114 protein-coding genes, 1 tRNA gene and 2 pseudogenes (2 of these 117 running past the window's edge) are annotated in these 111579 nt (G+C 58.7%); 58 read left to right on the top strand and 59 right to left on the bottom strand.

Features of this window, described 5'->3' with window-relative positions; all coding sequences use genetic code 11:
- The 3 genes from AC6EI9_RS11825 to AC6EI9_RS11815 form a co-directional block, all read left to right on the top strand.
- Positions 1-1582, top strand: the 3' portion of a protein-coding gene (locus tag AC6EI9_RS11825) for a glycoside hydrolase family 3 N-terminal domain-containing protein (RefSeq protein WP_498467933.1). It extends 35 nt beyond the left edge of the window; 1582 of the gene's 1617 nt are visible here — the last part of the coding sequence; its start codon lies beyond the left edge, outside the window; its stop codon occupies positions 1580-1582.
- Positions 1583-1651: 69 nt separating this feature from the next.
- Entirely contained in the window at positions 1652-2863 is a 1212-nt protein-coding gene (locus AC6EI9_RS11820; protein ID WP_498470057.1) for a glycosyltransferase family 2 protein, read from the top strand.
- On the top strand, positions 2860-3669 hold the full coding sequence (locus AC6EI9_RS11815; RefSeq protein ID WP_498467932.1) for a uroporphyrinogen-III synthase: 810 nt from the start codon (positions 2860-2862) through the stop codon (positions 3667-3669). Before AC6EI9_RS11820 ends, AC6EI9_RS11815 begins: the two co-directional genes overlap by 4 nt.
- Here the strand turns inward: AC6EI9_RS11815 and AC6EI9_RS11810 are convergent.
- Genes AC6EI9_RS11810 through zds form a run of 3 tightly spaced genes read right to left on the bottom strand, consistent with a single transcriptional unit; the run spans position 3648 to position 6091 of the window.
- Positions 3648-4220 (bottom strand): hypothetical protein, encoded by a 573-nt coding sequence (locus AC6EI9_RS11810; RefSeq protein WP_498467931.1) that lies wholly within the window; start codon positions 4218-4220, stop codon positions 3648-3650. The two genes, AC6EI9_RS11815 and AC6EI9_RS11810, sit on opposite strands and share 22 nt — an antisense overlap.
- Positions 4171-4620 carry an SRPBCC family protein gene (locus tag AC6EI9_RS11805; protein ID WP_498467930.1) on the bottom strand — a complete coding sequence of 150 codons (450 nt, stop codon included), beginning with the start codon at positions 4618-4620 and terminating at the stop codon, positions 4171-4173. The genes AC6EI9_RS11810 and AC6EI9_RS11805 overlap by 50 nt, the downstream gene beginning before the upstream one ends.
- 4 nt (positions 4621-4624) lie before the next feature.
- Positions 4625-6091 carry a 9,9'-di-cis-zeta-carotene desaturase gene (gene zds / locus AC6EI9_RS11800; RefSeq protein ID WP_498470055.1) on the bottom strand — a complete coding sequence of 489 codons (1467 nt, stop codon included), beginning with the start codon at positions 6089-6091 and terminating at the stop codon, positions 4625-4627.
- A gap of 111 nt (positions 6092-6202) precedes the next feature.
- Between zds and AC6EI9_RS11795 the strand changes: the two genes are divergently transcribed.
- From AC6EI9_RS11795 to AC6EI9_RS11780, 4 genes are all read left to right on the top strand, one after another.
- Complete coding sequence (locus AC6EI9_RS11795) at positions 6203-6613, top strand: HesB/IscA family protein (RefSeq protein ID WP_498467929.1); 411 nt, start codon at positions 6203-6205, stop codon at positions 6611-6613.
- Between the two features lie 63 nt (positions 6614-6676).
- Positions 6677-7096: a hypothetical protein gene (locus tag AC6EI9_RS11790; protein ID WP_498467928.1), complete on the top strand. Its 420-nt coding sequence runs from the start codon at positions 6677-6679 to the stop codon at positions 7094-7096.
- A gap of 1 nt (position 7097) precedes the next feature.
- Positions 7098-8303 carry a lipid-A-disaccharide synthase-related protein gene (locus AC6EI9_RS11785; protein ID WP_498467927.1) on the top strand — a complete coding sequence of 402 codons (1206 nt, stop codon included), beginning with the start codon at positions 7098-7100 and terminating at the stop codon, positions 8301-8303.
- Entirely contained in the window at positions 8300-8575 is a 276-nt protein-coding gene (locus tag AC6EI9_RS11780; protein WP_498467926.1) for a DUF8620 family protein, read from the top strand. Before AC6EI9_RS11785 ends, AC6EI9_RS11780 begins: the two co-directional genes overlap by 4 nt.
- Here AC6EI9_RS11780 and AC6EI9_RS11775 read toward each other — a convergent pair.
- Entirely contained in the window at positions 8511-9455 is a 945-nt protein-coding gene (locus AC6EI9_RS11775; RefSeq protein ID WP_498467925.1) for a TIGR01777 family oxidoreductase, read from the bottom strand. The two genes, AC6EI9_RS11780 and AC6EI9_RS11775, sit on opposite strands and share 65 nt — an antisense overlap.
- Before the next feature lie 27 nt (positions 9456-9482).
- Positions 9483-10739 (bottom strand): cation:proton antiporter domain-containing protein, encoded by a 1257-nt coding sequence (locus AC6EI9_RS11770; RefSeq protein WP_498467924.1) that lies wholly within the window; start codon positions 10737-10739, stop codon positions 9483-9485.
- A 58-nt stretch (positions 10740-10797) separates the two neighbouring features.
- On the opposite strand from AC6EI9_RS11770, the gene ndhO reads away from it, so the two are divergent.
- The gene (ndhO, locus tag AC6EI9_RS11765; RefSeq protein WP_498467923.1) at positions 10798-11055 is read left to right on the top strand and encodes an NAD(P)H-quinone oxidoreductase subunit O; all 258 of its coding nucleotides are present in this window, start codon (positions 10798-10800) and stop codon (positions 11053-11055) included.
- On the opposite strand, the gene AC6EI9_RS11760 is transcribed toward ndhO, so the two are convergent.
- From AC6EI9_RS11760 to AC6EI9_RS11745, 4 genes are all read right to left on the bottom strand, one after another.
- A complete protein-coding gene (locus AC6EI9_RS11760) occupies positions 11034-13130 on the bottom strand; it encodes a tetratricopeptide repeat protein (protein ID WP_498467922.1) in 2097 nt (698 codons plus the stop codon). The two genes, ndhO and AC6EI9_RS11760, sit on opposite strands and share 22 nt — an antisense overlap.
- Positions 13130-13858, bottom strand: a complete 729-nt coding sequence (locus AC6EI9_RS11755) for a J domain-containing protein (protein WP_498467921.1) — start codon at positions 13856-13858, stop codon at positions 13130-13132. The genes AC6EI9_RS11760 and AC6EI9_RS11755 overlap by 1 nt, the downstream gene beginning before the upstream one ends.
- Positions 13855-14823 carry a cysteine synthase A gene (cysK, locus tag AC6EI9_RS11750; protein ID WP_498467920.1) on the bottom strand — a complete coding sequence of 323 codons (969 nt, stop codon included), beginning with the start codon at positions 14821-14823 and terminating at the stop codon, positions 13855-13857. The genes AC6EI9_RS11755 and cysK overlap by 4 nt, the downstream gene beginning before the upstream one ends.
- Positions 14824-15033: 210 nt before the next feature.
- Positions 15034-16764: an iron uptake porin gene (locus AC6EI9_RS11745; RefSeq protein ID WP_498467919.1), complete on the bottom strand. Its 1731-nt coding sequence runs from the start codon at positions 16762-16764 to the stop codon at positions 15034-15036.
- 607 nt (positions 16765-17371) lie between these two features.
- On the opposite strand from AC6EI9_RS11745, the gene AC6EI9_RS11740 reads away from it, so the two are divergent.
- The 3 genes and pseudogenes from AC6EI9_RS11740 to AC6EI9_RS11730 form a co-directional block, all read left to right on the top strand.
- Complete coding sequence (locus AC6EI9_RS11740) at positions 17372-19048, top strand: DUF2079 domain-containing protein (RefSeq protein WP_498467918.1); 1677 nt, start codon at positions 17372-17374, stop codon at positions 19046-19048.
- Between the two features lie 272 nt (positions 19049-19320).
- Complete coding sequence (locus tag AC6EI9_RS11735) at positions 19321-20838, top strand: ArnT family glycosyltransferase (protein ID WP_498467917.1); 1518 nt, start codon at positions 19321-19323, stop codon at positions 20836-20838.
- Positions 20835-22142 (top strand): annotated as a pseudogene (locus tag AC6EI9_RS11730) (DUF2079 domain-containing protein); the annotation flags it as partial. The gene AC6EI9_RS11735 and the pseudogene AC6EI9_RS11730, both read left to right, overlap by 4 nt.
- Here AC6EI9_RS11730 and AC6EI9_RS11725 read toward each other — a convergent pair.
- Positions 22117-23688, bottom strand: a complete 1572-nt coding sequence (locus tag AC6EI9_RS11725; RefSeq protein WP_498467916.1) for a DUF2079 domain-containing protein — start codon at positions 23686-23688, stop codon at positions 22117-22119. The pseudogene AC6EI9_RS11730 and the gene AC6EI9_RS11725 overlap by 26 nt on opposite strands.
- Before the next feature lie 363 nt (positions 23689-24051).
- Complete coding sequence (gene psbD, locus AC6EI9_RS11720) at positions 24052-25107, bottom strand: photosystem II D2 protein (photosystem q(a) protein) (RefSeq protein WP_006041823.1); 1056 nt, start codon at positions 25105-25107, stop codon at positions 24052-24054.
- Positions 25108-25263: 156 nt separating this feature from the next.
- Between psbD and AC6EI9_RS11715 the strand changes: the two genes are divergently transcribed.
- From AC6EI9_RS11715 to AC6EI9_RS11700, 4 genes are all read left to right on the top strand, one after another.
- Entirely contained in the window at positions 25264-25527 is a 264-nt protein-coding gene (locus AC6EI9_RS11715) for a UPF0367 protein family (RefSeq protein ID WP_067096303.1), read from the top strand.
- Between the two features lie 6 nt (positions 25528-25533).
- Positions 25534-26232 carry an ABC transporter ATP-binding protein gene (locus AC6EI9_RS11710; protein WP_498467915.1) on the top strand — a complete coding sequence of 233 codons (699 nt, stop codon included), beginning with the start codon at positions 25534-25536 and terminating at the stop codon, positions 26230-26232.
- Between the two features lie 23 nt (positions 26233-26255).
- Positions 26256-26327 (top strand) — tRNA-Asn (locus AC6EI9_RS11705).
- Between the two features lie 363 nt (positions 26328-26690).
- Positions 26691-27488, top strand: a complete 798-nt coding sequence (locus AC6EI9_RS11700) for a response regulator transcription factor (protein ID WP_067096292.1) — start codon at positions 26691-26693, stop codon at positions 27486-27488.
- Positions 27489-27499: 11 nt separating this feature from the next.
- On the opposite strand, the gene AC6EI9_RS11695 is transcribed toward AC6EI9_RS11700, so the two are convergent.
- The 3 genes from AC6EI9_RS11695 to AC6EI9_RS11685 are packed head-to-tail and all read right to left on the bottom strand — an operon-like array spanning position 27500 to position 31388.
- Entirely contained in the window at positions 27500-28456 is a 957-nt protein-coding gene (locus tag AC6EI9_RS11695; RefSeq protein ID WP_498470053.1) for a DNA polymerase III subunit delta', read from the bottom strand.
- 5 nt (positions 28457-28461) lie between these two features.
- The gene (gene tmk / locus AC6EI9_RS11690; RefSeq protein WP_498467914.1) at positions 28462-29103 is read right to left on the bottom strand and encodes a dTMP kinase; all 642 of its coding nucleotides are present in this window, start codon (positions 29101-29103) and stop codon (positions 28462-28464) included.
- A gap of 2 nt (positions 29104-29105) precedes the next feature.
- Positions 29106-31388 carry a heavy metal translocating P-type ATPase gene (locus tag AC6EI9_RS11685; protein WP_498470051.1) on the bottom strand — a complete coding sequence of 761 codons (2283 nt, stop codon included), beginning with the start codon at positions 31386-31388 and terminating at the stop codon, positions 29106-29108.
- 121 nt (positions 31389-31509) lie between these two features.
- Between AC6EI9_RS11685 and AC6EI9_RS11680 the strand changes: the two genes are divergently transcribed.
- On the top strand, positions 31510-32055 hold the full coding sequence (locus AC6EI9_RS11680; RefSeq protein WP_369818455.1) for a photosystem I assembly protein Ycf3: 546 nt from the start codon (positions 31510-31512) through the stop codon (positions 32053-32055).
- A 12-nt stretch (positions 32056-32067) separates the two neighbouring features.
- On the opposite strand, the gene radA is transcribed toward AC6EI9_RS11680, so the two are convergent.
- On the bottom strand, positions 32068-33465 hold the full coding sequence (radA, locus tag AC6EI9_RS11675; RefSeq protein ID WP_498467913.1) for a DNA repair protein RadA: 1398 nt from the start codon (positions 33463-33465) through the stop codon (positions 32068-32070).
- Between the two features lie 90 nt (positions 33466-33555).
- Here radA and rpaB point away from each other — a divergent pair, with 90 nt between their 5' ends.
- The 5 genes from rpaB to AC6EI9_RS11650 all read left to right on the top strand — a co-directional run bounded on the left by rpaB (position 33556) and on the right by AC6EI9_RS11650 (position 38315).
- Positions 33556-34308, top strand: coding sequence for a response regulator transcription factor RpaB (rpaB, locus tag AC6EI9_RS11670; RefSeq protein ID WP_498467912.1), 753 nt, complete (start codon positions 33556-33558; stop codon positions 34306-34308).
- Complete coding sequence (gene plsX / locus AC6EI9_RS11665) at positions 34289-35629, top strand: phosphate acyltransferase PlsX (protein ID WP_498467911.1); 1341 nt, start codon at positions 34289-34291, stop codon at positions 35627-35629. Before rpaB ends, plsX begins: the two co-directional genes overlap by 20 nt.
- A 68-nt stretch (positions 35630-35697) precedes the next feature.
- A complete protein-coding gene (locus AC6EI9_RS11660; RefSeq protein WP_498470050.1) occupies positions 35698-36711 on the top strand; it encodes a beta-ketoacyl-ACP synthase III in 1014 nt (337 codons plus the stop codon).
- 27 nt (positions 36712-36738) lie between these two features.
- Complete coding sequence (gene fabD / locus AC6EI9_RS11655) at positions 36739-37635, top strand: ACP S-malonyltransferase (protein WP_498467909.1); 897 nt, start codon at positions 36739-36741, stop codon at positions 37633-37635.
- A 2-nt stretch (positions 37636-37637) separates the two neighbouring features.
- The gene (locus tag AC6EI9_RS11650; protein ID WP_498467907.1) at positions 37638-38315 is read left to right on the top strand and encodes a lysophospholipid acyltransferase family protein; all 678 of its coding nucleotides are present in this window, start codon (positions 37638-37640) and stop codon (positions 38313-38315) included.
- On the opposite strand, the gene AC6EI9_RS11645 is transcribed toward AC6EI9_RS11650, so the two are convergent.
- The 3 genes from AC6EI9_RS11645 to AC6EI9_RS11635 are packed head-to-tail and all read right to left on the bottom strand — an operon-like array spanning position 38309 to position 39761.
- On the bottom strand, positions 38309-38896 hold the full coding sequence (locus AC6EI9_RS11645; protein ID WP_498470049.1) for a YdcF family protein: 588 nt from the start codon (positions 38894-38896) through the stop codon (positions 38309-38311). The two genes, AC6EI9_RS11650 and AC6EI9_RS11645, sit on opposite strands and share 7 nt — an antisense overlap.
- On the bottom strand, positions 38896-39513 hold the full coding sequence (tsaB, locus tag AC6EI9_RS11640) for a tRNA (adenosine(37)-N6)-threonylcarbamoyltransferase complex dimerization subunit type 1 TsaB (RefSeq protein ID WP_498467906.1): 618 nt from the start codon (positions 39511-39513) through the stop codon (positions 38896-38898). The genes AC6EI9_RS11645 and tsaB overlap by 1 nt, the downstream gene beginning before the upstream one ends.
- A complete protein-coding gene (locus AC6EI9_RS11635; protein WP_498467905.1) occupies positions 39510-39761 on the bottom strand; it encodes a Ycf34 family protein in 252 nt (83 codons plus the stop codon). Before AC6EI9_RS11635 ends, tsaB begins: the two co-directional genes overlap by 4 nt.
- Here AC6EI9_RS11635 and AC6EI9_RS11630 point away from each other — a divergent pair.
- Positions 39760-41037 (top strand): tRNA nucleotidyltransferase/poly(A) polymerase-related protein, encoded by a 1278-nt coding sequence (locus AC6EI9_RS11630; protein ID WP_498467904.1) that lies wholly within the window; start codon positions 39760-39762, stop codon positions 41035-41037. The two genes, AC6EI9_RS11635 and AC6EI9_RS11630, sit on opposite strands and share 2 nt — an antisense overlap.
- A gap of 64 nt (positions 41038-41101) precedes the next feature.
- A complete protein-coding gene (locus AC6EI9_RS11625; protein WP_498467903.1) occupies positions 41102-41533 on the top strand; it encodes an RNA recognition motif domain-containing protein in 432 nt (143 codons plus the stop codon).
- Positions 41534-41601: 68 nt separating this feature from the next.
- On the opposite strand, the gene AC6EI9_RS11620 is transcribed toward AC6EI9_RS11625, so the two are convergent.
- Both AC6EI9_RS11620 and pds read right to left on the bottom strand, forming a co-directional pair.
- Complete coding sequence (locus tag AC6EI9_RS11620; RefSeq protein ID WP_498467902.1) at positions 41602-42510, bottom strand: phytoene synthase; 909 nt, start codon at positions 42508-42510, stop codon at positions 41602-41604.
- Positions 42511-42513: 3 nt separating this feature from the next.
- Complete coding sequence (gene pds, locus AC6EI9_RS11615) at positions 42514-43932, bottom strand: 15-cis-phytoene desaturase (protein WP_498467901.1); 1419 nt, start codon at positions 43930-43932, stop codon at positions 42514-42516.
- A gap of 108 nt (positions 43933-44040) precedes the next feature.
- Here pds and ndhM point away from each other — a divergent pair, with 108 nt between their 5' ends.
- Both ndhM and AC6EI9_RS11605 read left to right on the top strand, forming a co-directional pair.
- A complete protein-coding gene (gene ndhM, locus AC6EI9_RS11610) occupies positions 44041-44388 on the top strand; it encodes an NAD(P)H-quinone oxidoreductase subunit M (RefSeq protein ID WP_498467900.1) in 348 nt (115 codons plus the stop codon).
- Entirely contained in the window at positions 44385-45008 is a 624-nt protein-coding gene (locus tag AC6EI9_RS11605) for a DUF3172 domain-containing protein (protein ID WP_498467899.1), read from the top strand. The genes ndhM and AC6EI9_RS11605 overlap by 4 nt, the downstream gene beginning before the upstream one ends.
- Here AC6EI9_RS11605 and AC6EI9_RS11600 read toward each other — a convergent pair.
- Positions 44999-46003, bottom strand: a complete 1005-nt coding sequence (locus tag AC6EI9_RS11600; protein ID WP_498467898.1) for a LysR family transcriptional regulator — start codon at positions 46001-46003, stop codon at positions 44999-45001. The genes AC6EI9_RS11605 and AC6EI9_RS11600 overlap by 10 nt on opposite strands.
- A gap of 133 nt (positions 46004-46136) precedes the next feature.
- On the opposite strand from AC6EI9_RS11600, the gene AC6EI9_RS11595 reads away from it, so the two are divergent.
- From AC6EI9_RS11595 to AC6EI9_RS11570, 6 genes are all read left to right on the top strand, one after another.
- Entirely contained in the window at positions 46137-46838 is a 702-nt protein-coding gene (locus AC6EI9_RS11595) for an NnrU family protein (protein ID WP_498470048.1), read from the top strand.
- A 34-nt stretch (positions 46839-46872) separates the two neighbouring features.
- Entirely contained in the window at positions 46873-48885 is a 2013-nt protein-coding gene (locus AC6EI9_RS11590) for an NAD(P)H-quinone oxidoreductase subunit 5 (protein ID WP_498467897.1), read from the top strand.
- On the top strand, positions 48869-49036 hold the full coding sequence (locus AC6EI9_RS11585) for a hypothetical protein (RefSeq protein ID WP_498467896.1): 168 nt from the start codon (positions 48869-48871) through the stop codon (positions 49034-49036). The genes AC6EI9_RS11590 and AC6EI9_RS11585 overlap by 17 nt, the downstream gene beginning before the upstream one ends.
- A 359-nt stretch (positions 49037-49395) precedes the next feature.
- A complete protein-coding gene (locus AC6EI9_RS11580) occupies positions 49396-51066 on the top strand; it encodes an NAD(P)H-quinone oxidoreductase subunit 4 (RefSeq protein WP_498467895.1) in 1671 nt (556 codons plus the stop codon).
- Positions 51067-51139: 73 nt separating this feature from the next.
- On the top strand, positions 51140-52039 hold the full coding sequence (locus AC6EI9_RS11575) for a segregation/condensation protein A (RefSeq protein WP_498467894.1): 900 nt from the start codon (positions 51140-51142) through the stop codon (positions 52037-52039).
- 44 nt (positions 52040-52083) lie between these two features.
- Positions 52084-53262 carry a sugar phosphate nucleotidyltransferase gene (locus AC6EI9_RS11570; RefSeq protein ID WP_498467893.1) on the top strand — a complete coding sequence of 393 codons (1179 nt, stop codon included), beginning with the start codon at positions 52084-52086 and terminating at the stop codon, positions 53260-53262.
- Here AC6EI9_RS11570 and AC6EI9_RS11565 read toward each other — a convergent pair.
- Positions 53243-54136, bottom strand: coding sequence for a methylenetetrahydrofolate reductase (locus AC6EI9_RS11565; RefSeq protein WP_498467892.1), 894 nt, complete (start codon positions 54134-54136; stop codon positions 53243-53245). The two genes, AC6EI9_RS11570 and AC6EI9_RS11565, sit on opposite strands and share 20 nt — an antisense overlap.
- 91 nt (positions 54137-54227) lie before the next feature.
- Between AC6EI9_RS11565 and pedR the strand changes: the two genes are divergently transcribed.
- A complete protein-coding gene (gene pedR, locus AC6EI9_RS11560) occupies positions 54228-54506 on the top strand; it encodes a photosynthetic electron transport-dependent transcriptional regulator PedR (RefSeq protein WP_066909057.1) in 279 nt (92 codons plus the stop codon).
- 216 nt (positions 54507-54722) lie between these two features.
- Here pedR and AC6EI9_RS11555 read toward each other — a convergent pair whose 3' ends face one another.
- Genes AC6EI9_RS11555 through AC6EI9_RS11515 form a run of 9 tightly spaced genes read right to left on the bottom strand, consistent with a single transcriptional unit; the run spans position 54723 to position 62369 of the window.
- Complete coding sequence (locus AC6EI9_RS11555) at positions 54723-55229, bottom strand: CYTH domain-containing protein (protein ID WP_498467891.1); 507 nt, start codon at positions 55227-55229, stop codon at positions 54723-54725.
- Between the two features lie 9 nt (positions 55230-55238).
- Positions 55239-56180 (bottom strand): NAD(+) kinase, encoded by a 942-nt coding sequence (locus AC6EI9_RS11550; RefSeq protein WP_498467890.1) that lies wholly within the window; start codon positions 56178-56180, stop codon positions 55239-55241.
- A 16-nt stretch (positions 56181-56196) separates the two neighbouring features.
- The gene (gene nuoK, locus AC6EI9_RS11545) at positions 56197-56529 is read right to left on the bottom strand and encodes an NADH-quinone oxidoreductase subunit NuoK (protein WP_498467889.1); all 333 of its coding nucleotides are present in this window, start codon (positions 56527-56529) and stop codon (positions 56197-56199) included.
- Positions 56530-56548: 19 nt separating this feature from the next.
- Positions 56549-57148, bottom strand: a complete 600-nt coding sequence (locus AC6EI9_RS11540) for an NADH-quinone oxidoreductase subunit J (RefSeq protein WP_498467888.1) — start codon at positions 57146-57148, stop codon at positions 56549-56551.
- Positions 57145-57801 carry an NAD(P)H-quinone oxidoreductase subunit I gene (gene ndhI / locus AC6EI9_RS11535; RefSeq protein WP_498467887.1) on the bottom strand — a complete coding sequence of 219 codons (657 nt, stop codon included), beginning with the start codon at positions 57799-57801 and terminating at the stop codon, positions 57145-57147. The genes AC6EI9_RS11540 and ndhI overlap by 4 nt, the downstream gene beginning before the upstream one ends.
- 55 nt (positions 57802-57856) lie before the next feature.
- Positions 57857-59011: an NADH-quinone oxidoreductase subunit NuoH gene (gene nuoH, locus AC6EI9_RS11530; RefSeq protein WP_066909075.1), complete on the bottom strand. Its 1155-nt coding sequence runs from the start codon at positions 59009-59011 to the stop codon at positions 57857-57859.
- Between the two features lie 24 nt (positions 59012-59035).
- Positions 59036-60226, bottom strand: a complete 1191-nt coding sequence (locus AC6EI9_RS11525) for a citrate synthase (RefSeq protein WP_498467886.1) — start codon at positions 60224-60226, stop codon at positions 59036-59038.
- A gap of 27 nt (positions 60227-60253) precedes the next feature.
- A complete protein-coding gene (locus tag AC6EI9_RS11520) occupies positions 60254-60754 on the bottom strand; it encodes a SixA phosphatase family protein (protein WP_498467885.1) in 501 nt (166 codons plus the stop codon).
- Positions 60732-62369 (bottom strand): DUF3352 domain-containing protein, encoded by a 1638-nt coding sequence (locus AC6EI9_RS11515; RefSeq protein ID WP_498467884.1) that lies wholly within the window; start codon positions 62367-62369, stop codon positions 60732-60734. The genes AC6EI9_RS11520 and AC6EI9_RS11515 overlap by 23 nt, the downstream gene beginning before the upstream one ends.
- 77 nt (positions 62370-62446) lie before the next feature.
- Here AC6EI9_RS11515 and AC6EI9_RS11510 point away from each other — a divergent pair, with 77 nt between their 5' ends.
- Both AC6EI9_RS11510 and AC6EI9_RS11505 read left to right on the top strand, forming a co-directional pair.
- On the top strand, positions 62447-62797 hold the full coding sequence (locus AC6EI9_RS11510) for a rhodanese-like domain-containing protein (RefSeq protein ID WP_498467883.1): 351 nt from the start codon (positions 62447-62449) through the stop codon (positions 62795-62797).
- Between the two features lie 125 nt (positions 62798-62922).
- Positions 62923-63915 carry an HrcA family transcriptional regulator gene (locus tag AC6EI9_RS11505; RefSeq protein WP_498470047.1) on the top strand — a complete coding sequence of 331 codons (993 nt, stop codon included), beginning with the start codon at positions 62923-62925 and terminating at the stop codon, positions 63913-63915.
- Positions 63916-63931: 16 nt separating this feature from the next.
- Here the strand turns inward: AC6EI9_RS11505 and trpB are convergent, their stop codons facing one another.
- Positions 63932-65182, bottom strand: a complete 1251-nt coding sequence (gene trpB, locus AC6EI9_RS11500) for a tryptophan synthase subunit beta (protein WP_498467882.1) — start codon at positions 65180-65182, stop codon at positions 63932-63934.
- Between the two features lie 39 nt (positions 65183-65221).
- Positions 65222-66181, bottom strand: coding sequence for a class I SAM-dependent methyltransferase (locus AC6EI9_RS11495; protein WP_498467881.1), 960 nt, complete (start codon positions 66179-66181; stop codon positions 65222-65224).
- A 38-nt stretch (positions 66182-66219) separates the two neighbouring features.
- On the opposite strand from AC6EI9_RS11495, the gene AC6EI9_RS11490 reads away from it, so the two are divergent.
- On the top strand, positions 66220-66546 hold the full coding sequence (locus tag AC6EI9_RS11490; RefSeq protein ID WP_498467880.1) for a translation initiation factor: 327 nt from the start codon (positions 66220-66222) through the stop codon (positions 66544-66546).
- Between the two features lie 65 nt (positions 66547-66611).
- Positions 66612-67259 carry an adenylyl-sulfate kinase gene (cysC, locus tag AC6EI9_RS11485; protein WP_498467879.1) on the top strand — a complete coding sequence of 216 codons (648 nt, stop codon included), beginning with the start codon at positions 66612-66614 and terminating at the stop codon, positions 67257-67259.
- Here cysC and AC6EI9_RS11480 read toward each other — a convergent pair.
- Together AC6EI9_RS11480 and purE are read right to left on the bottom strand one after the other, a co-directional pair.
- On the bottom strand, positions 67240-68334 hold the full coding sequence (locus AC6EI9_RS11480; RefSeq protein WP_498467878.1) for an AI-2E family transporter: 1095 nt from the start codon (positions 68332-68334) through the stop codon (positions 67240-67242). The genes cysC and AC6EI9_RS11480 overlap by 20 nt on opposite strands.
- A gap of 110 nt (positions 68335-68444) precedes the next feature.
- Positions 68445-68939: a 5-(carboxyamino)imidazole ribonucleotide mutase gene (gene purE / locus AC6EI9_RS11475; RefSeq protein WP_498470046.1), complete on the bottom strand. Its 495-nt coding sequence runs from the start codon at positions 68937-68939 to the stop codon at positions 68445-68447.
- Positions 68940-69064: 125 nt separating this feature from the next.
- Here purE and AC6EI9_RS11470 point away from each other — a divergent pair, with 125 nt between their 5' ends.
- A complete protein-coding gene (locus AC6EI9_RS11470) occupies positions 69065-70219 on the top strand; it encodes an amidohydrolase family protein (RefSeq protein WP_498467877.1) in 1155 nt (384 codons plus the stop codon).
- 24 nt (positions 70220-70243) lie between these two features.
- Positions 70244-70957 carry a magnesium protoporphyrin IX methyltransferase gene (bchM, locus tag AC6EI9_RS11465; protein WP_498467876.1) on the top strand — a complete coding sequence of 238 codons (714 nt, stop codon included), beginning with the start codon at positions 70244-70246 and terminating at the stop codon, positions 70955-70957.
- Between the two features lie 24 nt (positions 70958-70981).
- On the opposite strand, the gene AC6EI9_RS11460 is transcribed toward bchM, so the two are convergent.
- The 4 genes from AC6EI9_RS11460 to AC6EI9_RS11445 all read right to left on the bottom strand — a co-directional run bounded on the left by AC6EI9_RS11460 (position 70982) and on the right by AC6EI9_RS11445 (position 73894).
- The gene (locus tag AC6EI9_RS11460) at positions 70982-71578 is read right to left on the bottom strand and encodes a hypothetical protein (RefSeq protein ID WP_498467875.1); all 597 of its coding nucleotides are present in this window, start codon (positions 71576-71578) and stop codon (positions 70982-70984) included.
- Between the two features lie 34 nt (positions 71579-71612).
- The gene (locus AC6EI9_RS11455) at positions 71613-72572 is read right to left on the bottom strand and encodes a pseudouridine synthase family protein (RefSeq protein ID WP_498467874.1); all 960 of its coding nucleotides are present in this window, start codon (positions 72570-72572) and stop codon (positions 71613-71615) included.
- The gene (locus AC6EI9_RS11450; protein ID WP_498470045.1) at positions 72569-73252 is read right to left on the bottom strand and encodes a response regulator transcription factor; all 684 of its coding nucleotides are present in this window, start codon (positions 73250-73252) and stop codon (positions 72569-72571) included. The genes AC6EI9_RS11455 and AC6EI9_RS11450 overlap by 4 nt, the downstream gene beginning before the upstream one ends.
- A gap of 126 nt (positions 73253-73378) precedes the next feature.
- The gene (locus AC6EI9_RS11445; RefSeq protein ID WP_498467873.1) at positions 73379-73894 is read right to left on the bottom strand and encodes a hypothetical protein; all 516 of its coding nucleotides are present in this window, start codon (positions 73892-73894) and stop codon (positions 73379-73381) included.
- 118 nt (positions 73895-74012) lie between these two features.
- Here AC6EI9_RS11445 and AC6EI9_RS11440 point away from each other — a divergent pair, with 118 nt between their 5' ends.
- Both AC6EI9_RS11440 and AC6EI9_RS11435 read left to right on the top strand, forming a co-directional pair.
- Positions 74013-75095, top strand: a complete 1083-nt coding sequence (locus AC6EI9_RS11440; RefSeq protein ID WP_498470044.1) for a cysteine desulfurase family protein — start codon at positions 74013-74015, stop codon at positions 75093-75095.
- Between the two features lie 77 nt (positions 75096-75172).
- The gene (locus AC6EI9_RS11435) at positions 75173-75913 is read left to right on the top strand and encodes a hypothetical protein (protein ID WP_498467872.1); all 741 of its coding nucleotides are present in this window, start codon (positions 75173-75175) and stop codon (positions 75911-75913) included.
- On the opposite strand, the gene AC6EI9_RS11430 is transcribed toward AC6EI9_RS11435, so the two are convergent.
- On the bottom strand, positions 75910-76458 hold the full coding sequence (locus tag AC6EI9_RS11430) for a DUF456 family protein (protein WP_498467871.1): 549 nt from the start codon (positions 76456-76458) through the stop codon (positions 75910-75912). The genes AC6EI9_RS11435 and AC6EI9_RS11430 overlap by 4 nt on opposite strands.
- A complete protein-coding gene (gene rsmH / locus AC6EI9_RS11425; RefSeq protein ID WP_498467870.1) occupies positions 76455-77402 on the bottom strand; it encodes a 16S rRNA (cytosine(1402)-N(4))-methyltransferase RsmH in 948 nt (315 codons plus the stop codon). The genes AC6EI9_RS11430 and rsmH overlap by 4 nt, the downstream gene beginning before the upstream one ends.
- A 44-nt stretch (positions 77403-77446) precedes the next feature.
- Between rsmH and AC6EI9_RS11420 the strand changes: the two genes are divergently transcribed.
- The 5 genes from AC6EI9_RS11420 (at position 77447) to AC6EI9_RS11400 (ending at position 82159) form a co-directional block, all read left to right on the top strand.
- On the top strand, positions 77447-78631 hold the full coding sequence (locus tag AC6EI9_RS11420) for an NAD(P)H-quinone oxidoreductase subunit H (protein ID WP_067096192.1): 1185 nt from the start codon (positions 77447-77449) through the stop codon (positions 78629-78631).
- A 173-nt stretch (positions 78632-78804) separates the two neighbouring features.
- Positions 78805-80691 carry a Vgb family protein gene (locus tag AC6EI9_RS11415; RefSeq protein ID WP_498467869.1) on the top strand — a complete coding sequence of 629 codons (1887 nt, stop codon included), beginning with the start codon at positions 78805-78807 and terminating at the stop codon, positions 80689-80691.
- A gap of 146 nt (positions 80692-80837) precedes the next feature.
- Positions 80838-81290, top strand: a complete 453-nt coding sequence (locus tag AC6EI9_RS11410; protein ID WP_498467868.1) for an acyl-CoA thioesterase — start codon at positions 80838-80840, stop codon at positions 81288-81290.
- A gap of 196 nt (positions 81291-81486) precedes the next feature.
- On the top strand, positions 81487-81621 hold the full coding sequence (locus AC6EI9_RS11405; protein ID WP_186992221.1) for a photosystem II protein Y: 135 nt from the start codon (positions 81487-81489) through the stop codon (positions 81619-81621).
- Between the two features lie 145 nt (positions 81622-81766).
- Complete coding sequence (locus AC6EI9_RS11400) at positions 81767-82159, top strand: ferredoxin (RefSeq protein ID WP_186989558.1); 393 nt, start codon at positions 81767-81769, stop codon at positions 82157-82159.
- A 4-nt stretch (positions 82160-82163) separates the two neighbouring features.
- On the opposite strand, the gene AC6EI9_RS11395 is transcribed toward AC6EI9_RS11400, so the two are convergent.
- Positions 82164-82850: a phycobilisome rod-core linker polypeptide gene (locus AC6EI9_RS11395; protein ID WP_498467867.1), complete on the bottom strand. Its 687-nt coding sequence runs from the start codon at positions 82848-82850 to the stop codon at positions 82164-82166.
- Positions 82851-83104: 254 nt separating this feature from the next.
- Here AC6EI9_RS11395 and AC6EI9_RS11390 point away from each other — a divergent pair, with 254 nt between their 5' ends.
- Positions 83105-83314 (top strand): hypothetical protein, encoded by a 210-nt coding sequence (locus AC6EI9_RS11390; protein WP_498467866.1) that lies wholly within the window; start codon positions 83105-83107, stop codon positions 83312-83314.
- A 9-nt stretch (positions 83315-83323) separates the two neighbouring features.
- On the opposite strand, the gene AC6EI9_RS11385 is transcribed toward AC6EI9_RS11390, so the two are convergent.
- Genes AC6EI9_RS11385 through menA form a run of 3 tightly spaced genes read right to left on the bottom strand, consistent with a single transcriptional unit; the run spans position 83324 to position 86536 of the window.
- A complete protein-coding gene (locus AC6EI9_RS11385) occupies positions 83324-84589 on the bottom strand; it encodes an AMP-binding protein (RefSeq protein ID WP_498467865.1) in 1266 nt (421 codons plus the stop codon).
- Complete coding sequence (gene menC / locus AC6EI9_RS11380; RefSeq protein WP_498467864.1) at positions 84589-85566, bottom strand: o-succinylbenzoate synthase; 978 nt, start codon at positions 85564-85566, stop codon at positions 84589-84591. Before menC ends, AC6EI9_RS11385 begins: the two co-directional genes overlap by 1 nt.
- A 4-nt stretch (positions 85567-85570) precedes the next feature.
- Positions 85571-86536 (bottom strand): 2-carboxy-1,4-naphthoquinone phytyltransferase, encoded by a 966-nt coding sequence (gene menA, locus AC6EI9_RS11375; RefSeq protein ID WP_498467863.1) that lies wholly within the window; start codon positions 86534-86536, stop codon positions 85571-85573.
- A gap of 69 nt (positions 86537-86605) precedes the next feature.
- Between menA and AC6EI9_RS11370 the strand changes: the two genes are divergently transcribed.
- Positions 86606-88012, top strand: coding sequence for an isochorismate synthase (locus AC6EI9_RS11370; RefSeq protein ID WP_498467862.1), 1407 nt, complete (start codon positions 86606-86608; stop codon positions 88010-88012).
- Here AC6EI9_RS11370 and AC6EI9_RS11365 read toward each other — a convergent pair.
- From AC6EI9_RS11365 to grxC, 3 genes are read right to left on the bottom strand one after another with little or no spacing between them, the layout of a single operon-like run.
- Positions 87998-90022: a S9 family peptidase gene (locus AC6EI9_RS11365; RefSeq protein WP_498467861.1), complete on the bottom strand. Its 2025-nt coding sequence runs from the start codon at positions 90020-90022 to the stop codon at positions 87998-88000. The two genes, AC6EI9_RS11370 and AC6EI9_RS11365, sit on opposite strands and share 15 nt — an antisense overlap.
- A gap of 19 nt (positions 90023-90041) precedes the next feature.
- On the bottom strand, positions 90042-90965 hold the full coding sequence (gene gshB / locus AC6EI9_RS11360) for a glutathione synthase (RefSeq protein WP_498467860.1): 924 nt from the start codon (positions 90963-90965) through the stop codon (positions 90042-90044).
- A gap of 23 nt (positions 90966-90988) precedes the next feature.
- Positions 90989-91243 (bottom strand): glutaredoxin 3, encoded by a 255-nt coding sequence (grxC, locus tag AC6EI9_RS11355; RefSeq protein WP_498470043.1) that lies wholly within the window; start codon positions 91241-91243, stop codon positions 90989-90991.
- A 132-nt stretch (positions 91244-91375) separates the two neighbouring features.
- On the opposite strand from grxC, the gene prfB reads away from it, so the two are divergent.
- The 6 genes from prfB to AC6EI9_RS11325 all read left to right on the top strand — a co-directional run bounded on the left by prfB (position 91376) and on the right by AC6EI9_RS11325 (position 95133).
- Positions 91376-92504, top strand: a protein-coding gene (prfB, locus tag AC6EI9_RS11350) for a peptide chain release factor 2 (protein ID WP_186989575.1) whose coding sequence is annotated in 2 segments (ribosomal slippage) — positions 91376-91450 and positions 91452-92504 — 1128 coding nt in all. Because the reading frame shifts where the segments join, the coding sequence is not laid out codon by codon here.
- 2 nt (positions 92505-92506) lie between these two features.
- On the top strand, positions 92507-92707 hold the full coding sequence (locus tag AC6EI9_RS11345) for a DUF3285 domain-containing protein (protein WP_067096167.1): 201 nt from the start codon (positions 92507-92509) through the stop codon (positions 92705-92707).
- Positions 92704-93300 (top strand): rRNA maturation RNase YbeY, encoded by a 597-nt coding sequence (gene ybeY / locus AC6EI9_RS11340; protein WP_498467859.1) that lies wholly within the window; start codon positions 92704-92706, stop codon positions 93298-93300. The genes AC6EI9_RS11345 and ybeY overlap by 4 nt, the downstream gene beginning before the upstream one ends.
- The gene (locus AC6EI9_RS11335; RefSeq protein WP_498467858.1) at positions 93278-93751 is read left to right on the top strand and encodes a diacylglycerol kinase family protein; all 474 of its coding nucleotides are present in this window, start codon (positions 93278-93280) and stop codon (positions 93749-93751) included. Before ybeY ends, AC6EI9_RS11335 begins: the two co-directional genes overlap by 23 nt.
- A 3-nt stretch (positions 93752-93754) precedes the next feature.
- Positions 93755-94363 carry an anthranilate synthase component II gene (locus tag AC6EI9_RS11330; protein WP_498467857.1) on the top strand — a complete coding sequence of 203 codons (609 nt, stop codon included), beginning with the start codon at positions 93755-93757 and terminating at the stop codon, positions 94361-94363.
- A 26-nt stretch (positions 94364-94389) separates the two neighbouring features.
- Positions 94390-95133 (top strand): MBL fold metallo-hydrolase, encoded by a 744-nt coding sequence (locus tag AC6EI9_RS11325; protein ID WP_498467856.1) that lies wholly within the window; start codon positions 94390-94392, stop codon positions 95131-95133.
- An 8-nt stretch (positions 95134-95141) separates the two neighbouring features.
- Here the strand turns inward: AC6EI9_RS11325 and AC6EI9_RS11320 are convergent, their stop codons facing one another.
- Positions 95142-96269 carry a pyridoxal phosphate-dependent aminotransferase gene (locus AC6EI9_RS11320; protein WP_498467855.1) on the bottom strand — a complete coding sequence of 376 codons (1128 nt, stop codon included), beginning with the start codon at positions 96267-96269 and terminating at the stop codon, positions 95142-95144.
- Positions 96270-96328: 59 nt separating this feature from the next.
- Between AC6EI9_RS11320 and AC6EI9_RS11315 the strand changes: the two genes are divergently transcribed.
- Both AC6EI9_RS11315 and AC6EI9_RS11310 read left to right on the top strand, forming a co-directional pair.
- Positions 96329-98026: a protein adenylyltransferase SelO gene (locus AC6EI9_RS11315; protein WP_498467854.1), complete on the top strand. Its 1698-nt coding sequence runs from the start codon at positions 96329-96331 to the stop codon at positions 98024-98026.
- A 119-nt stretch (positions 98027-98145) separates the two neighbouring features.
- Positions 98146-99267, top strand: a complete 1122-nt coding sequence (locus AC6EI9_RS11310; protein ID WP_498467853.1) for a carbamoyl-phosphate synthase — start codon at positions 98146-98148, stop codon at positions 99265-99267.
- A gap of 88 nt (positions 99268-99355) precedes the next feature.
- On the opposite strand, the pseudogene AC6EI9_RS11305 reads toward AC6EI9_RS11310, so the two are convergent.
- Positions 99356-99466, bottom strand: a pseudogene (locus AC6EI9_RS11305) (DUF3104 domain-containing protein); the annotation flags it as partial.
- An 81-nt stretch (positions 99467-99547) separates the two neighbouring features.
- On the opposite strand from AC6EI9_RS11305, the gene AC6EI9_RS11300 reads away from it, so the two are divergent.
- Both AC6EI9_RS11300 and AC6EI9_RS11295 read left to right on the top strand, forming a co-directional pair.
- Entirely contained in the window at positions 99548-100639 is a 1092-nt protein-coding gene (locus AC6EI9_RS11300) for a carbamoyl-phosphate synthase (RefSeq protein WP_498467852.1), read from the top strand.
- A 328-nt stretch (positions 100640-100967) separates the two neighbouring features.
- Entirely contained in the window at positions 100968-101249 is a 282-nt protein-coding gene (locus AC6EI9_RS11295; protein ID WP_498467851.1) for a PqqD family protein, read from the top strand.
- Here the strand turns inward: AC6EI9_RS11295 and AC6EI9_RS11290 are convergent.
- From AC6EI9_RS11290 to mnmE, 8 genes are all read right to left on the bottom strand, one after another.
- Positions 101246-101818, bottom strand: a complete 573-nt coding sequence (locus AC6EI9_RS11290) for a hypothetical protein (RefSeq protein WP_498467850.1) — start codon at positions 101816-101818, stop codon at positions 101246-101248. The genes AC6EI9_RS11295 and AC6EI9_RS11290 overlap by 4 nt on opposite strands.
- Entirely contained in the window at positions 101811-102692 is an 882-nt protein-coding gene (locus AC6EI9_RS11285; protein WP_498467849.1) for a sulfotransferase domain-containing protein, read from the bottom strand. The genes AC6EI9_RS11290 and AC6EI9_RS11285 overlap by 8 nt, the downstream gene beginning before the upstream one ends.
- The gene (locus AC6EI9_RS11280; RefSeq protein ID WP_498467848.1) at positions 102685-103713 is read right to left on the bottom strand and encodes a hypothetical protein; all 1029 of its coding nucleotides are present in this window, start codon (positions 103711-103713) and stop codon (positions 102685-102687) included. Before AC6EI9_RS11280 ends, AC6EI9_RS11285 begins: the two co-directional genes overlap by 8 nt.
- Positions 103713-104726, bottom strand: coding sequence for an asparaginase (locus tag AC6EI9_RS11275; RefSeq protein ID WP_498467847.1), 1014 nt, complete (start codon positions 104724-104726; stop codon positions 103713-103715). The genes AC6EI9_RS11280 and AC6EI9_RS11275 overlap by 1 nt, the downstream gene beginning before the upstream one ends.
- Complete coding sequence (locus AC6EI9_RS11270) at positions 104723-106237, bottom strand: hypothetical protein (protein WP_498467846.1); 1515 nt, start codon at positions 106235-106237, stop codon at positions 104723-104725. Before AC6EI9_RS11270 ends, AC6EI9_RS11275 begins: the two co-directional genes overlap by 4 nt.
- Positions 106237-108024, bottom strand: coding sequence for an arginine--tRNA ligase (gene argS / locus AC6EI9_RS11265; protein ID WP_498467845.1), 1788 nt, complete (start codon positions 108022-108024; stop codon positions 106237-106239). The genes AC6EI9_RS11270 and argS overlap by 1 nt, the downstream gene beginning before the upstream one ends.
- A 30-nt stretch (positions 108025-108054) precedes the next feature.
- Positions 108055-108933 carry a carboxylating nicotinate-nucleotide diphosphorylase gene (nadC, locus tag AC6EI9_RS11260; protein ID WP_498467844.1) on the bottom strand — a complete coding sequence of 293 codons (879 nt, stop codon included), beginning with the start codon at positions 108931-108933 and terminating at the stop codon, positions 108055-108057.
- A gap of 86 nt (positions 108934-109019) precedes the next feature.
- Positions 109020-110381 carry a tRNA uridine-5-carboxymethylaminomethyl(34) synthesis GTPase MnmE gene (gene mnmE, locus AC6EI9_RS11255; RefSeq protein WP_498467843.1) on the bottom strand — a complete coding sequence of 454 codons (1362 nt, stop codon included), beginning with the start codon at positions 110379-110381 and terminating at the stop codon, positions 109020-109022.
- 76 nt (positions 110382-110457) lie between these two features.
- Here mnmE and AC6EI9_RS11250 point away from each other — a divergent pair, with 76 nt between their 5' ends.
- Positions 110458-110913 (top strand): DUF2062 domain-containing protein, encoded by a 456-nt coding sequence (locus AC6EI9_RS11250; protein ID WP_498467842.1) that lies wholly within the window; start codon positions 110458-110460, stop codon positions 110911-110913.
- 18 nt (positions 110914-110931) lie between these two features.
- On the opposite strand, the gene AC6EI9_RS11245 is transcribed toward AC6EI9_RS11250, so the two are convergent.
- Positions 110932-111579, bottom strand: partial view of a RelA/SpoT family protein gene (locus tag AC6EI9_RS11245; protein ID WP_498467841.1) — the 3' end only. The gene runs 1686 nt beyond the window's last position; 648 of the gene's 2334 nt are visible here — the last part of the coding sequence; the start codon falls outside the window, past its right edge; its stop codon occupies positions 110932-110934.

Below are 111579 nucleotides of genomic sequence, written 5' to 3'. Positions count from 1 at the left end.
GCTTCTGGTCATCCGTGCGAGCGGTCACAACGAAGACCGGCAGAGGCAGTACCCAAGTTGGGAGCACTGCAATCGTGAGCTGCAGAGGCTGCTGAAGTCGGGAGTCGGCGGGGTGATCCTGCTGGGTGGCACAGCCACGGAGCTGCAGCAGCGATGTCGAACGCTGCGCAGTTGGAGTGACAGCGAAGACCTGCTGCTCTGCGCCGATGTGGAAGAAGGAATCGGCCAGAGATTCCCAGGTGCCACCTGGTTGGCACCACCCATGGCGCTGGGCAGGCTGCATCAAACCAACCCGCAGCAGGCTCTTGAACTGGCCGAGCGTTACGGCCGCACAACCGGGAATCAGGCGCAACGATGCGGCCTCAACTGGGTGCTTGCTCCGGTCTGCGATGTGAACAGCAATCCTGAAAACCCTGTGATCAATGTGCGGGCATGGGGCGATCAACCTGAGTCCGTTGCGGATCTCGTGGCAGCGTTTCAACGTGGACTCAAGTCCGCTGGCGTTCTCGGCTGCGCCAAGCATTTTCCCGGTCACGGCGATACGGACCAGGATTCCCATCTGGAGCTTCCTCTGATCCACCACGGACGCAGGCGGCTCCACCAGGTGGAACTGGTGCCGTTCCGGCGATTGATCGACTCGGGGATCGCCAGTGTGATGACAGCACATCTGCTGATTCCGGCACTGGACGACTCGCAGCCGGCGACCTTGTCGCGGGCTGTGCTCACAGATCTGCTGCGAACAGAGCTTGGGTTCACTGGCCTTGTCGTCACCGACGCACTGGTGATGGAGGCGATCAGCAGGAGGACAGGTCCTGGAGAAGCCGCAGTTCAGGCCTTTGCTGCAGGAGCGGATCTGATCCTGATGCCCGCTGATGCCGATGCGGCGATTGATGCAATCTGTGCAGCACTTGCCAACGGCAGGATTCCTGAATCGCGCCTTGATGAGTCACTCAAACGACGAACAGAAGCCCTGCATCGCTGCGAAAAGCCCTGCTTCAGCGACACCGAGGTTGAGCTCGAAACAGCAACAGACCGTGCGTTGTGCATGGAACTGATCGACAGCTCCCTGGAGGTGCAGGGCCCACTGCTTTCACAACATCGTGATCAAAACGGTGTGACCTTGATCCAGGTGGATAGCGTTCTGCCTTGCGCCTTTCTGAACGCCAATACCGCGGCGATCACCACACCCGAACACCATGGATATCAAGCTCTGATCTGCCACGACAGGGGGATTGAACCCTGGAGCAACGACCAATCCCCCGCCGGTCCGCTTGACCTGGAGCGACTGGGAGAGGGGCCCGTTTTCTTGCAGCTGTTTCTGCGCGGCAATCCATTCCGCGCCGGCCAGCAGCGCCAAGAATCCTGGGCTGAAGCCGTTCAGCAGTTGCTGGGAGTTGAACGCTTATCGGGCTTGGCGGTCTATGGCTGTCCCTACCGATGGGACACTCTGCGCAGGCTCATCCCGGACAGCATTCCTGCGGGGTACAGCCCGGGACAGATGCCTGAAGCACAGCAGCAGCTTTTGAATCGAATGTTGGGTTTGAAGGGGGAGGTGCATGAACGCCAGGACTTCACCGACTAAACAAACGAAGCCTGTTGAAACCGCACCGTTGGAACCGCCTTAGCCTCTGCGGCAGTGCTCATCACCAACATGCTCAGCCTCTCGATGATCGTGCGCGATGAGGAAGCGCGGATCGAGGACTGCCTGCAGTCCGTCAAGGGCTTCGCAGATGAGATGGTTCTTCTCGACACCGGCTCAGTGGATGGCACCGTCGCCCTCGCAGAGGCCTGCGGCGCACGGGTGGAACGGATGGAATGGCCCGGAGACTTTGCGCCGGCACGCAATGCGGCTCTGGAGCTCCTGAAGGGTGACTGGGTGCTGGTGCTCGATGCCGACGAGGAACTCCGCTCAGAAGCCATCCCGCAGCTCAAAGCCTTGATGGCACAACCGGATGTGCTGGTGATCAATCTGCTGCGACACGAATTGGGAGCCGCAATGGCTCCCTACTCCAACGTGAGCCGCCTGTTTCGCCGGCATCCAGAAATCCGATGGAGCAAGCCCTATCACTCGATGATCGACGAAAGCGTGGATGCGCTGCTCAAGAAGGAACCCGGCTGGCGGATTGCCAACTGCACCGAACCAGCACTGCTGCATGAGGGCTATCGACCGGATTTACTGGCTGGATCGGATAAAGCGAACAGGCTGCGTGAATCGATGGAGAGCTGGCTGAAAGACCAGCCCAATGACCCCTACGCCTGCGCCAAGCTTGGCGCTCTGGAGGTCAGCGACGGCAACAGAGATAGGGGTCTCAGCCTTCTTCGCCACGGACTGGAGCAGTTGCCCGAAGGAGATGGCAGCAGTGCTGAACGCTACGAACTGCTGCTCAATCTCGGAATCGCGCTGGCTTCGGAAGACAGCGAGGCTGCCGTGAAGTGCTATCGAGAGGCACTGCAACAACCGCTGGAGACTCGTCTGAGCCTGGGTGCGCGTCTCAACCTGGCGGCCTTGCTGATGCAGCGCAACGAACTGGAGGAAGCCATTCAGCTCACCACAACCGCCTGTCAACGAGCCCCTGAGGTGTCACTCGCCTGGTACAACCTCGGGCTGATGGAGCGCCGTCGTGGCGATCTGCTGGCTGCGATCAAGGCTTACGAGCGATCCCTGAGCGTGAATCCCTCCCACGCGGAAAGCCACCAGAACCTGGCCGTGGCCAGGCTGATGGGAGGAGATATCGATGGTGCGCGCACAGGCTTCCGCCAGGCGATCGCACTGCTGCGCTCTCAGGGGCGACAGGGAGAAGCCACCGCCCTGCATGCCCAGGTGCATGGCCTGGTCAAGCTGGACGATGAGGCCAGCGCATGAGCAGCGATCAGACCCTGCCCTTGGAGGGACACACAGTGGTGATCACACGAGCCCGTGAACAGCAGAGCGAAGGCCGCAGACTGCTGGAGTCGCTTGGCGCCAGGGTTCTCGACCTACCGGCTCTGGAAATCGGCCCGCCTGACAGCTGGGCTCCTCTCGACGATGCTCTCGCTGAGCTGGAGAACTTTCACTGGTTGATTGTTTCCAGTTCCAACGGAGTGGACGCGGTGGAGTCGCGGCTGCAGCTCAGGGGACAGGGACTGATGCAACGCCCAGAGAGTCTCAAGATTGCAGCCGTTGGCCGGAAGACCGCACAGCGTTTGGAAGAACTTGGGGCACCGGCTGATTTCGTCCCCCCCACATTCGTGGCCGACAGCCTGATTGACCATTTCCCTGTGTCTGGCTGGGGATTGAGAATCCTGCTGCCGCGGGTGCAAAGCGGCGGACGCACTCTTCTGGCAGAAGCCTTCGGAGAAGCCGGCTCAAGGGTGGTGGAGGTCGCGGCCTACGAATCCCGCTGCCCAACATCCATTCCGGCAGACACTTTGAAAGCACTGGAGAATGGAGAGGTCGATGTGATCAGTTTCAGCAGCGGGAAAACCGTCACCCATACCGTCCAGCTGCTGGCGAAAGGGCTCGGAAGTTCAGACACTGAGCAGCTGTTCAAAAAGCCTGCAGTGGTTTCAATCGGTCCTCAAACCAGCCAACGCTGCAAAGAACTGCTGGGCAGAGTGGACCAGGAGGCAACGCCTCACGACCTGGAAGGACTGGTCCAGGCCTGCGTTCAGGCAATGCAGAGTCGCTGAGACTCTTTGGAGATTGAAAGACTCAGACAACCTCGATCCAGATCGATGCTGTCCACGGTCCAGCCCATGGGCAGCAGGACCGCTGCATCACCGGGGCAACGGCCACGGGGACCAACGCAGACCGTCCCTGACACGTCAGAGACGCTGACGAGCGCTCTCAGTTCAGCACCGACGGCCACCACACCCCTCACCTTGAAATCTGGACCCTCTGATGTGCCTGGAGCCATCGTTTTCGAGCCGACAATGGTGGGCGCAAAAGGGTCAGCCCGACCCTCCGGCACTGATGACAAAACCTGCTCAAGGCTCGGAAGCGGGATCAGACCGATCGCGGGTGCGGAGGGGCTGGGCAAAGACATCTCCGCAACAGGTTGATCGGACGGCATCGCAATGGCTGATGGCGCGTTGTTCTCCTCCTGTCCACAACCGCTGAGGCCGCCTAAAGCAACGACCAAAAACAAAGCTGCACAAGGAACTGAGGCTGGGACATGAACGGCTGTCACCTCAGCTCTGCGCTGCATACCCGCTTTCCACCAGGTCCCGGAATCGGTCAAGGTTTGCCTGAAGTTCCTTCGTCACGATTCCACCAAGAATGCTGGGTTCCATCAAGGGGGCCAGGACACCTGGGAGTTCATAGGTCACGCTGAGCTTCACGGCCGTGAGCTGAGGCTGTTCGGCGTAGAAGCGCACCCCTCCTTTGGTGGGAAGACCTCCAACCGATTCCCAATGAAGTTGCTGGGCTTCGACCCTCTGAGTGATTCGGGCCTTCCAATGAAAGCGAAATCCCTGAGCTGCCAGTGTCCAGTCGGTGAGGTCGGGATCATCGAGGGTTTTAACGGATTCGATCCAGCGCATCCACTTGGGCATCGCCTCCAGATCGCTCCAGACATGCCAAACCTGATCAACGGGAGCCTTGACTTCAGTGGTTACGGAATGTTCGAGCCAACGTCCCATCGGTTCAGGCCACTGCGGAGTTAACGGCAAGTCGAGCCGGTTGCCCCAGGATGGCGGCGGCGGCAAGGTGCCCACTCATGGTGGCTCCTTCCATCGAGTCGATGTAATCCTGGCGGGTGTAGCTCCCGGCCAAATAGAAATTGCTGATCGGGGTGCTCTGCTCAGGTCGGTAAGGCTCCATCCCTGGAGCTTCCCTGTAGAGCGATTGCGCCAGCTTCACCACATTGCTCCAGGTGAGTGTGAGATTTGCGGCGGATGGAAACAGCTCTCGAACCTGACGATCGGTGTGCTCGACGATGTCTTTCACAGACTTGCGCATCCAGGGGTCGCCAGGTGTCAGCACACATTGCAGAAGCGAGCCCTCACCTTGCTTGCGGTAATCCTCGGGGCTCGCCAAGGCAAGATCCGCGAAACAGCTGAAATCGGCATCTGCGGTGTAGAGCAAGTTGTTCAGACCGGCGGGGTGACTGAGGTCGCCACGACTTTCGGCATTGTTCTCCCCAAGTTCCGTGACCCAACCGTCGTAACGCAACTGGACAGTGGCCACAGGCACCGCCTCGAGTTGATGAATGGCCTCGAATTGTGGAAAACGACGCCATTCCTCTGGAAGCAAACGCTGGATGCCGGGCACGTCACAAGCGGCTAAATAGGCATCGGCAACAACATGCTGTTCGCCATCAGGGGTGCTCAACTTCAAGCCCGTGACTTCGGGTTGATCCCCCTCGCTGAACTCAACCTGCTTCACAGGGTGGCGGAGGTGCAGCTTGCCACCACGCTGCTGGATGTAATCGAGAATGGGGCCAGTCAGCCAACGATGGGGGGATCCTTTGAGCAGATTGAGCTTGGAGGCCTCGGTTTTGGCGGCGAACATCATGAAGATGGTCAGCATGCAACGGGCCGAAATCGTTTCGCAATCGATGAAACCAAGCGCGTAAGCAATCGGATCCCACATCCTGCGAATGCTCTCTGGGCTGCCGCCATGGCCCACGAACCAATCTCGAAAACTGACTGAATCGAGCGCCCGAATGGTGCGCATCGCGCCCTCGTAATCGACCAGGCCTCGAACGATCGGACTGGTGCCGAGCGCTAATGCATTGCGCAGTTTGTCGATCCAACCCAGCTGAGGAGTGGTGAAAAAGGCTTTAAGACCGTTGAAAGGTGCACCGATCGGGAAACGAAAATCAAGTTCGCGCAGATCGCCACCCTGGTTCACAAACAAATGGGTGTGATCCTTGGGCAAGAGATGGTCGAACGCACCCACCTTGCGCATCAACGCGAACAGGTTCGCGTAATTGAAAAAGAAGACATGCAACCCCATCTCAATGTGATTGCCATCCGGGTCCACCCAGCTGCCCACCTTTCCGCCCATGAAAGGACGAGCCTCATAGAGGTTCACCTCATGGCCTGCTTCCACCAAATCCACAGCGGCGGAGAGGCCAGCCAGCCCAGAACCCACAATCGCGACCCGCACCGTCATCAGTGCAACTGCGAGGACTCTATGAATTGATCAGGCTCAACTGCTTTAGGCAGAACAAGCGAAGGCTTCATACAGTGATTCAAGGATCCAGTGCCAGTGCCTCCGATGTCCAGCATCGAAACCACAGCTGAGACCGAGACAGTCAGTCAGTCTCATACCGCCAGAGACGGAAAGGGCATCCTGATCACAGGCCCTGCCATGCAACAGCTGGCCAGACTTTGCAGTGATCAAGGAAGCCAGCAGGTTCTGAGGGTGGGCGTGCGCTCGGGAGGCTGCAGCGGCATGAGCTACACGATGGATTTCGTGCCTGCGACAGACATCCAGAACGACGATGAGAGATACCAATACGAAGCACCTGATGGCGCCTGCTTTGAAGTGATCTGTGATCCCAAAAGCCTGCTGTACATCTATGGAATGCAGCTGGACTTCAGCACCGCGCTCATCGGCGGCGGCTTCAATTTCACCAACCCCAACGCCACCCAGACCTGCGGCTGCGGAAGTTCCTTCGCCGTGTGATTCATCAAGGAGCATCGAGCTGCTGTGGGAATCTGAAGGCATTGCCCGACCGATCAGCACTCCATGGAGTCCAGCCAGGAAAGTCTCTTCCAGCAGGCGATGAACCGTTATCAGCAAGGAGCTCCAGCGCAGGAGTTGCTCGCTGATTTTGAGACCATCACCGCAGCGGCCCCTCGCCAGTCAGCAGGCTGGACATGCCTGGCTTGGCTGCAGTTGCTGAGTGATCAGTCGGAAGAGGCTCTGCGATCTGCACGGATGGCCGTCAAACTGAACAATCAGGATCCTCAGGCCCGCATCAATCTGTGTCTGGCGATGCTGGAAACCAAAGCGAAAGGCGTCAGAGATCAGATTGAAGTGGTTCAGCAGGTGCTGGCACTCGCACCCGAAATGGGAGCTGAGCTGAAGGAATCCATTGACGACGGTCTCAAACGCCGACCGGAGTGGCCGGCACTGCTCAAGGTGAAGGCCTGGCTGGAGCTCTGACGTGGGCCGACTGCTGCTGCTCAGCAACGGCCATGGGGAGGATCTTTCTGGTGCGCTGCTTGGACAGGCACTCCAGTGCGAAGGCCATGCCGTGGACGCGCTTCCCCTGGTGGGCAGAGGACAGCCCTATCGGGACGCAGGCATCGCACTGATCGGAGGCACCCAGGAATTCAGCACGGGAGGCTTGGGGTACACCAGCTTGCATGGTCGGCTGACCGAGCTGATGCAGGGACAGGTGGTCTATCTGCTGCGACGCCTGCTGAGGTTGCTGCGCATCGCCGGGCGTTACGACCAGGTGGTGGTAGTTGGCGATGTGATTCCAGTGATGGCCGCCTGGCTCTGCAGACGGCCTGTCGCGACTTACCTCGTGGCGTACTCAAGTCACTATGAGGGGAAATTGCGCCTGCCCTGGCCGTGTGCTCAGTGCTTGCGCAGCCCTCGCTTTCAGGCCGTGTTCAGCCGCGACCAGCTCAGTGCAGACGATCTGAGCTCACAGCTGCGCAAACCCGTCACGTTTCTGGGCAATCCGTTCATGGATCCGATCCTGAGGGACGATCGACGCCTGCCACAGGCACGCCGACGACTGGGACTGCTGCCGGGAAGCCGCCGGCCTGAGCTGGAGCAGAACCTGGTGCTTCTGCTGGGAGTGGTGGAACAACTGCCGGCTCCGTTACTGAGCAGTGGTGAGCTGCAGCTTGAGCTGGCGTTGGTGTCCTCACTCTCCGACGCTGCACTGTCAGAGCTGATTGCCCCTGTCGGCTGGAGCCTTCACAAGGCCGACAACGGGCAAACAACACTGCTGCGTCGCCACGCCCATCGGGTGCAGATCCACCGAGGTGGCTTCGGAGCCGTCCTGCACAGTTCCGATCTGCTGCTGTGCATGGCAGGAACGGCAGCGGAACAGGCCGTGGGGCTGGCCCGACCGGTGCTGCAGTTGGTGGGTCAAGGTCCTCAGTTCACTGCAGGATTTGCGGAAGCCCAGCGCCGTCTGTTGGGTCCAACCGTGTTCTGTGTGGATGGTGAGGCAGGCACACCAGCCACCCTTGAACGCACAGCTGCAATGGCCCTCGAGCTTTTGGAGCGCAGCCATCTTGATCAACAGCTACAGCGCCGCTGCCGTGACGAAGCGCTCAACCGCCTCGGCAAAGCCGGCGGCGGCGGCAGGATGGCGGCATCGATCTCTCAGCTGCTGCAGCTCTCCGCATGAGTGAGCCGAACTCCGAACCCGCCTGGAAACGCTGGCTGGATCGCATCCTTGTCCTGAATGTCTTCCTGGTGATCGCTGGGGCTGGATGGTTCGCTGTTGCAGTGATTGGAAGCAGTCAGGGCCTGGAGGCACCCATGGGATTGTTCATGCGCCTGTGGGAACCCCTGTTCACACCAGCCATCGGTCTGCTGATGGGCGCAGCCGTTCTCAGCGGTTGCTGGAGCTGGTGGCAACGTCGAGTGCAACGGGCAGAGTCGGACAGAGGAAGTTGAAACCAAGCGCCTCGAGACGACTCGAACGCACGAACTGCCCCTCCAGAACAACCTTGGAGCCATCACCCAGCAGCAGCTGCAGCATCGGACCCGGCACCGGCAGAAGACTTGGTCTACCGAGACAACGGCCAAGGCTTCCAGCAAAGACAGACATGGTCACAGGGTCGGGAGCCACAGCATTGATCACTCCAGACCAGGAATCCGTTTCCAGGGAACTCTGAATGATCCTGCATAAATCGCCACGTTCAATCCAGCTCATCCACTGCTGACCGGAGCCGATCGGGCCACCGAAGCCTGCGCGGAACACCGGCAGCATTTTGGCGAGAGCCCCTCCTTGAGAGGACAACACAATGCCGATACGCAGCACAACGAGCCGAGTTGCAGCGGGCTTTTCAGCGGCAGCCTGCTCCCACTTCTGACAAAGACGGGCCAGAAAATCCTGACCAGCGGGACTGCTCTCCTCAAAGCGTCCATCAAGACTGGTGCCGAAATAGCCAACAGCCGAAGCATTCACCAGCACGGATGGAGGCTTGGCAAGCGTGGCCAGGGCACTCACCAGATGACGGGTTGTCTCAAGGCGACTGGACTCCAGAGTTTCAAGATGCTGAACCGTCCAGCGCTGTTCAGCAATCGGTTCACCCGCGAGATTCACAACGCCGTCACTGGCGGCCAACGCATCATGCAGTGGCGTGGACTCAGACCAGCTGGATGCCACCGCTGGATCCACCTGAATCCATTGAAGAGCTCCTGCAACGTCCACGGGGAAGGCCGCCGGTGAGGCACGGCGACTGACGATGGTGAGTTGGTGACCGGCAGCCTGCAGAACGGGAATCAGACCACGGCCAACCAAGCCTGTGCATCCAATCAGCAGAAGGCGCATGGAAACGGCAACGTCGAGTGCTCGAGGTTAGGAAGCGATGGAGGGATCAGTGTCTTCAACCGGCAAGGTGAGATTCATCTTGCGCGCCATGGGCACCAGCGCAAAGCCCTGGATGAAGAGACCAAACAGCACCACGGCCAGAGCAAGCGGAGGCATGGCCACACCCCAGCTCACACCAGGAGTCGACCAGGCCTTGATGGCCATCGCGATGGGAACGGCGCCGCGCAGGCCTGCCCAACACACAAAAATCCGTTCGCCATGGCTGAAGGGCGTCCGCCAGAGAAGGATCTGCACCATCAGCAAGCGCACGAGCTGCATCACAAGGAACAGCACAAAAGCCAGACCAACGGCGTGAACCACATCCTGAGGGTTCACCACAAGCCCCATGCAGAGAAACAGCAGGAGCTCAGCCATTTTTGCGTAGCTGGAATGGGCTTCCTCCAGGCCGTTCTGGTCCAGATCGGCACTGTTGCCAAGCACCAGTCCCGCGACATAGGCCGCGAGCAATGGACTGCCTCCCAGCAGCGAAGTGCCACCGCTCAGCACCATCAGCAAGGCAAGACTGACCACCGGCAGCATCGAGGTCTGATTCAGCCCCATGCGTGTCCCGAGCAACTGCACCGTGAGACTGCCGCCGAGGAAACCGATCAGCATTCCCAGCAGGAACTGACGGACCAGATCCGTGACCAGCAAACCAGCGCCGACGCCCTCACCACCAGCCAGTGCCAGAGCCAGTCCGGCAAGAACCACGGCAATGGGGTCGTTGAAGCCGGACTCGCACTCGATCAGATCCGTGAGCGGCTTCGGCAGTCGGCCCTGAAGCGGACGGAGCAGAGCCAGAACAGCTGAAGCATCGGTGCTCGCGACCATGGCCCCAACGAAAAGACTGCGGGGGAGGATGACGGAGATCGACTCCGTCCCTTGCGCCAGACCGAACCCGAAAACCACCAGGGTGATCAGAGCTGCAGTGATCAGCACACCGATGGTGGCCAGACGAGCCGCCGGGCGAATCACTCCACGCACCTGCTGCCAGTTGGTGGTGAGACCTCCGAAAAACAACACCAGCACCAGTGCTGCTTCGGTGATCTGTTTGGCCTGATCAAGGCTCAGCAGTGTGATTTCACGACTGCCGGAAACATCCACGTGATTTTCGATCAGCAGACCGAGCAGCAGCACCATGAGGATTCCAGGAACCCTCACCCGGGCCGCAAGATCATCGAGAAGCACTGCTACCAGCAGCAGGCCGCCGAATGCCACCAGATAAAGCGAGAGGCCGTTGTCCAAACCGACTGCGGAAGTGGTCTTGAAGGGTTCTAGCCTGACCGGCGAATAACAACCCGTGATGGCAGAGACAGAGCCGAGCCCTGCAGCAGCTGCCAAGCCCCCCGCGCCATTGAAAAAAGGTGCGCTGGTGCGGGTCAACCGAGCGGCCTATGCAGGCAGTGTGGAGGCCGGAGCCAGCGATCCTTATCCACCGGCTTACATCTTCGATGGTCCCGGAGAATTGTTAGTGGTGAAGGGCGACTACGGGCAGGTGCGCTGGCGGCGTCCGGTCCCCGATGTCTGGCTGCGCATTGATCAGCTTGAGCCGTTCGCCTGAGGACTGAGCGATTCCTCAACGGCGGAGACCGCGGCGGGCAGCGACTGAACAACCTCAGGAAGTCGCCAGATGGCTCCACCAAGAACAGCGGAGAGCGATTCAAGGCTCACCAGAATGGGATGCTGCCCATGTCGCCCGACTGCAGCTGCAGCCACCGAGGATGCAGACCAGGGATTCCAGCCCGCCAGCAGAACCACACTGCGATAGGCGCTTGGCCATGGACTTTCAGGGTTGGAATTCTCCAGCAGCTTGAAATGGTGAGCAGCCTCAGCCGGCCGATTGGTCAGGACCGCCAGCAGGGCCAGACTCCAGCGAGCAGAGTCATCGGACGGATCCTGCTTGAGGCGCTCGAGAGCCGCACGCCGGAGTGGTGCTCGATAGCTGAAATGGCCGTCGAGCATGTGCTCGATCTCCACACTGCTGAAGACGGGATCGAGCCCTGCAGGTCCTTGTGCCAGTCCTGCTGCGAGCTGGGGAAACCGCTGTTCAAAACCCGCGGGAACCTCTGAATCGATCCGCCGCTGCCAAAGTGAGTAGCTGCCTCCCTTTGAACGCGGAAACACCTCCACCTGCTCAAAGATCCCGCTTTCACGAACGGCCTGATCCAAGGAACGAGCAGACCTGCGGACCGACCCCTGGTCACCTTCAGCAAGCAGAACCCAGTTGGCATGGTCCAACACGGGCCGGATGTGATCAGTGCTTCCGCCGAGCTGGCGGCCCACCAACCGGCCTCCGTTGCGGCGACCGTAGTAACTCACATTGTGCTGATTGAGATCCGGAGTGCTGGGAACAACAATCAACGTGATTGGATCCGCGACGGGATCAGCGCCACCGGCTTTCTCAACAATCGACTGAAGCGGATGACGATGACGAGGTCGCAGGCGTGCGGTCTGGGCAGTCCAAGCCGGTGCGATCGCAACCAGTGCTCCCGCAGTGAGAGCCAATCCAGGCAGCCAAGCTGATCGGGCGGGCCAGCGTTGACGGATCCACAGGCCCCACTGCCACCAGCCGCGGCTCAGCAGTAACAGCAATGACGGCAACAACGGAGCCAGGTAACGAGGGTCTTTATTGGGGCTGAGGTTGGTCACGAACCAACCCAGAAACAGAGTTCCCACCAACCAGGTCCAGGAATCCCTTTGATCCTGTTGATCGCTGACCGTTGCCATCCGCGGCATGAAACGCATGATGACCAGCAAGACAAGGCCGGCCAGCCCAATCCAAAGCAATGCCGCGCCGATCTGAAGGGGGACCTGACGCAAATACCAGAGCCAGCCCGACAAGCTGAAAACCCCCGGGTCGCCCTCGCGCGCCGCAGACTCGATCACAGCTCGATTGGTTCCCCCAAGGGTCGTGATCCAGTTGTGCCGAAGCCAGGGGAACACTGAGACCAACACCAACATCAATCCCGCCAGCGCCTGCAGTCGCCGGCCCCGTCCGATGCGCTGGGCTGCCACAAGTGACCAACCCACCGCAGGCAGTAACACCAGAAGAGCGCTCTGTTTCACCAGCAGTGACAACGCCACAGCACAAGCTGCGAGCAGCGCCTGCCACCAAAGGCCTCCACCTCGCGGATTCCACCAAACTCCCAGCCGCCAAAGCGCCAAGGTGACCAGGGCGGTCAAGGGCAGTTCGAGCACATAGTCGGTCCTGAGTTCCAACAGCATCGGGGCCAGGGCTACAGCCGAGGCAGCCAGCAAGGCGAATCGCCTGGCTGATCGTCTTGGGCGCAGGAACTGAAGTGCCCACCCGGCGCTTGAGACCAGCAGCAGGGCATTCCAGAAGCTCAACGTCCATGCCGCGTCAGAAGGCGCGTCGCCGGCGACGGACATCACCGTGCCGTTCACCAATGAGGCCAGCGGGGGGATCTTGGGCGAGAGGTCGAGGAGAGCGTTCCACCCTTGCCAGCCGCCTCCGGCCAGAACACCGAGAGCGCGTCCATGGTCAAGCGCGCTGTTGAGGTAATCCGCCTGATCCCACGACGGCAAACCAGCGTGATGGCCCCACCACAGACGATCAGCAACGGTGGACAACAGCCAGATCAGGATCAGGGAGACACGGAACGGCCCAGCACCCATCAACCGATCTCCAACCTGCGCCGTTCCTGCTGAAGACGCTGGCGACGATGGCGGGCCTCCCGAAGCATCTCCCGACCGTCATGGAGATAGCTGTCGACGTACCCCATCGTGTAACGCTCCAGCTCCTCAACGGCATCCTCCACCTGGGAGAGGCAGTGATAGACGCTTAAGCCAAAGCCCCGGGCCGATGGCGGAGTCGGTATCGATTGGAACAGGTTCTTGACCTTGTCCAAACGGTTTCGGCTCTGTTCCAGATAGTTGCAAAACGCCTCCATCAGGTCATCGTCGTAAGGATCTGCCGAAAGAGCTTTCAGTTCCTCAGAAAAAGGATTGATCACCTGACCGAGCTGACGGTCAATCGGTGCGTAGACCTTCTGAAGCCAGGTGGACAGTGCCTGGTCTTCGCTGGCTCCCTGGCCTGATGCACGCCGTGCCGCCTGACTGGCTCGGGCATTGCGGGCTCCTCGGGCCCTTGCTTCCTCACGGGCAGACTCAGAGGATCCGAACTCTCGATCAAAGCAGCGCCGAGCCTCGGGATCACCGATTTGCTCCCAGGCAGCGTTGAGCACCAGAATTCGCTCTTCATCACCTCCCGCATCGGGATGATGCTGCTTCACCAGGCGGCGATAGGCCGCTTTGAGCTCAGCCTGGGTGGCGTTGGAGGTCACCTCAAGCACTGAATAGGGATCCTGAGGCTGATCCGAATGATTGGAGAACGCAGGACTCAAAGCTGACCATCCCGGCGCGCCGGCAGAACGGCTGCAGCACTGAACATCGGAGTGGAGAGATAACGCTCGCCGAAGCTGGCAAGAATCACCACGATTCGGCGACCGGCCATCGCTGGACGCTGGCCCAGCCTCAACGCGGCTGCAACAGCTGCACCGCTGCTCACTCCGCAGAGCAATCCTTCCTCCCTGGCCAGACGCCGGCCCAGCTCCATGGCCTCCTCATCGGTCACAGCAATGACCTCATCGATGAGTTCCTTCTCCAGTACGGGAGGAACAAAGCCGGCCCCGATGCCCTGGATGCGATGAGGACCCGCTGCTCCACCCAACAAAACCGGACTGGCAGCAGGCTCCACTGCAACCACCTGAAGATCCTGCTGCCGATTGCGCAGCACCCGGGCACAACCGGTGATGGTTCCTCCTGTCCCCACCCCCGCCACCAGAGCATCCAATCGCCCTTCAGTGTCCTGCCAGATTTCCTCCGCCGTTGATGCCGCGTGAACGGCGGGATTGGCAGGGTTATCAAATTGCTGAAGCAGATAGGCGCCAGGAATCTCGTCCACCAACTCCCTGGCGAGAGCGATCGCACCCTGCATCCCTTCATTGCCTGGGGTGAGCTGCAACTCCGCTCCGTAGGCACGCAGCATCGATCTCCGCTCTGTGCTCATGGTGTCGGGCATTGTGAGTATGAGGCGGTATCCCCTGGCTGCCGCCACCATCGCCAAAGCGATTCCGGTGTTGCCGCTGGTGGGTTCCACCAGCACGGTGTTGCCGGGCACGATCGTTCCGCTCTGCTCGGCGGCCTCGACCATGGCTCCTGCGATGCGGTCTTTCACCGAGGCCGTGGGGTTGAAGCTTTCAAGCTTGGCCACGATTTCAGCCTGACAGCCGAAAGCCTGAGGGAGACGATTCAGCCTCACCAGAGGTGTACGCCCTACCAACGCAGTGATATCTGGAGCTATCGACATTCGGCTCGGGAGTCGGGTGCTGCGTCAAATCCATCCAACCATCGGAACAGCCACGACTGACGTGCCTCACAGTGATGGCGGAATCCCTCCACTGAAAGCATTGAGATCTGGCACGAGTCAGCGGTGCAGCACATCAGACAACCCAGGGACAAAAAAAGCCCCCTGAATCAGGGGGCCTTGCAGAGGCTGGGCGCTGCTAATGAGCTCTGATCAGAAACGGAACGAGGTCTTCACCAGACCGCCGAACTGATTGAAGCTCTCACCCTGAGTTGCAGCTCCCAGAGGGCGGCTCAGATAGAAGAGAGCAGGCGTCACTGAGATGTTGTCTGTGACCTGGAACTGATACCAGAATTCCCAGGCGTACTGACCATCGCGCGACAGCTGGGTTTCAGCATCGGAAGAGGAGATTCCGAGAATGTCATCGCCGGAGAGATCAATTCCGGTCACGAACGCTTGCTGACCAACAGCCATGCCGGCGTTGTTTCCCTTCAGGAAGACATCGCTCCATTGCAGACCCACATACCAAGACTGAGAGGTTGCGGAATCAAAGTCGTACCCCAACAATCCGCTGTCGTCGGCACCGGACGTGGAGCTGAGGCCCCAGCCGGCGCTGATCGACGGAATGAAGCCCGACTCTTCCGGCTGCCACCAGGCACTCAGGCCAACGTTGTTGCTGTTACCCAGCAAGCCAACTTGTGTGGCGAGAGGAGTTCCTGTGGACTCGTAGACACTGCCCCAGTTCTGAGAGCTGTAGGTGTACGCCGCAGCAACACCCCAGCTGGAATCGGCATAGGCCAGCTGCACCGTGCCAGTCCCGGCAGCACCGTCGGTTGCAATGCCTCCGGTATTGGGATTGCCCTCGGAGCCGTTGGTGGAGACGTAGTTGGCACTGATACTGAAGCCGTCGTTGCTCCACCAGACACCTGCACCGGAACCGAGATTCAGGCTGTAAGCACCCGGGGCACCTGCATAGGTGAAGTAATCAAGGATGGTGTCTGAGGGATACGCACTCGGCCAGACGGCCAGCATGTCGTCCTGACGAACCCTGCCGCCTGCTGTGACCGTGAAAGAACTACCCAATGGGAACTGGTAGAAGATGCGGTCGATGTTGAGACCATCACCCTCCTCAAACGCCACTTCCAGGCCTGACGCCGTCGAATAGGTCCCACCGAAAGGAGAAGGAATTCCTGTGGAGGCTCCAAATCCAAAAGCACTCGAATCGAAGTTGCCGGCCCTCAGACGCGTGCGCAGCAGATCCTTACCCGTGAAGCTGGTATCAAGATCGATCTTGATGTCGTAGTTGAAGGTGGTCGCACCGAGATTGGAATTGGCCAGGTCGGCCATATTGCGGGGATTGAAACGCTCAATCACGTCACCGTTGTCGTTCCTGACGTCGAAATCGAGGTCACGTCCAAACTGACCGCGAACCTTGGCGTCACCGCCATAACTGTTGGCGCCGATCACGAAGGTGGTGTTTCCACTCATCTTGGTGGTGGTGGAGAACTGGGTGGCTTCCAGTTCGCCAACGCGGGCTTCCAGACCGTCAACGCGGCCCTTGACGATGGCGAGCTCCTTTTCGAACTCCTTCATCAAACGCTTGAGCTCGTCGGTCACTTCGGTGACGCGGTCGAGGCAGGCGTTCAGCAGCGCCGCCGCTTCAAAGCGGGTCATGGCACGGTTGCCGCGGTAGGTGCCGTTGGGGTAACCGGCAACGCAGCCGTAGCGCTCGATCAGGTTGCTGAGAGCCTGATAAGCCCAGTCGGTCGGATAGACGTCGGAGAACTGGGTGATGCTGGTGACCTGCTCAGCAGCAACCGCGTCAGCAGATACTGAGGCGTAATCGGAAACACCGGCAACATTGACTTCAGTTGCACCAGCAGCCATTGGAGCCAGAAGGCCGAGAGCAGCAGGAGCAACCAGCAGTTGCTTGAACAATTTCATGGAGAAGGGTCCTCACACACAGAACCGGCGAATGTATAAAACGCCACATTCATCTTGCAGAATGTGTCGGACTCGCATCGCTGGGGCTGTGACACCACATCCCTTGGCATGTAGCCAGCGCTACCAAAACAAAATTTTTGTGTAGTGATGGCAACCAAATCTGACTGAAATCAATCTCTCCACCAGCCGCAAGAACCGGAGCCACTCCATCAATGAGATCCTCTGTGATCACCGATCAGGCAAAAAGCGCGAAACACCTCAATTCACAATCTGAATCTGCAATGAAAGTTCAGACCTAAGCAGCAACGTCCACAATCAGCGATGTCCGCACAACATTCTGTCAAGAGCCCGCTGACAGTCGTGACAATCAAAGGCCATAAACACCAAGATTAAACCAGAGACAAATACATATTAAGGCTCAAAACTGATCCACTACATCAACAACATTCATGAGTCCACTTGCTGCTCCGATGAATGACCAGTTTCATTGAACTCGTCGAAAGTGAGTCAACCCAGAGAACCAAGGCCAAGGCGGCCATTCATCACATCACGACTCAGACCTGATCCCAGGAGTCATACTTAGATCAACTCACGCCATTGGGCATTGATGCGCTCCAGCCCCAGCAAGACTCGCAAAAAGAATTCGCTCCAGATTTTAAAGCCAAACAATCATGTTCTGATTGCTGCACTGATCTTTGTTCTGGCAGCACTTTTACTGCAGGGCTGGCGTTCGCAGGTGCTTCTTGCCAGTTACGACCAGGGTATTTTTCAACAAGTGCTCTGGAACAGCCTTCGCGGACACCCTTTTGAAAGCACTTTATCCTCGCAGCTCTCAACCAATGTGATCCACAGCGGTGAGGCTCCAGGCTTGGGATATGCGCGCTTAGGCCAGCATTTCACGCCCTCTTTACTTCTTTGGACTCCTCTGTTCGCATTGATCGGAGGTGCTGCACTTCCGCTTGTACAAGTAGGACTCATCGCAATCGCAGGATTAGTCCTTCATCAACTCGCCACAAAAATTGTTCCTACAAGGACTGCAAACTGGCTGACTTATGCATTTTATGGCGGAAATGCACTCATCGGTCCAACCCTGGGGAATTTCACCGATCTCTGCCAGCTTCCCGTTGCTGTTTTCGCCTTGATGCTGGGACTTCAAGGGCGAATGAAATGGTTAATCGTCAGCGCCGCTGTCCTCATCCCGCTGATTCGAGAAGACACCGGAATCATGTTGATCGCCATTGGCCTTTGGTTGCTCTTTCGAGAACGTGAACGATGGCTCATTGCCGTTGTTTTGATTGTCTGGGGAGCTGGGTGGATGTTGTTCGTCACCAATGCACTGATGCCACTGTTCTCTGACGACAACAGCAAGAGGTTCATGGTGGAGAACTTTGGCCAATATCTCGATGTTGATCCCAGCGAAGGTGCCAGCAGTCTCTCCATGTTGCGGCAGGCCATGGGGCAGCCATTGATCCTGCTGAAAGAGCTCTTCTCACCCCCGGTTCAAACCTCTTTGTATCTACTTGGTCATGGACTTCCATTCCTGATGGTGCCTCTGATCAGCATTGATGCATGGATCCTTGCAGGCCCATCACTCCTTGGTTTATTTCTGGCCCAGGGCAGCAATGACCCGCTCTCAATCACCATTCGCTACACGCTGCTGGTCGTACCGGGCTTCAGCCTTGGAACGTTGTTTTGGTGGAGCCGTCGTCAGCAACCGATCCCTGGAGGTCGTACTCGCCTGGCCTGGGGAATCGCCATCACCCTTTCGCTACTGCTCACAGTCAGCAGCAATCCTCACCGCAGCTTGTCGTGGATTGTCCCTGACAGCATTCAGCCGATGGTTTTTAGCAGTCCTCTTGAGCAATGGGAACACGGACAGGATGCCCGCCGAGTTCTGAAATTGATCCCCAAAGACGCTTCTGTGAGCGCCAATACACCTCTGATTCCGTTGATCGCTCAACGTGAAGTTGCAGTCCGTTATCCCGAATCGCTGCATTACCTCGACCGAGACAAGCACAAACTGGCCGTGGATTGGATCGCCGTTGATCTCGACTGGTTGGAGCGCTACAGCGTGGCGTTTCGCAGTGATTGGCGAGAACTCAGACGGATTCAGCAGGAGCTGCCAAGCCAGATGGTTGATTACCGGGTGCAAGGCATCAGCAATGGCATCGCCGTTTTGCAACTGAACGGACCTCGAAAACCCGAATTGGAGCTGCAATTAAAAGAGCGGCTCGCGACGCCTCTGGCGCCTCGCCCAAGCCGATCACCAAAGAAAAAGTCATAAAACGATGCCCCCAACCAGAGACAGGCTGGGGGCTCTCGCCGGGTCCGCTCTGGCACGGAACCGATTGATCAGTCAGAAGACGATGCCGTCAGCCGGCGTTCTCCGCGATCAGCAGACCCTGGGTCAAACAACTGGAACTCATGGACACCTCCTCCTGGATGGATAGATGAACGCCGGCGATGCATTCGATCTCATGCATGAACCCGAGGGTTGAAGATGAGACCACTTCGCTGCGAACTAGTCCTTTGCAAGTTAACGGACGCCGGGGGCTCGTGGCAGTGCAATTGCCGCTTTTGCTCTGGTTTCTCACACTGCTGATTTGGCTGCCTTGGCTGGGCAATGTGCCGTTGCGCGATTGGGATGAAGCGTTAGTGGCAGGAGTCTCCCGTTCCACCGCAGCCCAACCAGCCTGGGACTGGCTTTTAGCGATTAAAAACAGTGAGGCGGTCTACCTCAACAAACCGCCAGCACTGCACTGGTTGATCGGGGCATCGATCAAGCGGTTTGGAGAGGTGGAGTGGGCAGTGCGCCTGATGCCAAGCCTGCTGGCCAGCTTGGCGATACCAATGATCGTGATTCTGAGACGCCAGCTCAGCAATGGGGAAGAGACGGAGCGCTCGGCTCTTTGTGCTGGCTTGATCCTGATGACTCTCTTGCCCATGGCGCGCCATGGGCGGCTGGCAATGCTGGATGGGACTCTTGTGAGCTGCAGTTTGCTCCTGATCAGCGGTTGGCTCAGCAGCAGGCGCTGGCCTTGGCACGGCTTGCTGGCTGGATTGGGGGGAAGCGGAATCCTGCTCCTGAAACCACCAGCTCTGATCGGTTACTTGGCCATGATCGGGATCATTGGTTTTTTCGACACAACCACCAGCAGGAAATATTCGGCTTGGGGCTGGGCGATGGGCGGCCTGATCCCAGGAGCGCTCTGGCACCTCTGGCACTTTTGGCAGCGCGGAAACGATGCACTCGTGATGTGGGGCGGCCAGGGTTTTGGTCGAGTGACCGATGTTGTCGGCAATAACAGTGGGGCCTGGGTGATGCCACTCACAGAGGTTCTTGAAGGTGGGTGGCCCTGGATCCTGCTCCTACCCAGCGGCGTGGTCTGGGCATGGCGCCATCGCAGAACCTCAACGGGCTTATGGGAACTGGGCCTCCTTGCCGGTAGCGCGTTGATGGTGTTGCCCTTACGGACCCAATTGCCTTGGTACAGCCATCTCCTCTGGCCGCCCATCGCCCTTCTCTGCGGAGAAGCCCTGGCTCGCCTCTTGAAAGGGGGTCGCCCTCATTGGATTCCACAGGCTTGGCAGTGGATCGGAACTCTCCTCCTGATCAGCGCCATGGTTCTCATGGCGGTCAATGCCAGTGCGGCACTTCCATTCCCAGCCCTGATTGCCGCAGGCCTTGGCTTGCTCATCGGTGGGCTGAAGCTCTCGAAGCCGCTTCTGCTTCAACGTCAGCAAGGTATTGCCGTGGTGATCGCGGGTTGGAGCCTTGGACTGCTTGCGCTTTGGCACAGCCATCTCTGGCTGTGGGAACTCAATGAAATCTGGGATCCAAGGCCTGTGGCAGCACAAATCCAATTGCTCCCGGCGGATGCGGTCGTGATGCTGGACGGACCCACGCGCCCCTCTCTCAACTGGTACGCGAAGCGTTCATTGAAGAAGTTCACGGCCAAGCCTGCGGAGGAGTTTTGGCTCGTGAGCGACCGGACCCGCCACGGCTGTAAGACAAACAGACCTGACGCGGACGGTTGGGCTCTCTGGCACTGCTCCTCCACTGACCAACCATGAACAGAACGCCACCTGCACGCCTGTGGTGGACATCCCTTGGCCTTGCTGTTTTGGGGTGGGGACTCGCTGCTTCGCGCCATTGGCTGCTTCAAAGCAATGCCTATGACCTTGGGCTGTTTGATCAATGGGCCTGGTTAGTGAGCCATGGTTTACCTCCTGTCTCCTCCATGGAGGAGGTTCATCTGCTGGCTGATCACGGCGCCTGGATGTTCTATTGGTCCGGCTTTCTGTATTGGTTGCATCCCTCCATTCAATGGCTGTTTGCAAGCCAAGCTCTGGCCCTCAGTCTCACCGCAATTCCTGTTTGGATGCTGGCAGCGCAGGCAGGCCTGAACAGACGACTGTGCTGGTTCAGCTGTTTGTTGTGGTGGCTTCAACCGTTGGTCTTCAACGTCAATTTGTTTGACTTCCACCCTGAGACCTGGGTCATGCCGGGACTCGCCTTAGCGATTTGGTGCCAACGCCAGCAACGCTTTGGTGGATGGCTAGCGCTTCTGGTCGTGATGCTGGGATGCCGCGATGGCCTTGTTCTGATCACACTTGGACTCAGCCTGAGTTTGCTGATTCAACGTCGCTGGCATTGGGCCATCGTCGGGGCAGGACTATCCGGTGCCTGGATTCTGCTGCTGAGCCAATGGCTGTATCCATGGTTCCGAAATGGAGATGGGCCCAAAGCTGCTGGTCGAATGTTCTCCCATCTTGGTGACAATTTCGGCGACATTCTGTTCACATTGATTAGCCAACCATGGCTTGCCTTCACACACATCGATCTAGGCGGCGGCCTTTTCTACCTTCTCGTCTTAGTCCTCCCGACTCTTCCTTTCTGGAGAAAGCGCTCGTTGCTGATCTTGAGCGCCGCTGTACCACTTTTGCTCGTCAACCTCAACGCTGAGTCATCGTCTTATCGCACCCTGATTCACCACTACAGCCTTCCTCTTGCCGTCCTTAGCGTGACAGCCGCCATCGACGGATTGGCGCTGCAGCCAAGAAAGGCTTTCCCTTGGAAAGGTGTGATTTGGGCAGTGACTATCTGGGTGGCATTAGCCAAGCCTTGGTTTTTTACAGGTCCCTATCTCAATAGAGTCAATATGCTGAGTGATGCAGAACAAGCCATCTCCAAACTGACATCAAAGGATCGTGTCCTCACCACCAGTTATTTCGTCCCACAGATCAGCCAGAGGCAGCATGTTGCCTTTGCTAAACAATCTCGAAGCAAGCAAGCCTTCAATAACAACTGGAATGTATTCCTACTCAACCCCAACCAGCCGGGGTGGGGCTCTAAGAGGGGAATCCAGACGGATCTTCTCCGTGAGGCAAAAGACAGAAATTGGACTTGTCAGAGCTGGAATTCTGGTCTTGAATTGTGCCGGAAGACCGACGCAAAATCAAAACACCACTCTCACAAAAAACCTGCTGATAACGTCCCTCAGACGTCAGTTTTTCCACTGCATTGAGGATGCGTCTTTGCTGTTGAGTTTCCCGTTTAAATAACGGCACCAACGGTGAATAATAGCCAGGGAAAGCGGCGATCCAATCCACCTCCTGAACCTGCCCATCTCGATCCAGGTAATTCACACCATTGGGGAAGCGAATGGCTACCTCACGCTGAGCAAGCCTTGGCAACAAAGGAGTATCTCCACTCACTGAAGCCGTTGGCGGGATCAAGGAGAGAGCTTTTATCCCTACTGCTCGTCGCCTCAGCATCTCTGAGGGCGAAACATGCACCCATGGCGAAAAACTATCAGGCACCACTGCAGAAAAGGTTCGGTGCGGATTACTAACAATCGTCATCAATAGACCAAGAGTCAGCGCAGCCGTCCAGCAAGGTCGCAACCAACGCTTCTTCCAAACAGACGGGTTGGCTTGCCACCACAGCAACGTGCCGATGTACAGGCCTGGAACAAGAGCCAACACGTAGCGGAGCGTCACAGCAAGGGCCGTACGTCCCTGGGACAACAAAGCAATCAGCAACGGTGCACTCACAATCAACGCTGCGTCGACTGAAAACAGGGGCACCAATAAAAGCGGCAGGGAAAGTGCAATAAGAAATCCGAATGTGGAACCTGGTGGGCTTACCAAGGCTTCCAGAAGGGCAGCCGGCCTTTGCAGCATCTGGAACAAAACTGACAACGTTCCGCCAGAGACATCCTCAACAAGATGTCCAAATTTCTCCTGGAGGAAACGATCAGATAGGGAGGCATCGACAGAAGGCTGAATCAAACCGGTCACAAGCAGCACCCACACACATGAAATCAGCATCAATCCGACCCCAATTCCACGCAGACCAGGCCGACGAACAGCGGACCAAAGGCCAATCGAAAACAGCAAGAGGCCACTGTCTTCTCGAACCAACAACAAGGCAACAGACGACAACATGACCAGTCGCCAGCGCCGATCGAGCAATCCCCCCAGAATCAGAAATCCAAGGAGTGGGTACCAAATCAGGTCGTGAAAGTTTTCCAACATCGGGCCAATCACAGCCCCACTCAAGAAGTAACTCAAGACAAGACGCCAAGCCAACTCTTCACTCAAACGCGGTTGAGCAATACGCCAGAGCACCAAACCAGCAGCAGTTAAGGCTGTGGATTGTGCAAAGGGAAGGACGAGCCAACCGAAAGCAGCAACTGCTGGAGCCAAAAGCAGAGTCAAGGCATTGGCGTGCTGACCCAAATGGAGATAAGCAACATTCGGCAGGTCTCCATTCACCGCAACTGCAGATGAGAGAACTGATGACAAACTGCTTTCGAAAGGACGACCTTGCGCCGTTGACCACAACTCCTGCAGAAATAAGGCCTGGTCGTAGGTGGAACCGAAACTTTCAAGCCTCCAAATCTGAAGCAAGAACCCCATCAGCCAAAAGCCAGTCGCTAAAGCTAAAACCGCAGGAGGCCAAGATCTGATGATGAGATTCCAGATCTTGAACGATGCGATCGCAGCCGAGGTTTTGTTTAACCAGTTCCTACTCAAAAGCGCCACGCAGACTGCTCGGATCAATAGCCATACAGCCATTTTGGCCTATGGACGCAATCATCAATTGCAAAGAGCTTCAAAGAGTCCTGCAGGCCAGGCAATCATTCAAATGGCCGCGACACCTTCAACTTGAATCAGGTACTCCTAGAAGAACAATTTACAGACCAAAATCTGCAGCGATTGCGATTAAATTATCAATAAAAAAGCCCCCTTTCGGGGGCAATCTTGAACGCGTGATGAAAATCAGAGCGCGTTACCCCGAGGTAGAACCTCTTCAGGGAAGACGAAGTTTTCGTGCGGCTGGTCAGCCGGTGCCATCCAGGCACGCAGACCTTCATTCAGAAGGATGTTCTTGGTGTAGAAGGTCTCGAATTCGGGATCTTCTGCAGCGCGGATTTCCTGTGACACGAAGTCATAGGCGCGCAGGTTGAGGGCCAGGCCGATGATGCCGATGGAGCTGGTCCACAGACCCATCACAGGCACGAACAGCATGAAGAAGTGCAGCCAGCGCTTGTTGGAGAAGGCGATACCGAAGATCTGACTCCAGAAGCGGTTGGCGGTGACCATCGAATAGGTCTCTTCTTCCTGGGTGGGCTCGAACGCCTTGAAGGTGTTGGCCTGCTCACCATCCTCAAACAAGGTGTTTTCCACCGTTGCACCGTGAATGGCGCAAAGCAGTGCACCGCCGAGAATGCCGGCGACGCCCATCATGTGGAAGGGGTTGAGGGTCCAGTTGTGGAAACCCTGCAGGAAGAGGAGGAAGCGGAAGATCGCTGCCACACCGAAGGAGGGCGCGAAGAACCAGCTGCTCTGGCCGAGGGGGTACATCAGAAAGACACTGACGAACACCGCAATCGGACCGGAGAAGGCGATGGCGTTGTAAGGACGGATGCCGACCAGACGGGCAATCTCGAACTGACGCAGCATGAAGCCGATCAGTGCGAAAGCACCGTGCAGTGCAACGAAGGCCCAGAGGCCGCCGAGCTGACACCAGCGAACGAAGTCACCCTGGGCTTCAGGGCCCCAGAGCAACAGAAGGCTGTGACCCATCGCGTCAGCGGGGGTGGACACAGCAGCAGTCAGGAAGTTGCAACCTTCCAGGTACGACGAGGCGATGCCGTGGGTGTACCAGGAGGTGACAAAGGTGGTGCCTGTGAGCCAGCCACCGATGGCCAGATAGGCCGTTGGGAAGAGAAGAATGCCGGACCAGCCGACAAAAACGAAGCGGTCGCGCTTGAGCCAGTCATCGAGGACGTCAAACCATCCCCGCTGTGGCGCGCGTCCTACAGCGATCGTCATGAGGGGAGCTTCATGAAGCGTTACGTGCCGAGCCTAGTTGGAGTCAGCGATTCTGTGGGCACTGATTCAGGAAATGATCAGGACATGAGTAGATATGCTCATCACTACACCGCTGCCTTTCATTCGCGAAGATGAGCAAAGTGAATTGATCCGAACGTGTACGTGATTGAGCTGGCTCTGCGCATGAGCCCGATGCCCGTGTCCGTGCAGCGCAAGGAGCATGACGCTGCAGAGGGGCTGTATCAGCAGGTGCGGACGGCCCTCGAGCAGGGGCAGCCACGATTGCTTGAACTCACTTGCGAAAAAGTTGAAGGGAAAAGGCTCAGCGTGCTCACCAGCGATTTGCTGGCCGTGCAGATTTATGAAAAGACAGCGGCAGCCGGTGGCAGCAAACGTCCTGGCTTCTCTTTGGATGGCTGAACCTGCATGAGCCGGGATCAACAGACCGCGCAGGCAGGGCTGAGATTCGAAAGAGTGAGCTACAGCTGGCCATGCGGCACAAAAGCTCTTGATCGCTGCAGCTTCGAGGTTCCCGGCCCCGGACTTTGGATGCTCGTTGGCAGCAATGGCAGCGGCAAAAGCACCCTGTTCAGGATCATCAGCGGCCTGATCAGTCCTCAGTCCGGCCTTGTTCACCATGAACTGAGGCCTGCCCTGGTTTTCCAGAATCCAGACCACCAGCTGTTACTGCCCAGCTGCGGCAGCGAGCTCCTGCTCAATCTGCCTGCCGGCTTGAGCCGCCAGGAGCAGCGGCACAGAATCCATCGACTGATGGAGCAGGTCGGACTTGCAGGGATGGCGGGCCGTCCGATTCACACCCTGAGCGGAGGCCAGAAGCAACGCCTGGCCATCGCCGGCGCGCTGGCCAGTGAAGCAACGCTTCTGCTTCTCGACGAGCCCACCGCTCTGCTGGATCCCAGCAGTCAATCAGCCATCCTGAGCACGGTTCAGCAGCTTTGCCACCGTTCCAGCAATCCGCTCACAGCTCTCTGGATCACCCACCGACTGGGAGAGCTGGACCATGCGGATGGAGCTGCCCAGATGGAGCGGGGACGAGTCGGGGGATGGCAGAAGGGTCCAGCGCTGCGAAGACGACTTGAACCCCTTGCGGGACGGCATGGCTGAGGGGTAGGTTCTCCACGTCACATTCCTCGGTAGCTCAGCGGTAGAGCGGTCGACTGTTAATCGATTGGTCGCAGGTTCGAATCCCGCCCGGGGAGTTTTGATCAACTTCATCACCACGACTCGGAGAGTTGTGGTGATTTTTTTTGAACAAATTCCAGAGACTGACGCCAGCCAAGACAGCTGAAAGTCCCAAGAGCTGAATCACCAACCTGGAAAATGCCTTGAAAAACGGAATTTCCTTAACAGTTGGCCTCCGAAACCGAAGACTTTCTATAGAGGCAGCACCGTCAACCCGAGTCGAAGTAAGCCAAAACTTCAGTGGCAGCAGCTGTTCTGAACCAACAGATCCTGTTCACTCCCCTTAGGGACATCAATGCAAGCCACAAAGAACCTTGAGAGAATCTGTCAAGCAATGACGCGGCATACCCTCGTCCACCTTTCCCTCCGCTGCTCTGTCGATGAAGCCCTGCATCCTGCTAATCGAAGACGACCGGGACATGCGTGAACTGGTGAGTGGTCACCTTGAGCACAGTGGTTTCGACGTTCAAAGCGCCGACGATGGAATCAAAGGCCAGGCTTTGGCTCTGCAGTACAGCCCGGATCTGATCCTGCTCGATCTGATGTTGCCCAAAGTCGATGGGCTCACCCTCTGTCAACGTCTTCGACGCGATGAGCGCACAGCGGCCATCCCGATCTTGATGCTCACCGCCCTGGGGGGAACCAAAGACAAAGTGAGTGGCTTCAATTCCGGAGCCGATGATTACCTGACCAAGCCTTTCGACTTGGAGGAGCTGCAAGTCAGGGTCAAAGCCTTGTTACGCCGCAGCGATCGAGCGCCGGTGGGAACAAGCAGCAACCACCACGAAATCCTCAGTTACGGCCCACTGACCTTGGTGCCGGAACGGTTTGAAGCGATCTGGTTCGACCGACCCGTGCGTCTCACGCACCTTGAATTTGAACTGCTGCATTGTCTGTTGCAGCGTCACGGTCAGACCGTCGCTCCCTCCCTCATTCTCAAGGAAGTCTGGGGATATGAGCCTGACGACGACATTGAAACCATCCGAGTACATGTGCGTCACTTGCGCACCAAGCTGGAGCCTGATCCGCGGAAACCTCGCTTCATCAAGACGGTTTACGGAGCCGGCTACTGCCTCGAACTCCCGACTGGAGCTCAGCTCGAAGGTCTGCAGGACGTTTTGGCTCAGGCGCGGCAGGACCGTGAACAAAAAGATCAGGAGAGTCGCGCAAGCGCTTGACAAGCCACTGATCAACTCTCAATCAAATTGAGCAAAGCGACCTCCCAGGCCAGCCTGGGTTGAACAAACGACAGAAGATGCTGGCGCAGACGATCGAGCCTCTTGAGACGCTCAGGCTGAGTGGATGCCGTCCAGAGGTGATGCTGCCACCAGTTGATCATCCAGAGCTGCTGATCTCCTTCCAGCTGCTCTGAGACATCTCGCGCCAAGCCCAGTGCCTGTAAAGGCGTTGTGGGAAGGGTCTGGAATCTTCGTCTCAGCTCTTCAGGAATGCTGCTCCAGATCCGCACATGGTCCAGCAAGGCCCCGGGCGATCCGCCAGCCAGGGACAGAAGCTCTGGATGACTGGCCGCCAGGGCAAGTGCTTGCTCACCTTGACCATCAGGCAGTTGCGCCAGAACTGAGCGCAAGCACTCCTCGCTGAGACGCGTGAAGCGGATCTGCTGACATCTCGATCGGATGGTGGTCAGGAGTCGCTCCGGTGCAGCGGATATCAGGATCAACAGTCCATGTCCTGGCTCTTCAAGGGTCTTCAGCAGTGCGTTGGCGGCTCCTTCAGCCATGGCCTCAGGTTGTTCCAGAATCACCAAACCTCTCGGCGACTGCAGAGGCTGACGGGCCAGAAATCTGCTCAGCTCACGGATCTGCTCCAATCGCACCTGCGGTGGTGTCCGCTTGCTCACGCCAATCGATTCGGCTTCCGATCGTGGGATCAGACGACCCTGATGGTTGTAGGTGGGCTCCACCCAAAGCAAGTCGGGATGGTTGCGTTCTTCAAGACGCCGGCGTTCGCGCGCAGTGGAGTGACCTCCACCCAACAGACCTTCCAGGAAACGAAGCGCTGCAAGACGTCGTCCCACCCCATCAGGGCCACTGAACAAATAGGCGGGAGCCAGTCGGCGGTTCTCCAGAGCCGCAACCAGTAACCGTTGCGCCAGCGGCTGCCCCTGCAACTCGCCGAACAACATCTCATTCACGGCAGTGCCTTTGCGAGCCAATCGCTCAGCCGAGTGCGAATGACCTGCTGCACCTGATCAGCGCTCTGATCCGCCGCCACCGCAGTCCAGCTTCGCTCAGCTGACAGCCGCTGGAATCCCTCGGCCACGCGGGTCAGGAAAGCCTCTCCTTCCGCTTCGATCCGATCATCGATGCGGGCACCGCGACGTTTGAAGCTCTCCTGCAGTGGGAGATCAAGCCAGAAGGTGAGATCCGGAGTGACACCAACCGTGGCGATCCGCTCCAGATCAAGGATGGTCTGCTGATCCAGTCCTCGACCATCTCCCTGATAGGCGATGGTCGAGCCGCTGAAACGATCGCTGAGAACCCAGTCCCCCCGGTTGAGAGCAGGGCGAATCAAACGTTCCACATGCTGAGCGCGATCTGCGGCATAAAGCAGCAATTCAGCGATGGGACTCGGAGCCGACTCGTCAGGGGGATTGAGCAGCAGCTCGCGCAACGCACGACCCAGAGCTGTGCCGCCAGGTTCACGCGTGAGATGGAGCGTCGCTCCGGCTGGCATCAGACCACTGTCTGGAAGCCAGTCGGCGAGCTGACGGAGCTGGGTGGTTTTGCCACAGCCATCGATGCCCTCAAGCACCAGAAAACGTCCAGCCATGATCAGCGGACACGCAGGCTAAGGGCATTGAGAACCACCGACACGGAGCTGAGGGCCATGAGCAGTGCCGCAAGCGGCGGAGACAAGAGCAGATTGAAGCCTGGCAACAGAACGCCTGCAGCGACTGGCAACGCGATCATGTTGTAGCCGAACGCCCAGAACAGGTTCTGCCGAATCTTGGCCATCGTGCGTCGGGCCAGAGTCAGGGCTTCCGGCAAAGCCTCGAGCCGATCTCCAAGCAGCACCAGATCCGCCGTGTCCTGAGCAATCTGCGTACCGGTTCCTACGGCGATTCCCAGATCCGCCGCAGCCAAGGCAGGAGCATCGTTGATGCCGTCGCCAACCATTCCCACAGTCTCGTTTGTGCGCCAGTGTTCGAGACGCTCCAGCTTCTGATTCGGGAGAAGTTGCCATGCCAGTTCATCAGCTGCAAAGCCAAGCATCTGACCGATCTTTTCGACTGCCTGACGGCGATCACCACTGAGCATCCCAACTGCCAGCCCCTGATCCCTGAGCCGCTTGAGTGCGACAGGGGCGTCGGGCCTGAGGCGGTCATCAATTGCCACCACTCCCAGCGGCTCGGCATCGAGACCAACCGCCACGAGCGTCTGTCCACGCTTGAGAGCTTGCTCAACCGCCTGTCGTTGACTTTCAGACCACACCACACCCTCCTGCTGCAGCCATTCAGGAGAGCCAACACGCAATTGTCCCTGCAGGGAGTCGAGTGTCCCTTGCATGCCGAAGCCTGGCAGGGTCCGACTGGCTGTGACCGGCAACAGTGTGAGATTGAGCCGCTGAGCCTCCTGTAGGAGGGCATGGGCCAGAGGATGACGGCTGGTTTGTTCCAGACTCGCTGCCAGCTGGATCGTGCGGGAGGGATCGTCACTGGCCATCACCGCATCAACGAGCGGGCGACCCAGGGTGAGCGTTCCGGTCTTGTCAAAGACCATCCGCTGAATGGACGCGGACTGCTCGATCACATCGCCGCCTCTGAACAGCCAGCCCTGGCGTGCGGCAAGCCCTGAAGAAACCGTGATCACCGTGGGCGTTGCCAGGCCAAGGGCACAGGGGCAGGCCACCACAAGCACGGCAATCGCCAGCTGAAGTCCAAGACCGAACGATGTCTGAACCCCGACACCAAGGGAGCCATGAAGCGCAGCATCATGGCCATGGTCCATGAGCACCACTGGAACCTCCAGGACCTGAGGCCAGAGACGAGTGCCGAACTGCCACCAGAACAGAAAGGTGATGATCGCCAGGCTGACGACTCCGTAGCAAAAACGGCCTGCAACCCTGTCGGCCAGCCCCTGGATGGGAGCTCGCCTGGCCTGAGCCTCCTCAACCAGGGCAATGATCCGGGCCAGGGCAGTGTCGCTGCCGACGCGCTGAACCTCCATCTCCAGATTGGCTTCGAGATTGAGGCAACCGGAACTGAGCTCCGTCCCTGGCTTGGCCTCGAGCGGCAGCGGTTCACCGGTGAGGCTCGACAGATCCACCGCTGAACAACCGTTCCGCACCACACCATCGACTGGAATCCTGTCACCAGCCAGCAGCTGGATGCATTCGCCTGGTCGGAGCACAGCAACAGGAACCTCGCGGACCGTGTTATCCGCCATCAACAGGCGAGCGCTCTCGGGCTGTAACGCAGCAAGCTCCTGCAGGGCCCTGCCCGTACGCCGGCGGGCTCGCTCTTCAAGAAAACGCCCCAGCAGCACGAACCCGAGAAGCATCACGGGCTCATTGAAAAAACAAGGCCACCCCACCGAAGGCCAGATCAACGCCACCAGACTCGCCACATAGGCACTGCCGACGCCCAGGCTGACCAGGGTGTCCATGCTGGGCACACCGCTGCGGACAGCAGACCAGCCACTGATCAGGATCGGCCGACCTGGCCCGAGCAGAGCCACCGTGGCCAGGCCAGCGTGGAAGCTGAGCGTGCCGATCACCGGCATTGAGAGCGTTCCAGCTTCAGCCAGGTGACCAAGCACCGACAGCAGCAGCAGCACAAGAGCGACCATGAGCTGTCGCCACTGCTGCCACCATCCCCTGGTCCGTTCGGGCTCAGTTCCCTTGGCGAACAATCCGCTCTGACGGGGCTGCGCTGGAAAACCACGACCCTTCAGAGCCGCCAGCACGTCATCCAGCAATGGTTGCGACGACGATGTCGCCTCGCCATCGAGTCGCAGCCAGGCGCTGCGGGTCACAAGGTTGACACTGGCTTCCTGCACTCCAGGCTGAGCGAGCAGCGTGCGCTCCACCGCACGAACACATGCCCCGCATTTCATCCCCTCCACATCGAGGAGCACCGCATGGGTGTGAGCGGTGGGTTCAAGTGGATGGGAAGACGCTGCTGACACTTCAACGGTTCACACCACTCCAAGCTAGGCAGCACCTGTTGGGTTCAGGATGGTTTCATCCGTCCGGCTTTCCGTGCCACGCAGCAACCGCAACGACAACTTCATCGACAAGAGCTTCACGGTCATGGCCGACCTGATTGTGAAGCTGCTGCCGATCAATGCCCGGGCCAAGGAGGCCTATGTGTATTACCGCGACGGTCTGTCCGCGCAGAACGACGGTGATTACGCCGAAGCCCTCGAGAACTATGAGGAGAGCCTCAAGCTCGAGGAGAACCCGATCGATCGTGGGGAAACGCTCAAGAACATGGCGATCATTTATATGAGCAACGGCGAAGAAGACAGGGCAATCGAGACCTATCAACAGGCTCTTGATGAAAACCCCAAACAACCTTCATGTCTCAAGAACATGGGGCTGATCTACGAGAAACGCGGTCGGATTGCTGAAGAAGAAGGTCGTCGCGATGAAGCAGACGTCTGGCTTGACAAAGCCGCTGAGGCCTGGACCCAGGCTGTGCGGCTCAATCCCGGAGGGTATCTGGACATCGAGAACTGGCTCAAATCCAGTGGGCGCAGCAATGTGGACGTCTACTTCTGAGGCGTCGCAGGTTCAGGCCTCCCCCTCCTCAGGGTTCACACCCAATCCCAACACGAGGGCTTCGGTGATGGACCCCGCCTCCAGCAGGTCGAGATCCAGGTCGGACGCGACCGGACCCAGTCCACTTCCACGTGGCACGACAGCACGTCTGAATCCCAGACGAACAGCCTCCTGCAGGCGCAGCTCCAGTTGGCCTACCGATCGCAGCTGACCTCCCAGACCCAGTTCTCCAAGCAGAACGGTGCCGGCCGGCAGAGTCAGATCCCTGAAACTGGCGACCACCGCCGCGGCCACTCCCAGGTCTGCCGCGGGCTCCTCCACATCCAGGCCACCAGCCACGGCCAGATAGCAATCGAACCTGGAGAGTGGCAAGCCCATGTGCTTTTCGAGCACCGCCAGGATCTGATGCAGGCGGTTGGCGGCGATACCGGTGGCGGTCCTTCGGGGACTGGCATAGCTGGTGGCACTGACCAGGGCTTGCAGATCCACCACCAGCGGCCGAGTGCCTTCACAGGCAACGATCGTTGCCACACCATTGGCTTGCTCGCCGCTGAGGAACAGCTCACTGGGATTCCCGACCTCCTCCAGACCCTGACCGCGCATCTCAAACACCCCCAGCTCATGGGTGGCCCCGAACCGGTTCTTGACAGCCCGTAGCAGGCGATGGCTGGCGAAGCGATCTCCCTCGAAGGTGAGCACCGCATCCACCAGATGTTCAAGCACCTTCGGACCGGCCAGCGCGCCTTCCTTGGTGACATGGCCCACCAGCAAGAGCGCTGTGTTCTGACGCTTCGCCAGTCTCTGCAGGGCCGCCGCACACTCTCTTACCTGAGCGACCGACCCAGGTGCACTGGAGAGTTCGGCATCATGCAAAGCCTGGATGCTGTCGATGACGGCCACATCTGGCTTCAGAGCTTCGAGTTCCTGCAGAACCATCTCCAGATCAGTCTCCGCCAGCAATTGCAGATCACTGCTGTCAGCAGTGAGCCGCTGCCAGCGCAGCTTCACCTGCTGTGCAGATTCCTCGGCACTGACGTAGAGCACCACACGATCCCGTGCAATGGCCGATGCGCTCTGCAGCAGCAGTGTGCTCTTGCCGATCCCAGGATCCCCCCCAACCAGCACCAGTGATCCAGGGACCAGTCCGCCGCCGAGAACGCGGTTGAGCTCCTCGTAACCACTGCCGATGCGTTGGAGAGGCTGATCGCCGAGGGATGCCATCGACGTGGAACGACGAGCCTTCGGTGCGGCGGCGGGATCGGCCCCGGAGCGGCGGCGACGGCCATCGTCCTTGGGCGCCGATTGCTCCACCAGAGAATTCCAACTGCCGCAGCTGCTGCACCGCCCAAAGAACTGCCGTGTCTGGGCACCACAGCTCTGACAGACGTAGAGATTGGCGGATCGGGGCACGTCGAATGATGAAGAAAGTTGGCGCTACGTGAACGACTGAACCCGCTGATCACCTATTTGTGAGCACTATCTTCGCTCCTTGCCGGCGATATGACGGCCTCAGCACCCTCCACGTCTAAGGAAACCATCCTCGTAGTGGATGACGAGGCCAGTATCCGCAGGATCCTCGAAACCCGGCTCTCGATGATCGGGTACAACGTCGTCACTGCCTGCGACGGGACCGAGGCCCTGGAAAGCTTCCAGGAATGCAACCCGGATCTGGTCGTGCTCGACGTGATGATGCCGAAGCTGGATGGCTACGGGGTCTGTCAGGAACTTCGCAAGGAGTCGGATGTCCCGATCGTGATGCTCACAGCTCTCGGCGATGTCGCTGACCGGATCACGGGCCTGGAGCTCGGAGCCGACGACTATGTGATCAAACCCTTCAGTCCGAAGGAGCTTGAGGCCCGGATCCGCTGCGTTTTGCGCCGCGTGGAAAAAGAGCACGCTGCCGGCATCCCCAACTCCGGAGTGATCCAGGTTTCAGACCTGAAGATCGACACCAACAAGCGGCAGGTGTTCCGAAACGATGAGCGAATCCGTCTCACCGGGATGGAATTCAGTCTGCTTGAACTGCTCGTGAGCCGATCAGGCGAACCGTTCAGCCGCGGTGAGATCCTGAAGGAGGTCTGGGGTTACACCCCTGAACGCCACGTCGACACCCGGGTCGTGGATGTGCATATCTCACGTCTTCGTTCCAAATTGGAAGACGACCCGGCCAACCCCGAGCTGATCCTCACGGCTCGCGGCACCGGCTACCTGTTCCAGCGCATCGTCGATTCTGTTGCCCCCGAAGGATCCTGACCTCACCCCGGACGCTGCGCCGAGGATCAAAGCCCGCCGATCCAAGGCTGTTCGACGCCTTGTGATTTGGTATCGGCGTAACGCTGCGGTGACAACCCTTGTGGACACTGCAACCACGTCAGCCAATGCCGCAGGGAATGTGGCAGGTTCCGTGACCTCCATGGCGGGAACTGTGGTGAACAGCGCCGGCAGCATGGCCGGCTCGGTGCTGCAACCCGTGATGGATCCCCTCAGACGCCTTCAGGGCGGGGTCCCGGGCGAGGAACTTGAGATCAACGACCGTGACCGTGTGTGGGTGGCCGTGGACGGAATGGGGGGTGACAACGCTCCTGTTCCCATTTTGGAGGGATGCCTCCAGGCCATCGAACGGCTGGCCGTGAAAATCCGCTTCGTCGGCGAAACGAACCGGGTGCTGGAAGCTGCCGCCGCCTCAGGACTGGATGATGCGTTGAATTCGGCGCTTGATGCAGGCCTGCTGGAACTGATCACCAGTGGCCCCTCCGTGGAAATGCATGAGGAGGCCACCGTGGTGCGACGCAAACGCGACGCCAGCATCAATGTGGCCATGGATCTCGTGAAGCGAGGCGAGGCCCAAGCCGTGTACTCCGCAGGCAACTCCGGAGCCGTGATGGCTTCAGCCATCTTCCGGCTGGGACGACTGGCCGGCATCGACCGACCCGCCATCGGTGCTCTGTTTCCCACCAAAGATCCCGGCCAGCCTGTGCTGGTTCTCGACGTGGGGGCCAACATGGATTGCAAGCCCTCCTACCTGCACCAGTTCGCCCTGCTGGGAGACATCTACTGCAGGGATGTGCTGCAGGTGAGCCAACCCAGGATCGGACTGCTCAACATCGGCGAGGAGGAATGCAAGGGCAACGATCTTTCCGTGCGCACCCATGAGCTGCTCATCGAGGAATCACGACTGCACTTCGCCGGCAACTGTGAGGGGCGGGATGTGCTGTCGGGTGAGTTCGATGTGGTCGTCTGTGACGGCTTTACCGGCAATGTTCTGCTGAAGTTCCTTGAATCGGTTGGCAGCGTGCTGCTTGGCGTCCTCAGAGCCGAGCTGCCACGTGGACGTCGAGGCAAGGTGGGTTCCGCCTTCCTGCGCAGCAACCTCAAGCGCATCAAAAAGCGGCTGGATCATGCCGAACATGGCGGAGCACTGCTGCTGGGCGTCAACGGCATCTGCGTGATCGGTCACGGCAGCAGCAAGGCCTTGTCAGTGGTCAGCGCCTTGCGTCTGGCCCATTCCGCCGCCAGTCATGGCGTGATGGATCATCTCGCCCAGCTGGGAGCCAAAGCCAGCTCGCGAGCATGACCAACCCCCTTGCCTGACAGGCGTTCTGGCGGACTGTGATTGACTGACGCCACCGCTTGGACCCTCTTTTGGCTGGAGCATCACCGCACTCTCGAGGCGTCGCTCTGATCGGCAGTGGCAGCGCCCAGGCAGCCCAGGTGATCACCAACATGCAGCTGGGTCAGCGAGTGGAAACCAGCGATGAATGGATCCGCAGCCGTACAGGCATCTCCACTCGACGCGTGAGTAGCCCCGATCAGCAGCTCAGCGACCTGGCAGCTGAAGCTGGACGTTCGGCTCTTGAGATGGCCGGATGGTCAGCTGACAGCCTCGACCTGGTGTTGCTGGCGACCTCAACACCGGATGATCTGTTTGGCTCAGCCCCGGCAGTGCAGGCCGCCCTGGGCGCTTCGAATGCCGTGGCTTTTGATCTCACGTCAGCCTGCAGCGGCTTTCTGTTTTCGCTGGTGACGGCCGCCCAGTATCTGCGCACAGGCGCCATGCGACGGGCTCTTGTGATCGGCGCTGACCAGCTGAGCCGTTTCGTGGACTGGGATGACCGCCGCAGTTGTGTGCTGTTCGGCGATGGTGCCGGCGCTGTCGCCCTTGAAGCCGCCGATGAAGACGGACTCCTTGGGTTTCTGCTGCGCAGTGATGGAGCCCGCGGTGGGGTGCTCAACCTGCCTGCTCTCGACAGCGATGCTCCCCTGGCAGACGAGGCTCGCCATCGTCGGGGTGGCTACCGACCGATCGAGATGAATGGTCAGGAGGTCTACAAATTCGCCGTGCGCGAAGTGCCGGCGGTCTTGCAATGCCTGCTTGAACGCTGTGCGGTTAGCCCTGAGAGCATCGACTGGCTGCTCCTGCATCAAGCCAATCAGCGCATCCTCGATGCCGTTGCCGATCGCTTTGCGATTCCCAGAACCAAAGTGCTGAGCAACCTGGCGCACTACGGCAACACCTCAGCGGCAACCATCCCTCTGGTTCTCGATGAAGCCGTGCGGGATGGCCAAATCCAGCCTGGACACCTCCTGGCAAGCAGCGGTTTTGGAGCTGGTCTGAGCTGGGGAGCAGCCCTGTTCCGCTGGCAGGGTCCCGCCTAGGCTCCCAGCACCGTTGCGCCACTGTGCATGTCGATCGCCTGGGTGTTTCCCGGTCAGGGGTCTCAGAAACACGGCATGGCCGACCCCGTCCTCAGCCTGCCTGGCGCGGAGGAACGTTTCGCTCTGGCCTCGAACCTGCTTGGCAGAGACCTTCTCAAGATCTGTCGGGGTGAAGTCTCAGAGGGCAGCAGCCCCTCCGATCTGAACGACACCCGGAACACTCAGCCGGCACTGTTTGCGGTGGAATCGCTGATTGTGGATGAGTTGCTGCGCCAGGGAAGGCAACCCGACCTGGTGGCGGGGCACAGCCTTGGCGAGCTGGTGGGGCTTTACGCAGCTGGTGTGTTCGATGCCGCCACAGGCCTGGAGCTGATGCAACGCCGATCGGAGCTGATGGCGAGCGCAGGAGGAGGCGCGATGACGGCAGTGATCGGCTTTGACCGCAGCCAACTGGACACCCTTGTGGATGCCACTGAAGGTGTGGTGATTGCCAATGACAACAGTGATGCCCAGGTCGTGCTGTCAGGCAGCCCGGAGGCGGTGAACGCGCTGAGTGAAGCACTCACCTGCAAACGAGCCATTCCCCTCGCCGTCTCAGGAGCCTTTCATTCCCCCTTCATGGCGAAAGCGGCAGAAGCCTTCGCTTCCCATCTCGACAGTGTGGCCTTCGCAGAGGCACGCTTCCCGGTCTTGAGTAACACCGACCCCACCCCCAGCCGGGATGCCGATGAGCTGAAGCAACGACTGCGTCGCCAGATGACCACTGGCGTGCGCTGGCGAGAAACGATGGCGGCAATGACCTCTTCAGGCGTGGACACCCTCGTTGAAATCGGTCCCGGCAATGTGCTCAGCGGTCTGGCCAAACGTGCCATGAAAGGGGTCACCACATCGCAGCTGGCGAGCGTTGGCGACCTGGGTCTGTGACTGTGAGCAGCAACCTTGCAACCCACACCAGCGAACTGCAGCCAGTGAAGGCGCCGCGTCCAAGCCTTACCTACAGGCTGGTGAGTGGACTGCTGGTGTTTCCGGTGTTCAGGATGCTGTTCCGCGGACGCACCCGCGGCAACGACAACGTGCCGATGGAGGGCCCCCTGGTCGTTGTGGCGAACCATGGATCGCATCTTGATCCACCTTTACTGGGCCATGCTCTGGGACGACCGGTGTCGTTCATGGCCAAAGCCGAGCTCTTCCGCATCCCGCTGCTGGGCGCTGTGATTCGAGCCTGTGGCGCCTATCCGGTGAAGCGTGGAGCGAGCGATCGAGAAGCCATCCGCATCGCCACCGCCAGACTCAACGAAGGCTGGGCCATCGGCGTCTTTCTCGATGGGACCCGACAGTCGGATGGTCGCGTGAACCAGCCCATGCCGGGCGCAGCTCTGCTGGCGGCGAGGTCTGGGGCGCCGCTTCTGCCAGTCGCCATCCTCAACAGCCACAGAGCCCTTGGCACGGGTCGCAATCTGCCACGTTTGGTGAAGCTTGAAATGCGGATTGGCGAGCCAATTCCTGCACCGAGCAGCCGGCGCAAACCGGATCTGGAAGCCACGACGCGCGAGCTACAACGACGGATCAACGCCCTGCTCGATCACGCCCCGCTCAATCATTGAGCGCTGAACAGCTGAGGCCAGTGTCTGCGAGCCCATGGCTTGAAATCGCGGCCGGTGATCACCCAGGCAGCCGCGCGTAATCCATCCCCGACACGCTTGCTCAGGCTTTCATCAAGGCATTGGGGCTTACAGCTGACTGGAACACCTGTCAGCCGTATTCCACGGCTTCCGGCAACGATTCCGCCGACAGCCATTGCTCGTGGCAGATGATCTTCGCTGGTGACCAAAAGCAGATGATGCACACCATCTCTCTGCAGTTCATCCACCAGCGACGTGAAATTTCCGAGCGTGTCCTTGGCCCTGTAATCCAGTCGAACCCGGTCCTGAGTGAGTCCGGCATCACGCACCAGGTACTGGGCGTATTCAGGATTGGTCCCCCCGCTCACGACCAGAGGCAGGTTCATCCGGCGTGCCAGATGCAGACCCATCCGCTCACGATCAGCATCGCCACCGAGAACCAGAATGCGCTGGGGCTGATGATTGGTGAGAGCGGCTTCCGCGAAGGGGCGCAGAGGGCCCCCAACAGCGGCTCCGGCCAGAACGGCTGCGCAGAGCAGCAGCGAGCGACCGCCAAACCCCATCAGACCGGCCCCACTGGTGAGGTGGGATAAATCGGAAGGACCGGGTCCCATGGGCCCGGGAGGTCTCGGTCATGACACTCACGGCAGTGGCGCAGCAGCTGCCGCACATCCGCAGGAACATCAACAGCCATCGCCACAGCTGGGGCAGGCTGATCGCGCTTGCTGAGCAAGCGAGGGGATTCCAGTTCCTCCACCCTTGTCTTCACAATCCTGTAGCGGCCAGCGACCTGTCCCCTACGGGGAAGGGTCTGCACGATTGAAAACGGCTGGTCGCGCTGCAGCTCCGGCAGCTGTTGATGAAGCCTTGGAGCCATTAAGGCGAAACTGCTCACACCGTGCAGTGGGGTCCCCAACTGCTGAGCCAGCGTCCTGGCCAGGACAACGGTGAGACGGGTGCCCGTGAATCCTCCCGGTCCTGTGGCCACGGCAAGCCTTCTGATATCAGCCCATTGATCAGGGGGCAAAAGCTGCTGCAGCGAGATCACCAGCTCGTTGGTGAGCGCACGTCCAAGCGAACGACACATCACGCGGGCTTCTCCCATGGGGGCCTCTGCAGCCACCAGTGCGATCCCAAGAGTTTCTGTGGAGCTGTGCAGAGCGAGCAGCCAGTCGCTCATGTAGGCACCTCCTCACCGGGCCTGAGTCGACTCCAACGCCCTCGATCCAGTTGAAACGATCCACAGCCACGCACATCCCATTCGACTCCGACCTGCCCGGCCGGCAGGTCCATCACGCTGATGTGGATTCGAGGATCCGCAGGCTTCAGATCAGGTGTATCGGCGAGATGGGGGGCACCATGCTGCCGCTCCACAGCGTGATAGGCCTGACAGCGGTCCACCCAGCGGCAGTCCACACAGATGCACATGCCCCCCCGCTCCGGTTCGACATCCATTCTGACGGGAGATCGGGGCAGGCTGGCTGAAATCATTTGGCAGCGTTTGAAACCGGACAGCTGGCCGGTGCGGCCCAAAGAACTGCCGGTGGGATCCGTGCTGGTGGGAGGGGCCGTTCGTGATGCACTCCTGGACAGGCTTTCTGATGCTCCTGACCTGGACCTGATGGTGCCGGGCAACGCCCTCAAGAGCACTCGGCAGCTGGCACAGAAGCTTGGCGGTGCCTGCGTTGTCCTCGATGAGCAGCGGGACATGGCCCGCCTTGTGCTGGGGGGTTGGACGATCGATCTAGCCCGACAGGACGGGAAGACGCTGGAGGACGATCTGAACCGTCGCGATTACCGGCTGAATGCCATTGCCCTCAGCTTTGAGGACACCCCAAGGCTTCTCGATCCCACAGGTGGTCTTGAGGATCTTCAGAACGCCAGGGTCGTCGCGGTCAAAGAAGCCAATCTTCAGGCGGATCCCCTGCGTTTGTTACGAGGCCTGCGCCTGATCGCTGAACTGGAGATGAGCATGGATGCTCAGACGCTGAAGATGCTGCACCGCAACCGTTCCCTGCTTCCCCGCGCCGCACCGGAACGGATCCAGGCTGAACTGCTGAGGCTTGTCGCAGCACCTGCTGCCGACCGCGCGATGGCGACCCTTCTGGAACTGGAGCTGTTGAAGCCCTGGACGAGGCAGGGTTCAGCCTCTGGAGATCAACAACCGATCGGGGTGGCAACGGCAACCGAACTGCTCACAGACAGCGAACGCCGGCGAGCCCTGCCGCTCGCAAGGCTCACCCAGCTGCTGCCGGATGCCGGACTGAAAGACCTTCGCTTCAGTCGCCGACAGCAGCAGCGCTGTGAGCGTCTGCGTTACTGGATCAAGCGTTCAACATCCAGCGAGGGATGTCCTTGTCCCGATGCCTTAACGGAACCAGAACGATTACGGCTCCACATGGATCTGGAACAGGATTTGGCGGCGCTCATCCTCACTTGCCCTGCAGCATTACAGCAGCCATGGCTGAAGCGCTGGAGAGACCCCCAGGACCCCCTCTTCCACCCACGGCCACCACTGAATGGCACAGACCTGCAGGAAGCCCTCCAGATTTCGCCTGGACCCACGCTGGGCGCTCTGATTCAACACTTGAGCCTTGAGCGTGCGTATGGTCGGATCTCAACCCGCGAGCAGGCGCTGAACGCAGCCCGATCCTGGTTGTTCCACCAAGAGGTTCAGACAGACCCTGATGGGTCCTGTGATTAACTGCCCTTGCAGTGACGACAACGATCGGCCTGACACGCAGTCTTCCGTTTTCCTTCCCCGTTTCATGAGCGTGCGTCTTTACATCGGCAATCTGCCGCAGAATTTTGAGAGCAAAGAGCTTGAAGCTCAGCTCACCAGCGTTGGGGAGGGAATTCGCTTTAAAGCCGTTCTCGACCGTGAAACCGGTGCCTGCCGAGGCTTCGGCTTCGCAAACGTCGACGACGAAAAAGTCGCTGATGCCGTGATTGAGCAGTTCAACGGCAAGGAGTTCGGAGGGAATGCACTCCGGGTTGAACGCTCGGAGCGGCGCGATAGCAATGCCGGCGGCGGTGGGCGTCGCGGACAGGCCGGTGGCCATGCACCGGGCTCAGCTCGCAAAGCTATCAACAAGGTTGTTCACAGTGATGCCAAAGCTGAGGAGGCACCCGATCCCCGCTGGGCTGGTGAACTGTCGAAGCTCAAGGATCTGCTTGCCAATCAGAAAACGGCTGTCTGAGCAGTTGTTTGATCTGAGCTGCAAGACCGGTCATCTGAGATGGCCGGTTTTTTTTGGACTATGACGAACTAGCGGGACTGAGCGAGGACAAAGGAGCGGGGAAGGTCAAGGAACTTGTTGAGCTTGCCCACGTAAGCGCGCTTGTTGAAGACGTCGTAATCGTGGCGCTCAATCACGTCCAGAATCCCCCTGTAGAGGCGCAGGGATGTCCAGACTGGCCATCGGGCATCGCGGGACAACCAGCGCACTCCAGCCTCAGAGCGATCAAACCACGCACGTGCACGGCTCAGCTGAAACGCCATCAGGTCCTTCCAGGCCTGATTGATGCGACCTGCCATGAGGTCGTCTTCGGAATATCCGAAGTGCTCGAGATCTTCCAACGGCAGATAGATCCGACCACGACCGCGATCTTCTCCCACATCACGAAGAATATTGGTGAGTTGATTGGCGATTCCCAGAGCAACGGCCGCATCTGAAGTGTCAGGACGATCACTCCAAGGCGCAGAGCTGTAGGCCTGATCCAAACCCATGACCCCCTGAGTCATGAGGCCAACTGTTCCTGCAACCCTGTAGCAGTACAACCTGAGATCGTCGAAACGGGGATAGCGAGTCCAGGTGAGATCCATGCGCTGTCCCTCGATCATGTCGAGATAGGGCTGGATGCTCTGAGGAAACCGCTCGAGCGTGTCCACCATCACCGCATCGAGCTCATCGTCCACACGTCCCTTGAACAGATCGCGGGTTTTCAACTCCCAGCGATTCAGGCGATCAGCCAGCTCCTCCACAGGACGAGCCTGGGCCTCAGGACTGTCCATGAGCTCATCAGTGCGCCTGCACCAGACGTAAATCGCCCAGATTGCCCGACGCTTCTCATAGGGGAGCAGCAGCGTTCCGAGATAGAACGTTTTGGCCCACTCGGCGGTCTCCCGACGACAGGCCTCGAAGGCTGCGTCGAGGTCCGGAGCTGCGAGAGGCATGACTCAGGCCGAAACCGGCTCGCTGACTGGGGACGATGATGCCAGCTGATCGCTCTTGCGGTCCACCGCCCCAGCGCAGAGTTTGCCGCTGAGAACCGCACCCTCCATGGATGCGAGATAGCGCTGCATGGTGTAGTCGCCTGCCAGGAAAAAGTTTTTGATCGGAGTGGTCTGATCCGGACGAAGCTGCTGGCATCCAGGCGTGGTTTTGTACACCGAAAGAGGTGTCTTCACCACCTTGAACTTACGCAGCGTGGCGGGGTTGTCCCCACCGAAGTGGGTGGGGAACAATTTGTGGAGTTCACCCATCGTGGCCTCGATGATCTCTTCATCTGAGCGTCCGATCCAGTCTTTGGCGGGAGCGAACACGAGTTCCAGCATCGACTTGTCAGGGTCTTCGTACTCCTTGCAGGTGATGCTCATATCGGCATAGACGCTCAGAAGCGGCGAGCGGCTGAACAACAGGTGATCGATATCGGTGAGCTTGCGATCGAACCAGAGATGCAGGTTGATTACGGGCACTCCGCGAAGGCCGTCGAGCTTCTTGAAGACGTCCATCTGCTTCCAGGGCTGCGGCAGCAGCAACTTGAAGGGGTCCACCGGTAGGGCACTCACGTAGGCATCAGCGGTGAGATCGAAGCTCTCCTTGCCCTTGATGCCACCGATGTGGAAGGCAGCCACAGAGCCATCGTCGTTGAGCTTGATTTCACGCAGCGGGCAATCGAGATGAACCTCACCGCCAAGCGATTCAATGTGCTCCACCATCGGCTGGCACAGCCGCTCGGGTGGTGCCCCATCAAGGAAAGCCATCTTGGAGCCGCTCTTCTCCTGCAGGAAGCGATTGAGAGCCGTGAGCACGACCGTGGCGGAGATTTCATCAGGATCGATGAAATTCAGCGCCTTGCTCATCGCTAGGAACACTTCATCGTTGACTCGTTCAGGAATGTTGTGGACCCGCAGCCACTCGGTCCAGGAGTACTTGTCGCACTCTTCGACATATCCCTGGCCCCGAAGCATCGCCGGCACAAGGCCCAGTCCGAAACTGATCTTCTCGGGCCAACTCAGCATGTCGTTGTTTCCCAAGATCGCGGCCACACCATTCACGGGTGCTGGCAGATCAGGAAAATCAAAGCGGCTGTAGGTGCCGGGTTCCTCCTGCTGATTGAAGATCATCGAGTGGCTTTTCCACTGCAGCCTGTCTTCGATGTTCAGCTCCTTGAACATCTGAAGCATGTTCGGGTAGGCCCCGAAAAAGATGTGGAGGCCGGTCTCGTACCAGTCACCGTCCTCGTCTTTCCAGGCTGCGACCTTGCCGCCCAACACGTCGCGAGCCTCAACCACGACGGGCGTATGACCAGCATCGGCCAGATACTTGGCGCAGGAAAGACCCGCCAAACCGGCCCCCGCAATGGCGACGCGCATGCTTCTGAACACAAGTTGAAAACAACCTTAAAAGGAGAGGTCTCCTCTCCGCTTCCTAAAGTCACTTGCAATACGCCCGCGCGATGTTCGCATCGCTCCGCTTGATTCATGGCCGAGACCCTGCTGAAGAGCACCACCCGTCACGTGCGCCTGTTCACGGCGCGGGTTGAGAATGGTGATCTGGTCGCCGACTCGAGTCAACTCACCCTCGACTTGGATCCCGACAACGAATTCGTCTGGTCTGACAGCACCATCGAGACTGTCCAGCAACGCTTCCGCGAACTGGTCAAAAGCCACGATGGTCAAGCTCTGAATGACTACAACCTGCGTCGGATCGGCACGGAACTCGAAGGATGCATCCGCGAGCTGCTGCAGGCCGGAAAGTTGAGTTACAACCCTGACTGCCGCGTCCTCAACTATTCGATGGGTCTTCCCAGAACGCCTGAACTGCTGTGAGTCGATCCCCCTACGACCGTTCCGGCTACGACCGGAGAAGCGGTGACCGGCGCCGTGATGAGCCGCGCCGTGATGACCGTCGAGACGACCGTGGGTATGGAGGGCCACCACCTCCAAAGAATGGTGGAAACGGCATGAGCTTGAACACGGCCACCATTGCTGTGTTGGCCGGGGTTCTGATCGTGGGAATCGGCATTGGCAGTGCCGTCACCAGCACCACGCAGGGCGATCAGGGCAACATCGCCAGCTCACAACAGCTGGACATGGCAGTTCCAGACCCCGAGTTCTGCAGGCAGTGGGGTGCCAGTGCCTTTGTGATGGATATCGAGATGTACACAACGCTGAATCCATCGAGCAGTTTTGTCACTCAGCCGACCCTGCAGCCTGGATGTGTGATTCGAAGAGAGAACTGGGCGGTACTGCGCAAGGAAGGTGCCATCACCTCAGCGCAGGAGAGGGAATGCAAACAGCGCATGAATACCTTCGCCTACATCGGCTCAGTGCGTGACAAGCCTGTTGTGCGCTGCGTCTACCAGACCGACATCACTCAGAACAAGTTCCTGACCCGAGGCGTGGCGGATGACACTGTTGGAATCACTCCGGAAGCCGATCAGTTCTGATCGATCTCCCCGGCTTGTTCAGAGCTGATCTCCTGAGGCACTGCCGCAGCCCTTCCCTGACGCAAGGGACTGTCAGCACTGGCGAAGACCGGCAACACATCTCGGCGGAAGGCTTCGGCTGCTCGGGAGCAGTAGCGGGATGGGTTCGTGATCAACTTGAGCTGACGACGCACCTGAAGGTCCACGACGGTTGGGCGTAACAAGGTCCCGGCAGTGAGCTCCCGCTCAATCGAGACCACTGGCAGGAACGCGGCGCCCAGGCCTGCCTGAACGGCATTTTTGATGGCTTCGAAGGAATTCAGTTCCATCTCAATCCGCAGCCGCTGCACATCCAACCCGGAGCGGCCGAGCAACTGATCAACCATCTTGCGAGTGGTCGACTGCGCATCAAGGCTCACAAAGCCGAGCCGATAAAGGTCATCTTTGCTGAGCTCCACCAGACGTGCGAGGGGGTGCTTCACAGGCAGCACCAGAGCCAACTCGTCACTGGCATAGGGCACAACCTGCAGCAGTTCATTCAGTTCAGCTGGTAGTTCGCCCCCGATGATCGCCAGATCGATCTGTCCGTTGGCAACACTCCAGCCGGTGCGCCGGGTGCTGTGCACATGCAGCTGAACGGCCACATCCGGGAATTTCTGGCGGAACAGACCAATCATGCGAGGCATGAGATAGGTCCCGGTGGTCTGGCTGGCGCCAACCAGCAGAGAGCCCCCTTTGAGGTCGTGAAGATCATCTAGCGCCCTGCACGCCTCATGACACTGACTGAGAATTCGATCGCAGTAGCTGAGTAGAAGGTGGCCTGCTTCTGTGAGCTGAGCCTTGCGACCACCACGGTCGAACAGGGCAACCTCCAGCTGCTTCTCCAGGTTCTGAATCTGCAGGCTCACCGCCGGCTGGGTGACATAAAGACTGTCGGCTGCCTTTTTGAAACTGCCCTCACTGACGATGGCCCGCAGGATGCGCAGCTGATCCAGGGTGAAGGGCAGATCGGCCATGGAAAGCTGCCCGAAGAACAGCAGAAGCCAGAAAACTGTAGGGGTCCCCTTCCCTGCCGAACGCCAGAATCACGGCTCTCGCAGCATCTCGTTGGCTGACGCAACAGCAGGCATCCATCACAGCAGCCTGGTGATGCTGGGGTTGCTCGTTGTTTTCGCAGTGATCCACAGCGGCGGCGCAGCCTTGCGAACACGGGCTGAGGCCAAGATCGGGGCGAGAGCCTGGCGTCTGGTGTTTGCAGCCCTGAGCATTCCCTCAGCCGTTGTGGTGATCGGCTACTTCCTGGCTCACCGGTATGACGGCATCCGGATCTGGAATCTTCAGGGTGTGCCAGGGATGGTGCCCTCCATCTGGGTTGTGACGGCGATCAGTTTTCTGTTTCTCTACCCAGCCACCTACAACCTGCTGGAGATTCCTGCGGTGCTCAAGCCTCAGGTCCGTCTCTATGCCACAGGAATCATCCGGATCAGCCGACATCCTCAGGCCGTCGGGCAGATTCTCTGGTGCATGAGCCATGCAATCTGGATCGGCAGCAGCTTCATGCTGGTGACCTGTGCAGGTCTGATTGCGCACCATCTATTCGCCGTCTGGCATGGCGACCGACGCCTGAAAGACCGCTTCGGAGAAGCTTTCGACAGTCTTCAGGCCGAAACATCAGTGGTTCCATTCGCCGCCGTTCTGGATGGCCGCCAGCAGCTGGTGTTCAGCGAGCTGGTCCGACCAGCCCAGCTGGGCATCGCCATCGCGGTCGGGGTGTTCTGGTGGGCGCACCGCTACATCCCCAGAGGAGGCATGGCCTTTCTGCACTCGCGTCTCGGAGAATTGTTGAACTGAGCTGCCTACACTCGCTACAAGCTGTTTTGTCTGGATGCCCTCGGCTGCCGACTCCGCCTGGTTGATTCCAGTGCTGCCCTTGTTCGGGGCCCTGATCACTGGTCTTGGTCTGATCAGCTTCAACCGCACGATCAACCGATTGCGAAAACCGGTGGCCCTGCTGCTGATCAGCTGTATCGGTGCTGCTGCGGTGATCAGTTACGCGGTGCTCTTGGAGCAACTGGGAGGTGCACCACCGGTTGAACATCTGTTCGTTTGGGCAAGCGCTGGAGATTTCATCCTGCCGATGGGTTACGTGATTGACCCTCTTGCCGCAGTGATGCTGGCTCTGGTCACCACTGTGGCCTTGCTGGTGATGATCTACTCACACGGCTACATGGCGCACGACAAGAGTTATGTGCGCTTTTTCACCTACCTGGCCATCTTCAGCAGTTCAATGCTTGGCCTGGTGGTGAGCCCCAACCTGCTCGAGATCTATGTGTTCTGGGAGTTGGTGGGCATGTCCTCCTATTTGCTGGTGGGCTTCTGGTACGACCGGGATGGCGCAGCACATGCAGCTCAGAAAGCTTTTGTCGTCAACAGGGTTGGTGACTTCGGCCTCTTGCTCGGCATCCTCGGTCTGTTCTGGGCCACAGGCAGTTTCGACTTCCAGGGAATCGCCGATGGTCTTTCAGCGGGAGTGAGCAGCGGCATCGTGCCGGGCTGGGCAGCTCTCCTCCTCTGTTTGTTTGTGTTCATGGGTCCGATGGCGAAATCGGCCCAGTTCCCTCTTCATGTCTGGCTGCCGGATGCGATGGAAGGGCCAACACCGATCTCAGCATTGATCCATGCGGCCACGATGGTGGCTGCCGGCGTGTTTTTGGTGGCACGTCTCGAGCCGCTTTACAGCCAGTTCCCGAGCGTGGGGGTGTTCATCGCCGTCACCGGCACGATCACCTGCTTTCTGGGGGCCTCGATCGCCCTTACCCAGATGGACCTCAAAAAGGGTCTGGCCTACAGCACCGTCTCTCAGCTGGGTTACATGATGCTGGCCATGGGCTGTGGAGCCCCCGTTGCCGGCATGTTCCACCTGGTGACCCATGCCTTCTTCAAGGCGATGCTCTTCCTGGGGTCGGGATCCGTGATCCACGCCATGGAGGATGTGGTGGGACATGAACCTGTGCTCGCCCAGGACATGCGACTGATGGGCGGTCTGCGCAAAAAGATGCCGATTACAGCGATTACTTTCCTGATCGGCTGTATTGCCATCAGTGGCATTCCTCCGCTGGCTGGTTTCTGGAGCAAAGACGAAATTCTTGGCCAGGCCTTCGGCACCTTCCCGATCCTCTGGGCGGTGGGATTTCTCACCGCCGGGATGACCGCGTTTTATATGTTCCGGCTCTACTTCCTCACCTTCGAGGGAGACTTTCGTGGCAACGATGAGGCCATGCAGGCCCAGCTGATGGCTGCCGCAGGCAAGGCTGTGGATGAGGAGCACGCCCACCATGCGGGCAGCCTGCATGAGTCGCCATGGCCGATGACCCTGCCGCTGGTGGTTCTTGCGGTCCCGTCCGTCCTGATCGGCCTGCTCGGGACTCCCTGGAACAGCCGCTTTGCCGGACTTCTTGATCCTGAAGAAGCCCTTGAAATGGCGGAGCACTTCAGCTGGGGCGAATTTCTGCCTCTGGCAGGAGCCTCCGTTGCGATCTCCGTGACCGGAATCAGCGTAGCTGTGCTCGCCTACGCCCTGCGTCGAATTGATCTTGGTGAGCTGGTGGCAGCTCGTTTCCCAGCCGTTAATGCCTTTCTTGCCAACAAGTGGTATCTGGATGACATCAACGACAAGCTGTTCGTCCGCGGCAGCCGCAAGATTGCCCGGGAGGTGCTGGAAGTCGACGCCAAGGTGGTTGATGGGGTCGTCAATCTCACCGGTCTGCTCACGCTGGGCAGCGGTGAAGGTCTCAAATACTTCGAAACCGGCCGAGCGCAGTTCTACGCCCTGATCGTGTTCGGCGGTGTGATTGGACTGGTGGTTCTCTTTGGTGTGCTTGGTGGCCCGATCAATTGACCGCAATCAAGACCTCGCCTCATTGACCATCGACTCAGGATCAAGGCTGGATCATGCCTCCTTCAATCTGAACCTCCCTCCAGGAGCTGCAACGCAGGGTGAACGCTTCAATCAGTTCGGTGGCTTGGTCATGACCGTCTTCCGTTTCTGATCTGAAGTCTGCGGATCTCGCTTCATTCTTCGAGCAATTCAAGCTTTCTCGACGAAGGATCTTTTTTGTTGCTGAGACGAATCCTTCTTGGCTTCTGAAAACAATGACCTTGTCTTACTGAATCCAGCAAGGTGATCTGGCTTGACATCTGAACAATGCAGATGAATACACCCAACATGTCATCAACCTCACACGTTGTGGTCGATAACGAGATCAAATTTCCCTGTTCTGCAGGGTTGTAAAGAAGCCTGATCAGCAGATCAGCACATCAATCCGGCGTATGTGTGTCAACGCCTATCGACTCAGTGCCAGTACAGCCAGGATTTCTACACTCCGGTCAGTGGTGAAAGGCCTTTTCGTTGCTGGAGTTTGCCGTTAGTGCTCCCTTTGACCCTGCAGCGGATATCGCAGCAGGAATCATTCCAGCTCAGTTCCCTTGGCTGAGTCTTTCCATCCTTTTCCCGATTGTGGGCGCGTTGATCGTCCCCTTCATCCCTGATCAGGGAGAAGGGCGACAAGTCCGCTGGTTCGCTCTGGGCATTGCGCTCGTCACCTTTCTGATCACGGTGGGTGCCTATCTGAGCGGTTACGACCCCAGCTTCAGTGGCCTGCAACTCTCCGAACGGGTCAGCTGGCTCCCCAATCTGGGGCTGACGTGGGCCGTTGGGGCCGATGGGTTGTCAATGCCTCTCATCCTGCTCACCAGCTTCATCACCGCTCTGGCGGTCCTGGCCGCCTGGCCGGTCACGTTCAAACCCAAGCTGTTCTTCTTTCTGATTCTGGCCATGGACGGCGGCCAGATCGCAGTGTTTGCAGTGCAGGACATGCTGTTGTTTTTCCTGGCCTGGGAACTGGAACTGCTGCCTGTTTATCTGTTGCTTGCCATCTGGGGGGGGAAGAGGCGTCAGTACGCCGCCACCAAATTCATCCTCTATACGGCGGGCAGTTCGCTGTTCATCCTGCTTGCGGCTCTGGCCATGGGCTTCATGGGTGGCGGTACTCCCAACTTCGAGTACACCGTGCTGGCACAGAAAGGGTTCAGCACGGGATTTCAGCTGCTCTGTTATGCGGGTCTGCTGATCGCCTTCGGTGTCAAATTACCGATCGTTCCGCTGCACACCTGGCTGCCGGATGCTCACGGTGAAGCGACAGCTCCGGTGCACATGCTGCTGGCGGGGATCCTGCTGAAAATGGGCGGTTATGCCCTGATGCGCTTCAACGCCGAAATGCTGCCTGAAGCGCATGCCCAGTTCGCACCCCTGCTGGTCGTGCTGGGCGTTGTCAACATCATTTACGCGGCACTCACCTCCTTCGCTCAGCGCAATCTCAAACGAAAAATTGCTTACAGCTCCATCAGCCATATGGGGTTTGTGCTGATTGGCATCGGCAGTTTCAGCGCTTTAGGAACGAGTGGCGCAATGTTGCAGATGATCAGCCATGGCCTGATCGGAGCCAGCCTGTTTTTCCTGGTGGGTGCCACCTATGACCGCACCCACACCCTGCAGCTCGATGAGATGGGTGGAGTGGGCCAGAAGATGCGGGTCATGTTTGCTTTGTGGACCGTCTGCTGCCTGGCATCCCTCGCACTCCCGGGCATGAGTGGATTTGTCAGTGAATTGATGGTGTTCACAGGCTTCGCCACTGACGAGGCCTACACACTGAGCTTCAGGATCGTGATCGACGGACTGGCCGCAATCGGTGTGATCCTGACGCCGATCTATCTGCTCTCAATGTTGAGAGAAATTTTCTTTGGCAAGGAGAACGCTCAGCTCACCACCAACACCAACCTGGTGGATGCGGAGCCCCGCGAGGTCTACATCATCGGCTGCCTGCTGGTGCCGATCATCGGGATCGGTCTCTATCCGCGACTGATGACGGACAGCTACCGCACAGCGATCGAAGCACTGGTTGACCGAGATGTGGCAGCGATGGAGGTGATCAGCCGACCGACTGCACCCTTGATTCGGAGTGGAACCCTGGCGCCAGCCATGCTCAAAGCGCCCCAGCTAATCTCTCGCAACGGATCCTGATGCAGAACGCTGCGAGGGGCTGGCCCTGTCCTTCCATCACCGGTATTTTTCCTGAAGACGGCCACAGGCTGAGATGGATGCCGGGCTGAATCAGAGAGCCGACGCCGGTGCCAGGCTCGCGATTCGCCTGCTTCAGGATGCTGCTCAGCAGGGTGACCTTGATCCATGGGATGTGGATGTCATCGCTGTGGTCGATGGCTTTCTGGATCAGCTGAAACAACGGATCGAAGTTCCCCGCCAGGTTGAGGAAGCGTTGAAGCGACGCGGCGGCAGCTATGAACGTGACCTGGCCGACAGCAGTGAAGCCTTTCTGGCAGCGTCGGTGCTTGTGGGCCTCAAGGCGGAAGTGCTTGAAGCCAGCACATTCCCTCCACAACCAGACGTGGAGGAGATGTTTGACGCGGATTTTGCCGACCAGGGATGGCTGGATCCAAGCTTCGACATCCCTCGCCACCCTGAGCGGCACCTGCAACGCCGACCGGTGGCTCCACCACCGCTGCGGCGCCCGGTCACGCTGGGTGAACTGATCGAACAACTGGAATCGATCGCGGAGCAGCTGGAGTCAGACGAACTGGACATGCGCCGACGTCAGCGTCAGAAGCGCTACTCCAACAAGGAGGCGATCGCTCAGGTGGCGGCCCTCGCTCACCGCGAAAAACTGCCGGAAACCACAGCAGCCATGGGTGTCTTTCTGAACAGCTGGGAAGCAGCCCTGCAATGGGTCAATTTCGAACACCTGGTGACTCAGTGGAACGACATTGCCGACGACGACCTGGACAAGGACCGCGTAGGCGTGTTCTGGGCACTTCTGTTCCTGTCTTCACAAGGCCAGGTTGAGCTGGAGCAGATGGACTCACTACACGGACCGATCCGACTCAAACGATTGCTTGCTCCGGGCACCATGGCCCAGATGCCTCTGACCAGCCTGGACGTGCCAGCTGTCATGCCGGCTGAGGGGGCCGTGGCCGCTTAATCACACCCTTATGTTGGCTTATCCGTTGTAAGCCTGTAACGCCGATGAAGGCGATGATCCTGGCCGCGGGCAAGGGAACAAGGGTTCAGCCGATCACCCATGTGATCCCCAAACCGATGATTCCGATCCTGCAGAAGCCAGTGATGGAATTCCTGCTGGAACTGCTCAAGGAGCATGGTTTCGCAGAGGTGATGGTCAATGTGTCCCACCTGGCCGAGGAGATCGAAAACTATTTCCGGGATGGCCAGCGATTTGGCGTGGAAATCGCTTACAGCTTCGAAGGCCGTATCGAAGATGGCGAACTGATCGGTGACGCTCTGGGATCCGCTGGCGGACTGAAGAAAATCCAGGATTTCCAGACGTTCTTCGACGACACCTTTGTGGTGTTGTGTGGCGATGCACTGATCGACCTTGATCTCACCGAAGCGGTGAGACGTCACCGGGAGAAAGGTGCCCTCGCCAGCCTGATCACCAAACGGGTTCCGAAGGAACAGGTGAGCAGCTACGGGGTTGTCGTGAGTGATGCAGAGGGACGCATTCAGGCCTTCCAGGAAAAGCCGAAGGTGGACGAAGCCCTGAGCGACACCATCAACACAGGCATCTATCTCTTCGAACCAGAGATTTTTGAACACATCCCTTCGGGTGAGTCCTTCGATATCGGCTCGGATCTCTTCCCCAGGCTTGTTGAGGTCGGTGCACCGTTCTATGCCTTACCCATGGAGTTCGAATGGGTCGACATCGGCAAAGTTCCCGATTACTGGCGGGCGATCCGCAGTGTGCTTCAGGGTGATGTCCGCCAGGTGGGCATTCCTGGCAAAGAGATTCGTCCGGGGGTCTACACCGGCCTGAATGTGGCGGCCAACTGGGACCGGATCGACGTTCAGGGACCCGTCTATGTCGGTGGCATGACCAAGATCGAAGACGGTGCAACGCTGATCGGCCCGACGATGATCGGACCCAGCTGCCACATCTGCGAAGGAGCCACAATCGATAATTCGATCATCTTCGACTACTCACGCATCGGCGCAGGCGTCCAGCTCGTTGAAAAGCTGGTGTTCGGCCGTTACTGCGTTGGCAAAAATGGCGATCATTTTGATCTCCAGGAAGCTGCTCTCGACTGGTTGATCACCGATGCCAGGCGCCAGGATCTGGTTGAGCCCTCCCCTCAGCAGAAAGCGATGGCGGAACTGCTCGGGACTGATCTCACGACTGCTGCGAGCTGAGCCCTGCTCGCTCCAGCACTTCAGGAATCTTGTCTTCCGCTCTCACGGCCATCACGTGAACGCCTTGAGCAATCCCGGCAAATTGCCGGACCTGCTCAGCTGCGATGGCGATGCCTTCGGCAGCAGGATCTGTGGCGGCATCCAGTCGCGCGATCAGGCTGCCTGGAATGTTGGCTCCAGGGACCTTCTCATTGATGAAGCTGGCATTCCTCGCCGATTTGAGCAGAAACACCCCTGCCAGAACTGGCAGCTCCATCGGAGCAGCCATATCTCGGCAGAAACGCTCCAGCACCTGTGGATCCATCACCATCTGGGTCTGAACGAAACGAGCACCTGCTTCGCGCTTACGCTCCAGCCTGCGCTTGAGCCCCGACCAGCTGGCACAGTGCGGATCAGCGGCAGCTCCAGCAAATAAGGCTGTGGGGCCATCGGGCAGGCTCTCCTTCACAGGGTCCTCACCGCGGTTGAAAGCGCTCACTTGCTGCAGCAGCCGCACCGACTCCAGTTCATGCACCGGGCGAACGGCAGGTTGATCACCGGCCTTCACTGAATCTCCAGTGAGACACAGCAAATTCCGGATGCCGAGTGCATGGGCACCGAGCAGATCCGCCTGAATCCCAATGCGATTGCGGTCACGCCCAGCCATCTGCAGCACTGGTTCAAGACCGGCGTCCAACAGCAAGCGGCAAACCGCAAGACTGCTCATGCGCATCACAGCGCGGCTGCCGTCAGTGACATTGATGGCCTGAACCCAGCCGCGCAGGAGATTGGCCATGGCGAGGGTATGACTGGGATTTCCCCCTCGGGGCGGCATCACCTCCGCCGTGACGGTGACGGCACCAGCCTCAAGACTGCGCTGCAGCGCGGAACCCAAACCCTTCAAATGCTTCTGAAGGCCACTATGGAAGATCGCCGTTCAGGAATGAATGCCTAGGATGGGATTGGAAGAATCGTCGGTGTCCAGCATGGTGAATGGCGATGGACATGGGTCCTCGAACATCTCACTCTCGACACGGGAGGTTGAAATCATCGAACTGGTGGCAGAGGGATTGACCAACCAGGAGATTGCAGAGCGGCTCACCATCAGCAAGCGGACGGTCGACAATCACGTCAGCAACGTCTTCACCAAGACTGGCTCCAAGAACAGAGTTGCCCTGCTCAATTGGGCCATGGATCACGGCAAAATTTGCCGCGACGGCTTCAACTGCTGCCTGCTCCCGGAATCATCCGTTGACGCGTCCTGACCGCTAGCGGCAGAGGCATAGGCAGATCCATCAGGGAGCATCTGGCCAGAGAAAGATCGAACAGCTCCGCATACGCGACACAGGCCTCCCGATCCAGTCCGATGAACCGCAGAATTCCGTCGTGGTCGTAGAGGCCGTGCACGAGTCACTTCACGATTCCCAACCCAAATCTAAAGGAAAGCCAAAGACTCTTTCAAGGGGCGTGGGGTGATCGTCTTAAGGCCTGTCCAGGCCATGGCGCTGTCTCATCTCCAGAGACCAGCCTGAAATCGGCTGATAAGCCAGTGCTGCATTGCTCCAGAGGCCTTCACCGGTGACCTCCCGACCACACCACTCGGGTTGGTCGAAGAGATCTGACGCGTCACTGAGCTCGACCTCCGCCAGCACAAGCGATGCATTATCTCCTTCAAAGCAATCGACCACCCACTCCCCACCGGGAAGGGACAAGGGAAAACGGGTCTTGGTCAATTGATAGGGCGCAAGCGCCAAGAGGGCTTCGGAATCAGCAGACGGCAGTTCGTATTCAAATTCATGCCGCGCGATTCCCTCAGCCGGCGCCTTGAGTGTGAGCCAGGCTTGTCCATCCGCCCGAAGCCGCACCCGAACCGTGAAACCGTCCTCACTCGAGGCCAGATAGCCCTGTCTGAGGTGCTGTGGATCTCCTGCATGGGCACGCCAGCCAGGCCCGGTCACCAGGAAACGGCGTTCGATCTCAAGGGGCATCGCTGAGCTCTAGTTGGGTGAAGGCAGCGTGTCCACCAGGCTCCCGGCCCAGTGCAATTTGCGTGAAAGGGTGCGGTAGTAAGAGGGAGACTGCTCGAGCTGAACCATCAGCGCATGATGGGGAGCCCTTTGAATCACGCAGCATTCACCGGGACACAACACCGGTCCACTGGCGCCGTCCTTCCAGAGCTTCACCGGCCGGTATCCCTCTCCAAGGGGCCAGATCACCAATCTCGACCTGGGTGGCAGCACCACCGGACGACTGGACAGACTCATCGGGCAGATGGGGCTCACGATGATGGCGTCAATTCCTGGATGGAGGATGGGTCCTCCAGCTGCCATGGCGTAGCCGGTTGAACCGGTTGGTGTCGCCAGAATCAGACCATCTCCACGGACCTGGTCAACCACTTCTCCGTCAATCTCAAGTTCAAGGGTGCAGGTGGGCGCAAGATCCTCCTGACAGGGACGCAGATAGAGATCATTCAGAGCCCAGTGACGCTCAATGTCATCCTCTGCCCGCCCCGCTTCTCCGGACACGGAACAGTTGAGGTCATCCGCTCGATTCACGACAGCCTCCAGCATCATTCGACGTTCCATCGCGAAATGGTCATCCTGCAGGCGTTGCCACAGACCATCACGCCGAATCAGCCCTGGTTCATGGGTGAGGAATCCGAGATGACCGCCGACGTTGAAGCAGAGAATCGGCACGTCATAAACAGCCAGATGCCGTGCAGCGCCCAGAACCGTGCCATCGCCTCCAAGCACCACCGCCAGGTCAGGGAGTTCCGGTTCCGACGCGAGCAAGCCTGGGAAGGGATCCGCGCTGAGACCACTCATCGCCACAGACACAGTCACACCAAGTGACTCCAGCGTCTTGGCACTGGCCTTGGCCTCCTTCAGAGCCAGAGGGCTTTCAGCCCTGTAAATCAACCAAACCCGTTTCAGGCGCATGACGAGGGCGCCGGCCCTACCAGCGCAGAAGATTGAAGCGTTCCATGTCCACTGTGACGCGGTTGCGATAGAGCGACAAAAGAATGGCCAGACCAACCGCAGCTTCAGCAGCAGCCACGGTGATCACGAACACCGAGAAAATCTGACCACGGATCAACTGGCCATCCACATAGGAGGAGAACGCCATCAGATTGATGTTCACTCCATTGAGCATCAGCTCGATGCTCATTAGCACTCTCACCGCATTGCGACTGTTGATCAGTCCCCAGACACCCGTGCAGAACAACACTGCGGCAACAAGCAGGTAGGCCTCGAGAGGAACGGAACCGGAGAGCAATTCGGAGATCATGACAGGTTGCGCGAGAAGGTCAGGAGGGCGGTTGGTCAACCAGCAGAGGAGTCCGTGCCTTTTCAATCAGGCCTTGATCGGCAATTTCACCAGTGCCCGGATCGACGGCCTGAACATCACGTCGAGCCAGCACAATGGCTCCAATCATGGCCATCAGCAACAGAACTGAAGCCAGCTCGAAAGGAAGCAGGTAATCAGTGAAGAGATGCTCGCCGATTCGAATTGTGGCGTCTTCGCCAATCGGCTCTGGACCTTCCGCCCACGGAGTTGTGAGCACGACTCTTGTTAACAGGGCGAAGAGGCCGGCACAGACCCCACCGGAAAGCAGGCGACGCAAAGTCAACCCTGGGATCGGAGCAAGGTCTTCCTTTTTGTTGACGAGCATGATCGCGAACAGGATCAGCACGTTCACAGCACCGACGTAGACCAGCACCTGTGCTGCAGCAACGAAACTGGCATTGAGCAACAGATACAAACCAGCCACGGCCAGGAACACGCCCCCGAGCAGAAAGGCCGAGTAGACGATGTTGCTGAGCAACACCACACCGAGAGCTCCCAGCACAACCACAGCGCTGAGCACCAGAAAGCAGATCAGTTGCGTTGACGCTGCGATCGTCATTCAGCACTCTCCTTGCGGTCCGTGGACACCGTGGTCGATTCTCCCGCATCCACTGTTGAAACAGCTGCGGCTGACTTCATGGCAGCCAGCAGCTGATCGGGTCGCTGCCCAGCCCGCGGGCGATCGGGGTCCACAACATGGGGATCCATTTCGCCGGCAGGAAGGTAAGCAAATTCCCGCAGAGGCAGCACTGAAGGGTCTGTGGTCACGCTGGTGGGAAGACGGCCCAGTGCGACGTTGTCGTAGTTGAGGCTGTGACGGTCAAAGGCCGCCAGCTCATACTCCTCCGTCATCGAAAGGCAATTGGTGGGGCAGTACTCCACGCAATTTCCACAAAAAATGCACACCCCGAAATCAATCGAGTAATTCCGCAGCTCTTTCTTTTTGGTCGCCTTGTTCATCACCCAATCCACCACGGGCAGATTGATCGGGCAGACGCGCACGCACACCTCACAGGCAATGCACTTATCGAACTCGTAATGAATGCGCCCGCGATACCTCTCCGAGGGGATCAGCTTCTCGTAGGGATACTGCACCGTCACGGGACGGCGCTTCATGTGGTCGAAGGTGACGGCCAGACCCTGAGTGAGATTGCGCGCCGCGTCGACGGCATCTCTGGTGTAGTCACCAACCTGTTTGAGAAAACCGAACATGGCCTGAGGGAGGGAAGACGGCGAGACCGCTGAGCAAGAGCCTAGGTAATTAAACCTAACCCCCGAAGGCGACCGGGAATGCAAGTTTCAGCGCTGCGGTCACGAGCAAATTGACCAAAGCCAGTGGCAGAAGGAACTTCCAGCCGAGATCAAGCAGCTGGTCAATGCGAACCCGCGGCGTCGACCAGCGCAGCAGAATTGCAATGAACACGAGCAGATAGGCCTTCAGCACGGTCATCACAATGCCTGTTGTGCCTGTGATCACCTGAACCAGAGGAGCATCGACCGATTGCCCCAGCCAGCCGGCCAGCCATTCCACCGGCAAAGGGAAGCCCCAGCCGCCGAGGTAGAGCACTGAAACCAGCAGAGCTGACAGCACCAGATTGATGTAACTGCCGAGGTAGAAGAGAGCGAACTTCATGCCGGCGTATTCAGTCTGGTAGCCGGCAACCAGCTCCTCTTCCGCTTCGGGGAGATCGAACGGCAGTCGTTCACATTCCGCCAGAGCGCAGATCCAGAAAATCAGAAAGCCGACAGGTTGGCGCCAGATATTCCAGCTGAGGATTCCCGCTCCCGTTTGCTGATCAACGATGTCGACGGTGCTCAGGGAATTGCTCATCATCACCACCGCAAGCACAGCGAGCGCGAGCGGAATCTCGTAGCTGATCGACTGCGCAGCTGCCCTGAGACCTCCAAGCAGGGAATACTTGTTGTTCGAGGCGTATCCGCTCATCAGCAGGCCGATCGGCTGAACACTGCTGAGAGAAATCCACAGAAAAATGCCCACACCCACATTGCTGATCAGCAGGTTCTGGCCGAAGGGAACGATCAACCAGGACAGAATCACTGGAACAACGACCAGAACAGGGCCGAGAGTGAACAAAAGACTGTCGGCCCTGGCGGGAATGATGTCTTCCTTCACCAGCAGCTTGAGGCCATCAGCAAGCGGCTGAAGAACACCGAGTGCACCGGCGTATTCGGGTCCGATGCGCTGCTGAACCGCAGCTGAGATCTTGCGTTCGAGCCAAACGGTGACGAGAACCCCCACCACTGCTGCAACCAGCACCAACAGCATGGGTAGTGGCAGCCAGATCAAGCGAGCAGCCTGTTCGGACAGTCCGAAGCCCTCTAGAGCCTGACTGAAACTTCGTTCAAGATCCAGGCCTGGACTGACCAGAGCCGGTGCGCTGGTGGCGAGGAAAGTCACCATGAGCAAAGGTGTGATGAATGTAACTTAAGTGGTGATGGTTGGAACACGAGCCTCCAGTGGCGTCCATTGGCGCAGATCACTGCCGGTGTAGATCTGAGATGGCCGAAAGATCCGGTTGGCACCAAGCTGTTCACGCCAGTGAGCCAGCCAGCCGGCCACTCTTGCGATGGCAAAGACCGGAGTGAACAGATCTCTGGGAATCCCCAGCTTGCGGTACACAAGTCCGGAATAGAAATCCACATTGGGATAAATCCCTTTCGGGCCAAGGCGGGTTTCCGCTGCTGTCTCCAGAGCTCTGGCCACGTCGTACATCTCATCGTGACCAAAGCGCTCGAACATCTCTTCAGCGAGAGCCTGAAGAATCACCGCACGAGGATCTTTGACGCGGTATTCACGGTGACCGAATCCCATGATCTTGCGCTTGCTGGCCATGGCCTCATCGAGGTAGCCCGCGGCCTGATCCGGAGTGCTGATCTCCTCGAGCATGGCCAGGACATCTTCGTTGGCCCCGCCATGAAGAGGGCCAGCCAGCGTGCCGACGGCGGAAGCGACAACCGCATAAGGATCGGTGAGGGTACTGGCGGTGACGCGGGCACTGAAGGTGCTGGCATTGAGACTGTGCTCCGCGTGCAGGATCAGGCACTGATCAAAGATCCTTGAGGCCATGGGATCCGGCTCACGCTCCATGAGCATGTAGAGAAAATTGGCGGAATACGCCAGATCATCCCTTGGCTGAATGGGGTCTTGGCCTTTACGGATCAGCTGAAAGGCGGCGACCATGGTCGGGATCTTGGCGATCAGCCGAACCACCGCGTCATAGATGTACTGAGGGTCGTCGATGGCACGACGGGAATAAAACAGACCCAGAGACGCTGCACTGGACTGCAGAGCATCCATTGGATGCCCATCGGAGGGGAAGCACTTCATCATGTCCCTGACGCGGAAACTCACGCGTCGGTGCATCTGCACCTCGTCCTCAAAGTCGCGTAACTGCTGAGGAGTGGGCAATTGGCCCCAGATCAGCAGGTAGGTGGTCTCCAGAAAGCTGCAGTGGGTGGCCAGATCGTCGACGGGATAGCCGCGATAGGACAGGCAGCCTGAATGACCATCGATGTCACAGATGGACGACTGGGTGGCAGGCACCCCCTCAAGTCCGGGGCGGAACACCAGACCCGTTCGCTCATGACGGATCTCGGCACCATCGTTCTGACTCACCAACCTCCGCTTCAGCGCAAGGGCAACTTAAACGGAGCGCGGGAGCAAAAGACGAGGCCTGAGTAATGCCTGCAGTTCAGCCTGACCGCGAGGATCGCTCAGGCCAGCCGGCCAACTGAGATGGCAGCATCCGGCCTTGCGCAAGCGCAGGCTGCCGGCGGGTGCTCCGATCAGGGTCGCCGCAAGAGTGCTCAGATCTGGCTCATGGCCAACCAATAGGCAACAGCCGGACAGACGGGAGACCAACGGCCACGGGTCGCCGCCTGGCTCCAGGGCTGAATCCAGACAGATCGACTTCGCCAATCCAGCCTGGATTGCCAACTCTGCGGTCTGCCGGGATCTCCGGTAAGGACTGCTGATCAGAGCGTCAGCCAGAACATCCCGCATCCGCAGTTGTCGGACGACCTCCAGAGTTCGCTGGATGCCGCGATCGGTCAGGGGGCGATCGGGATGATCACGGCCGCACACCCGTTCTGCGGCAATGCCATGGCGCATCAGCAGAAGATCAACCGAGCTGGAGTCGCGCACGCAGACGCAAGCTGCTGACAGGTTCATCCTGCACGGAGCTGGCGTTCTGGTCAGCCCCGGCTGAGACAGCCAAACCTTTCACAGCTGGCAACAGTGATCGACCTGCAACACCCTGCACCAACTCCCAGGGTCGCCACTGACCCAGGTGCAAGCGACTTGGCGCCGCAGCGAGTGCCAGCTGCTGAGACAGAGCTGGCTGGCTCGCGGACTGCAGCTCCTGCAGCTGCTGCTGTCGCTGCATCAGGTCACCACTCTCACCGCGACGGCGCAAACCATCCAGGGTCTCTGCCCACCAGTTCACACCGGAATGCCGCTCCAGAGCGACAGCGAGTTCAGCTTGCAGCGACTCCTCTCCGCGACGTCGCTGACGAGCCAGACGGGTCCAGACCTGAACAGGCTGGGCTTCGCTGTCGAGGGTGGAACCTGTCAACCCGAGCCCCTGAAGTCGCTGATCCACGACTTCGGGATCGGGACGATTCGGCCGGGTGCCTAGCACCCAGCCCTGCGGCCCTTGCTGCCAAAGCATGGGCCCCTCATCAAGGCCGGCGACCGCAGCCGCGGCCCCGGTCGAAACGGATTCGATCGACTGCCGCAGGAGGGGAGCGATCCACTGGGCCAGGGGCTCCTTGGCATCGGCAGCCAGCAGAGCCGCAGGATTCGTGAGCAAAGCGACTGTCTGCGCATCACCGCCGGCATCTCTGAGCAACACATCGCTGTCCGCAAGCTGAGACACCCGGGGAATCAGAGGCTCACGGAAGTGGACCACGGCATCAAGCGCCAGATCAGCGCCCTGCGGTGTCAACGATGCCACCAGCCCCTGCAGGTCTTCACGGGCGGTGATCGCTGAGGGGACCCCCAGCCAGCGGTCCATCGCACCAGGGTTGGCAATCAGAACAGCGGCACCACGACCGAAGCTCTGCAGATCAGAGGCCAGGGCAGGGTCTCCGAGCTGATGCTGACTGTCCAGCTGAGAGACATCCAGCGCCTGTTCAAGCACCCCTCGCCCTGAAGCCAGCAACAGCAGATCGTCGTCGATCAAGGCCGTGGCGATCGGCTGGGGATCCCTTCCCAGCAGGGCACCACGACCGCTGATCAATCCCATACCGCGATAACGAGAGATCTGCAGATCGGTGCCTGCCAGGCTTCGGGTCTGCCAGAAACGCTGCAGAAAGCGCTTGGCCCCGTCTTGATCGCGGCTCGACAGTGCCAGGACCCAGCCCTCCTTGGGTTGTTCACCGGACTGCTGAGCAGGAGCATCCAGCACTGCAAAGCTGACCTCGGGCCCGATCCAGCCGGCCAGCTCAGTGCTGAAGTCAAGTCCGGCCAATGCAAATGCACCGTCTCTGAGCTGACGGGTGCTGTCATTGACCAGTTGGCGCTGGCGAACTGGTGCAACGGCCTGGGCATAAGCAGGCACCTGACGCGAGTCGACCAGCCAGTGCAGCGTCAGGGCTGCATCGCTGGGCATAAACCGTGCCGCCCGGGGCAGCTCAAGTGGCCGGTCCATGATCCGCAGCGGACTCTGACGAGCCATCGCCCACCAAACACCCAGCGCAAGGGTGAGCAGCACCATCGCCACAGCGACCAGAGCCAACAGGAACGAGCGCCCTTTCATGAACAGGCGGTGAAGCACATGGTGCTCATCTTCTATCCATCCATGGTGCTGTGCCAGCCCGAAGCCAGACTGAGGCGATGAATGGACCCACCCCGAAACCCCTCAAAGCCGGCGAACTGAACGACTGGCTCAACGACAACGCCGATCTGACCGTTGTGGATGTGAGGGAGCAGCAGGAACTGGCGATCGCTCCGTTTCCGCACCCGGTCAAGCATCTGCCCCTGAGTGATGCTGAAAACTGGATGGGGAGCATTGATGATGTGCTGCCAGACAGTGGCTCGATCGTGGTGCTGTGCCATGCCGGTGTGCGCAGCTGGAATTTCGGTTGCTGGCTGCTCGAGAATCGACCATCACTGGACGTCTGGAACCTCGAGGGTGGCATTGACGCCTGGAGCGTCGTGGTGGATTCCGCAGTGCCGCGCTACTGATCACCACGCCACTCAACGCCGCGACACTCAACCCAACGCCAGTCAGCCGAACAGCGTGCATTCATGACAGGAACCAATCTCCCTGGCTGATTCTTCGTAAGATCTTGGCCCGCAAGGTGCTCTCCGTGAAGCCGCTGCCCCGACGACAGCAGGAGGTCCTTCAGGCCACGGTCCACCACTACGTCGACACCATCGAACCGGTGGGCAGTCGCGCTTTGGTGCAGCGATTCGGAATCAAAGCGAGTTCGGCCACAGTGCGTTCGGCCATGGGAGCTCTCGAACAGCGTGGACTCCTGACCCAGCCACACACGTCATCAGGTCGGGTGCCCAGCCCCCAGGGCTACCGCCACTATGTGGACTGCCTGCTGCCGGAACCCGGTGCGGGTGCTCATCACCTGGAGCGGGAATTGACCCAGCTGAGCCTGCGCTGGGCGGCACTGGATGACCTGCTGCTGCAGCTGGCACGCCGGCTGACGGATTTCACAGGTCTGATGAGCCTGATCAGCCCGCCGCAACGACCCCAGAGCCAGCTCAGAACCATTCGCCTGGTCCGCAGTGAAGACCGCCTGCTGGTGATGCTCGTGGGCGATTCCAGCCAGGCCCATCACCTCAATCTGCGGCTGCCCCACGGCAGTGCCGGTCAGGTGGAAGCCTTGGAACGCTGGACCTCAGACCAGCTGATGCAGGCCGGGAAGCTGGACTGGAGCTGTCTGCCCCAGCAGCTGCAATCCTGCGGGAGAGCACTTCAGGATGCACTGGAGAATGGGAATCCCTTCCAACGCCCGATCGAGCAGGCACCGTTAGTGCATGGGGTGTCACGGCTCGTGGCCGAACCCGAATTCAGTGACAGCGCCAGGGTGAGGCCTCTTCTCGACCTGATGGACAGTGATCCGGCAGCCTTTGTTCCTGCGCCTGCCTGGTCACACGGGCGCGTCTGGATCGGGCAGGAACATCCCGAGTCGGCACTGAGCCGCTGCTCAGTCGTCCAGGCGAGCTATCGCAGCGGTGACGGAGGCGTGGGCCAGGTTGCCCTGATCGGCCCCATGCGGATGGCCTACGCGACTGCGCGTGCGGCCGTGAACTCCGTCGCCGTCACCCTGGAACGCTTGCTCAGCTGAGGCATGCTCTGAATCTTCAGAGTGCATCGCCAAGCTGCTCGGCGACCGTGTTCACATCCTTGTCACCACGTCCAGAACAGTTCAAGACCACTTCAGTGCCCTCCGGCAGGGTTGGACAGAGGGTCTCCAGCCAGGCGAATGCGTGAGCTGTCTCAAGCGCAGGAATGATGCCCTCCAGTTGGCTCACAAGTTGAAGCGCCTGGAGCGCTTCAGCATCGGTGACGGCGCCGTACTCGGCCCGGCCGATCTCGCGCAGATAGCTGTGTTCAGGCCCAACTCCGGGATAGTCCAGGCCGGCACTGATCGAGTGAGCTTCCTGCACCTGGCCGTCCTGATCCTGCAACAACAGGCTCATGGCTCCGTGCAGCACTCCGACCCTGCCTTCAGTCATCGTGGCGGCATGACGGCCTGTGGCGACGCCATCACCGGCGGCCTCAACTCCGATCAGACGCACATCGCTGCATTCCACAAAGGGATGAAACAGACCCATGGCGTTGGACCCCCCACCCACGCAGGCCATCAGCACGTCCGGCAAACGACCGAATGCCTGCTGGCATTGGTCCCTGGCCTCCTCTCCGATCACGGCATGAAAGTCGCGGACCAACATCGGATAGGGGTGGGGACCAGCCACTGACCCGAGGATGTAATGCGTGGTCTCCACATTCGTGACCCAGTCTCGAATGGCCTCGCTGGTGGCGTCCTTGAGCGTGGCTGTGCCGGCGGTAACAGGCTGAACGCTGGCACCAAGAAGACGCATGCGGAACACATTCAGAGCCTGACGGCGCATGTCTTCGGCACCCATGTACACCACACACTCCAGGCCGAAGCGGGCACAGACCGTGGCCGTCGCAACCCCGTGCTGACCAGCTCCTGTTTCGGCAATGATCCTCTTTTTGCCCATTCGCAAGGCCAGCAACGCCTGCCCGAGCGCATTGTTGATTTTGTGTGCGCCGGTGTGGTTGAGGTCCTCACGCTTCAACCAGATCCTGGGTCCGCCGTCACTGCGGCGGTAATGCGCTGTGAGCCGCTCAGCTTCATACAGAGGCGTGGCCCTGCCCACGTAGTTGCGCAGCAGTCGGTTGAGCTCTGAGGTGAAAGCCGGATCTTTCCAGGCCTCAGCCGCGGCCGTCTCGAGCTCAGCCAGGGCAGGCATCAGCGTTTCAGGCACGTACTGACCACCGAAACGGCCGAAACGACCGGAGGAGGCAGGCCTGGAGCTGACGGCCAGATCCTGAGCGGTGGGCTTGGGTGGCAGGGTGCTGGTCAAGGTGCAGCTGACCGCGCGCGCGGCCTTTGAAGCGTTGGCTCAGCGTAAGCAGGCAATCACGCGATGCCGTGGATCACAGGCACTGATTTGAAGATTCCGGAACCCTGCCGCACGCAGGGCCGCAGCCATGTCGAGGCTGAAATACTCCTCGATGTAAGGCTCGGTGCTTTTGAGCAATGTGGCGACTGCCGCTGGAAGGCGCTGAAGCACCGAGGAGGCGGGATCCTGATCAACCATCACCAGAGCACCTCCTGGACGCAACAGACGAGCAGCTTCCAGCAGCACGGCGTGGGTGGCGTCCTGAGGCAGCTCATGGCAAACGAACTGAAGACTGATCAGGTCAAAGGACGCATCTGCCAGACCCGTGTTCTCCGCCGCTCCATGCAACCAGCCATCCACGAGCCCCTCCCGATCGCGCACACGGGCCACCGCGAGCATGTCGGGGGAAAGATCCAGACCCTGAATCCGAGGTGCGGGCTCGTGGCGCTGCGCCGCCCGCTCAGACAACCAGCGTGCGAGATACAGCGTGCTCACTCCCACTGAACAGCCAAGATCGAGCACCTGATCAATGGATCCGTTCAGGAGCGGCGCCAAAGAGCGGTGGATCTCATCCCTCAGACGGGCCTGGGCCACAGACGGTTCCAGCGCCTCTTCCGGCCAGATGCGCAGGGCCATCGCATCGGTGGCCTGCTCCGCTTCGGCAGCAGCCTGCCAGCAGAGATTGCCCTGTTCATAGGCATGAAAACGCGCCACGTAGTAGGCGGGCGGCACAAGGCCGGGAGTGATGCTGCTCGACAACAACGGTGCTGCAGCCTTCTGCAGTTCCCGGCGACGGACTCTCCAGGGAATGCCGTTGCGTTCCGCGGTTCGGATTATCAGCTGACGTGCCTGAAAGAACAGAGGACGCCTCAGCAGAGCGATCCCGATCAAGTGTTCGATCCAGCGCCCAAGGCCCTGGCTTGAGTCAGCCCATCGAGGCGTGGACGCGGAGTCGGTCATCACGAGAGCGGCAGGATGGTGTCGGATGCGCAGAAGCGATGCCGAAAGGCGGGTGGCAGGAATTCAGCAACACAGACAGTCTGCAGCGGCCGAGCGGGCCCGAAAAGCAACCGACCGCGAAAGCTCAGCAGATCGTTCGGGTTCAGCCGACCCGAGGGGGCAAGGGCGGCAAGACAGTGACGGTGATTCGCGGCCTGGAGCTCAATCAAGAAGGACTCAAAGCAATGCTGAAAAAACTCAAGACACGCATCGGCAGCGGTGGCACCGCAAAAGACGGCCTGATCGAACTTCAGGGCGATCAGGTGGAACTCGCACTGGAACTGCTCAGCAAGGAGGGATACCGTCCCAAGCGCGCTGGGGGCTGACGCAGAACCAGGATCAAAGAGATGCAGGCTGAGGGACAATGGCGGCCCCAGACCGCCGGATCCCAATGACCGCTCCGTCCAGCCACGGCCAGCTGACCAACCAGGGGGCTTCCACCAACATCGCCTGGCATCAGGCATCGGTTGATCGAGCAGCCCGCGCTGAACAACGGGGACATCGCAGCGCCATTCTCTGGTTCACAGGCCTGAGCGGTGCGGGCAAAAGCACTCTTGCCAACGCGGTCAATCAGGCCCTGTTCGAGCGAGGACTGAGCACCTATGTGCTCGACGGCGACAACATTCGCCATGGCCTCTGCAAGGACCTGGGGTTCTCCGATGCGGACCGTGAGGAGAACATCCGCCGCATCGGTGAGGTCTCCAAACTGTTTTTGGATTCCGGTGCAATCGTTTTGACGGCATTCGTCTCACCGTTCCGTGCTGACCGCGACAAAGCACGCAACCTGGTGAGCGAGGGAGATTTCATCGAGATCTTCTGTGCCGCTGACCTCAATGTGTGCGAACAGCGCGACACCAAGGGCCTTTATGCGAAGGCACGTGCCGGCGAAATCAAGGAATTCACGGGAATCTCCAGCCCTTATGAAGCACCAGACACACCGGAACTCTCTGTCGACACCGGCGCGGCAGACCTGGCGAACTGCGTGGATCAGGTGGTGAACGCGCTGATCTCCAGGAACATCATTCCTGCCCAGCGCTGACCTCGCTGACGGCCTCACTCATGACCGCGTGGATGCCCTGACGCTCTGCCCAGGCATCCACAAACGTCTTGAGGCAGCTGGCGACAGGTACCGCCAGCAGCAGACCTAACAACTCTCCAAGGCCGTAAAGGTCTCCGGCCTTTGCTCCCAGGGGCAGAGCAATCAGCAGCCAGGCCGGCTGCAGCCCCACGATGCTTCCCATCAAACGCGGCTGAATGACCTGGTCAACGATCTGACCGACCACGATCGCGGCCACCAGAGTCTCGAGGCCTTGACTGGGATCCTGAAAAGCGAGCAACCCGCTCACGGCGACGATCGTCAAAGCACTGGCATAGGGGACCAGGGTTGTGAATCCGATCAGCACGGCAAACAGCACCCCATAGGGGATCTTGAGCAGGGTGAACACCACGATCTGACCCAAGGCCAGGATCAGCGCCAGCAGCACTTGCCCGCCGAAGTAGCCACGAAAGGTACGAGCCAGGGTGCTGGTCACCAGAGCACGCCATGCATCGGGCAGCCAACGGGCCAGACCGTTCGCGATCGATTCACCTCCGATCAGGAAGAACACCGCCAACACCAGTACGATCACTGTGTTGATCGTGGTGCCGAGTGTGGCCCCGAGAATGCTGAGCAAGCTCTGGCTGAGCTGACTGGCCACGGCGCTTGCACGGGAGAGCAGATCACTGCTGAGGTCGCCAAACTCAGTGGGAAGCCCACGGATTGAGGCCCACTCCTGGAGACGGTTCACCCACTCCTGGGCCGCCAAGAGCAGTCCCGGCAGAGCATTGATCAACTGGCCAAGCTGCTCAATCAACAGCGGCACCAGGGTCACCGCAGCGAAAACCAGTGCCCCGATCGTGGCAAGCGTGACCAGCACGATGGCCACCCAGCGGCTCATCCCTCGACCGGTGAGCCAGCGGCAGGGAATGTCCAGCAGGAAAGCAATCAGCGCGGCGGTGAGAAACAGGCCCGGGAAGGGAGCCAGCGGCAGAAGGAGCTCACGAATCACAAACAGGTTGAGGGTCAGCAACGGCAGCACCAATCCCCAGCGAATCCAGGCTGGCCAGGACGTCATGGCTTGAAGGAGGTGCAGATCAAAGGGAGCTCAGCCTGAAAACGGCACTCTTCTCATGGCACCAAAAATGCCGGCTCGCGGCAACAGCGAACAACTGCAATGGCAGGGGATCAAGTCATTCGCTCGAGATAGTCACGACTGCCCAGATCCTTCAGGCGGGCATCCTTATCAACGACCGTGTCGTGCAGCTGCTGGCGGTAGGCCTCCAGCCGTTCCACCAGCTCACCACCCTCCACAGCGAGGATCTGTGCTGCCAGCAAGCCTGCATTCAGACCTCCGCCGATCGCCACCGTGGCGACAGGGATACCGCCGGGCATCTGCACGATCGAATGCAATGAGTCAACACCTGAAAGTGCTTTGCTCAGCACCGGTACGCCAATCACAGGCAAGGTGGTGAGCGCGGCCACCATTCCAGGCAAGTGGGCTGCGCCGCCGGCTCCGGCCACAATCACAGCTAGCCCACGCTGGCGGGCCTGCTGGGCGAAGCTGACCATCTCCAAGGGCGTGCGGTGAGCCGAGAGCACGCGCACCTCCACCGCCACCCCCAGCTGTTCCAGCACCTCTACAGCGGGGTGGAGGCTGGGAAGATCGGAATCACTGCCCATGATCACGGCAACCCTGGGCGCGGAACCTGGATCAATGGGGGGGGATGGCAACTCGGCCACAGGCAAGAACCGGAAGGACAGCGAGACTGCCATCGTCCCGCACCGGCCCGAGCCGGCCCAACCGCATGCGTCGGATCACCGATGTGCGTCTGCCCCAGCGCCCCGGAAACCACGACCCTGCAGGTCTGTCCTGGCTCAGCCTGGATGATCGCAATCTGATCACCGCCGCTGGTCCTATGCCGGCCGGTGGAGCGATGGCCGGGGAAAGCTGGCATGGAGACCGGCTCAGTCGTCGTGGGATCGATCTGCAGATCAATGGGGGGCTTGGACTGGCCTTCACGGAGCTCACGCAACAGGATCTGCCGACACTCCTGGAGTTACTGGAGCTGCTTTGGCGCGATGGTGTCGAGGCGATCGCTCCGACCCTGGTCACCTGTGCTGTGGGCCCTCTACGCCAATCCCTGACCGTGCTCCGGCAGGCCCGTGACCGGCATCAAGCTGGTCGCTGCCAGCTGCTGGGAGCACACCTTGAAGGCCCGTTCCTCGCGGAAGGGCGGCGGGGTGCACACCCGTTGGAGCACATCGCTGCACCCAGCAGCAAGGCCCTGAAGGCACGGATCGCAGGATTTGAAACCGAGATCAGCCTGATCACCCTGGCACCCGAGCAACCGGGCGCTCAGGAGTTGATCAGCGAACTCAAAGGTCTAGGCATCCATGTGGCTCTGGGTCACAGCACCGCAGATGCCGATCAGGCAGCCCTGGCGTTCAGCCAGGGCGTCGAGATGATCACGCACGCTTTCAACGCCATGCCAGGACTGCACCACCGCGCCCCCGGGCCCTTGGGGGAAGCCTGCCGTCGCGGCGATATTGCGCTTGGGCTGATTGCCGACGGAGTGCATGTGCATCCCACCACTGCGGTGTTGTTGCAGAGGATGGCGGAGGATCAGCTGGTGCTGGTGAGTGATGCCCTGGCTCCCTACGGACTGGCGGAGGGTGAACATCGCTGGGACGAGCGAGTGCTCTTGGTGAACAACGGCACCTGCCGACTTGAAGACGGCACCTTGGCCGGTGTGACCCTGCCGCTGCTCGAAGGAACCTGCCGCCTAGCCAGCTGGAGCGGTGATGCGGATGGCGCGATCTGGGCCTCCACGATGGCTCCCAGAGAAGTGCTTGCGGAACGCCTTGAAGACCCCTTGTTGATTGGAGCTGGACTGAACGACCTGCTGCGCTGGGAATGGAACCCATCAGAACGCAAGCTGGCCTGGCGGCAGGCTGCTTAAGATTCCGCCGCTGCGAGTGAATTGATGGCCCCCGAGCAACGGCTGAATGACAAGCAGGCCGAGAAACAGGAAGTGAAGGGTTATTTCGAGACGACGGGCTTTGATCGTTGGAACCGCATCTACAGCGATAGCGATGACGTCAATAAGGTCCAGCGCAATATCAGGATCGGACACCAGAAAACCGTTGATGAAGTCCTGGTCTGGATCGAGGAGAGTGGGCAGTTCAACACTGTGAGTTTCTGCGACGCCGGTTGCGGCGTCGGCAGTTTGAGCCTCCCCCTGGCACGCATGGGAGCCGGCTTCATCAATGCCAGCGATATCTCTGAAGCCATGGCCAAGGAAGCTGAGCGCCGGGCGCGTGATGCGGGCCTGGACATGGCCAGGCTCAACTTCACGGCCAGTGATCTGGAGAGTCTCAGCGGCTCATTCCACACCGTGTGCTGCCTGGATGTGTTCATTCACTACCCCCAGGAGGCTGCTGAAGAGATGGTGCGGCACCTCTGCTCTCTCACCGAACAACGCCTGATCGTGAGCTTCGCCCCCTACACGCCGCTGCTGGCTGCTCTGAAGAGCATCGGCCAGTTGTTCCCAGGCCCAAGCAAAACCACCCGCGCCTACACGCTCAAGGAGAAAGGGATTGTGGCGGCCGCGGAAGCCTGTGGCTTCAAACCCGTGCGACGCAGCCTCAACAAAGCGCCCTTCTACTTCTCCAGGCTGATCGAATTTCAGAGGGCCTGATCAGCACCTCCAAGAGGCCAGGGCTCAGGACCCGAACTGGCTGTGCAGCTTGAGCAGCGCATAGGGAGGCGTATCACTGACAAAGTCAGCCGACCCCACATAGCCGCTGAAAGCGCCGCCCTGACCGATCAGGGTCGCGCCGTGATTGCTGGGGAACAGATCTCCGAGCGAAAGATTCATTCCTCCTGATTGCAGGCTTGGCATCACAGCGGCGCTGTGCTGGAGCGACCCAAGGGAACGGGTCTGGATATTGCCGTCCTTGAAGATGAGGGTTCCCTGGGCATGGGTCAGGAACACGGTTTCGCCTTTGAGGACGCGTCGTTCAACCACCTGTTCGAGCCCATAGAACGAACCGTTCGCCTGTTCACAGCCCTGCACAGCTCCGCCCAGCCGGGCCACGGCAAGTCGGTAGCTGACCGAGTCACCCACCGACAGGACCGCATCACGATTGGCATCAACGAAGGTGCCTGATTCCACGTTGCAGAACAGCACCTTGAACTGTTTGGCCTGCCGCTGATCGCCCCCGGAATAGCCGGTGGAACAGCCCGCCAGCAGACAGAGCAGCGAGCCAACAACAACAGCGGAGACCGACCTGGGCATGGCATCAACCTCTGAACTCACCGATGCTGCCAAGTCATGGTGAGTCTGAACAGCATCAGAACGTCGATGGCGGCTCACAGCTGAGATGCAGATCATCCAGTTGCAGATGCCAGGCATGGAGGCGATAGCCCCCGTCTCCAGGAGTGGCGACCGCACTGATGCGCTGATCGTTCAGATAGAGCGGATCACCGAGCAGGGGAGACCCCAGTTGCGCGAGATGGATACGGATCTGATGAGGTCGACCCGTTGTGATCGCCACCTGCAGACGATCTCCCTGGGGGCAGCGTTCCAGCAGCTTCAATTCACTGTGGGCTTTCAGACGTCGCCGGATCAAGCCTTTTGATGGGGGCAGCGGTCCCCAGACCCAGTCCAGCAAGGGATGGGGCCGCTCGACCACATCCGTGTTCACAGCAAGAGACATCCCGAACTCGAGCCGTGGGACACGCTGGGACCAGGCCTGATAGAGCTTGCGGGTGCCTGAGGCGGGCTTGAAACCTCGCGAAAGAGCAGCTCTGGTGGTCGGCTGGCGTGCACACACCTGCAATCCGGAGGTGTACCGGCCCAGGCGATGCACGGGCTTGGCAACCAGCGGCTCACCCAGCTGGCGACTGCGCTGATCCAACAGAGTGGAGAGCGTGTGCTGCAGAAAGCCGCCACCGGGCATCACCGGCAGTCCGGAGGGTTTGTTGATCACCAGCAGATCCCCGTCGTCATGCACAACCGACCAGATGTCGGGGATGGCTGGCTCGATCCATGGAGGACGGCACCAGAGCAGTTCTGCCTGATCGGGCAGCGGTTGATCCTTGAGCAGAAGCTTTCCGTTGAGTCGGATTTCACCAGCGGCGATTCGGCGAAGCCAGACGTCTTCACAGGAGTGGGCGTAACGCTGAGCCATCAGCACGCTGATCAGCGTGCCGTGATCGTCAGGGTGCGTGATGTCCCTGTACGTCCATCCCTGATTGAGTGAGGCTGCACGCCAGCCTTCAGGCAAAGGCTCTGCCTGTTGGCCTGTCACTCCACCAGACGATGCTGCAAGGCGTAACGCACAAGCTCAGTTCGGCTGGACGTGCCGGTTTTGATAAACAACCTGCTCACGTATTTCTCGACGTTTCGGATTGATGTCTCCAGCTGTCGAGCGATTTCCTTGTTCATCAATCCCTCCGCCACCAATTGCAGAACACTGGATTCCCTGGGCGTGAAATTGTGCTGTACAGGGTCGCTGGAGGGCAGTGCCTCCGCCTGGGCAAGCAGAGAGCGAATCTCAGTGATCTGTTTGGCCATCTGCCCCATATCGGCATCAGCGAAGCGAGCTGCTTCCTGCAAGAGTCGCTGCTGACGCTGAGCCACGTTGCTCACGCGCGCGACCAGCTCATCCGGGTCAAAGGGTTTGGGGATGTAATCATCAACGCCCGCCAGGTAGCCCTGGGTGCGATCCGCCGTCATGCCCTTGGCGGTGAGAAAGATCACGGGAGTACCGCCGAGTCGCTCATCGGCTCTGAGCTTGTTGAGCAGCCCATAGCCATCGAGCCGGGGCATCATCACGTCGCTGATCACCACGTCTGGCAGCATCTGCTGCGCCTTGGCAAAACCATCCTCGCCATCCACAGCCGTCGTGACATCAAATCCCTCATCCTCGAGATAGGCCTGCACTGCTGAACGCAGGCCAGGTTCATCGTCCACCAGCAGCAGGCGCACCGTTGGCTGTTGAGGAGGAGTTGGCTCTTCAGGGTGGGTTGGCTGTTCAGGCTGAGAGGCCTGGGAGGATTGTTCGGGCTGGGAGGTTGTCAAGGCCTGACCTCATCTGGCCGGAATCTAGGGGCGTTAGGGCGCTGGCAACCGCAACACTTCCTGGGATTCGATCAACTCAGTGGAATAACCGAGCTCTCTGGCCTTGTCCGAGAGACCGGCGGGATCCTGGCCGGCGAGGTCGGGATGACAGGCCGCCCACCACACCAGATGGTCTTCGCGCGTGGTCGCACGCCTGGTCCCGCCTGGATTGAGTTTGCGCACATAAATTGCTTCGGTGTCCCTTGTGACCCGCAGCGGCTCCTCGCGACTGCAGTTCACCGACTCGGTGGGAATCACCAGATTGTCGGTGGACTCCTGCCACAGCTTGAACCTGCGTATCTCAGGATCAGCAGGATCCCCCGAGACCGCAAAGATCCCCAGGGTGTACTCCTCAGCCCCCTCATCCTGGTCCAGCACCACCAGATCAACCGGACGCATGGCCTTCATCTGCTCAAGCAGCTGTTCTCGATTCACGGCCTCAGCGACAGCGGGCTGAAAAGCTGCCGACGCAAGCAGGCCCAAACCGAAGATCCAACGGATGGAGAACATCGCGACAATCTGAGAGTCACACCATGCTGACCCCACACACCCACTTGAGCGCAGTGAAGTTGTGATCAACCTCGATCACCAGGCCACCACACCCTGTCATCCCTCAGTGATCCAGGCGATGGAGCCCTGGTGGCGCGAGCAGTGGGGTAATCCATCGAGCCGGCAACATCGGCTTGGCTTGACAGCCGCCGCTGCGATCGGTTCAGCCAGAGAACGCCTTTCGAGCAGCCTGGGAATCAGATCCGAGGAACTGATCTTTACCAGTGGCGCCACCGAAGCCAACAACCTGGCGCTGCTGGGCCATGCCAGGGCTCGCGCCCTGTCCGACGGTGGACCTGGGCATCTGGTCAGTGTGGCCAGTGAACATCACGCGGTGCTTGACCCTCTTCTGCAGCTGAAACAGGAGGGATTTGAAATCACCCTGTTGACCCCACAAAAGGACGGCCTGATCACGGAACAACAGCTGGAACAGGCCATTCAGCCCAACACCCAGCTGATCAGTGTGATGGTGGCCAACAACGAGATCGGCGTCATCCAACCGATCCAGGCCCTGAGTGCCGTCAGCAGCAGCCACGGCATCACGATGCACACCGATGCTGCCCAGGCCTACGGGCATCTTCCGCTGAATGCCGAAGAACTGGGCTGTGCCCTGATCAGTCTCAGTGCACACAAATTCAATGGCCCGAAAGGCATCGGCGCCCTGGTGGTCAGAGCTGGCACGCAGCTACAACCGCTGCAGTGGGGCGGAGGACAGGAGCAGGGCCTGCGGGCGGGAACCTTGCCGGTGCCATTGATCATGGGCATGGCTGCTGCAGCCGAGCTGTCAATGCAGGACCTTGAGGACCGCCAGGCGCGACTCCAGGTTTTGAGAGATCAGCTGTGGCAAGGGCTCAAAGATCGGAATCCAACGATCCAGCTCAACGGAGCGCTGCAACCTCGACTGGCCCATAACCTCAATTTCACGATTCCCGATGTCTCAGGTAGTCGCCTGCATCGGGCGCTGCGGTCCCGACTGGCCTGCAGCAGCGGTTCTGCTTGCAGTCGAGGTGAACCCTCTCACGTTCTTCGATCCATTGGCCGCAGCCGTCTCGAAGCGGAAGGATCCTTGCGATTGAGCCTTGGACGCGACACCACAGCGACGGACATTGATGGAGCGATCGAAGCGATCACAGCTGCGATTCAGACCTTGACTCAGCACTGAAACCAAAAGACGAGTGACACAACCTCTGGAAAAAAGTGTCAGAGAAGCTACCTTCCGCGCAAGTTCCCCAGTGATTCATGACTGAGACACCGGCCAACCAGCGGCTACAAGTGCTTCAAGCCATTGAAGACGGATGGAATGCTTTCGCCAGAGCGCCATGGCCTTTGGTGCTGTTCACATTGCTGGCTGGAAGCGTCTGGATTCTGTTTCAGATCATCGTGCGCGGAGCACACTACTTAGCGAACGACAGCGCACCCTTTGCCTATCTTCTCGTTGTTGCCGTTGGCAGCACGGTCATCAGCCTCTGGGGAGTCACGGGTCTGATCCGCGGAGCCTGGAAATCACTCAACGGAACCAAACCTTCATTCTCTGAGTTGGTGCGCTGGGACGGCAATGCCGCTGGACGTTTATTCATCAATCAGATCGTTCTTGCCATCATTATTTTCATTATTGCGCTGGTGTTTAGTTGGCTCACAAATGAATTTTTTGCAGCAAGCACACTCGCTGGCTTCATCCCCCTGATTGCAGGGGTGGTGATTTTCATCTACCTCTCTGTCAACCAGAAACTTTTGCCTTTTATTGCACTTCTACAGACAGGCAATCCGATTGAAAATATCCAGAAAGGTCAAAAAATTATTGACGCCACATGGTGGTGGATGATTTTGCTGTTAATCGTCAACACGATCATTTTAACCGTCGGAATTATTCTCAATGGTGTCGGCTTGCTCGTCGCAAGCCCCCTGGTGATCTGTATCTCTCTTGCTGCCTATCGCCAGCTGTTTGGCACAGATGACCAAACTGGTTTTCTGAACGGTTAAAAAGAGCTCAGAGCAACAAATGCTGCGACACCCAGCAGTGCCAGTAGCAGCTGAGCAAGGCGACTGATCAGAAGTCCCGCCACTACAGCCAACCCAACCACCGATCCCTGGCGCAACGCCTCAAGCCACCCCAGATTCCGGGGTGGCTTTGTTGTGACCCAGGTTTCCACCAGAGTTGCTCCCAGCCATGGACCGAACAAGGCCCCCAGCAGTGGCCCACCGAACGGCAGCGCAGGCAACAAGCCCAGCACTCCAACAAGCAAACCCACACCAGCTCCCGCTGCAGACCAGCGACTGGCCTTCAGACGAGCCGATGCCAGTCCCAGAGCCAGCAAATCAGCGATGAAACCCAAGCCAAACAACACCAGCGCCAGAACAAACTCAGGCCAGGCCTGAGCCCAACCCACAGCCCCCATCCAGACAAGGGACCCCACCGGCAACCAAATCAGACCTGGAAGCAGGGGTAGAAACGAGCCTGGAATCGCCAGAAGCTGAACCAGCAGGGCAATCCACCACACCCCATCAATCGTCCAGGCCCAGGTCATGCTTCAGAACTCGGCTCGGGCGGGCCTGGCTCGGGTGATCGGCGTCGGGCAATCCGTAACTTTGCGCTGCGACTGCGCGGATTGAGCTGCTGCTCTGCCTCGTCGGCTCTCAGTGGCTTGCGAGTGACACGCTGCAGGCGCTGGTCACTGAGGAAAGCCGTCTTCACACGCCGGTCCTCGAGAGAATGGAAACTGATGATTGCCAGCAGGCCATCAGGCAGGAGCCAATCAGGAGCTTGTTGCAACAAGCGGTCAAGCACCGCAAGCTCATCATTGACCGCGACCCGCAGGGCCTGAAACGTGCGCGTGGCGGGATGAATCCGACCACGGCGAGCTTTGGGTGGATAACAGCCAGCCACGGCGTAGGCCAGTGCCGCCGTACCGGCATAGGCACCGCTGGCGTCCAGATCAGCTTTGATTCTGCGAGCAATCCTCCTCGACAAGCGCTCCTCTCCATAGGCGTAGATCAGATCAGCCAGATCTGATTCATCCAGCCTTGCAATCAGTTCAGCCGCGGTTTCCCCTCCCCCGACTTGATTCATCCGCATGTCGAGGGGACCATCCAGCCGAAAGCTGAATCCCCGCTGCGCCACATCCAGCTGAGGGCTGCTCACCCCAAGGTCGGCCAGGACCAATCCAACCGGGTGGGGAGGGGAGTAATCCGCGAAATTGGTCGCCACGATCGTGACGCGATCCCCGTGGTGCTCAAGCCGCTCGGCCGCCGCCAAACGGGCGGTTTGATCGTGATCAAGCCCCAGTAGACGCAGCTTTGGATAGCGATCCAGCAACAAACCGCTGTGACCACCCCCACCCAGCGTCGCGTCAATAAAAACGCCTGATTGGCACTGTTCACTGAACTCCGCGGCCAGCGTTTGCATCAAAGGTTCGGCCAGAACCGGCACATGCATGAAGCCCTGGGCGGGGCTGGATGACAGATCGGGCATGGGTCCTTCCTAAGATCCCGTCACAATTGTTCTGCAACGGCCCCATGACGCAGATGGAAACGCGCACGGAGCCGATGGTGGTCAACTTCGGCCCCCATCACCCCTCGATGCACGGGGTGTTGCGCCTTGTGGTGACTCTCGATGGAGAGGATGTCCTCGATTGCGAGCCGGTCATCGGTTACCTCCATCGCGGCATGGAGAAAATCGCCGAAAACCGAACGAACGTCATGTTCGTGCCCTACGTCAGCCGTATGGATTACGCGGCGGGCATGTTTTACGAAGCGATCGTCGTGAACGCCCCTGAAAGGCTGGCGAATATTCCTGTTCCGAAGCGGGCCAGTTACATCCGAGTGTTGATGCTGGAACTCAACCGCATCGCCAATCATCTGCTCTGGCTTGGGCCCTTCCTCGCTGACGTCGGCGCTCAGACGCCGTTTTTCTACATTTTCCGAGAGCGGGAGATGATCTACGACCTCTGGGAGGCGGCCACCGGTCAACGCCTGATCAACAACAATTACTTCCGCATTGGAGGTGTGGCAGCAGATCTGCCTTGGGGATGGCTGGAAAAATGTCGTGATTTCTGCGACTGGTTCGGCCCCAAGATCGATGAATACGAAAAACTGATCACCAACAATCCGATCTTCCGTCGGCGGATCGAGGGTCTGGGAGTGATCGGCAGGGAAGAAGCCATCAACTGGAGCCTTTCCGGCCCGATGCTGAGGGCCTCAGGAGTGCCGTGGGACCTGCGCAAGGTTGACCATTACGAGTGCTACGACGACTTCGACTGGGATGTGGTCTGGGAGAAAGAGGGCGACTGCTTCGCCCGTTACAGGGTCCGTGTCGAAGAAATGCGCCAGTCCCTCAAGATTCTTCGCCAGGCCTGCGACATGATCCCTGGCGGTCCAACGGAAAACCTGGAGGCCAAACGCATGGCTGAGGGCAAGGACAGCGATTTCGCCGGTTTTGACTACCAGTACGTGGCCAAGAAGGTGGCGCCCACGTTCAAGATTCCCAATGGCGAGCTCTACACGCGACTGGAATCAGGGAAAGGCGAAATCGGAGTGTTCATTCAAGGGAACAACGATGTGACACCATGGCGCTTCAAGATTCGTGCAGCAGACAGCAACAATCTGCAAATCCTCCCTCACATCCTCAAGGGACACAAAGTCGCCGACATCATGGCGATCCTTGGCTCCATCGACGTGATCATGGGCTCAGTCGATCGCTGATTCATTCTCAGCCTCTCGCCATGGATGCTGACTAAAACACAGATCTGCAGGCACCCAACCGAAAGAGATGTCTCGGGGAAACCAGACAAGCCAAGCAAAATAAAAAAAAGGTAAAAGATTCAATGCATATTTACAATGCCATTAACCTGAAAAAATAATAGTTTTAGCCCAAGATGCCGACACTCAAAGGGCATTTAATTTCAGGCGGCCAGGGATTCAAGAGCAGAGACGTCAAACTTTATGAAATCTCAGAAACCCTGCTCAAGAAACCGAAACTAATTGCATCAACATCGAGCAATTCAGGAGGCCTGTTTGAGTTCAATGGAGTCAACATTTCACCCAAGAATACGTATTACATTTTAGCTTCAGATGGCCTCAACAAACTCCTGGGGCTGCTGCAGAGCAGCGACACTCAGGGGCTGACAATCAATGACCTATCCACCGCTGCGAGCGCCTATACATTCAATCGATTCATCAATGGAGAGGAGCTGAGCGGCAACAAGCCCTCACTTCGCTCAGGCTGGATGACCTACAAGAACCTGGTCAATCCAAATGGAACCATCGCTCAAGTGGCGCTCAACAATACTGCCACTGCTGAGCGGCTTAATTTACTGGCTAATCTCAATGCAGAAGCAATCTCCAGTCCTGCATTCAGAAAGATACTTTTAAACCTCACATCTTCAATCAAAAGACCATCGAACCAAACCAATCTCGAAGCCCTCATATCAATCGGACAAAGCCCTGCAAACAATGCGAGGCAACTCTTTGAACTAGCTGAGTCCGCACCAGCCATTTATCCCGCAGACAGCGGGAGTATTTCCCAACGCGACTCCTGGCTTCTTTATTTTGAACATTTTGGAGCAACCGATGAATCAGAGTCCGTCTTTTTTGGACCAGGAAATATTGCAATTGACAGCCTTGGTGATCTCTGGGTTGCCAACAACTTCAAACCTGGATCCAAGTTGACACCCCCCCTTCCGGGCACCACATTGCCTCGATTGCAACCCAGCGGGGAATTGGTCGGAGGAGAACCTTTGCAAGGCGGTGGCCTTTATGGCGCAGGATTCGGGATCGGCATTGACCCCGAAGGTCAGGTATGGATTGGCAATTTCGGCTTCGGAGCCTCGCAAGTTCCCCTGCGCGGCAATGGGAACAGTGTGTCGCTCTTCTCAAAAGAAGGCGAAGCACTTTCACCGAATCGATCACGTCGTGCACCCCGAAAGCCATCCGGTGGTTACACCGAAGGCGAGCTGCTCGGCGTGCAGGGTGTGACCAGCGATCAAGAGGGCAACATTTGGATCGCCAGCTTCAGAGATACCGCTGCAACGCCAAGCAAAATTGTGGTTTATGAAAATGGCAAACCGAAGAAATTTGATAGCTTCCAACATCCTGAGCTGACATCACCTTTCGATATTGCCATTGATGCCTCTGGGGATGCCTGGGTGAGCTACAGAAGTGGTGGTCGCCGTGGCCAAGGAGGGATTGGCCACTTCAGCTTCGACTCAAAGGATGGAATCAGACTGATTCAAACAATTGAGTCCAAAGACCTGAATGTTCCCTTCGGAATTGCGACCGCATCGGATGGGAGTATCTGGGTCGCCAACAACGGTGGGCCTCCTATCTATAACTCCAGAACCGTATGCAAAATCGACCCGATCACCGGAGAAGTGGAAACATTTTCCATCAATGCATCAAAGAATTCGGGCCCTTGGGGCCTCAACCTTGACGGCGCGGACAATGTCTACGTCGCCAACTTTGAAGATTTATCCATTTCCGTGCTGAATGGATCCAGCGTCGATTCACATTACGGTCATGAACCAGGCACAGCACTCTCACCCGAGGGTGGATATGACTTTGACGGCAACATCATGCGTCCAACAGGACTGGAAGTGGATAGTGCTGGGAATGTCTGGGTCGCAAACAATTACAACGAAAAAGCTGACCTCTATGGCCAGAACAGTGTGTTTCAGGCCATTGGCCTTGCAGACCCAGTGAAGACGCCACTCATTGGCCCAGTGGCACCACTGTTCTGGACTACAACGCCTCAATCTCTGGTCTGATGATCTTCATCGGATCGAGGTCACATCGCCATCATGTGATCACTGGCCAGTTCAGACGCAGATGTTCACTCCGGCTGAGCCTTTGGGTTAGTGATGCACTGATGCCAAGGTGACAGTGCGGTTCTGTGATCTCAACACCCTTGATGATGTCGCCAACCTGGCTCAACCTCACCAGAACAGTGCGTTTCGGCGACACCGATGCTGCCGGCGTGATGCATTTTCATCAGCTGTTGCGCTGGTGCCATGAGGCATGGGAAGAGAGCCTGGAGCTCTTTGGAGTTGAAGCTAAAACGGTTTTCCCTGGATGTCGTGACCAGGAACGCTTTCCTAACACTGCGCTCCCAGTGGTGCACTGCAGCGCCAGCTTCAGAAAAGCTGTGCATGGTGGAGACCAACTGCTCGTGAGACTGAATCCAGAACGGATTGATCAGGGATGTTTTGAGGTTCACAGTCAATTTCTCTGCAACGACCAGGAAGTTGCCCATGGCTTGATCAGACACATGGCCATTGAGGTGGCAACACGCCGACGTTGCCCGATACCAGAGGCCATCTCCCTCTGGCTTGAGGCTGCACAGATCGGGCAGATCAGAGAACTCTGAGCCATGCACCGAACAAAGCTCTTGCTCATCTCAGAGCGAGGCTTGACAGACCCCCGAGGCCGATGGCGACACAATTGCGACATCGGCAAGTTCAAGAATCGGCGCACAAATCAGCCATCTGCAACGCGTGCAGCCGTCAAAGAACACTGAAAAACTTTGCACCAAAGCTAATTTGTGGGTCATTTTCTTAATCCCGATGGATTTGAGAATCCTGATCGTTGCGCTGCCAATTCTTCTTGCCCTGAGCTGGGCCGGTTACAACATTGGCAGAGCTGCAATCGGCCAGCTTCAGAATGCGATCAAGCAATACAAAACCAATCAAACCTCCTAAAAAAATTCAACATCTCTATAGCAACAAACCATTCATCACCCCTTAATCATTGAAGTTCTTCCTCAGCATTGTGAATATTTCAAGCCTCTTCATTGAGAATAGATTTTTTAGTTTCTCAGTTCGGAAGTGAAATAGCACAGATACGATGTTTGACACCTCTGCGGCATTTACAGCACCTTCAGACGTTGAAACAAGGTTTGAAACGACCTTTGAAACTACGGCTGCTTTTACCGCACCGTCTCATAACATCACGTCACCATCAGGTTTAGAGCCTTGTCTTGGTGGCGAACTGAGATTGCAAGCAATCTGGGTCGATGAAAAAGTCTGCGTCGGATGTCGATACTGCGCTCACGTGGCAACGAACACCTTTCTGATGGACGAAGACACTGGTAAGTGTCGAGCAATTCGCCAGGACGGCGATTCAACAATGGTGATTAACGAAGCAATCGACACCTGCCCCGTGGATTGCATTCACTGGATTAGCTTCGAGGAATTGATTGAAAAGAAAAAGGAAGCAATGATCAGAGCTGCTTATTAAGCAATCAACCGACAACAAAAATACTTGTAAAGACTTTTACGATCCCAACAACAATTAAACCGGAAAGGATCACAAAAGACGGAATGATGTATCGGAACGCTTTATCTGAAGGACGTTCATACAACACTTTCTCAGCAAACGACTTGGTCGGCCCGAAATTCAGATGATCTTCAATCGACATCATCATGTCGTTTGAAATCAACTTTTCCTGCCAATCATAAGAATATCGAGGAAATTCCTGATAAACAGGAGCCTCTCCAACGGCACGCCCAGGCAAAACTCTTGAGATCTCCAGTGGCACGGTGTCGTAACCAAACCTCTGCATGTACTCCTCACTATTGAGGACGAGATCAACAAAAGACTCAAATCCTTTCTCAGCGATAACAATCGAGTAAGTTAATTTTTCGCTGTTGTCTCGTACCTTGCGCCCTAAAGCTCTACCGATGACCTGCTCGACAAGTCGATAGTTATTGCTACATGACACATAACCGCGCATGAAACGGTCTGACAGCAACAGACCACGAATAAAATCTCTGACCGTGATTGAACCGTTTCTAAGTTGAGACTCGAGATAGCGATCCCTATCGCTACTCATTGCATGAAAATAAATCTGGCGATAACAGCGATTAATCACATCACCAGCGTTATCAACAACATCCCCTTCAATTGAGGGAGCAGCGATTGTGCTCACACGTATGTTTTGAGAGGTAGGCCGAAAGGGCCGAAGGGGAACCGGCAACGAAGAAACCCAGCAAAACTCAGAAAATTACCCTAAGAGTTTGTCGATATGCCAGGGGGAGAAACCGCAAACTAATTCACAATTCAGGCATCATTCCAGGGGCGTGGAATTAATTTGATACGAGCATCTGTGGCAAAGAGAACGTGTCCCTTTTGCGATTTTTGTGCTGGACCCATCAGCAGAGAAAAGGTCCGAGGCATCAGCGCATGGCGACTGCCAGGGTCATAGTCCGGATCTGGGTCATTGCCACCACAAAATCAAATGGCTCAACAGACAAATCCACAAGTCATGTGATGAGCGCGTCGTCGCTTCAAACCAGATCAGGCATGCGGCAGTTGCCAGTGAATAAAATGCAACCGATCTACCCCGAAAGTGATATTCAAAGCGAAACGATTGAGCAGACAATGCATCACTGAGCCACACATTCAGGGGGACTGAGTTAACGACTGAGCTGATTGATGTGCACTCAACCAGTTTTGCCAACGCGCACGCTCCCACTTCCCTGAAGCAGAGCATTCCAGTTCCTGGCACTGAATCCAATGCAGAGGGCGTTCCGGTGCAGGCCATTCGGTCACCAAACGACGTAAGCGGTCGAAACCATCCGAGGACACATCAGCAGACGACCAGCGAACAAGAGCCACCAGTCGTTCACCCCATTCACGATTGGCCAACCCCAGCAACAGCACGGCATCGAGCGGTAGCCCTTGCTTGCGGGCTTCGCTCAGAAGCCTCTGCTCAAGCTGTGAGGGAAACACCGTGACCCCACCTGAATGGATGGCATCGTCGATTCGTCCCAAAAGATGCAGCTGGGGATCCGTCGAAGAGCCCTCAAGTGCCGCCAGATCAGCGGAATGCCACCAACCATTGGCGTCCGACAGTGCACGGAGGCCGCCCGTGCCATCAAGCCTGGCCACACCCAGGCGGTCGCAGTGCACCGCCAGAGATCCCTGCTGATTCAGTCGCAGACGCACACCATCCAAGGGTCGTCCACAACCAGCTTCTCCCACCAGAAAATCAAGCGGCGCCTGGGCCGTCACCATCGCCGCTGTCTCCGTCGCGCCGTAACAGGGGGCAAGCCTGATGCCCAAGTCGCGCGATTGATCGGCCAGATCGGTTGGCAAGGCAGCACCACCAACCCAGATCACCGCCATCTCACCCAACCAGGAGCAACCACAGGGATCAGCCAGCAAACGCCGCAGCTGAGTGGGCACCAGCGAGAGCAGCATTGGACGCCGTTGCCAGCCGGGATGCTGAAGGCTTTGTTTGAGAAGCGAAGCCGGCTGTTTGATCAAGGAGGGGGAGATCCAGGCGTGATCTGCGCCCCACTGGCGGGCACGCCACCAAGGCATCAGACCGCTCACATGCTGAAACGGCAGAGGATTCCAAATCAGAGTTGAGGCTGGCTCCAAACCAATCGTCTGCAGCCACGACCCGCAGGCCTGGGCCGAGCGGTCCAGATTCGACAAGGGATGAAGACAGAGCTGTCGTCCACCGCTGCTGCCACCCGTTGACAACACCACCCCTGGCCCAGGAGGCCAATCAATGCCATCAACATCCAGAACTTGGCACTCCGGCTGAACTCCTGAAGGGAGCAGACGCACCCAAGCGCCATCGGCCAGGCCTGCCTCGAGAGTCGCAGCAGCCTCACCAGGCTGGGCAGGGTCACAGTGCAGATCCCTCAAACGGCTCATCAGCAGCCCAGCGCAGCCGCAGCCCACACCTGCTCAGGGTCAGAGCTGAACAGGCGGCTTTCAGGGCACCAACCTGGAGCCAGTCCTGGCGCCACAGGAGTCGGGCCTCGCTGCTGCAGCCCTGCCATCAGCGCCAGCCAGCGAAAGCCGATACCGGTTTCGAAAACGGTGCTGAGCATCAGCCGCGGCCGACCTTCCTGCAACTGGTGCAGCAGGAGTCTCGGATCTCCCTCCAGCAGGGGTCGCCGCACCTGCCAACCCTGCCATTGCTCCCGCAGAGCCGGATGCTTCAGCAGCGACTCATCCAGGGCGACAGGAATCCGCTTTGCCAAATCCTGCAGGCCTCGCAGATCGTCCACTGCCAGTGGCTGCTCCAGCCAGTCCAAACGGGGATCGCCCTCCAGAACTCCAGCCCATCGATCCGCCTCAGTCCGATCCCAGCCGGCATTGGCGTCCAGACGGAGACGAGCCTCGGGCGGCAGCCGTTCCAGAAGCCTGGAGAACAACAGCCATTCCTGATCCAAGTCGGTCGCTGCCACCTTCCACTTCACAGTGAGGGACTCACCCACTGGATGAGTCGCCAGCAGTTGGTCCAGCATCGGCAACATGGCCGGTCCAGCGGGCAGCAGACAGGCCGAACTCGGGGCAGGGAGCCAGGCCTGAACCACACCATCCAGCTCCGCCAACGAAGCACCGAGCGCAAAGCCAACTTCAGCCGGCAGCGTCGGCAGCAGCGCTTCGAGCTGCTCCCGCTCGCACTCCACATGCCCGGAGTTCTGCCATCGCGTTAAAGCCCGCGCACAGACAAGACGATGTTCTGGATCCAGCGGAGCCACCTCGCCCCAGCCCACCCGGCCGGAGATCGCACAGGCCAGACGCAACAACCAACCCTCCCGCTGCTGCCAAGCCCCTGAAGCGGTCCGCAGCGGACGCGACAGGGAATAGGCGTAGGAGCGGATCGCCAGTTGCAGCGTCATGGACTCAACCCTGCAGCAGAACAGGGGAGCCAAACCATGGACCCAGGCCCAGACCGATGCTCAGGCCGAGGCCATTCAGAGCCTGAAATCGCAACGCCAGAAACTTGCTGCCTGCGATCCGTTCAGGCTCATGATGATGCGTGCGAAGCAAGCGGATCAATGAGGAGGCCGCCGGCAAGCCAATGGCTCCCAAAAGAGCAGTGAGTGGCCAGTCGCCATGCAGCACAGGAGCCCATTCCAGAGCGAGGGTCCCTGCAACGAACCATGGAACCAAGGACGCTGCCCGCGCAGTACCCAGGCGCACGACCGGAGACTGCTTGCCATGCGCCGCATCCTGCTCAACCTGATGAAAGTGCGAGCAGAACAGCACCAGCGTTGTCGCCAGAGCAGGGCCGGAGCCGAGGACCAGAGCGGTGTCCCATGGCACAACATCCGTTGAAGGGGAGACGACCAACAACGCGGCTGCAGTGGCGAAAGGACCAAAGGCGAGCCAACACAACGGTTCACCCAGGCCCTTGTAGCCGAGACGGAAGGGAGGTCCCTGGTAGAGATAGCCGAGACCACAGCTCACCAACACCAGCACCAGCACTGCAAGAGTGCTCCTGAGTGCAATCCACAGCATCAGCACCAGTCCCATCAGCAGAGCAAGCGTGGCCAGCTGCTGAACAGGACGGGGCCGACCGACCAGCGCCACGACCGAATGGGGCTTGCCCTGGTCATCGACGCCGGTCTCAGCATCAAAAAGGTCATTGCTGAGGTTCTCCCAGATCAGCAGCAGCACTGCTGCCAACAGAAAAACGAATCCCTGGACCCAGCGCACCGGCAAACCTGAACCCAGGCGCCATCCGGCCGCAAGCAGCATGGGCATCACTGCCACGGAGTACATCGGCCACTTGATCGCTGCCTTCCAGAGACGCCGTCGGTCATCGCCGCGGGAGTGAAGGGTTGCAACAGCCTGTTGATCTGGCATGGACTGGACTCGTGGAGCCCTCTTCAAGACTCATACATTTGAGCAGTAATCCTTCGTCCTGCCGTCAAGATGTCGGCCGCGCCCCACGACAGTTCACCTGCGGTGCACTTCAGCGACCTGCTGGAGGGTGCCATGCGCGTGTGGGATCAGCGCCGGATGGATGACGGAGTTTTGGGCTTGGCGATACCACTGCGGGGCCTGGATCCACTGTTGCAGCTCGCTGATCTCGAGGATGCCGACCCATTCCGTTTTCTCTGGGATGGCGCACCAGGCCTTTGTCTTGCAGCAGCCGGCCGCTGCCATCACCTTGAGCTGTCAGGTCCCCGTCGATTCGAACTGGCTCAGCGTTTCAGTGACATCACGCTCGGCCGCATCCTCGAGGGCACGCCTGAAGCACCGGCGCAGGCCCGCTCCCGCATCCTGCTGGCCTTCTCCTTCTTCGAGCAGAGCGGAGAACTCCAGCCCCAGGGCAGCATGCCCTCGGTTCAGGCCGTTCTGCCTCGCTGGCAACTCAGTCGTCATGGACGGCACGGCTGGCTGCGTCTGCACGGCATCGCGCAACAGGCGAGTGATGTGCGTTCACTCGCGGAGTCGCTCTGGCTGATGGCAGAGAAGCTGCTGTCTTGGAGGAGCTGGCCAGGCCAGCGCTCAGGCAATCTGAGCGGCAGGATCACGCCCGGCGACTGGGAACGGCGCTACACCACGGCGCTTCAGAGAGGCCTGGAACTGGTGAACGGCGGTGAACTGCACAAGCTGGTGCTGGCCGTACGTCACTCGGTGAGCCTGACCTCACCTCTGGACCCCTTGCTGTTGCTGAAACGACTGCGCCACCAACAAGCAGGCAGCTGCCGGTTCCTCTGGCAGCGCAACCAGCAGGACAGCTTCTTCGGCGCTTCACCTGAACGACTGCTGAGCTTGCGCAATGGGCAGCTGCGTTGCGATGCGCTTGCCGGCACTGCCGGACGCAACGACCACGCCACCTCGCTGCTCAACTCCGACAAAGACCGGCGCGAGCATGAGCTGGTGGTGCAGGCCATCACCGAGCATCTCAGCGCCCAGGGACTGCAGCCACGGCGTCCGCGCAGTCCACAACTGGCCAGACATGGCCAACTCATCCATCTGCATACTCCCATCACGACTCCGGCTCCTGGCCAATCGCCTCTCGCGCTGGCTGGCGTGCTCCATCCCACTCCGGCTGTGGCAGGCCTGCCCAGACGCGAGGCCATGAGCTGGTTGCGCAGCCTTGAGCCATTCGATCGCGATGGCTATGCAGCACCGATCGGCTGGATCGACAGCGCTGGGGATGCGGAACTGCGCGTTGCCATCCGCTGCGGCCATGCCCGCGGCACCCAGCTCGACCTCACGGCCGGCGCCGGACTGGTGCGCGGCTCGGTGGCCGAACGTGAACTGCAGGAGGTGGGGCTCAAGCTCACCGTCCTCGCTGATCAGCTGGATCTGGTGTCAGGGGGTCGGTAAGGAGCGCAGTCGCCAATCCATTGACGACTGCTCGAGCACATCACCGAAAGGCTCCACGCGCCCGCCGATGTGGTGATGGAGAAAGTGCTCCTCTAGCGCTGCCCAGGCCAAAGCATTACGGGGATTGGCCCAGCCATGCCCCTCATCAGGAAATACAACAAAATCAATTGGCAGTTCGCGAGCCGTCATTGCAGCGGCGATGGACTCACTCTCCTCCAAGCTGACCCGCGGATCATTGGCTCCGTGACCCAAAAGAAGAGGGCGTTGAATCTGATCCACATGATTGATCGGAGAAATGGCATCGAGGTCCACACTGCCAACACCAATCATGCGTTCAAAATTGATGCGAACGGCTTCCCAATAAGGAGGAATTGATGCCAACAATGTGCGGAGATTGGAGGGTCCGACTTCTGAAACCGCTGCGGCAAATAATGTTGGATCCCTCGTCAATCCCGCCAAAGCGGCATAGCCGCCATAGGACCCACCCTTGATCACCAGCTTGTCGGGATCAGCAATGCCCTGATCCACAGCCCAGCGAACGGCATCAACAAGATCATCCTGCATCCGGCCGTACCACTCACCTTCTCCTGCCAGCAGGTGCGCCTTTCCGAAACCAGTGCTGCCGCGATAGTTCACACTCATCACGTGATAGCCCCGATTGGCAAGCCACTGATGGGTGCGATCTAAACCCCAATAATCTCTGGCCTGAGGCCCACCATGCACGACGAGCACAAGAGGTTGCGGCCCATCACTGGCGAGGGCACTTCGCGTTAGATACGCCGGAAGCCGCCGGCCATCCCTGGCCTTGAGGTCGAGGCTTTCCATCGACGCCAGGGCGTAATCGTCCAGTCTTGGCTGAACTGAAAACAACAATTGATGCTGAAGGCGATCCCGATCCCACAGCCAGATTTGCTCACCCTGACGATCGGAAGCGACCACAACCAGCCAGATCCGATCCTTCCTGTCGCGATCGATCACCGAGAACTCGTTGGAGCCCGCCAAACGTTCCAAGGCGTCGTAATCAGGGCGCAGCGAAGGATCCAAAACGAAACGCTGACTGCGCAGATCCGCTTCGACCAGCACCGAGGGTTCGCCAGTCTCGATCTGACTCAACGCAATGCCTAGCGATCCACTCGATGCACGGTGCACGACTTCAAAACGACAGTCGGTCGTGCAGCGCTCCAGCTCCTGACGACTCCAACGCACAAGGCGAGGTTTGTCTTCTCCCGTGCTCAGTTGCCCATACAGCCACTGACCATCACGGGTGAACCCTGCTGGCCCAGACAAGCGAGCATCTTCAAAATCGAATTTGAGAAAGGGGCGCCACTGCTTCTCACCAGGCAAGCGAAGCTCATAGGCCTGGCCGCCATTGGCCAATGCTTCGGTGCGCAGGTAGGGATGCCACTCACCGTCAAGGCGATCCACTCCGACGGGTCGACCGTCATCAACTTGATAAAGCAGTGTGCGCTCTCCACTTGCAATATCGAGCACATAAAGATCGTGATAGCGAGGATCACGATCATTGAGGCCAACCACCAATTCGCCCGGCACATCGCGGTCTGAGGCAGTGACAATCGCCAAGACACCAGATGGTGGCGTGAGATCAACCGTCTCTCCTGTGCTGGGGTCAATTCGGACCAGCACAGTGTTTTCGTCCCCTTGTGCATCTCTTCCAGAGATCAGAAAGCGCCCATCGGCCGTCCATTCGGCAGCCTGTTGCGGTCGATCAGTCTTGCGAGTCAGCAGACGGGGCTTTTCACGCCCATCCAGATCACGCACCCAGAGGTTGAGGACTCCTCGGTAAGGAGCGAGGTAGGCGATGCGGGTGCCATCAGGGCTGAGTTGAACCCCAGCAATCTCCGGGTTGCCGAACAACACCTCACGCGGAATCAGCGGTGGTATGGAGCTGGCATCCATCGCTTGACCGGAGATGGTCAGGCCTCCCGCCAGACCCACCAACAGAGCTGTTCCCCAACGCAGAGCTCTTTTCAGCAAACCTTTCCTGCTCATCAGACCCAATATTGAACGCTCAAAGCAGGGCGCGCAGACGCGCGATCACCTGATCAGCAAGGGGCTGATTCATCAGTCGTTCCACCTCACGGACACCTGTGGGGCTGGTGACGTTGATCTCGCTCAGCATGCCGCCGATCACATCGATGCCCACAAAAAACAAGCCTTCGGCCCTCAGAGCAGGCGCCAGGGCTGCACAGATCTGGCGTTCCCGCTCACTGAGTTCCGTCGCTTCCGCTTGACCACCAACCGCCAGATTGCTGCGGAATTCTCCAGCGGCTGGCCGCCGATTGATGGCGCCCAGCGGCTCACCATCCACCAACAGGATGCGCTTGTCGCCCTCGCTCACAGAAGGGAGAAAACACTGAGCCATCACGGGAAGACGTTCCTGTTCTGTGACCAGTTCCAGAAGAGCCTTGAGCCCAGGAGCCTGGGACGAGACCCGGATCACTCCCAAACCGGCACGACCTCCCAGGGGTTTGAGCACGATCTCGCTGTGGGCTTGAGCAAACGACTTCAGCTCACTCACCCGGCCGGAGACCAGGGTGGGGGCCATCCAGCGACTGAAACGCAGAGCGCCAAGCTTTTCATTCCAAGTGCGCAGCGAGTCGGGGCGGTTGAGAACACGAACCCCTGCCCGTTCTGCGACATCGAGAAGATGGGTGGCGTAGAGATAGGCCTCATCCACCGGAGGGTCCTTACGCATCCAGATCACCTGGAACGTGGTCAGCGGCAGCCGTTCACGCTCGCCGGCAGTGATCCAGGGCTCGGGCTGAACCGGCATGGCCATCGCCAGAGGTTCATCACCCAGCGCGATCAGGTCAGCCGGTGTGCACGCCCAGACCTCCAGCTCGGATCTGGCGGCAGCCTGCATCAGCGCAGCAGTGGAATCCTTGGCGGGATTAATCCGATCCAGCGGATCGAGCACAAACAGGTGACGCATGAGCAGCGGTCGGGTCAGAGAACTCAGGTGAGCAGCGCGTCAAGTTCACCGGCCCGCTCGAGAGCATGCAGTTCATCACAACCACCGATGTGTTGGTCGTTGATGAAGATCTGAGGAACGCTGCGGCGGCCATCTCCTCGGGCCGCCATGGCATCGCGAGCCGGCTCATCACCATCAACGGAAAATTCGGAGTAAGTGACGCCCTTGCGATCCAACAGCTGCTTGGCTCTGATGCAGAAAGGGCACGTACGCCAGGTGTAAATCTCGACGCTCGGCATGGAGCCCTCATGACGGGACATCGATCTTATGCAGGCGCTCAGCCTGCAAACGGCGGGTGACCTGAGCATCCCGCGCGGGAAGAACCGAGATTCCGCACTGATAAGGTCGCGAAATCCGTTCAACGCACACCGTTGCTCGACCTCACCGACTTCAAGCGCGACCTCTCCGAGCTCACTGATCGCCTGGGCAATGCCCAGGACTGTCTTTGACGTTCCTGCACTGAACGCCAGACAACAAGACCTTGAGCAACTTGCTGCCCAGCCTGACTTCTGGGATGACCAGCAGAACGCTCAGAAGCAAATGCGTCGCCTCGATGAGGTGAAGGCACAGCTGCTGCAGTTAACGACCTGGCAGGGCGCTGTCTCCGATGCCCAGGCCACGCTCGAGCTCTATGACCTGGAGCCCGATGACGACATGCTTGCCGAGGCCCAGGGGGGCCTGGATCAACTGCGCAAGGATCTCGATCGATGGGAACTGGAGCGCCTGCTCAGCGGTGAGTACGACAAAGAAGGAGCCGTGCTCTCGATCAATGCCGGAGCCGGCGGCACGGATGCTCAGGACTGGGCCCAAATGCTGCTGCGCATGTACACCCGCTGGGCTGAAGACCACGACATGAAAGTCACGGTGAATGAGCTGAGCGAGGGCGAGGAAGCAGGCATCAAGAGCGCCACGATCGAAATCGAAGGGCGCTACGCCTATGGGTACCTGCGCAATGAGAAAGGCACCCATCGCCTGGTGCGCATCTCTCCCTTCAACGCCAACGACAAGCGTCAGACCAGTTTCACAGGCATCGAGGTGATGCCGAAGCTCGAGGAGGAAGTCGAGCTCGATATTCCCGAGAAAGACCTGGAGGTCACCACCAGCCGCTCGGGCGGAGCCGGTGGCCAGAACGTCAACAAGGTGGAAACCGCCGTGCGCATCCTGCACGTGCCCACAGGACTGGCTGTGCGCTGCACCCAGGAGCGCTCCCAGCTGCAGAACAAGGAGAAAGCCATGGCCCAGCTCAAGGCCAAGCTGCTGGTGATCGCCCAGGAGCAGAGGGCCGCAGAGATCGCCGACATTCGAGGCGACATCGTGGAGGCCGCCTGGGGCAATCAGATCCGCAACTATGTCTTTCACCCGTATCAGATGGTCAAAGACCTGCGCACCCAGGAGGAAACCAACGATGTGCAGGGCGTGATGAACGGCGACCTCGACCCCTTCATCCAGGCGCTGCTGCGCCAGGGTGTCGACAGCCCCGGACAGGATGAGGACAGCTGACCATGAGCTCAAAGGCCGACGGCATCGAGACTTCGACCGACAGCACCCCGACCACGCCACCGCCCAGCTTCGTGAAGCAGGCCATGCGCAACATGGTGCGCAAGGGCAGCAAGAGCCTGTTTCATCTCGGACTCACGGCCGCAGGGTTCATCGGCTTCATCCTTGTGGTCGCCTGGCTGGGACGTCCAACCCTGCCCCAGTGAGCAGCGCAAGGGCTTTTGCCATCGATCTGGCCTTCACCCCCGCGGAACAGCAGCTGATCCAGGCCGCAGAAGGAACGGAAGCCCATCAGCGTCTCAGCCAGGGAGACACCTGGGCAGCAACCCTGGATCTCTGGCTGCAACACCTGATCAGCGCTGGTGGCGACACCACTCCCAGGCAATTGAGGGACTGCGAGGAAATTTGTCTCGGTCTGCAGTTTGTTGATGATGCTGAGATCGCTGCTTTGAACGGACGCTGGAGAGACAAGCCCAGGGCCACCGATGTGTTGTCCTTCTCAGCCCTGGAAGCGGACATGCCCCCTGACGGCAGTCCCAGCGTTGAGCTGGGAGACATCATCGTGTCGGTCCCAACTGCAGAGCGTCAGGCTCTCGAACAGGAGCACAGTCTGGAGCGTGAGCTCTGCTGGCTGGTGAGCCACGGGCTGCTGCATCTGCTGGGATGGGATCATCCCGATGATTCGCAGCTGGAAGCGATGCTGCAATGCCAGGAGCAACTGGTTGCCATGGCCGGTATCGTTCAATCCCACGGTGAGATCAACTGTGAATCAGCAGATGAAATCACTCCGGACCCCTGACGATGGAGCTCCGTTGAGCGAGGAGATCAGCCAGCGCAGTACCCGACGTGCCCACCACGCTGCCCACAGAGGAGCCTGGAAAATTGCTGGCGACCTGCCGTCCAGCTTCCGCTACGCGGCTCAGGGACTGGGTTACGGCTTCATCAGCCAACGCAACTTCCGCATCCACCTGGGGATCGGCAGCGTCGTGTTCTCTCTGGGCCTGTGGCTGGGGCTGCCGCCGATCCAGCTGGCCGTGCTGGTGCTGACCGTTGCGGCCGTGCTGGTGCTGGAGCTGCTCAATACCGCCATCGAATCTGTGGTGGATCTGGCCATCGGGCGACGCTTCCACCCTCTGGCCAAAGTCGCCAAGGACTGCGCAGCGGCAGCGGTTCTGGTGGCAGCCCTCAGTTCTCTGGTGATTGCTCTGCTGCTGGTGCTTCCGCCACTGATCCTTCGCCTCGGGCTCTAAGCGATGCTGCTTGTCATCGACAACTACGACAGCTTCACCTTCAACCTGGTGCAGTATTTCGGGGAGTTAGCAGCTCAGCACCCTCTAGCCGAGGATCTGCGCGTGGAGCGCAATGATGCGCTCAGCGTTGCCCAGATCCGCGACCTCAGTCCCGATGCCATCCTGTTGTCGCCTGGACCCGGAGATCCTGATCAAGCGGGGGTCTGTCTGGATGTGCTGAAGGAGTTATCACCCAAGATCCCCACCCTGGGTGTCTGCCTGGGCCATCAGGCTCTGGCTCAGGCCTACGGAGGCAAGGTCGTGCGGGCCACACAACTGATGCATGGCAAAACCTCCCCGGTGCTGCATCGCGGTGACGGCGTCTTCTCGGGACTGCCCCAGCCCCTCACCGCCACCCGCTATCACAGCTTGATCGCTGATCGCAGCAGTCTTCCAGACTGCCTTGAAGTCACTGCATGGCTGGAGGACGACACCGTGATGGGGCTGCGTCATCGAGAGCATCACCATCTCCAGGGAGTGCAGTTCCATCCAGAAAGCGTGCTGACGGAGGCAGGTCACAAGCTGCTGGCCAACTTCCTACGCGTGGCTGAAGGACGCATTCAGCACTGCTAGCTTCCTGTGCCAGCAGGCATTCCCCCATGACCATTTTCCTGAAAAGCCAGGGTCCTGGGCGGGCCATCGCTTTCCTGACCGCATCCGCCATCCTGAGCGGAATCAGCGGCAGCGCCGTGCAGGCGGCAGGTGTCTCAATCACCAGTTATGGGCACAGTGCTCTGCTGATTCGTGGCGGCGGCCAGTCGGTGCTGGTCAACCCCTTCCGGGCCGTGGGCTGCGCCGCGGGACTCGCCGAACCGCGCGTCAGCGCCAACGTGACCCTCGCCAGCTCCGAACTCCCGGATGAAGGTGCACGGATCGGTGGTGGAACCTACCTCTCCAAACCGGGTTCCTATCGCGTTGGCGGCATGGACCTGGAGGGATTTTCCGCTCCGCATGACCGCATGGGAGGACGTCGTTTCGGCAACGCCACGATCTGGCGCTGGCAGCAGGGAGGCTTGAACTTTGCCCATCTGGGAGGAACAGCCGCCCCGCTCAGCGGCGAGGACAGGGTGCTGCTGGGTCGCCCTGATGTGCTGATCATCGGCGTTGGCGGTGGAGGAAAGGTGTACGACGGCGATGAAGCGGCCGAACTGGTGAGGCAACTGAATCCACGCCGGGTCATCCCAGTGCAATACGTGAATGGAGAGGCTCCGAGCGGCTGCGACCAGGGTGGGGTCCAACCCTTTCTGGATGCGATGAGCGGAACACAGGTACGCCAGACAGGACCCAGCCTCTCGCTGCCTGGCAACCTGAACGACAGCACAGTGATCGAGGTGATGCGCTGAGTGTCCGCTCAGTGCTCAAGCGTTCGGTAACACTCCCAGAACCTCTGCATCTGCGCCTGGGTGCCGATGCTCACGCGCAGAGATCCGTCGATCTGTGGCTTGCCGGCCATGGAGCGCACCAGGATCCCGGCATCCCTCAATTGCTGCTCCACCTGCTGAGCGGGGGAACGAGGCCAGACCAGGAGATAGTTCCCTCCGTCGCAATGGAAATTGACACCAGAACGTGTCATTTCAGTGACTAAATAGTTACGCGCGCGTAACACCTCAGCCACATAGCGGTCGGTGTAATCCTGATCGCCCAGAGCCGCGAACGCCGCTGTCACCGCGAAGCTGTTCACGTCGTAAGGACCGGTCACCCGGCAGACCCGATCGACTACATCGGCATGCCCGAACGCAAAACCGATGCGCAACCCCGCCAGTCCGGACGTCTTGGCGAGGGAACGCAGCACCAACAGATTGGAATGCAGCCCGAAATCGACCGTCGGCAACACGCTGTCCCCCGTGAAAGCCTCATAGAGCTCATCCACCACCACGAGCGTGTCGGGGGCGGAAGCCGCCAACTGCAGCACATGCTCCACCGGCAAGCGCGTACCGGTGGGATTGTTGGGATTGCAGAGCATCAGAATCTGTGGTCGGCGCTCGAGGGCGTCGCGGATCTGCTGCAACGGAAAGCGAAAACCTGGCAGCACATGGGGCACTGCTTCGACAACCATCCCCTGCATCCCGGCGCAAGGGGCGTAGTAACCAAAAGTGGGACTGGTGGTGAGCAGGGTGTCGCCCGCTGCTCCATAAGCGTGAATCACCGCATGAATCGCAGCATCCACCCCGTTGAACAGCCCCACCTGCTGCGGCAACAGTTCATGCGCCAAGCCAGCGGGTGAAGCCTGCAGATTGCGGATTACCGCCTCCCGCAGTCCGTCGTACTCGGGATAGACCGCAATCTGATCAGCCGGAAAAGCCCGCAGCGCCTCAGCAACAGCAGGGCTGGGGCCAATCGTGTTCTCGTTGAAGTCCAACCGCAGCAGGCCCCGGCGACCCTCCAGAGGCGCGCTGTAACCCTTGAGGCGCTCCACGTCAGGGCGGGCTGATGGCGAGGGAGTGGGTGCGGTCATGGCCATCAAGCTATCGACATCCATCTCATCCCAACAGTCGTGGCAATCGTGCCGATGATGGGAACACTGAAGTCACCGGCCTGATGCCAGCCAGCTCGAGCGCATCCTCCTCAACCGACACCTTCACCACGTTCGCGGAACACGTCGATTACTCCTTGCTGAGCCAACTCACACCCGATCCCGAAGCCACAGCCAATGGACACGATCACCAGGTGCGTCAGGTGCGATCTGGGCACTACGTGCCGGTGACACCAACACCTCTGCCGGCACCGCAGTACGTGGCACACAGCAACGAGCTGTTCAAAGAGCTGGGACTCAGTGATCAGTTGGCAGAGGATGACGGCTTCCGGCGATTGTTCTCCGGCGACATCAGCGTGAGTCGCGAGCCGATGCGACCGTATGGCTGGGCCACTGGCTATGCCCTGTCGATCTACGGCACCGAATACGATCAGCAATGTCCCTTCGGCAATGGCAACGGCTACGGCGACGGTCGGGCCATTTCCGTGTTCGAAGGTCTCTTCCAAGGACGTCGCTGGGAGATGCAGCTGAAGGGCGGTGGACCGACGCCCTATTGCCGAGGTGCCGATGGACGGGCCGTGCTGCGCTCCAGCGTGCGCGAATTTCTGGCCCAGGAGTTCATGCATGCCCTGGGGGTTCCTACGTCTCGCTCCCTGACGCTCTACGTCTCCCACGACGAGAATGTGCGTCGACCCTGGTACTCGGGCAACTCACCGTCGATGGACCCCGACATCCTGATCGACAATCCAGCCGCGATCACCACGCGCGTGGCTCCATCCTTTCTTCGGGTGGGTCAGCTGGAGCTGTTCGCACGACGCGCCCGTCGCGAAGCTCACCCTAAAGCCCATCGGGAGCTGCAGATGATCGTGCAGCATCTGATCGAGCGGAACTACCGCGAGGAGATTGATCACTCCCTGCCGTTCCCAGCGCAGGTGGTGCAGCTGGCGCGGCTGTTCCGGGAGCGCTTAATCAACCTGGTGTGCCACTGGATGCGCGTGGGCTACTGCCAGGGCAACTTCAACAGCGACAACTGCGCCGCCGGCGGCTACACCCTCGACTACGGACCCTTCGGCTTCTGCGAACTGTTCGACCCGCGCTTTCAACCCTGGACCGGCGGCGGGATTCATTTTTCCTTTTTCAATCAACCCAAAGCTGCTGAAACCAACTACCGGATGTTCTGGTCAGCGCTCAAAACGCTGCTGAAGGATCACCCAGCCGAAACGGCCGAACTCGACGCGCTGCATGAGTCGTTCAGCGGTGCCATGCAGGCCGAACTGGAGGCCATGTGGGCTCGCAAGCTCGGCCTGGTCAGCGTTGCTGCGAAGCTGATCGGCGATCTACTGCAGCTGATGGTGGCGTCGAAGGCGGATTACACGCTTGTTTTCCGTGAACTGGCATCACTGCCGAGGGAGATCACACCGCTGAAGCGGAGTTTCTACGTGCCCGGCGATGCACAGCTCGAGGAGCAATGGAACGCCTGGCTGACGCGTTGGCACCAACAGCTCAGCGGCAGCGGAGAGCCCGAACAGATCGCCGCTTCCATGCAACGCACCAATCCCGCCATCACCTGGCGCGAATGGCTGATTGCACCGGCCTATGAGCAGGCGGCTCGCGGTGACTACAGCCTGGTGCACGAACTTCAGACAGTGTTCCGCAACCCCTACGAACCGCTCTCACCCGAACTCGCCGCTCGCTACGACCAACTGAAACCACGGGAGTTCTTCGGCGCCGGAGGCATCTCCCACTACAGCTGCTCGTCTTAAGCCAGAACGATGAAGATAGTCATCAGAAGCTGAACAGCAGCAAAGCCGAAACTGCCTACTACAGCTCGCATCAGCAGTCAAAGCAGGGCAATGTGCCGAACAATTAGGCGTTGAGCTCAATGCAGAATTCCCTGCACTTTTCGCTATCGCTGAGCGGTGTTGCCGCACTGGCACTCTCCAATGGTGTTTTGCTGCCGGCTGTTGCTCAAGAAGCAGGCAGCGCAGAAGATCTCGGGGTGATGGAGATCAACCTCAAGGATGCAGTCAAGTTCAACTGGGGTTTTCAAGGCGCACTCCAGGGCGCAGGCACACCGAACCAAGTAGGCCTTGGTGGGTTCCTGCCTCTGTCGGTTGGCGAGAACAGCGTCTTCTTTGCTGATGTGCTGCTCAACGCCAACTTTGCTGATTACGGCGGGAACAGCAGCATCGTCAATACAGAGGTTGCTGGCACAACGATCAGCACCTCATCAAGGCTTGGTTATCGCTGGCTGAATAACGACCGCAGCTGGATGTACGGGGTGAATGCTGGTTACGACAGCAGGCCGATGAATACAGGCAATGTTGATTCAGGCATCACGATCTATAACGAGGAAAGTGCCTTCTTTCAGCAGGTCGCAGCAGGTTTAGAAGCCGTATCCGATACCTGGCACTTCAATGCCTATGCCTTAATTCCTGTTGGTGATACAGAGCAACGCCTTAACAGGCTTTATCTCGGCGGGGCACTTGATACCTATGGCCTGGATGTTGGTTATTTCATTACCCCTGCACTCAATGCCTCTGTAGGTTACTACTACCAAAGTGGTGATCTAGGCATAGGAGATGGTTCTGGTGCACAGGTCGCGCTGGATTATCAGATCGCTGATGGTTTAACCGCTGGCATCAATGTTTCCTATGACGAAGCGTTTGAAACCAGAGTTTCAGGCAACATTGAATATCGCTTTGGTAGCAATAGTTCAGCTGCAGAAACCAAGAAAAAAGCATGGCAAAAGCCAACCATTCAGGCTTTATCCGAAAGCATCAAACACAGGAATATCCGCGTTCATGATGCAGCAGCTAGATACTGCTTCACACCAACGGATCGGAGATATAAAAGAGCTAATCCGATTGCAGTGAGTGTTGATAAAATTGCAGGCTCGAGTTACGGGCCGATATATGTTCATTGCAATGGATACTATGACGCACCCGCCTTGGGACCACATTTGTCTGACTGGATAGGTTGGGACTACATCCCAAGGCCGTGAACAAGTAGAAAGAAATATTAAAACACCCCCATAAGTTCAACTTTCCTATATCGCGAATATCGATGCATCCCCCATTGGGGTGATCTATTCATTCGGTCCTTGGCAAGTTGTGCGTCACCAGATCAGAATTGACCCAGCGGATCACACCTGAATCCACGTCGGCGATCTGGAACAGGTTGTGGATCTTTGGATCACGGGCAGCAAAGCCGAAACTGCCTACTACAGCTCGCATCAGCAGTCAAAGCAGGGCAATGTGCCGAGCAATTAGGCGTTGAGCTCAATGCAGAATTCACTGCACCTTTCGCTATCGCTTAGCGGTGTTGCCGCACTGGCTCTCTCTCATGGCGCTCTGCTGTCTGCTGCTGCTCAAGAGACAGGCAGCGCAGAAGATCTCGGGGTGATGGAGATCAACCTCAAGGATGCAGTCAAATTCAACTGGGGTTTTCAAGGCGCACTGCAAGGAGCAGGAACTCCTAACCAGGCAGGTATCGGTGGGTTTCTGCCAATTGCTGTTGGCGAGAACAGCGTCTTCTTTGCTGATGTGCTGCTCAACGCCAACTTTGCTGATTACGGCGGCACCAGCAGCATCATCAACACCGAGGTTGCTGGCACAACGATCAGCACCTCCACTCGACTGGGCTACCGCTGGCTGAATGGTGATCGCAGCTGGATGTTCGGGGTGAATGCTGGTTACGACAGCCGGCCGATGAATACAGGTAATGCTGATTCAGGTGTCACCCTCTACAACAAGGAAAGTGCTTTCTTCCAGCAAATCGCAGCAGGATTAGAAGCTGTATCGGATACATGGAACTTCAATGCCTATGCCTTGATTCCTGTTGGTGATACAGAGCAGCGCCTCAATAGCCGTTATCTCGGCGGGGCGCTTGATACCTATGGCCTGGATGTTGGTTATTTCATCACCCCTAATCTCAATGCCTCTGTTGGCTACTACTACCAAAGCGGTGATCTAGGAGAAGCAGATGGTTCTGGCGTGCAGGTGGAGCTGGATTATCAGATCGCTGATGGTTTAACTGCTGGCATCAATATTTCCTATGACGAAGCATTTGAAACCAGAGTTTCGGGCAACATAGAGTATCGCTTTGGTAGCAATAATACAGCTGCAGAAACGAAGAAAAAAGCATGGCAAAAGCCAACCATTCAAGCCTTATCTGAAAAGATTAAAAACAGAAATGTTCGCGTTCATGACAAGATTATTAAAAGGAGTCACTGCCATACTCCTGGCAAGATAATACATAATTTTATAACACCATTCGCCAAACAAAGAACATATAATTGCACGAAAAAGAGATACTTCTCCCCACACCTTGGCCGTACCATAACAAGAACTTTCTGGACTTACGCGTACAGGTAAACTCATAAAGTCTAGTACTCCCAAGAATACTATCAAGAGTCTTAAAATTAGCCTATCAATACCTGGCACGATAGAGCTCAGTTGAGCAGTGATAGCCGGGGCTTAAGTGCTAATCAAGACTGCAATCAATTAGCAACTCCTGGCAATACTCCTTCAGCTAGCAGCATCACGCCACAAACCTTGCATTATCAGAGGCTGATGACTATTTCATCTGATCGTGATAAGAGATGAATGGCCTTGCAGCAGGGGGCTTGCCTGGCGTGTCATAGCCTAAACATTGATCTATACAATGATTGACTTGATACCAATATTGAGTCTTAGAAGCAAGATGCTGAACAGTACCAAGCGTTTTAAGCAGCACCATCAAGCTGTCTGCACAGAACTCGACGGTGATGTAGCTTTATTTCAAAGCAACACCTGCGACTATCTTGTTCTCAACGAGACAGGTTCAGCCATTTGGAATGCACTCAAGCTTCAGCCAACACTGCCTGAACTTTGCAAGCATTTAGAGGAGGAATATGAAGTCACTTCAGATGAATGCAAGTCCTCTGTTGAATCTTGGCTGGAGGCTGCCTTGGAGAAGAAAGTGATTGCCGTGGTTGACGATTAAAACGAGAAATGTGTTTTAAGCTTTCTAACCCAAACTTCGCCACCAAGTTGATTGCCTCCAAGCATTTGGAACCCAAGTCGTGCAAAATAACGGCGCATGGACGGTTTCTGTAAGCCAGGATTAATGTTTTCGGATAGTAATACCTTTGCACGATGATCACGTTTCTCGACTTCACGATCAAACCCTTGAAGGAATGCTTGAAAAAGCTGATTAGCCAACCGTTGATAACTTAAGTTTAATGTTAGATGTCGGGCAGCTGGAATGATGTACATCCGTTGAAAGTAAGCATGAGTTCCGAGTCCCAGCGAGTCTTCTAGCTCTCTTAACACAACAAATACAATCCCGATAATCGCACCTGATTGATCACGCGAAATTGCAGCTGGTTGTCGCGATATGGGCTTTTTAAGCGGATCCATTTGCTTTAAGTCATGACTTTTTCTTAATGCAATTCTGAAAGATCTCAATTCTTTTTGATATGAGTTTCCATGCTGGATCCAGAAAGCTCTCAGCTCACGATTCAGCTGATCATTCACCTCTCCAAATACAAATTCAATTCGAGGATCAGTCAACTTCTGGACCCTCGTATTCAAACCGCTTCATCGCCTCAGACAATCCATTTGCGAGACGCTTTCGCTGTTCAATTGATAGCTGCTCTGCTCCTTCTCCTGTACGACCTGAACGAAAGAACCGCTCACAACCGGCAGGTTTTTCTGCAAAGCCATCAACATCTTCTTCCAGCTTCTTGAGTCGATCAATGGAGGTATTTTCGAGTGCCTGATCAATTAGATTTGCGTCATTCGGAAGGCCCAAAAAGGTTGCTAATTCAGTGAATGTTTCTGATCCTTTTGATAACATATCTTCATAGCGCATGATCAAAACTGGTAGTTGAGTTTGATCGACCCATGAGCGCACATGTTGATCCCAGCGGCCCATGTGTTGGCGTACTTGATGGCCGCCAAAGCGTTCCCCTGGCACCAGTGCTGCACTTGGATCAAGCAGGAAGTCAACGCATCGATCCAACGGCCAGGAGAAGAAGTGACTGAGTGACACGGCTACGTCTTCCGGGTGGCGCAGGATATAAACAACACCAGAGCAGCCTGTTGTACTCACCACTGAGCGCCCACGGGAATCAGGCGACTTGAATGCGTCATGCACTTTGTGAAAGCGCTCTCCTTCTGCGAATAGCCATGCACTGGCACCAGCACGTCCGCGCAACGGATCAAGTTCACTAAAACTTAGATCGCAACTATTGATTCCTAATTGATCGTCCAGCCAGAGCCTGGATGAAGCAATCGCTCCAGTTTCAATATCCTGATTAAGGTTGAGTTCTTCTCCAGGATCGTCTCCTGCCAGCCTCATCAATTCAGTAATAAAAACTCTACACCAGGTGTTACCTGATTTTGGATACGAGGCTAGATACCAGTAGCTGTGATCTTCAGTCATTGCTTGCGTCCTCTTCTGTAGCTTCTCTGCGCTGTTGGATCGATTCGGGGTTCATCAAATCCACCTCCTTGAGGCTTTCCGCCATTGCTTTGATTCCATCTGGAACGATCAAGGCATGCAACGGCACCGTTCGAGCCAGTGCAGCTGCCTGCATAAACAGCTGTGCTTCTGCATCCATGCCTCGATACATCCTGGCGTGAAAGGCTTGGTTGCGCAGGCGCATTAAGGCATTTGTTTGTGAAAAATTGCGTGAAGCCTTGAGAGAGATTTTCTCCTTATCATCTTCCGCCTCAGTGTCATTTTCTTTACCCGAATCCTCTCTGGCACGATTTAAGCCATAGACCAACCGCAATGGTGTTGGCTGTGGCATGCAAGTTAAATCTTCAGCCAGCAATGCATAGCGCTTTAGACCCTTCCGTACAGGTGGTAGCTGCGCCCAATTCAGCTCCAAAGCCATAGCGGCGTCATGCCAGAGCTTGAGTTGATGCATCCCTGGCTGAACCAGCCCATCAGGGCTCACGGCAACGAGTTCGCTGCTAAGCAAACGCCAACCGTCTTGAAGCAAACACCAGGCCAGGGTGGACTTACCGGCAGCTGGATGGCCTAACAGCAGAATCGCCTCTCCGTCACGCTCCAGCGCTGTTCCATGCAAAACCAACGTGCCACGCTGGATCGCTAAGGCTCCAAGCCCACTGGTGACAGCAAACGTGCGGATGTCGCGATCGCTGACGCTGTCATCCCAGCGCTGCCATTCCAAACGCTCACCACCAGTGGCACGAAACCAGCCAATGCCTTCAAGTTCGAGGCGCCAATCCTCAAGCGCCAACTGAAGCGTTGGCGTGCTGTGAGGGCTGGGCTGAAGAGCTGGCCACTGGCGGTAATCAGCTTCCACAAGCTCCACCAGCGAATCACTGCCGCTGGCTGCAACGGCAGTTGCTGGCATCAATTCCGGCAACGCCAACGACGGCGACGACAGCAGCATGCCGAAAGCTTGATAGATCCCAGAAGACGCTGCAGGCATCAGCTGACGAGCTGGCGTTGAGAGGTCAATGCTCCCAGCTCTGCGCGATCTAATCCAGCCATCAGAGCCAGCAACAACAGCACGCGCGCTTTCTGGGGACTGAGCCGCCCGGCGGGCAAAAGGCCAAGGCGGGCAAATTGCTCATCACGATGCACCGGCCCAGAACCACAGCGATTCGCCCTGAGCATGAGCGGCAGCGGCCCTGGCCAGTTTTCAAGAGCGCAGCGTTCAAGCGCCGACAATTGGCCAGCACCAGTGCCCGTGAACACCAGACCCCGGACGCCGGCCGAAAGCAGGGCAGGTATCAGGGCCGACGGAGGCTCGACGCAACCATGCAGGATCGCCACCTGGGGCCAGGGCTCGTCAAGCTGAAGCCCTGCGAAGGGAACAGAACGGGCTGGCTGCGCTGGAGGCAGGTGCACGCCCGCATCATCCACCCAACCCAAGGGGCCGAAACCAGGGCTTTCAAAGGCACCAACTCCCTGAGTTGCGACCTTGGTGACCTCGCGAGCTGCATGGATCCAGCCATCCATCACCACAAGCACCCCGTGCCCGCGGGACTCCGGCGCTCTGGCAACTTGCATGGCCTGAAACAGATTGAGCGGACCATCAGCACTGAGGGCCGTGGCCGGACGCATCGCTCCCACCAGCACCACGGGCCGCGGGTCATCGATCAGCAAGTGCAGCAACCAGGCGGTTTCCTCCATGGTGTTGGTGCCATGGGTGATCACCACCCCCGCCAGGTCGGGATCAGCCGCATGAGCCTCACGCAACCGGGTTACAAGCCTTTGCCAATGAGCGAAGGTCAGATCCGCACTGTCGACGTTGGCGATCTGCTCCACCTCAATCTCGGCAAGCTGCTTCAGCTGGGGCACCGACTGCAGCAACTCCTCAGCAGCGATGTCGCCTGCTGAGTAGTGATTCAAGGAGGTCACGTCACTCGCCCGTCCGGCGATGGTGCCACCGGTAGCGAGCAGCAGCAGCTTCGGGAGAGCGGTTACGGGTTCATTCAAGGTTTGGAGGGAAACGACGGTGGCTGAGGTGCTGAGGTGCCTTGTTTCGGTGGCTCAAGCAGGAACGGACCATCAAGCAGCGCGCACTGGGCATAGGGCGACCGAGGGAACCAATCGTTGTTTTTCACCACCAGAGGCAGAGCTGGGGATAACGCTTGGTACTCAGCCAACTCCTTGAAAAACCCCTCCAGCACAAGCCTGCGCTCCTGATCAGGACGCTGCGCCGCAGAAGGACCCAGAACAAGAACCAGAAGAAACACCGAAACGGAAGCACACACCAGTGCTTGATTCAGAGACCGGGCGCTGATTACAGCCCATCCAGACGTGAGTATGAGCATTTGCTCAAGCACGACGGCCATGCAAAACAGCAAGAACGGCAGGACCACCATGCCGGCGTAGACATGAAACACAAATAGGTTTTTCATCACCACCACCCAGATCAATGACGTCAGTCCTGTGCTCCAGAGCAGGAGCTGACGGGGGGAATTGACGGCACACAAGGCTTCGGCTAGAGGAGCACCTATTGGGAACGAATGGGCGGTCAACCGAACAAAACACCAGATCATCAACAGCAGCCCCAACACCGTCAAAAGCGGCAACAGGTATTGACTGATATAAGAGGCCATTTTTGGAAGCGCTGCGCCCAACCAGCGCGTGCGCTCCAAGTGACGTGGTTCAAACCCTTCACCACTCAAAGAGAGACGACGGAATGCCGACTGCAACACCGAGGTCTGCGACCAACTGACCTGGTTAAGTCGCATCTCCCAGAGCACGTTGTAAGCGGTTCCAACCAAAACCGAGCCGAAGGCGAGTGGCACACCAAGCCAAATCGAACCGGACGGCTTGGGGGATCGGAACACGGTCAACGTCAGCGGCAAAATCAGGGAAAAGATCAGTACCACGGCCGAACGGCCAGACAGGGCCGCAACCATCAGCATTCCCCAGTAGCAACGCACATCGGGATGGGGCACCAGCAGCTTGCGCACAACCACCAGCAGCAGCAGTGAATAAGCCAACAGCACCGGCTGATCGAAATGAAACATGCTGCGGTATTGCAACACCACTGGAGCAGCGCCGGTGAGCAGAAGCGCTGCCATCGCAACGGAACGCGAAAAGTACATGGCACGCAACCACCACCACAACGCCACGCCCGTTGCGATGAAGATCAGATTCATCCACTGCCTAGCCGAATACATCCAAGCGGCGGCATCACCGGACCAGGGAGCAAGAACCCAGTGACTGAGCAGGGCAAACGGCAATGGATAGCGATTGAAATAGTCGTACCAGATCTGACCATCAGGTCGAATCGCGGCACACGAAAACCCCACACCCCCAACCACCAGATCGCTGTGCTTGGCAATGGCCAAGGAGTGAAGCGAAACCCAGTTGTAGTGGCCTTTCTGAAAGAAATCCACAATGATTGGCTCAGCGACGAGCAGCGCCAGCGACAGCAACAATCCAAGAGCAAACGGCCAAGAGCGCTGACGAAGTTGAGCCAACCAGCTCCTCATCACATCCGCTCCAGGGTTGCAATCCCAAGCAAGCCCAAACCCAGCTTCAAGGTGTCAGCGGTTAAACGGCACAGTGCCAGTCGTGAGGGCAAAGCTTTTGGCTCTGCCTTGAGCACCGGCACCTGGTCATAGAAGCGATTGAACACCTGGCTGAGCTCGAACAGATAGCTGCAGAGACGATTGGGAAGCAGCTCCTCCTCCACTTCGGCAATCACGGCATCGAACTTGAGAAGTTCACGCACCAGCGCCCACTCCTGAGGCTCACTGAACTGCAGCTGAGCCGTTGAGACATCCAGATCACCACCCTTACGGGCGATGCCGGCGATCCGCACCAGCGCATACAGCAGATAGGGTGCTGTATTTCCCTGCAGGGCCAGCATGCGATCAAACGAGAACTGGTAGTTGGTGATCCGGTTCTGACTGAGATCGGCATATTTCACCGCTGCCAGGCCGACGGTGACGGCCACATGATTGATGAAGTCTTCCGGCTCACTGCGCTCTTCGTCCTGGAGGCGCGAGCGCAGGTCCGCTTCAGCGCGCTCCACCGCCTCATCGAGCAGATCGCGCAGACGCACGGTGTCACCGGCCCGGGTCTTGAGCTTCTTGCCGTCTTCTCCCTGCACCAATCCGAAGGGCACATGCTCCAGGCGGGCACCGCCTGGAATCCAGCCGGCGCGCTCAGCCACCTGGAACACTCCTGCAAAGTGATTGGCCTGACCGGAATCAGTCACGTAGATCACCCGGCGGGCTGCATCACCATCGGGAGCCGCGGCGAACCGGTAGCGAATCGCTGCCAGATCGGTGGTGGCGTAATTGAAGCCTCCATCACTCTTCTGCACAATCACCGGCAGCGGCTTGCCGTCCTTGCCGCTGACCCCTTCCAGAAAGACGCACTCCGCCCCGTCGTCGGTGACCAGCAGACCGACCTGCTTCAGCCCATCGATCACCGCAGGCAGGAAGGGGTTGTAAAACGACTCACCCCGTTCGCTGAGGCGGATGTCGAGCCGGTCGTAGATCTTCTGGAACTCGCGCCGCGACTGGTCACACAGGAGTCCCCAGGCTTTAAGCGACAGAGGATCGCCTCCCTGCAGCTTCACCACCTCTTCACGGGATGTGGTCTGAAACACCTCGTCATCATCAAAGCGCTTCTTCGCTTCCCGGTAGAAGGCCACGAGGTCACCGAGGTCGATGGCATCGGCGGTCTCGAGAGCGTCGGGGGCCACCTGCTTGAGATGGGTGATCAGCATCCCGAACTGGGTTCCCCAGTCGCCCACATGGTTCAGCCGCAACACCGGGTGCCCGCGGAACTCCAGCACCCGAGCCAAGGAGTCGCCGATGATCGTGGAGCGCAGATGGCCCACATGCATCTCCTTGGCGATGTTGGGACTGGAGAAGTCCACCACCACCGGCGCTGAATCCTTGACGGGCGGAACGCCAAGCCGCTCATCACCCAGCCGGAAGGCCACTTCAGCAGCAAGACACTCCGGTCGAATCGTGAGGTTGATGAAGCCAGGCCCGGCAATCTGCGGCTCCAGACACAGCTCGGTGAAGGCCGCATCCGCTTGCAGCTGCTCAACGATGGCCGTCGCGATCTGACGCGGCGCCTGCTTCAGCGGCTTGGCCAGTGGCAGAGCACCGTTGGCCTGAAAGTCGCCGAATTCCGGCTTGCTTGCTGGCGCCAACTGGGGGTCCAGGCCAGCCTCCCCCGCCTCAGACCAGGCCTCGGGGAACGCCCGTTGCATCGCACCGCGCAACTGTGTTTCAAGGACGTTTGCGATGCGGAGCATGGACGGATCAACGGGCTTGGCAAGCCCTGATCATCCCCCGGCAGGTGCGAAACGCATACTCAGATCCAGCCAGCGGCTGCGCGTAACCGGAGCGCTGGTGGAGATCAAATCAATGCCTGTGGCGGCATAGGCACGCAAATCCCCGGGCTGAATTCCGGAGGCTTCCAGAATCACAGCCCCGGAAGCAGTCCGCTCCACCGCCAGCTGGCGCAACCTGGGTACCAGGCTGCTCAGCTGCTCAGGCGTGAACTCATCCAGCAGCACAGCATCGGCTCCGGCAATCACAGCCTTCGAGGCTTCCTGCTCGGTTTCCGCTTCCACAATCACCCTCGCCGGCCATGGAGCGGAAGCCCGCACAGCGGCAATCGCCGCTTCAATGCCACCGGCCCAGGCCAGATGGTTTTCCTTGAGCATGGCGGCATCGTCGAGACCCATTCGGTGATTGACGCCTCCACCCATGCGTACGGCGTACTTCTCAAGTTCACGCAGTCCTGGCGTGGTCTTGCGCGTGTCGGCCAAGCGCACTCCGCTTCCCTGCAGTTCTCTCACCAGGGCCGCTGTGGCCGTGGCGATACCGGAGAGACGCATCGCCAGATTCAGAGCCGTCCGTTCAGCACCCACCAGGGCAGTGGCCTGACCGTCGAGACGTAGCAGGGTGTCGCCGGGTTGCACCACAGCACCATCGACAATCAGACACTCCGCCTCGAGCTGTGGATCCAACAGGCGAAATAACTGCACAGCAAGGCTTCCACCACAGAACACACCGTCCTGCTTGGCGATCCAGGTCGCCTGAGCCCGCCGTCCACTGAGGGCCGGCGCGGTGAGATCGCCGCGGCCAAGATCTTCTGCCAGCCAGTGCTGAAGTTGCGCCTGAAGCCGGGGTGTCGTTAGAGGCTGCTCAACGTTCATCACTGCGGAACCGCCCGCTCATAGGCCTGGATCCATCATGCGGGCACGACGGTGAGGACCAGACCCGCAGCGCTCATTTGCCAACGTCATTTACCAATGCAGAAGCGGGAAAAAATACGATCCAGCACGGATTCCGTGAGCTCTTCCCCCGTGATCTCGCCAAGGCTGTGAATGGCCTCACGCAGGTCAATCGTCCAGAAATCCCAGGGCAGTCCATCGGCGGCAACCTGCTCACTGCGATCAAGGGCAGTGGCCGCCACCCGTGCCAGGTCAGCCTGTCGTTGGTTGAGCGCCAGCAGCAGGGAGCCGTCGCTGAGTGCACCGCAACGCTCCAGAAGAGCCTGCACCAGCTGCGCTTCCCCAACACCCGTAACCGCAGAAAGATGCACATCGGCAGGAGCCGCAAGATCACTGAGATCAGCCTTGTTTCCCACCAGCAGATGGGGCACATCAGCTGGGATCTGCTCACGCAACAGCTGATCCTCAGCGGTCCAGCCGTCAACGAGATCAAACAGAAGCACGACCAGGTCGGCACTGGCCAAAGCGTCGTGACTGCGGGCGATGCCCAGCTGCTCAACGGCATCGTTGGTGCTGCGGATGCCGGCGGTGTCGAGCAGCGTGATCGGAACGCCCTCCAGCACGATTTCGCTTTCCAGCAGGTCTCTTGTGGTGCCGGGCAGATCGGTCACGATGGCTCGCTCCCGCCGACTCAGCAGATTCAGCAGTGAGCTCTTGCCGACGTTGGGCCTGCCGACGAGCGCCACCCGCAGCCCCTGACGAAGGGCGACACTGCACTCCCCATCCTCCACAAGTTGCAGCAGCTCGTCGCGCACCGACTGCAAAGCCTTGAGCAAGGCCTGGCCATCGAGAGCAGGCAGATCCTCCTCAAAATCAACCCGGGCCTCCAGCTCACTGAGCTGATCCAGCAGCCGTTCGCGCAACAGCTGGATCCGGCGCTGTATGCCGCCATCCACACCTGCCATGGCCAACTGCGCTGCACGCTGACTGCGGGCAGCCACCAGATCACCGATCGCCTCAGCGCGCGTGAGATCGAGGCGCCCGTTGAGGACGGCTCTCTGACTGAATTCACCGGGCAATGCACGGCGAATCCCAGGCTGCTCGAGCACACGGGCCATCACCCGCTGCACGGCCATCACGCCGCCATGGCAATGAATTTCCACCACGTCTTCAGCGGTGAAACTGCGGGGGGCCAGCATCAACAGCACCAGCACCTCATCGAGTCGCTCCACTCCATCGGCGGCCATCACATGGCCGTAAAGCACCCGATGGCTCTCCCACAGCTGTGCACCGGGGAAGCAAGTGATCGCGCTCACCGCCCGTTGCGCATCAGGGCCTGACAGGCGAATCACCGCGATGCCGCCCTGGCCGGGCGCCACTGCTGTGGCCACGGCAGCAATCGTTTGCCTCTCCAGGTTGATCTCCTGCATCGCAGTGCTGCAACAGCCCCTACCCCACTCCCTACGATCACATCCTCAATGCCATGCGAGAACCGCCGACACTCCCATGGGCCGGATGCTGAGAAAGGCACATCGACGCCTGCAGAGAGCTCTGCAATGGATCTGGCAACAGGAAGGCACTCCAGGACAGCGCGCCCGTGGACTGGCAGCCGGCATCTTCTGCGGCTGCTTTCCGATCTTTGGCTTGCAGACATTGGTGGGAATCGCCCTGGCCAGTGTGGTGCGCGGGAACCATCTGCTGGCAGCAGCTGGCACCTGGATCAGCAATCCCTTCACCTATCTGCCGCTCTACTGGTTCAACTACCAGATCGGGGCTCTGGTGCTCGGCCATGGTCACGCATGGCCAGGCTTCGACGCCCTTCAGCAGGATGGCTTCGGCCAGTTGGGCTGGAGCGTAATCAGCCGTTTGCTGCTGGGCTCCAGCATCACAGGAGCCGTCTGCGCAGTGTTGGGCTGGTGGCTCAGCCTGCGTTGGCTTTTACAGCAACACCACAAACGCTGAGAGCACTGGCGATCGACTTCAGGTGCCGCTGCTGCGGGCGATATCAATCACATCCGCCATGGAACGAATCTGGAGCATGGTGCGCTGCAGCTGATCTGCACTGGCCAGCTCCAGGCGCAGGTCAATCCGGGCGGGCTTTCCATAGCTGGTCTTCACGCGGGCATCACTGACATTGATGCGTCCATCGGAGAGCCGCATCAGGATGTCCTTGAGGATGCCCACACGATCGATCACCTCAATGCGCAGCTGCGCAGGAAAGCGCTGACTTCTGCTCGCCAAAGCAGGGTTCCAGCGCACAGGCAGTCGTCGTTCGCTCGGAATCGCCTCTACATTGGAGCAATCCTGACGATGAACGGTAATCCCATGGTTGCCGAGGGCAACGGTGCCGAGAATCGACTCTCCAGGAAGGGGACTGCAACAACCACCCAGGCGGTAGTCGAGTCCTTCCACACCGAGGATCGGGTCCTGTTGCTCATGAGTCGGGCGGGGAGTGGTGGTTTCGGCCTGCTGCACCAGCTGGCGAGCGACATCCTCATTGCTGAGCGGCGGCTCCTCGATCGTGGCCTGCAGGCGGATCTCCTCTCTGAGCCGATTGAGCACCTGATGCAGGGTGACGGCTCCGAAGCCGAGGGCAGCAAGCAGGTCTTCAGTGCTCACAAGGTTGCA

This window comes from Synechococcus sp. MIT2312, assembly GCF_059772315.1.
The sequence above is the reverse complement of the archived record's forward strand: the minus strand, read 5'-3'. Positions and strand labels throughout refer to the sequence as shown.

Bases quoted from the DNA above. Each gene is read 5' to 3' on its own strand.
- AC6EI9_RS11555 (WP_498467891.1), bottom strand. From the start codon at position 55,229: ATGCCCCTTGAGATCGAACGCCGTTTCCTGGTGACCGGGCCTGGCTGG.
- AC6EI9_RS11385 (WP_498467865.1), bottom strand. From the start codon at position 84,589: ATGAGCCGTTTGAGGGATCTGCACTGTGACCCTGCCCAGCCTGGTGAG.
- tmk (WP_498467914.1), bottom strand. From the start codon at position 29,103: ATGGCTGGACGTTTTCTGGTGCTTGAGGGCATCGATGGCTGTGGCAAA.
- AC6EI9_RS11300 (WP_498467852.1), top strand. From the start codon at position 99,548: ATGCAGAATTCACTGCACCTTTCGCTATCGCTTAGCGGTGTTGCCGCA.
- purE (WP_498470046.1), bottom strand. From the start codon at position 68,939: ATGGGCAGTGATTCCGATCTTCCCAGCCTCCACCCCGCTGTAGAGGTG.
- ndhO (WP_498467923.1), top strand. From the start codon at position 10,798: ATGGCAGAGACAGAGCCGAGCCCTGCAGCAGCTGCCAAGCCCCCCGCG.
- AC6EI9_RS11540 (WP_498467888.1), bottom strand. From the start codon at position 57,148: ATGACGATCGCAGCGTCAACGCAACTGATCTGCTTTCTGGTGCTCAGC.
- AC6EI9_RS11310 (WP_498467853.1), top strand. From the start codon at position 98,146: ATGCAGAATTCCCTGCACTTTTCGCTATCGCTGAGCGGTGTTGCCGCA.
- AC6EI9_RS11815 (WP_498467932.1), top strand. From the start codon at position 2,860: ATGAGCAGCGATCAGACCCTGCCCTTGGAGGGACACACAGTGGTGATC.
- AC6EI9_RS11435 (WP_498467872.1), top strand. From the start codon at position 75,173: ATGACTGAGACACCGGCCAACCAGCGGCTACAAGTGCTTCAAGCCATT.
- AC6EI9_RS11510 (WP_498467883.1), top strand. From the start codon at position 62,447: ATGAATGGACCCACCCCGAAACCCCTCAAAGCCGGCGAACTGAACGAC.
- AC6EI9_RS11590 (WP_498467897.1), top strand. From the start codon at position 46,873: ATGCCCTCGGCTGCCGACTCCGCCTGGTTGATTCCAGTGCTGCCCTTG.
- AC6EI9_RS11315 (WP_498467854.1), top strand. From the start codon at position 96,329: ATGCCAGCCAGCTCGAGCGCATCCTCCTCAACCGACACCTTCACCACG.
- AC6EI9_RS11620 (WP_498467902.1), bottom strand. From the start codon at position 42,510: ATGCCTCTCGCAGCTCCGGACCTCGACGCAGCCTTCGAGGCCTGTCGT.
- AC6EI9_RS11550 (WP_498467890.1), bottom strand. From the start codon at position 56,180: ATGCGCCTGAAACGGGTTTGGTTGATTTACAGGGCTGAAAGCCCTCTG.
- cysC (WP_498467879.1), top strand. From the start codon at position 66,612: ATGACCGCTCCGTCCAGCCACGGCCAGCTGACCAACCAGGGGGCTTCC.
- AC6EI9_RS11330 (WP_498467857.1), top strand. From the start codon at position 93,755: ATGCTGCTTGTCATCGACAACTACGACAGCTTCACCTTCAACCTGGTG.
- AC6EI9_RS11420 (WP_067096192.1), top strand. From the start codon at position 77,447: ATGACGCAGATGGAAACGCGCACGGAGCCGATGGTGGTCAACTTCGGC.
- AC6EI9_RS11325 (WP_498467856.1), top strand. From the start codon at position 94,390: ATGACCATTTTCCTGAAAAGCCAGGGTCCTGGGCGGGCCATCGCTTTC.
- AC6EI9_RS11630 (WP_498467904.1), top strand. From the start codon at position 39,760: ATGCCCCCCCGCTCCGGTTCGACATCCATTCTGACGGGAGATCGGGGC.
- AC6EI9_RS11710 (WP_498467915.1), top strand. From the start codon at position 25,534: ATGAGCCGGGATCAACAGACCGCGCAGGCAGGGCTGAGATTCGAAAGA.
- AC6EI9_RS11685 (WP_498470051.1), bottom strand. From the start codon at position 31,388: ATGAAATGCGGGGCATGTGTTCGTGCGGTGGAGCGCACGCTGCTCGCT.
- AC6EI9_RS11490 (WP_498467880.1), top strand. From the start codon at position 66,220: ATGCCGAAAGGCGGGTGGCAGGAATTCAGCAACACAGACAGTCTGCAG.
- AC6EI9_RS11680 (WP_369818455.1), top strand. From the start codon at position 31,510: ATGGTTTCATCCGTCCGGCTTTCCGTGCCACGCAGCAACCGCAACGAC.
- AC6EI9_RS11470 (WP_498467877.1), top strand. From the start codon at position 69,065: ATGCGTCGGATCACCGATGTGCGTCTGCCCCAGCGCCCCGGAAACCAC.
- AC6EI9_RS11480 (WP_498467878.1), bottom strand. From the start codon at position 68,334: ATGACGTCCTGGCCAGCCTGGATTCGCTGGGGATTGGTGCTGCCGTTG.
- ndhI (WP_498467887.1), bottom strand. From the start codon at position 57,801: ATGTTCGGTTTTCTCAAACAGGTTGGTGACTACACCAGAGATGCCGTC.
- pedR (WP_066909057.1), top strand. From the start codon at position 54,228: ATGGTGAATGGCGATGGACATGGGTCCTCGAACATCTCACTCTCGACA.
- AC6EI9_RS11805 (WP_498467930.1), bottom strand. From the start codon at position 4,620: ATGGGACGTTGGCTCGAACATTCCGTAACCACTGAAGTCAAGGCTCCC.
- AC6EI9_RS11285 (WP_498467849.1), bottom strand. From the start codon at position 102,692: ATGACTGAAGATCACAGCTACTGGTATCTAGCCTCGTATCCAAAATCA.
- AC6EI9_RS11370 (WP_498467862.1), top strand. From the start codon at position 86,606: ATGTCGGCCGCGCCCCACGACAGTTCACCTGCGGTGCACTTCAGCGAC.
- AC6EI9_RS11440 (WP_498470044.1), top strand. From the start codon at position 74,013: ATGGAGCCCTGGTGGCGCGAGCAGTGGGGTAATCCATCGAGCCGGCAA.
- gshB (WP_498467860.1), bottom strand. From the start codon at position 90,965: ATGCGTCACCTGTTTGTGCTCGATCCGCTGGATCGGATTAATCCCGCC.
- AC6EI9_RS11790 (WP_498467928.1), top strand. From the start codon at position 6,677: ATGGAGTCCAGCCAGGAAAGTCTCTTCCAGCAGGCGATGAACCGTTAT.
- AC6EI9_RS11430 (WP_498467871.1), bottom strand. From the start codon at position 76,458: ATGACCTGGGCCTGGACGATTGATGGGGTGTGGTGGATTGCCCTGCTG.
- AC6EI9_RS11410 (WP_498467868.1), top strand. From the start codon at position 80,838: ATGTCGCCAACCTGGCTCAACCTCACCAGAACAGTGCGTTTCGGCGAC.
- AC6EI9_RS11795 (WP_498467929.1), top strand. From the start codon at position 6,203: ATGTCCAGCATCGAAACCACAGCTGAGACCGAGACAGTCAGTCAGTCT.
- AC6EI9_RS11645 (WP_498470049.1), bottom strand. From the start codon at position 38,896: ATGGGGTTTGGCGGTCGCTCGCTGCTGCTCTGCGCAGCCGTTCTGGCC.
- AC6EI9_RS11820 (WP_498470057.1), top strand. From the start codon at position 1,652: ATGCTCAGCCTCTCGATGATCGTGCGCGATGAGGAAGCGCGGATCGAG.
- menC (WP_498467864.1), bottom strand. From the start codon at position 85,566: ATGACGCTGCAACTGGCGATCCGCTCCTACGCCTATTCCCTGTCGCGT.
- AC6EI9_RS11740 (WP_498467918.1), top strand. From the start codon at position 17,372: ATGCGCTCCAGCCCCAGCAAGACTCGCAAAAAGAATTCGCTCCAGATT.
- AC6EI9_RS11495 (WP_498467881.1), bottom strand. From the start codon at position 66,181: ATGACCGACTCCGCGTCCACGCCTCGATGGGCTGACTCAAGCCAGGGC.
- bchM (WP_498467876.1), top strand. From the start codon at position 70,244: ATGGCCCCCGAGCAACGGCTGAATGACAAGCAGGCCGAGAAACAGGAA.
- AC6EI9_RS11445 (WP_498467873.1), bottom strand. From the start codon at position 73,894: ATGTTCTCCATCCGTTGGATCTTCGGTTTGGGCCTGCTTGCGTCGGCA.
- AC6EI9_RS11405 (WP_186992221.1), top strand. From the start codon at position 81,487: ATGGATTTGAGAATCCTGATCGTTGCGCTGCCAATTCTTCTTGCCCTG.
- AC6EI9_RS11745 (WP_498467919.1), bottom strand. From the start codon at position 16,764: ATGAAATTGTTCAAGCAACTGCTGGTTGCTCCTGCTGCTCTCGGCCTT.
- AC6EI9_RS11400 (WP_186989558.1), top strand. From the start codon at position 81,767: ATGTTTGACACCTCTGCGGCATTTACAGCACCTTCAGACGTTGAAACA.
- nadC (WP_498467844.1), bottom strand. From the start codon at position 108,933: ATGAACGTTGAGCAGCCTCTAACGACACCCCGGCTTCAGGCGCAACTT.
- nuoH (WP_066909075.1), bottom strand. From the start codon at position 59,011: ATGGTGACTTTCCTCGCCACCAGCGCACCGGCTCTGGTCAGTCCAGGC.
- AC6EI9_RS11320 (WP_498467855.1), bottom strand. From the start codon at position 96,269: ATGGATGTCGATAGCTTGATGGCCATGACCGCACCCACTCCCTCGCCA.
- AC6EI9_RS11760 (WP_498467922.1), bottom strand. From the start codon at position 13,130: ATGGGTGCTGGGCCGTTCCGTGTCTCCCTGATCCTGATCTGGCTGTTG.
- AC6EI9_RS11600 (WP_498467898.1), bottom strand. From the start codon at position 46,003: ATGGCCGATCTGCCCTTCACCCTGGATCAGCTGCGCATCCTGCGGGCC.
- mnmE (WP_498467843.1), bottom strand. From the start codon at position 110,381: ATGCAGGAGATCAACCTGGAGAGGCAAACGATTGCTGCCGTGGCCACA.
- fabD (WP_498467909.1), top strand. From the start codon at position 36,739: ATGTCGATCGCCTGGGTGTTTCCCGGTCAGGGGTCTCAGAAACACGGC.
- AC6EI9_RS11775 (WP_498467925.1), bottom strand. From the start codon at position 9,455: ATGCGCCTTCTGCTGATTGGATGCACAGGCTTGGTTGGCCGTGGTCTG.
- AC6EI9_RS11635 (WP_498467905.1), bottom strand. From the start codon at position 39,761: ATGTGCATCTGTGTGGACTGCCGCTGGGTGGACCGCTGTCAGGCCTAT.
- AC6EI9_RS11280 (WP_498467848.1), bottom strand. From the start codon at position 103,713: ATGCCTGCAGCGTCTTCTGGGATCTATCAAGCTTTCGGCATGCTGCTG.
- AC6EI9_RS11345 (WP_067096167.1), top strand. From the start codon at position 92,507: ATGAGCTCAAAGGCCGACGGCATCGAGACTTCGACCGACAGCACCCCG.
- AC6EI9_RS11700 (WP_067096292.1), top strand. From the start codon at position 26,691: ATGAAGCCCTGCATCCTGCTAATCGAAGACGACCGGGACATGCGTGAA.
- argS (WP_498467845.1), bottom strand. From the start codon at position 108,024: ATGCTCCGCATCGCAAACGTCCTTGAAACACAGTTGCGCGGTGCGATG.
- AC6EI9_RS11695 (WP_498470053.1), bottom strand. From the start codon at position 28,456: ATGTTGTTCGGCGAGTTGCAGGGGCAGCCGCTGGCGCAACGGTTACTG.
- AC6EI9_RS11625 (WP_498467903.1), top strand. From the start codon at position 41,102: ATGAGCGTGCGTCTTTACATCGGCAATCTGCCGCAGAATTTTGAGAGC.
- rpaB (WP_498467912.1), top strand. From the start codon at position 33,556: ATGACGGCCTCAGCACCCTCCACGTCTAAGGAAACCATCCTCGTAGTG.
- AC6EI9_RS11780 (WP_498467926.1), top strand. From the start codon at position 8,300: ATGAGTGAGCCGAACTCCGAACCCGCCTGGAAACGCTGGCTGGATCGC.
- AC6EI9_RS11250 (WP_498467842.1), top strand. From the start codon at position 110,458: ATGGGCCGGATGCTGAGAAAGGCACATCGACGCCTGCAGAGAGCTCTG.
- cysK (WP_498467920.1), bottom strand. From the start codon at position 14,823: ATGTCGATAGCTCCAGATATCACTGCGTTGGTAGGGCGTACACCTCTG.
- psbD (WP_006041823.1), bottom strand. From the start codon at position 25,107: ATGACGATCGCTGTAGGACGCGCGCCACAGCGGGGATGGTTTGACGTC.
- ndhM (WP_498467900.1), top strand. From the start codon at position 44,041: ATGGCCGAGACCCTGCTGAAGAGCACCACCCGTCACGTGCGCCTGTTC.
- AC6EI9_RS11390 (WP_498467866.1), top strand. From the start codon at position 83,105: ATGGCGACTGCCAGGGTCATAGTCCGGATCTGGGTCATTGCCACCACA.
- grxC (WP_498470043.1), bottom strand. From the start codon at position 91,243: ATGCCGAGCGTCGAGATTTACACCTGGCGTACGTGCCCTTTCTGCATC.
- AC6EI9_RS11365 (WP_498467861.1), bottom strand. From the start codon at position 90,022: ATGAGCAGGAAAGGTTTGCTGAAAAGAGCTCTGCGTTGGGGAACAGCT.
- AC6EI9_RS11295 (WP_498467851.1), top strand. From the start codon at position 100,968: ATGCTGAACAGTACCAAGCGTTTTAAGCAGCACCATCAAGCTGTCTGC.
- AC6EI9_RS11335 (WP_498467858.1), top strand. From the start codon at position 93,278: ATGAAATCACTCCGGACCCCTGACGATGGAGCTCCGTTGAGCGAGGAG.
- tsaB (WP_498467906.1), bottom strand. From the start codon at position 39,513: ATGAGCGACTGGCTGCTCGCTCTGCACAGCTCCACAGAAACTCTTGGG.
- AC6EI9_RS11415 (WP_498467869.1), top strand. From the start codon at position 78,805: ATGCCGACACTCAAAGGGCATTTAATTTCAGGCGGCCAGGGATTCAAG.
- pds (WP_498467901.1), bottom strand. From the start codon at position 43,932: ATGCGCGTCGCCATTGCGGGGGCCGGTTTGGCGGGTCTTTCCTGCGCC.
- AC6EI9_RS11575 (WP_498467894.1), top strand. From the start codon at position 51,140: ATGGATGCCGGGCTGAATCAGAGAGCCGACGCCGGTGCCAGGCTCGCG.
- AC6EI9_RS11725 (WP_498467916.1), bottom strand. From the start codon at position 23,688: ATGGGGTTCTTGCTTCAGATTTGGAGGCTTGAAAGTTTCGGTTCCACC.
- AC6EI9_RS11570 (WP_498467893.1), top strand. From the start codon at position 52,084: ATGAAGGCGATGATCCTGGCCGCGGGCAAGGGAACAAGGGTTCAGCCG.
- menA (WP_498467863.1), bottom strand. From the start codon at position 86,536: ATGCCAGATCAACAGGCTGTTGCAACCCTTCACTCCCGCGGCGATGAC.
- rsmH (WP_498467870.1), bottom strand. From the start codon at position 77,402: ATGCCCGATCTGTCATCCAGCCCCGCCCAGGGCTTCATGCATGTGCCG.
- AC6EI9_RS11515 (WP_498467884.1), bottom strand. From the start codon at position 62,369: ATGAAAGGGCGCTCGTTCCTGTTGGCTCTGGTCGCTGTGGCGATGGTG.
- AC6EI9_RS11595 (WP_498470048.1), top strand. From the start codon at position 46,137: ATGCTGGGGTTGCTCGTTGTTTTCGCAGTGATCCACAGCGGCGGCGCA.
- nuoK (WP_498467889.1), bottom strand. From the start codon at position 56,529: ATGATCTCCGAATTGCTCTCCGGTTCCGTTCCTCTCGAGGCCTACCTG.
- AC6EI9_RS11270 (WP_498467846.1), bottom strand. From the start codon at position 106,237: ATGAGGAGCTGGTTGGCTCAACTTCGTCAGCGCTCTTGGCCGTTTGCT.